General features: G+C 72.5%; 104 protein-coding genes and 4 tRNA genes (2 of these 108 running past the window's edge). 55 read left to right on the top strand and 53 right to left on the bottom strand.

The genetic code is table 11. The features are described from left to right. Positions 1–136, bottom strand: partial view of a sigma-70 family RNA polymerase sigma factor gene (locus tag LX83_RS30190; RefSeq protein ID WP_253777469.1) — the 5' end (the start) only. The gene continues 1685 nt to the left of window position 1, outside the view; 136 of the gene's 1821 nt are visible here — the first part of the coding sequence; it begins with the start codon at positions 134–136; its stop codon lies off the left edge, out of view. 269 nt (positions 137–405) lie between these two features. Here LX83_RS30190 and LX83_RS30185 point away from each other — a divergent pair, with 269 nt between their 5' ends. The 4 genes from LX83_RS30185 (at position 406) to LX83_RS30170 (ending at position 2704) form a co-directional block, all read left to right on the top strand. Beyond that, positions 406–816, top strand: coding sequence for a DUF7674 family protein (locus LX83_RS30185; RefSeq protein ID WP_253777467.1), 411 nt, complete (start codon positions 406–408; stop codon positions 814–816). Between the two features lie 46 nt (positions 817–862). Then, positions 863–938 (top strand) — tRNA-Gly (locus tag LX83_RS30180). 186 nt (positions 939–1124) lie between these two features. Further along, positions 1125–1940, top strand: a complete 816-nt coding sequence (locus tag LX83_RS30175) for a class I SAM-dependent methyltransferase (RefSeq protein WP_253777465.1) — start codon at positions 1125–1127, stop codon at positions 1938–1940. Between the two features lie 158 nt (positions 1941–2098). Then, the gene (locus LX83_RS30170) at positions 2099–2704 is read left to right on the top strand and encodes a lytic polysaccharide monooxygenase auxiliary activity family 9 protein (RefSeq protein ID WP_253777463.1); all 606 of its coding nucleotides are present in this window, start codon (positions 2099–2101) and stop codon (positions 2702–2704) included. Between the two features lie 94 nt (positions 2705–2798). Here the strand turns inward: LX83_RS30170 and LX83_RS30165 are convergent, their stop codons facing one another. Beyond that, positions 2799–3563 carry a class I SAM-dependent methyltransferase gene (locus LX83_RS30165; protein WP_253777461.1) on the bottom strand — a complete coding sequence of 255 codons (765 nt, stop codon included), beginning with the start codon at positions 3561–3563 and terminating at the stop codon, positions 2799–2801. 90 nt (positions 3564–3653) lie between these two features. Here LX83_RS30165 and LX83_RS30160 point away from each other — a divergent pair, with 90 nt between their 5' ends. The 3 genes from LX83_RS30160 to LX83_RS30150 all read left to right on the top strand — a co-directional run bounded on the left by LX83_RS30160 (position 3654) and on the right by LX83_RS30150 (position 6846). Further along, entirely contained in the window at positions 3654–4469 is an 816-nt protein-coding gene (locus LX83_RS30160) for an MBL fold metallo-hydrolase (protein ID WP_253777459.1), read from the top strand. A gap of 99 nt (positions 4470–4568) precedes the next feature. After that, positions 4569–5288: an SGNH/GDSL hydrolase family protein gene (locus LX83_RS30155; RefSeq protein ID WP_253777457.1), complete on the top strand. Its 720-nt coding sequence runs from the start codon at positions 4569–4571 to the stop codon at positions 5286–5288. A gap of 271 nt (positions 5289–5559) precedes the next feature. After that, entirely contained in the window at positions 5560–6846 is a 1287-nt protein-coding gene (locus LX83_RS30150; protein ID WP_253777455.1) for an alpha/beta hydrolase family protein, read from the top strand. Between the two features lie 117 nt (positions 6847–6963). Here the strand turns inward: LX83_RS30150 and LX83_RS30145 are convergent, their stop codons facing one another. After that, on the bottom strand, positions 6964–7593 hold the full coding sequence (locus tag LX83_RS30145) for a hypothetical protein (RefSeq protein ID WP_253777453.1): 630 nt from the start codon (positions 7591–7593) through the stop codon (positions 6964–6966). A 125-nt stretch (positions 7594–7718) separates the two neighbouring features. Here LX83_RS30145 and LX83_RS38540 point away from each other — a divergent pair, with 125 nt between their 5' ends. Beyond that, positions 7719–7979, top strand: coding sequence for a type II toxin-antitoxin system YoeB family toxin (locus tag LX83_RS38540; protein ID WP_253777451.1), 261 nt, complete (start codon positions 7719–7721; stop codon positions 7977–7979). A gap of 17 nt (positions 7980–7996) precedes the next feature. Here LX83_RS38540 and LX83_RS30135 read toward each other — a convergent pair whose 3' ends face one another. Together LX83_RS30135 and msrA are read right to left on the bottom strand one after the other, a co-directional pair. Then, a complete protein-coding gene (locus LX83_RS30135; RefSeq protein ID WP_253777449.1) occupies positions 7997–8206 on the bottom strand; it encodes a hypothetical protein in 210 nt (69 codons plus the stop codon). A gap of 16 nt (positions 8207–8222) precedes the next feature. Beyond that, positions 8223–8906, bottom strand: a complete 684-nt coding sequence (msrA, locus tag LX83_RS30130) for a peptide-methionine (S)-S-oxide reductase MsrA (RefSeq protein WP_253777447.1) — start codon at positions 8904–8906, stop codon at positions 8223–8225. A 154-nt stretch (positions 8907–9060) separates the two neighbouring features. Between msrA and LX83_RS30125 the strand changes: the two genes are divergently transcribed. The 4 genes from LX83_RS30125 to LX83_RS30110 all read left to right on the top strand — a co-directional run bounded on the left by LX83_RS30125 (position 9061) and on the right by LX83_RS30110 (position 17981). Beyond that, the gene (locus tag LX83_RS30125) at positions 9061–10398 is read left to right on the top strand and encodes an SHOCT domain-containing protein (protein WP_253777445.1); all 1338 of its coding nucleotides are present in this window, start codon (positions 9061–9063) and stop codon (positions 10396–10398) included. Then, a complete protein-coding gene (locus LX83_RS30120; protein WP_253777443.1) occupies positions 10391–14257 on the top strand; it encodes an FkbM family methyltransferase in 3867 nt (1288 codons plus the stop codon). Before LX83_RS30125 ends, LX83_RS30120 begins: the two co-directional genes overlap by 8 nt. Positions 14258–14450: 193 nt before the next feature. Further along, positions 14451–17102 (top strand): acyltransferase family protein, encoded by a 2652-nt coding sequence (locus LX83_RS30115; RefSeq protein ID WP_253777441.1) that lies wholly within the window; start codon positions 14451–14453, stop codon positions 17100–17102. A gap of 504 nt (positions 17103–17606) precedes the next feature. Next, the gene (locus LX83_RS30110) at positions 17607–17981 is read left to right on the top strand and encodes a hypothetical protein (RefSeq protein ID WP_253777439.1); all 375 of its coding nucleotides are present in this window, start codon (positions 17607–17609) and stop codon (positions 17979–17981) included. A gap of 90 nt (positions 17982–18071) precedes the next feature. On the opposite strand, the gene LX83_RS30105 is transcribed toward LX83_RS30110, so the two are convergent. Further along, the gene (locus LX83_RS30105) at positions 18072–18779 is read right to left on the bottom strand and encodes a response regulator (protein ID WP_253777527.1); all 708 of its coding nucleotides are present in this window, start codon (positions 18777–18779) and stop codon (positions 18072–18074) included. Positions 18780–18823: 44 nt separating this feature from the next. After that, positions 18824–19939 carry a sensor histidine kinase gene (locus LX83_RS30100; protein WP_253777438.1) on the bottom strand — a complete coding sequence of 372 codons (1116 nt, stop codon included), beginning with the start codon at positions 19937–19939 and terminating at the stop codon, positions 18824–18826. 376 nt (positions 19940–20315) lie between these two features. On the opposite strand from LX83_RS30100, the gene LX83_RS30095 reads away from it, so the two are divergent. From LX83_RS30095 to LX83_RS30085, 3 genes are all read left to right on the top strand, one after another. After that, complete coding sequence (locus LX83_RS30095; RefSeq protein ID WP_253777436.1) at positions 20316–20849, top strand: hypothetical protein; 534 nt, start codon at positions 20316–20318, stop codon at positions 20847–20849. Positions 20850–21253: 404 nt separating this feature from the next. Continuing rightward, positions 21254–22165 carry an aldo/keto reductase gene (locus tag LX83_RS30090; protein ID WP_301329133.1) on the top strand — a complete coding sequence of 304 codons (912 nt, stop codon included), beginning with the start codon at positions 21254–21256 and terminating at the stop codon, positions 22163–22165. A gap of 158 nt (positions 22166–22323) precedes the next feature. Beyond that, positions 22324–23082, top strand: coding sequence for an SDR family NAD(P)-dependent oxidoreductase (locus LX83_RS30085; RefSeq protein WP_253777433.1), 759 nt, complete (start codon positions 22324–22326; stop codon positions 23080–23082). A 120-nt stretch (positions 23083–23202) separates the two neighbouring features. Here the strand turns inward: LX83_RS30085 and LX83_RS30080 are convergent, their stop codons facing one another. Further along, positions 23203–24852 (bottom strand): TM0106 family RecB-like putative nuclease, encoded by a 1650-nt coding sequence (locus tag LX83_RS30080; protein WP_253777431.1) that lies wholly within the window; start codon positions 24850–24852, stop codon positions 23203–23205. Between the two features lie 141 nt (positions 24853–24993). Here LX83_RS30080 and LX83_RS30075 point away from each other — a divergent pair, with 141 nt between their 5' ends. Both LX83_RS30075 and LX83_RS30070 read left to right on the top strand, forming a co-directional pair. Beyond that, on the top strand, positions 24994–25473 hold the full coding sequence (locus tag LX83_RS30075; RefSeq protein ID WP_253777429.1) for a DUF6474 family protein: 480 nt from the start codon (positions 24994–24996) through the stop codon (positions 25471–25473). Positions 25474–25710: 237 nt separating this feature from the next. Next, a complete protein-coding gene (locus LX83_RS30070; RefSeq protein WP_253777428.1) occupies positions 25711–26832 on the top strand; it encodes a sigma-70 family RNA polymerase sigma factor in 1122 nt (373 codons plus the stop codon). Here LX83_RS30070 and LX83_RS30065 read toward each other — a convergent pair. Genes LX83_RS30065 through LX83_RS30045 form a run of 5 tightly spaced genes read right to left on the bottom strand, consistent with a single transcriptional unit; the run spans position 26819 to position 32294 of the window. Further along, entirely contained in the window at positions 26819–27808 is a 990-nt protein-coding gene (locus LX83_RS30065; RefSeq protein ID WP_253777426.1) for a glycine betaine ABC transporter substrate-binding protein, read from the bottom strand. The two genes, LX83_RS30070 and LX83_RS30065, sit on opposite strands and share 14 nt — an antisense overlap. Further along, positions 27805–28569 carry an ABC transporter permease gene (locus tag LX83_RS30060; protein WP_253777424.1) on the bottom strand — a complete coding sequence of 255 codons (765 nt, stop codon included), beginning with the start codon at positions 28567–28569 and terminating at the stop codon, positions 27805–27807. The genes LX83_RS30065 and LX83_RS30060 overlap by 4 nt, the downstream gene beginning before the upstream one ends. Beyond that, positions 28566–29807 carry an ABC transporter ATP-binding protein gene (locus LX83_RS30055; protein ID WP_253777525.1) on the bottom strand — a complete coding sequence of 414 codons (1242 nt, stop codon included), beginning with the start codon at positions 29805–29807 and terminating at the stop codon, positions 28566–28568. Before LX83_RS30055 ends, LX83_RS30060 begins: the two co-directional genes overlap by 4 nt. Positions 29808–29856: 49 nt before the next feature. Further along, on the bottom strand, positions 29857–30504 hold the full coding sequence (locus tag LX83_RS30050) for an ABC transporter permease (protein WP_253777422.1): 648 nt from the start codon (positions 30502–30504) through the stop codon (positions 29857–29859). Beyond that, positions 30501–32294, bottom strand: coding sequence for a BCCT family transporter (locus LX83_RS30045; RefSeq protein ID WP_407649695.1), 1794 nt, complete (start codon positions 32292–32294; stop codon positions 30501–30503). The genes LX83_RS30050 and LX83_RS30045 overlap by 4 nt, the downstream gene beginning before the upstream one ends. A gap of 424 nt (positions 32295–32718) precedes the next feature. Here LX83_RS30045 and LX83_RS30040 point away from each other — a divergent pair, with 424 nt between their 5' ends. From LX83_RS30040 to LX83_RS30025, 4 genes are all read left to right on the top strand, one after another. Then, positions 32719–33417 (top strand): hypothetical protein, encoded by a 699-nt coding sequence (locus tag LX83_RS30040; protein WP_253777420.1) that lies wholly within the window; start codon positions 32719–32721, stop codon positions 33415–33417. A gap of 488 nt (positions 33418–33905) precedes the next feature. Further along, positions 33906–34652 (top strand): YcnI family copper-binding membrane protein, encoded by a 747-nt coding sequence (locus LX83_RS30035; protein WP_253777418.1) that lies wholly within the window; start codon positions 33906–33908, stop codon positions 34650–34652. Next, positions 34649–35221: a copper resistance CopC family protein gene (locus LX83_RS30030; protein ID WP_253777416.1), complete on the top strand. Its 573-nt coding sequence runs from the start codon at positions 34649–34651 to the stop codon at positions 35219–35221. The genes LX83_RS30035 and LX83_RS30030 overlap by 4 nt, the downstream gene beginning before the upstream one ends. After that, entirely contained in the window at positions 35218–36252 is a 1035-nt protein-coding gene (locus tag LX83_RS30025) for a copper resistance D family protein (protein WP_253777414.1), read from the top strand. The genes LX83_RS30030 and LX83_RS30025 overlap by 4 nt, the downstream gene beginning before the upstream one ends. A gap of 284 nt (positions 36253–36536) precedes the next feature. On the opposite strand, the gene LX83_RS30020 is transcribed toward LX83_RS30025, so the two are convergent. The 3 genes from LX83_RS30020 to LX83_RS30010 form a co-directional block, all read right to left on the bottom strand. Continuing rightward, entirely contained in the window at positions 36537–36773 is a 237-nt protein-coding gene (locus LX83_RS30020) for a hypothetical protein (protein ID WP_253777412.1), read from the bottom strand. 282 nt (positions 36774–37055) lie between these two features. Beyond that, a complete protein-coding gene (locus LX83_RS30015) occupies positions 37056–38054 on the bottom strand; it encodes a phosphotransferase family protein (protein ID WP_253777410.1) in 999 nt (332 codons plus the stop codon). Between the two features lie 45 nt (positions 38055–38099). Continuing rightward, positions 38100–39470 (bottom strand): helix-turn-helix transcriptional regulator, encoded by a 1371-nt coding sequence (locus LX83_RS30010; RefSeq protein ID WP_253777408.1) that lies wholly within the window; start codon positions 39468–39470, stop codon positions 38100–38102. 594 nt (positions 39471–40064) lie between these two features. Here LX83_RS30010 and LX83_RS30000 point away from each other — a divergent pair. Next, the gene (locus tag LX83_RS30000; RefSeq protein WP_253777406.1) at positions 40065–40484 is read left to right on the top strand and encodes a hypothetical protein; all 420 of its coding nucleotides are present in this window, start codon (positions 40065–40067) and stop codon (positions 40482–40484) included. 1520 nt (positions 40485–42004) lie between these two features. Next, positions 42005–42619 carry a TetR/AcrR family transcriptional regulator gene (locus LX83_RS29995; RefSeq protein ID WP_253777404.1) on the top strand — a complete coding sequence of 205 codons (615 nt, stop codon included), beginning with the start codon at positions 42005–42007 and terminating at the stop codon, positions 42617–42619. Between the two features lie 55 nt (positions 42620–42674). Here the strand turns inward: LX83_RS29995 and LX83_RS29990 are convergent, their stop codons facing one another. Beyond that, the gene (locus LX83_RS29990; protein ID WP_253777402.1) at positions 42675–44039 is read right to left on the bottom strand and encodes a D-arabinono-1,4-lactone oxidase; all 1365 of its coding nucleotides are present in this window, start codon (positions 44037–44039) and stop codon (positions 42675–42677) included. Between the two features lie 93 nt (positions 44040–44132). Between LX83_RS29990 and LX83_RS29985 the strand changes: the two genes are divergently transcribed. Further along, positions 44133–45344, top strand: coding sequence for an amino acid deaminase/aldolase (locus LX83_RS29985; protein WP_253777400.1), 1212 nt, complete (start codon positions 44133–44135; stop codon positions 45342–45344). A gap of 186 nt (positions 45345–45530) precedes the next feature. Here the strand turns inward: LX83_RS29985 and LX83_RS29980 are convergent, their stop codons facing one another. The 4 genes from LX83_RS29980 to LX83_RS29965 all read right to left on the bottom strand — a co-directional run bounded on the left by LX83_RS29980 (position 45531) and on the right by LX83_RS29965 (position 48802). Next, positions 45531–46181 (bottom strand): SDR family oxidoreductase, encoded by a 651-nt coding sequence (locus LX83_RS29980; protein WP_253777398.1) that lies wholly within the window; start codon positions 46179–46181, stop codon positions 45531–45533. A gap of 349 nt (positions 46182–46530) precedes the next feature. Further along, entirely contained in the window at positions 46531–47148 is a 618-nt protein-coding gene (locus tag LX83_RS29975; protein WP_253777396.1) for a hypothetical protein, read from the bottom strand. A gap of 327 nt (positions 47149–47475) precedes the next feature. Further along, complete coding sequence (locus LX83_RS29970; RefSeq protein ID WP_308204077.1) at positions 47476–47856, bottom strand: DUF2630 family protein; 381 nt, start codon at positions 47854–47856, stop codon at positions 47476–47478. Between the two features lie 178 nt (positions 47857–48034). Beyond that, positions 48035–48802 (bottom strand): Crp/Fnr family transcriptional regulator, encoded by a 768-nt coding sequence (locus LX83_RS29965; RefSeq protein ID WP_253777394.1) that lies wholly within the window; start codon positions 48800–48802, stop codon positions 48035–48037. A gap of 28 nt (positions 48803–48830) precedes the next feature. On the opposite strand from LX83_RS29965, the gene LX83_RS29960 reads away from it, so the two are divergent. Then, complete coding sequence (locus tag LX83_RS29960; RefSeq protein WP_253777391.1) at positions 48831–49103, top strand: YciI family protein; 273 nt, start codon at positions 48831–48833, stop codon at positions 49101–49103. A 10-nt stretch (positions 49104–49113) separates the two neighbouring features. Here the strand turns inward: LX83_RS29960 and LX83_RS29955 are convergent, their stop codons facing one another. The 4 genes from LX83_RS29955 to wrbA form a co-directional block, all read right to left on the bottom strand. Then, positions 49114–50103: an MBL fold metallo-hydrolase gene (locus tag LX83_RS29955; RefSeq protein ID WP_253777389.1), complete on the bottom strand. Its 990-nt coding sequence runs from the start codon at positions 50101–50103 to the stop codon at positions 49114–49116. 86 nt (positions 50104–50189) lie between these two features. After that, a complete protein-coding gene (locus tag LX83_RS29950) occupies positions 50190–50825 on the bottom strand; it encodes an alpha/beta hydrolase (protein ID WP_253777387.1) in 636 nt (211 codons plus the stop codon). Further along, a complete protein-coding gene (locus LX83_RS29945; protein WP_253777385.1) occupies positions 50822–51877 on the bottom strand; it encodes a ring-cleaving dioxygenase in 1056 nt (351 codons plus the stop codon). The genes LX83_RS29950 and LX83_RS29945 overlap by 4 nt, the downstream gene beginning before the upstream one ends. A 132-nt stretch (positions 51878–52009) precedes the next feature. Then, the gene (gene wrbA, locus LX83_RS29940; RefSeq protein WP_253777383.1) at positions 52010–52636 is read right to left on the bottom strand and encodes an NAD(P)H:quinone oxidoreductase; all 627 of its coding nucleotides are present in this window, start codon (positions 52634–52636) and stop codon (positions 52010–52012) included. 248 nt (positions 52637–52884) lie between these two features. Between wrbA and LX83_RS29935 the strand changes: the two genes are divergently transcribed. Next, positions 52885–53370 carry a MarR family winged helix-turn-helix transcriptional regulator gene (locus LX83_RS29935; RefSeq protein WP_253777381.1) on the top strand — a complete coding sequence of 162 codons (486 nt, stop codon included), beginning with the start codon at positions 52885–52887 and terminating at the stop codon, positions 53368–53370. 326 nt (positions 53371–53696) lie between these two features. On the opposite strand, the gene LX83_RS29930 is transcribed toward LX83_RS29935, so the two are convergent. After that, positions 53697–54188 (bottom strand): MarR family winged helix-turn-helix transcriptional regulator, encoded by a 492-nt coding sequence (locus LX83_RS29930; protein WP_253777379.1) that lies wholly within the window; start codon positions 54186–54188, stop codon positions 53697–53699. 148 nt (positions 54189–54336) lie between these two features. Between LX83_RS29930 and LX83_RS29925 the strand changes: the two genes are divergently transcribed. Then, a complete protein-coding gene (locus tag LX83_RS29925; protein ID WP_253777377.1) occupies positions 54337–54852 on the top strand; it encodes a VOC family protein in 516 nt (171 codons plus the stop codon). A gap of 264 nt (positions 54853–55116) precedes the next feature. Then, complete coding sequence (locus LX83_RS29920; RefSeq protein ID WP_253777375.1) at positions 55117–56118, top strand: DUF6528 family protein; 1002 nt, start codon at positions 55117–55119, stop codon at positions 56116–56118. A 45-nt stretch (positions 56119–56163) separates the two neighbouring features. On the opposite strand, the gene LX83_RS29915 is transcribed toward LX83_RS29920, so the two are convergent. Continuing rightward, complete coding sequence (locus LX83_RS29915; RefSeq protein ID WP_253777373.1) at positions 56164–56670, bottom strand: GNAT family N-acetyltransferase; 507 nt, start codon at positions 56668–56670, stop codon at positions 56164–56166. A 62-nt stretch (positions 56671–56732) separates the two neighbouring features. Further along, positions 56733–57626 (bottom strand): hypothetical protein, encoded by an 894-nt coding sequence (locus LX83_RS29910; protein WP_253777372.1) that lies wholly within the window; start codon positions 57624–57626, stop codon positions 56733–56735. Between the two features lie 236 nt (positions 57627–57862). On the opposite strand from LX83_RS29910, the gene LX83_RS29905 reads away from it, so the two are divergent. Both LX83_RS29905 and LX83_RS29900 read left to right on the top strand, forming a co-directional pair. After that, positions 57863–58600, top strand: coding sequence for a response regulator transcription factor (locus tag LX83_RS29905; RefSeq protein ID WP_253777516.1), 738 nt, complete (start codon positions 57863–57865; stop codon positions 58598–58600). Continuing rightward, on the top strand, positions 58578–60170 hold the full coding sequence (locus LX83_RS29900; RefSeq protein WP_253777369.1) for a sensor histidine kinase: 1593 nt from the start codon (positions 58578–58580) through the stop codon (positions 60168–60170). Before LX83_RS29905 ends, LX83_RS29900 begins: the two co-directional genes overlap by 23 nt. Here LX83_RS29900 and LX83_RS29895 read toward each other — a convergent pair. Then, positions 60151–60534 carry a hypothetical protein gene (locus LX83_RS29895; RefSeq protein WP_253777367.1) on the bottom strand — a complete coding sequence of 128 codons (384 nt, stop codon included), beginning with the start codon at positions 60532–60534 and terminating at the stop codon, positions 60151–60153. The genes LX83_RS29900 and LX83_RS29895 overlap by 20 nt on opposite strands. A 154-nt stretch (positions 60535–60688) precedes the next feature. Between LX83_RS29895 and LX83_RS29890 the strand changes: the two genes are divergently transcribed. The 4 genes from LX83_RS29890 (at position 60689) to LX83_RS29875 (ending at position 65855) form a co-directional block, all read left to right on the top strand. Beyond that, complete coding sequence (locus LX83_RS29890; RefSeq protein ID WP_253777365.1) at positions 60689–61495, top strand: ESX secretion-associated protein EspG; 807 nt, start codon at positions 60689–60691, stop codon at positions 61493–61495. A gap of 128 nt (positions 61496–61623) precedes the next feature. After that, complete coding sequence (locus tag LX83_RS29885) at positions 61624–62013, top strand: hypothetical protein (RefSeq protein ID WP_253777363.1); 390 nt, start codon at positions 61624–61626, stop codon at positions 62011–62013. 33 nt (positions 62014–62046) lie between these two features. Beyond that, entirely contained in the window at positions 62047–63657 is a 1611-nt protein-coding gene (locus tag LX83_RS29880; protein ID WP_253777362.1) for a hypothetical protein, read from the top strand. A 131-nt stretch (positions 63658–63788) separates the two neighbouring features. Then, the gene (locus LX83_RS29875) at positions 63789–65855 is read left to right on the top strand and encodes a glycosyltransferase family 39 protein (RefSeq protein WP_253777360.1); all 2067 of its coding nucleotides are present in this window, start codon (positions 63789–63791) and stop codon (positions 65853–65855) included. Positions 65856–65917: 62 nt separating this feature from the next. On the opposite strand, the gene LX83_RS29870 is transcribed toward LX83_RS29875, so the two are convergent. Next, a complete protein-coding gene (locus tag LX83_RS29870) occupies positions 65918–67156 on the bottom strand; it encodes a S8 family peptidase (RefSeq protein WP_253777358.1) in 1239 nt (412 codons plus the stop codon). 430 nt (positions 67157–67586) lie between these two features. Here LX83_RS29870 and LX83_RS29865 point away from each other — a divergent pair, with 430 nt between their 5' ends. Continuing rightward, on the top strand, positions 67587–68873 hold the full coding sequence (locus tag LX83_RS29865; RefSeq protein ID WP_253777356.1) for a glycosyltransferase: 1287 nt from the start codon (positions 67587–67589) through the stop codon (positions 68871–68873). 130 nt (positions 68874–69003) lie between these two features. Beyond that, the gene (locus LX83_RS29860; RefSeq protein ID WP_253777354.1) at positions 69004–71049 is read left to right on the top strand and encodes an ArnT family glycosyltransferase; all 2046 of its coding nucleotides are present in this window, start codon (positions 69004–69006) and stop codon (positions 71047–71049) included. Here the strand turns inward: LX83_RS29860 and LX83_RS29855 are convergent. Next, on the bottom strand, positions 71022–73268 hold the full coding sequence (locus tag LX83_RS29855) for a HelD family protein (RefSeq protein WP_253777514.1): 2247 nt from the start codon (positions 73266–73268) through the stop codon (positions 71022–71024). The two genes, LX83_RS29860 and LX83_RS29855, sit on opposite strands and share 28 nt — an antisense overlap. 221 nt (positions 73269–73489) lie before the next feature. Beyond that, entirely contained in the window at positions 73490–74398 is a 909-nt protein-coding gene (locus LX83_RS29850; RefSeq protein ID WP_253777352.1) for a LysR family transcriptional regulator, read from the bottom strand. 123 nt (positions 74399–74521) lie between these two features. Between LX83_RS29850 and LX83_RS29845 the strand changes: the two genes are divergently transcribed. Continuing rightward, a complete protein-coding gene (locus LX83_RS29845) occupies positions 74522–75790 on the top strand; it encodes an MFS transporter (RefSeq protein WP_253777350.1) in 1269 nt (422 codons plus the stop codon). Positions 75791–75792: 2 nt separating this feature from the next. Here LX83_RS29845 and LX83_RS29840 read toward each other — a convergent pair whose 3' ends face one another. From LX83_RS29840 to abc-f, 4 genes are all read right to left on the bottom strand, one after another. After that, positions 75793–76182: a PPOX class F420-dependent oxidoreductase gene (locus LX83_RS29840; RefSeq protein WP_253777348.1), complete on the bottom strand. Its 390-nt coding sequence runs from the start codon at positions 76180–76182 to the stop codon at positions 75793–75795. 56 nt (positions 76183–76238) lie between these two features. After that, positions 76239–77525 (bottom strand): erythromycin esterase family protein, encoded by a 1287-nt coding sequence (locus tag LX83_RS29835; protein WP_253777346.1) that lies wholly within the window; start codon positions 77523–77525, stop codon positions 76239–76241. An 84-nt stretch (positions 77526–77609) separates the two neighbouring features. After that, complete coding sequence (locus LX83_RS29830) at positions 77610–78263, bottom strand: CatB-related O-acetyltransferase (protein ID WP_301329129.1); 654 nt, start codon at positions 78261–78263, stop codon at positions 77610–77612. Positions 78264–78312: 49 nt separating this feature from the next. After that, positions 78313–79932: a ribosomal protection-like ABC-F family protein gene (gene abc-f / locus LX83_RS29825; RefSeq protein WP_253777344.1), complete on the bottom strand. Its 1620-nt coding sequence runs from the start codon at positions 79930–79932 to the stop codon at positions 78313–78315. Between the two features lie 198 nt (positions 79933–80130). Here abc-f and LX83_RS29820 point away from each other — a divergent pair, with 198 nt between their 5' ends. Next, positions 80131–80742, top strand: a complete 612-nt coding sequence (locus tag LX83_RS29820; RefSeq protein ID WP_253777341.1) for a TetR/AcrR family transcriptional regulator — start codon at positions 80131–80133, stop codon at positions 80740–80742. A 190-nt stretch (positions 80743–80932) separates the two neighbouring features. After that, positions 80933–81697 carry an NAD(P)-binding domain-containing protein gene (locus LX83_RS29815; protein WP_253777339.1) on the top strand — a complete coding sequence of 255 codons (765 nt, stop codon included), beginning with the start codon at positions 80933–80935 and terminating at the stop codon, positions 81695–81697. Between the two features lie 25 nt (positions 81698–81722). Here the strand turns inward: LX83_RS29815 and LX83_RS29810 are convergent, their stop codons facing one another. After that, on the bottom strand, positions 81723–82055 hold the full coding sequence (locus tag LX83_RS29810) for a hypothetical protein (RefSeq protein ID WP_253777338.1): 333 nt from the start codon (positions 82053–82055) through the stop codon (positions 81723–81725). Here LX83_RS29810 and LX83_RS29805 point away from each other — a divergent pair. Continuing rightward, positions 82054–82431 (top strand): TetR/AcrR family transcriptional regulator C-terminal domain-containing protein, encoded by a 378-nt coding sequence (locus LX83_RS29805; RefSeq protein ID WP_253777336.1) that lies wholly within the window; start codon positions 82054–82056, stop codon positions 82429–82431. The two genes, LX83_RS29810 and LX83_RS29805, sit on opposite strands and share 2 nt — an antisense overlap. On the opposite strand, the gene LX83_RS29800 is transcribed toward LX83_RS29805, so the two are convergent. Then, positions 82371–82733, bottom strand: coding sequence for an ArsR/SmtB family transcription factor (locus LX83_RS29800; RefSeq protein ID WP_253777334.1), 363 nt, complete (start codon positions 82731–82733; stop codon positions 82371–82373). The two genes, LX83_RS29805 and LX83_RS29800, sit on opposite strands and share 61 nt — an antisense overlap. 129 nt (positions 82734–82862) lie before the next feature. On the opposite strand from LX83_RS29800, the gene LX83_RS29795 reads away from it, so the two are divergent. From LX83_RS29795 to LX83_RS29785, 3 genes are all read left to right on the top strand, one after another. After that, the gene (locus LX83_RS29795) at positions 82863–84224 is read left to right on the top strand and encodes an NAD(P)-binding domain-containing protein (protein ID WP_253777332.1); all 1362 of its coding nucleotides are present in this window, start codon (positions 82863–82865) and stop codon (positions 84222–84224) included. A 303-nt stretch (positions 84225–84527) separates the two neighbouring features. Next, positions 84528–85391, top strand: a complete 864-nt coding sequence (locus LX83_RS29790; protein ID WP_253777330.1) for an alpha/beta hydrolase — start codon at positions 84528–84530, stop codon at positions 85389–85391. A 274-nt stretch (positions 85392–85665) separates the two neighbouring features. Further along, positions 85666–85977, top strand: coding sequence for a hypothetical protein (locus LX83_RS29785; RefSeq protein WP_253777328.1), 312 nt, complete (start codon positions 85666–85668; stop codon positions 85975–85977). Between the two features lie 206 nt (positions 85978–86183). Here the strand turns inward: LX83_RS29785 and LX83_RS29780 are convergent. After that, a tRNA-Leu gene (locus LX83_RS29780) sits at positions 86184–86266 on the bottom strand. Positions 86267–86403: 137 nt separating this feature from the next. Between LX83_RS29780 and LX83_RS38100 the strand changes: the two genes are divergently transcribed. The 7 genes from LX83_RS38100 (at position 86404) to pknB (ending at position 96287) form a co-directional block, all read left to right on the top strand. Further along, positions 86404–87618, top strand: coding sequence for a DUF3662 and FHA domain-containing protein (locus LX83_RS38100; RefSeq protein WP_308204076.1), 1215 nt, complete (start codon positions 86404–86406; stop codon positions 87616–87618). 54 nt (positions 87619–87672) lie between these two features. After that, positions 87673–88131 (top strand): FHA domain-containing protein FhaB/FipA, encoded by a 459-nt coding sequence (locus tag LX83_RS29765; protein WP_253777326.1) that lies wholly within the window; start codon positions 87673–87675, stop codon positions 88129–88131. Beyond that, the gene (locus LX83_RS29760; protein ID WP_253777324.1) at positions 88128–89618 is read left to right on the top strand and encodes a PP2C family protein-serine/threonine phosphatase; all 1491 of its coding nucleotides are present in this window, start codon (positions 88128–88130) and stop codon (positions 89616–89618) included. The genes LX83_RS29765 and LX83_RS29760 overlap by 4 nt, the downstream gene beginning before the upstream one ends. Before the next feature lies 1 nt (position 89619). Continuing rightward, the gene (locus LX83_RS29755) at positions 89620–91095 is read left to right on the top strand and encodes an FtsW/RodA/SpoVE family cell cycle protein (RefSeq protein ID WP_308204075.1); all 1476 of its coding nucleotides are present in this window, start codon (positions 89620–89622) and stop codon (positions 91093–91095) included. After that, positions 91092–92561 (top strand): peptidoglycan D,D-transpeptidase FtsI family protein, encoded by a 1470-nt coding sequence (locus tag LX83_RS29750; protein ID WP_253777322.1) that lies wholly within the window; start codon positions 91092–91094, stop codon positions 92559–92561. Before LX83_RS29755 ends, LX83_RS29750 begins: the two co-directional genes overlap by 4 nt. Beyond that, a complete protein-coding gene (locus LX83_RS29745) occupies positions 92561–94171 on the top strand; it encodes a serine/threonine-protein kinase (protein ID WP_253777321.1) in 1611 nt (536 codons plus the stop codon). The genes LX83_RS29750 and LX83_RS29745 overlap by 1 nt, the downstream gene beginning before the upstream one ends. Positions 94172–94274: 103 nt before the next feature. Continuing rightward, positions 94275–96287, top strand: coding sequence for a Stk1 family PASTA domain-containing Ser/Thr kinase (gene pknB / locus LX83_RS29740; protein ID WP_253777320.1), 2013 nt, complete (start codon positions 94275–94277; stop codon positions 96285–96287). 403 nt (positions 96288–96690) lie between these two features. On the opposite strand, the gene LX83_RS29735 is transcribed toward pknB, so the two are convergent. The 3 genes from LX83_RS29735 to LX83_RS29725 form a co-directional block, all read right to left on the bottom strand. Further along, complete coding sequence (locus LX83_RS29735) at positions 96691–97332, bottom strand: aminodeoxychorismate/anthranilate synthase component II (protein WP_253777319.1); 642 nt, start codon at positions 97330–97332, stop codon at positions 96691–96693. 107 nt (positions 97333–97439) lie between these two features. Then, entirely contained in the window at positions 97440–97595 is a 156-nt protein-coding gene (locus tag LX83_RS29730; protein ID WP_253777318.1) for a hypothetical protein, read from the bottom strand. Further along, entirely contained in the window at positions 97595–98644 is a 1050-nt protein-coding gene (locus tag LX83_RS29725; protein ID WP_407649694.1) for a class E sortase, read from the bottom strand. The genes LX83_RS29730 and LX83_RS29725 overlap by 1 nt, the downstream gene beginning before the upstream one ends. Positions 98645–99351: 707 nt before the next feature. Here LX83_RS29725 and crgA point away from each other — a divergent pair. Both crgA and LX83_RS29715 read left to right on the top strand, forming a co-directional pair. Continuing rightward, positions 99352–99618, top strand: a complete 267-nt coding sequence (crgA, locus tag LX83_RS29720; protein WP_253777317.1) for a cell division protein CrgA — start codon at positions 99352–99354, stop codon at positions 99616–99618. 226 nt (positions 99619–99844) lie between these two features. Then, positions 99845–100291 carry a PH domain-containing protein gene (locus LX83_RS29715; protein WP_253777316.1) on the top strand — a complete coding sequence of 149 codons (447 nt, stop codon included), beginning with the start codon at positions 99845–99847 and terminating at the stop codon, positions 100289–100291. A gap of 93 nt (positions 100292–100384) precedes the next feature. On the opposite strand, the gene LX83_RS29710 is transcribed toward LX83_RS29715, so the two are convergent. After that, positions 100385–101266, bottom strand: coding sequence for a rhomboid family intramembrane serine protease (locus LX83_RS29710; protein WP_253777314.1), 882 nt, complete (start codon positions 101264–101266; stop codon positions 100385–100387). 63 nt (positions 101267–101329) lie between these two features. Further along, complete coding sequence (locus tag LX83_RS29705; RefSeq protein WP_308204074.1) at positions 101330–101890, bottom strand: peptidylprolyl isomerase; 561 nt, start codon at positions 101888–101890, stop codon at positions 101330–101332. A gap of 94 nt (positions 101891–101984) precedes the next feature. Between LX83_RS29705 and LX83_RS29700 the strand changes: the two genes are divergently transcribed. Continuing rightward, positions 101985–102704, top strand: coding sequence for a hypothetical protein (locus LX83_RS29700; RefSeq protein ID WP_253777312.1), 720 nt, complete (start codon positions 101985–101987; stop codon positions 102702–102704). Between the two features lie 87 nt (positions 102705–102791). Here the strand turns inward: LX83_RS29700 and LX83_RS29695 are convergent, their stop codons facing one another. Then, positions 102792–103391 carry a DUF2020 domain-containing protein gene (locus LX83_RS29695; RefSeq protein ID WP_253777310.1) on the bottom strand — a complete coding sequence of 200 codons (600 nt, stop codon included), beginning with the start codon at positions 103389–103391 and terminating at the stop codon, positions 102792–102794. 58 nt (positions 103392–103449) lie between these two features. Further along, positions 103450–104328 (bottom strand): CPBP family intramembrane glutamic endopeptidase, encoded by an 879-nt coding sequence (locus tag LX83_RS29690; protein ID WP_253777308.1) that lies wholly within the window; start codon positions 104326–104328, stop codon positions 103450–103452. A 144-nt stretch (positions 104329–104472) separates the two neighbouring features. Between LX83_RS29690 and LX83_RS29685 the strand changes: the two genes are divergently transcribed. Further along, positions 104473–105711 carry a sensor histidine kinase gene (locus tag LX83_RS29685; RefSeq protein ID WP_253777502.1) on the top strand — a complete coding sequence of 413 codons (1239 nt, stop codon included), beginning with the start codon at positions 104473–104475 and terminating at the stop codon, positions 105709–105711. Further along, positions 105699–106337 carry a LuxR C-terminal-related transcriptional regulator gene (locus LX83_RS29680; protein ID WP_253777307.1) on the top strand — a complete coding sequence of 213 codons (639 nt, stop codon included), beginning with the start codon at positions 105699–105701 and terminating at the stop codon, positions 106335–106337. The genes LX83_RS29685 and LX83_RS29680 overlap by 13 nt, the downstream gene beginning before the upstream one ends. Before the next feature lie 185 nt (positions 106338–106522). On the opposite strand, the gene LX83_RS29675 is transcribed toward LX83_RS29680, so the two are convergent. The 7 genes from LX83_RS29675 to LX83_RS29645 all read right to left on the bottom strand — a co-directional run. Continuing rightward, positions 106523–106598: transfer RNA gene (locus LX83_RS29675), tRNA-Ala, on the bottom strand. 32 nt (positions 106599–106630) lie between these two features. Then, the gene (locus LX83_RS29670; protein ID WP_253777306.1) at positions 106631–106753 is read right to left on the bottom strand and encodes a DLW-39 family protein; all 123 of its coding nucleotides are present in this window, start codon (positions 106751–106753) and stop codon (positions 106631–106633) included. Positions 106754–106818: 65 nt separating this feature from the next. Next, positions 106819–106892, bottom strand: a tRNA-Ile gene (locus LX83_RS29665). 130 nt (positions 106893–107022) lie between these two features. After that, positions 107023–107910, bottom strand: coding sequence for a DUF3566 domain-containing protein (locus tag LX83_RS29660; protein WP_253777500.1), 888 nt, complete (start codon positions 107908–107910; stop codon positions 107023–107025). 112 nt (positions 107911–108022) lie between these two features. After that, complete coding sequence (gene gyrA / locus LX83_RS29655) at positions 108023–110581, bottom strand: DNA gyrase subunit A (RefSeq protein ID WP_253777305.1); 2559 nt, start codon at positions 110579–110581, stop codon at positions 108023–108025. A gap of 120 nt (positions 110582–110701) precedes the next feature. After that, positions 110702–112672: a DNA topoisomerase (ATP-hydrolyzing) subunit B gene (gene gyrB / locus LX83_RS29650; RefSeq protein WP_253777304.1), complete on the bottom strand. Its 1971-nt coding sequence runs from the start codon at positions 112670–112672 to the stop codon at positions 110702–110704. Positions 112673–112974: 302 nt separating this feature from the next. Next, positions 112975–113497: the 3' portion of a DUF721 domain-containing protein gene (locus tag LX83_RS29645; protein WP_253777303.1), read on the bottom strand. Its footprint extends 5 nt past the window's final position; only the last 523 of its 528 coding nucleotides appear in the window; its start codon lies off the right edge, out of view; it ends in the stop codon at positions 112975–112977.

Below are 113497 nucleotides of genomic sequence, written 5' to 3'. Positions count from 1 at the left end.
CCAGGCCCGGGTCGGGGCGGGCGCCGCCGGTGCGCCCCCACCGGGTCACGGCCCGGTCGACTGCCCACCCGTTGACGACATCGTGGGTTCGCGGGCCCGGGTCGGGCAGCGGAAAGCGGGAAGCGTCGTCGACCATCCGGTCCGGCCCCCTCCTCACCACACCGAGTGCGCGGCGCGGCCGCGCGCTCCGCTGCCCACGATGCCACATCCACCGCGGCTTCCCGGATGAAACAATTCACTTGCCGGCAAGGCATTCCCCCTTGCACCGCACGGGTCGGGGCCGGAACTGTCGGTACGTCGCACAGTCAGAGCATGATCACTGCGGGTGACGCAACGATCACAAGCTGACATCAGCTCGTGTGCGTCCCGCGGCCGGCGCATGATCACTGGTTAGCCTCATGTCTCGTGACTGAGTGGCGCGGTAAGGCACTCGCCCAGTTCCCGGAGTTGCGGGAGCTGGTGGAGCGTGAGTCGTGGTCCTGCCACGTCTTCCTGTTCGAACTGCGCCACCTCGCCATGGAGGCGCACCGGACCGCCGACACCGAGGCGCTGACCCGGGTCTACGACTTCGCCCGGTGGTGCCTGGAGCAGCCGGGACAGTTCCTCTCCAACGCCGCGGTGGTCAGCTTCTACGTGCACGTGTTCGACGACTGGGAGCTGCGCCACGAGGTGGTCAGGTGGGTGCCGGCGCGGATCGCCGAGCGGGTTCGGCCGCTGTGGGAGTGGCGCCTGTCCAGCGAGCGGTTGGCCGAGGTCGACCGGCTGCTCGCGGCACCCACCCCCCCTGAGTGCACCCCCCCTGGCGGGGTCGGTTAGTATGGTTCCTGCATCGCGGGCGATCAGCTGATTGATCGCGAGGCAGGCGGACGTAGCGCAGTTGGTAGCGCATCACCTTGCCAAGGTGAGGGTCGCGGGTTCGAGTCCCGTCGTCCGCTCCACCACTTCGTTCCGGTGTTTCAGCCCCGCTGTCTGTCGGGGTTTCCGGAATTCACGCCAGATTGGCAGTTCACGCCAGATTCGCACCGACCGACTAGTTTCGGTCATGTCCACGCCACCAGACGTGTCCTGGCCGCCCGCGCTCCTCGTGACGCCGGTGGTCGCGCACGCCGAGCCCAGGTAAGGCCATGACCGACAAGGTGAAGCTGTCAGCCGAGCAGGAGCCGCTGCTCGTTCCGGTGTACTCCCGCGTGCTGGCCACCCGCAAGCAGCTCGGGGGCGTGGTGGACCCCAAGGCCGAGGAGATCGTCCAGGCGATCGACTACGACTTCGGCCAGCTCGACAGCGCGCACGGGATCATGGAGGCGGCGGTGCGGGCCGCCCTGCACGACCGGTGGGTGCGGGCGTTCCTCCGCGACCACCCGGACGGCACCGTGGTGGAGGTCGGCGCCGGCCTGAGCACCCGGTTCGAGCGGGTGGCCAAGCCGGTCACGCACTGGGTGAACGTGGACCAGCTCGACGCGATCGGGCTGCGCAAGGTGTTCTTCACCGAGTCGGACCGCAGGCACACCGTGGCCAGCGCGCTGTGCGACGAGTACTGGCTGCCGATCGTCGCCCGGCATCCCGGGCCCCACCTGTTCGTCGTGGCGGAAGCGCTCCAGCCACTGTCCGAAGTGGACGTCCGCACCGTGCTGGGTCGGCTCGCCGCGTCCTTTCCCGGCGCGCTGCTGGCCATCGACACGGTGCGCGAGGCGCCGGCCGGCTGGTCCTGCCCGGACCCGCGCGAGCTGACCGACTGGGGGCTGGGGCTGCGGCTGGTGGAGACGCGCACGGCCACCGAGGTGCCGGCCGACCTGGACCCGCCGCTGCTGCCCCGGTTCCGCCGGTCGCTGCGCTGGGCCGGTTCCATCGCCCGCAAGGCCGCGACCTCGGTCCGGCTCAACCTGTTCGAGGTCGCCGGGTCGGCGGGGCTGGCCGGGCCGGGCCGGTCGAGCCGGGGCTGACCACGTCGAAAACCTGGGGACTCCGCCAGTTGGACCTTCGGAGGTCTAGACCAAATTGACGGCAGCGCGCCGCGCGATGTTCGGCCGGCCGGTGCTGTCCGACCAGGCCGGCGAGTCAGTAGCTTCGATCCCAGCCGCCCTGTCTGGAAGGAGCAAAGATGCTCAAGAAGCAGTTCAAACGGGCGTTCGGAGTTCTCGTGCTGGGCCTGATCCCCCTGGCGCTCTCCGTCCTGACGGCTGGCACGGCTCAGGCCCACGGCTACACCCAGAACCCGACCAGCCGTGCCTACTTCTGCAAGCTCGGCACGGCCACCAACTGCGGCAGCATCCAGTGGGAGCCGCAGAGCGTCGAGGGCCCCAAGGGCTTCCCCAACTCGGGCCCGGCCGACGGCAAGCTGTGCAGTGCCGGCGTGGGCTCGTTCGCGCCGCTCGACGACCCCCGCAACGGCACGTGGCCGACCACGAAGCTGACCAGCGGCGCTGGCTACACGTTCACCTGGACGCTCACCGCGCCGCACGCCACCTCGTCGTTCCGCTACTACATCACCAAGAACGGCTGGAACCCGAGCGCACCGCTGACCCGCGCGCAGTTGGAGACCACGCCGTTCCTGACGGTCAACATGAACGGCCAGCGGCCGGGCTACACCGTCTCGCACCCCGGCACGCTGCCGGCGGGCAAGAGCGGCCGGCACCTGATCTTCAGCGTCTGGGACATCGCCGACACCGGCAACGCCTTCTACCAGTGCGCTGACGTCACCTTCTGATCACACCCGGTCCGCCTGACCGGTTCCGGTCGCCCGTGGACCCGGGCCCCGGCGTGGGAACGCGCCGGGGCCCGGTGGCGTGGGTGGCCCTCGGTCAGGGCGCGGTGGGTGCGGTCGGGGTGGTGGGTGCGGCCGGGGTGGTGGCGGGCCGGATCGCCCTGATCCACAGGTGGTACGGCAGCCGGTAGGGGACTCCGCTGGCGGCGACGGCCACCGGCTCGCGCAGTGACTCGATGAGCAGGCCGGCGGCTTCCAGCGCCTGGCTGTAGGCGCTGAGCGGGTAGGCCCAGCCGCGGAACACCATGCGCATGCCGTCCCGTTCGGCCTCGTCCTCGAACCGCCGCCGGTCGAAGTAGGTGCCCTCGATGACCAGCCGCGCGTTCGGGCCGGTGCCGTCGAACCGGCCGGCCTCGGTCATCGGGTGGGTGACGGCAAGGCACAGCCGGCCGCCCGGGACGAGCACCCGGGCGCTCTCCCGCACCGCACCGGGCATGTCCGCCACGTCCATCAGGCTGTTGTAGGCCACCACCAGGTCGAACCGCTCGGCGGGGAACGGCAGGTCGGCCGCGTCGGCCAGCCGGTAGTCACCGGCCGGGTGCGCCTGCCTGGCCGCGGCCACCAGGGTGCGCGCCGCGTCCACGCCGACCACGTGGTGGCCGAGTTCGGCCAGGTCGCGGGAGACCCGGCCCTCGCCGCAGCCCAGGTCCAGGGTGGCGCGGCCGGGCGCGGGCAGGAACTCCAGGAACTCGGCGCGGTAGCGCCAGTAGGAGTCGAGGTCCGGCTTGCGCGCCCAGGCGATCCAGTTGCGCGCCTGTTCCTCCCAGTCCGCTCCCACGGCGAGCGGCGTGTCCTCACTCATCTGCGCTTCCCCTCCGAACTCCTCAACGGTGGATCAAAATGCGGTAATCTGCATACTTATGCAGAGGAACTGTGGCGCGGTGCCGGTGGGGTGGGCAGTGCCGTGGACCTGATCACCCTGGGCAGTGCCACCCCCTACCCTCGGCCTGGCCGGCCCTGCTCGGGCTACCTGCTGGCGCACCAGGACACCCGGGTGTGGCTGGACGCGGGCACCGGCACGCTGGCCGCGCTGCAGGCGCACACCGCGGTTGACCGGCTGGCCGCGATCTGGATCTCCCACCTGCACGCCGACCACTGCGCCGACCTGCTCACCGCGTTCTACGCGCTGCGCTACGCCGACCTGGCCCCGGCCGCGCCCATCCCGCTGTACGGGCCGGCCGGGCTGGCCGACCGGCTGGCGCACTTCCTGTCCAACAGCGGGCGCAGCCCGATCGAGGAGGCGTTCGAGGTCCACGAGCTGCGCGACGGCCACGTCGCGAAGATCGGCGGCCTGCGCCTGGTCACGCACGCGGTGGCGCACGGCATGCCCGCGTTCGGCGTGCGGGTCGACGACGGCCGGCACAGCATGGCGTTCTCCGGTGACAGCGGCCCCTGCCCTGGCCTTGACCGGCTGGCCAGCGGCGTCGACCTGCTGCTGTGCGAGGCGGACAGCGCGGACAGCGCGGACGCCGCGGCCGGGGAGCCGGCCGTGCACCTCACCCCGGAGCAGGCCGGCCAGCTCGCCACCCGCGCCGGGGCGGGCCGGCTGGTGCTCACCCACGTCGGCCCGTTCCTGACGCCGGCCCAGGCGGTGGCGCGCGCCGGTGCCCACTACGCCGGCCCGATCCACCACGCGGCGCCGGGCTCGCGCTTCCCCGTGGGCGCGGGGTCGACCGGCACCGGAGAATGCCCCGAACGGCCCGACTGAACCGGTTGAGCGACCAAGATCCACCTGTTTCAATCGTGGTGGGCGCGCTGGTAGGTCCGGCCACCGCTGTCCGGACCCCGACCTGAGAGCGGACCAACCGTGGCGAAACAGGCTGTCATCTCCGGCTTTCTCGCACTCCTGACCATGATGTTCACCGTTGCGGCGGCGCCGGCACCGGCGTCCGGCCAGCCGGTGTCCCCGCAGGCCGCACCCACCAGGATCATGCCGCTGGGCGACTCGATCACCGGGTCGCCGGGGTGCTGGCGGGCGCTGCTGTGGAACCAGTTGCAGGCCAGCGGGCACACCAACATCGACTTCGTCGGCACGCTGGGGCCGCAGGGCTGCGGCGTGGCCCACGACGGCGACAACGAGGGCCACGGCGGTTACCTGGTCACCCAGGTCGCCAACCAGAACCAGCTGCCCGGCTGGCTGGCCGCGACCCGCCCGCACGTGGTGCTCATGCACTTCGGCACCAACGACGTGTGGAGCAACATCGCCACCAGCACGATCCTCGCCGCCTACGGCACGCTGGTCGACCAGATGCGGGCCAGTGACCCGACCATGCGGATCCTGGTGGCCCAGATCCTGCCGATGACGCCCAGCAGCTGCTCGGCGTGCGCGCAGCGGGTGGTGGACCTCAACCGGGCGATTCCGGGCTGGGCCAGTGCCAAGTCCACGGCGCGGTCGCCGATCACCGTGGTGGACCAGTGGACCGGGTTCAACACCGCCTCGGACACCTACGACGGCGTGCACCCGAACAGCTCCGGCGACCAGAAGATGGCCAACCGGTGGTTCCCGGCGCTGGCCGCGCAGCTGTGACACGGCCGCGACTCACCAGGTCGACCGGTTAGCGGGGGTGCGACTGATCCCCCGCTCGGCACGCATCCCCGACCGAGGGGTGTCGGGTGGGGTGGTCTCCGGCATGGGGTTCCTTCCTCGGGGCAGTCGGCCAGGCTAACGACGCCCCGCCGGCCCGCACAACGGACGTGGTCCCGGACCCGCGCACCTAGGGGCCGGCCCGGTCGAACCAGGGACGGGGGCGGGTTTCTTCCCGATCACGCCGGCCGCCGCCGTCCCTAGCGTCGGTGGCATGGACATCTCCCCTTCCCGCCCCACCCGCCGCAGCCTGCTCGCCGGCCTGGTCGCCGCCGGCCTGGTCCTGCCCCTGGCCGCCACCCCCACCGCGGCCGCCACCCCGGCCGGGTCGGGACGCGCCGCCAACACCGGGGGCACCGGGCCGGTCGGCTTCGCCCTGCCGGAGCCCACCGGCTGGCACGGCGTCGGCACCACCGAACTGCACCTGGTCGACCACGACCGCCAGGACCCGTGGGTGGCCGACCGGGTCAGGGAGCTGGTGGTCAGCGTCTGGTACCCGACCAGGGCGCGCACCGGCCCACGCGCGCCCTGGCTGCCACCGGGTGCCGCCGCCGTCGTCGACCAGGCCAACGCCGGGCAGCTCGGCCTGTCCCCCGGACGGATCGACTACGGCTCGGCCACGCACGGCCTGGTCGGTGTCCCGGCCGAGACGCGGGCCGGCGGGTGGCCCGTGGTGCTCTACTCCCCCGGTGCCGAGCAGACCCGGGCCGACGGCACCAGCATGGTCGAGGAGCTGGTCAGCCGCGGCTACGTGGTGGTCACTGTGGACCACCCGCACGAGGCCAGGGCGGTCGAGTTCCCCGGCGGCCGGGTCGAGCTGGGCGCGCTGCCGCCGAGCAGCCCGGACGTGCTGCGCACCATGATCGCCACCCGGGTCGCCGACACCCGGTTCGTGCTGGACCAGCTGACCGTGCTGGCCGGCGGCGGCAACCCCGACGCCCAGCGGCGCGCCCTGCCCGCCGGACTGGGCCGGGCGCTGAACCTGTCCTCGGTGGGCATGTTCGGCCACTCCGCTGGCGGCTTCACCGCGGCCGAGACCATGCTGGTCGACGACCGGATCGACGCCGGCGTGGACCTGGACGGCAGCATGATGTACAGCCGGTCGGCCGGGCTGTACGGCGAGGTGGCCACCCGGGGGCTGGACCGGCCGTTCCTGCTGATGGGCGCGGGCAGCCACAGCCACCTCAACCCCGACCAGGCCGACCCGTCGTGGCCGGAGTTCTGGCGCAACCAGCGCGGCTGGAAGCTGGACCTGAACATCGCCGAGGGCGAGCACTTCAGCTACACCGACTACCAGGCGATCCTGCCGAGGCTGGCCGAGCGGCTGGACATCCCCGAGGAGCGGATCACGCCGGTGATCGGCACGGTCAACCGCGACCGGATCGTGGCCAGTCAACGCGCCTACCTGACCGCGTTCTTCGACCAGCACCTGCGCGGCCTGCCGCAGCGGCTGCTCACCGGCCCGTCGCCGGCACACCCGGACGTCACCTTCGTGTCCTGACGCGATGCCCCACCCCTGCTTGCCCCGGACCGCGCTGCCGGACATGGGCTGCCCCGGACCGGGTCGGGTGCGGGGCAGCCGTGCCCTCGGCCGGGTCAGCGGCCGAGGGCGGTCGGGTTAGGCGGCCGGACCAGGCAGTGCGGCGGCGTTCCAGTGCGCGGTGAACGCCGCGGCCTCGCCGGCCAGCCACGCGTCCAGCCGGGCCCGTTTGCGGTTGCGGATCACCCGGAACGGCTGGGCCCGCCGCACGTCGATGACCAGCGGAATCCCCCCGGGCAGCAGCAGCGGCATGGCCTGCTCCAGCAGCCGCAGCGCCACCAGCGCGCCGTCCGGGGTCAGCGGCTGCTCCTTGAAGTAGAGGAAGGTCGCCAGCAGGGTGCCGTCGGCCTCCCGCAGCCCCAGGTGCGGGTTGATCCGGACCTCCAGGTCGCCGCAGGCCCACCGCGCCTGCCCGACGTCGACCACGTGCGGCCGCCAGCGTTCGACCAGGCGCAGCCAGCCGTCGGCGATCGCCTGGTAGTGCGGCTGCTGCACCGGCCGGGCCTGGTCGACCAGGGCGGCCAGGGCCCGTTCGTCCTGGTCGGTGGAGCGGCCGACCCGGATGGCGTTGGCCGGCCGCCGGTAGAAGCTGTAGGCGTGGGGTTCGGGGTTGTCGTACAGCCGCCGCTGCTGCTGCACGGTGTTCATGCGGGTGGACCCGCTGCCGGCGCTGAAGTAGACGAAGGTGGGTAACGAGATAGCGGGCACCGGTGGCCTCCATGCGTGTCTCGTTGTAACTGATGCAACCGCGTCCGCGCCTGGGCGCGCACAGTCGAGCGCCGAGACCACGCCCCCGGCGGCCCGCGTGATCCACTCTTGCGCCACCGGTTAGGGTGAGGTGCCACGCCCACCCCGGACATGCTCTCGACCTGGACAAAACCCCAGGTCAACCGGGTCCTGGGACGCTTCTGATCGTAGCCGGCACCCCTGACAGTTCCGGCCCATCCGCCAACACCGTTACCGACCGGAAAGCCCAGTTGGTTCGGGCCACGACCGGACCCCTGCCCCGCATAACCGACGAACACAGGCTCGTTTATCGGATCTCTGGTGACGAGATCCGTATCGCTGCCTGCCGCTACCACTACGGCAGATAGCCCGATCCTCGCAGGTTCTACTCGTCATCCGCTGTCTCGGCAAGCGGTTCTCGCGTGTGTCCGAAGGCAGCCAGGACATCGTCGAACGACGATCGGCGTCCGCTGTCGCTGACCATGCGCGAGTGCACGAGCACGGGATCGCGCAGGTCAGCGATGACCTCCTTGATCTCGGTCAGCGGGTTGGCGTCGGTGCCGCCGAGTGGGCGGGCATCGCGGTGATCAACCACGGACAGACCATAATGATCAGCCGCTGCTCGATGGTGGCACGGTCGCGCCGAGGCCGACCGGGCAGCTCACGCCGGTGCCGCCCAGGCCGCAGTAGCCGTTGGGGTTCTTGGCGTCGGAGAGGTACTGCTGGTGGTAGTCCTCGGCGTAGAAGAACTCGCGCAGCGGGGCCAGTTCGGTGGTGATGCGGCCGTGGCCGGCGGCGGTCAGGGCGCGCTGGTAGGCGTCGCGGCTGGCCTCGGCCACGCGCTGCTGCTCGGCCGAGTCGTAGTAGATGGCCGACCGGTACTGGGTGCCCACGTCCGCGCCCTGGCGCATGCCCTGGGTCGGGTCGTGGCCCTCCCAGAACACGGCCAGCAGGTCGGCGTAGGACAGCGCGGTCGGGTCGAACACCACCAGCACCACCTCGGCGTGCCCGGTCAGCCCGGTGCACACCTCTTCATAGGTGGGGTTCGGGGTGTGACCTCCGGCATAGCCCACCGCGGTCGACCACACGCCCCCGGTCTGCCAGAAGCGGCGTTCCGCACCCCAGAAACACCCCATACCGACCACGGCGGTGCGCATCCCCTCGGGGAACGGCGGAACGATTCGTCGATCTGGGTGCACGGCGTGCCACTCTGGTACCACGATGGGACGCGTGCGGCCGGGCAGTGCGTCGGCGGCATCTACCATCAGCGTCTTGTCTCGCCCGAACAAGGCCATGAGGCCAATGTACGTGTGGCGTGCGAGCCGGTTCCGCCATCGAGATCGCAAGAGGTCACGAGTTGACAGGTGTTAGCACTCAGCTCTTACACCTTCGGCACAATGTGCGGGTCTCCACGCCACCGCGGAGACCCTTTGGGAAGGGGGTGCCAGGGTGACCTGGCAAGACGAGCTGCAGAAGTTGGACGAGGAGCTCGCCTCAGGACGGATTTCCGCCGACGACTACCGCAGGCGGCGGGATGAGGTCCTCGCCCAGGCATCCGGGGCACCGGCACCTGGTCAGCCCGGGCCGCAGGCCCAGCCCGCGCAGCAGGGCCAGCCGGCCGCGGGGCCGTTCCCGCCACCGTTCCGGTGGGAGTCCGGCCCGCCCGAGGCGACCCAGGTCGTCCAGCCGGGCCAGGTGGGACAGCCCGGTCAGGTGGGACAGCCCGCCGCCGGCCAGCCCCAGCAGGGCCCCTCGCCCGAGGCGACCCAGGTGGTCCGGCCCGGTCAGGTCGGCCCGCAGGTGGGGCCGGCGCCGGGTGAGGCCACCCAGGTGGTGCGGCCCGGCCAGGTCGGCCCGGCCGACGCCGACCGCACCCAGGTGGTGCCCGGTGGCATGCCCCCCGGACAGTTCCCCGGCGCGCCCGGTCAGGACGCCGACCGCACCCAGGTGGTGCCGGGTCAGGGCGGCCAGTACCCCGGCCAGTTCCCGGTGCAGATGTTCCCGGCGCAGCCGCCCACCGGCCCGAACTGGCAGCAGCAGCCGCAGCAGGACGCGCCGCCGTGGGGCTCGACCGACCTGCCCTCGCTGGACCTGGGCAACGCCTGGGGCGTCAAGCAGGGCCCCGAGGTCTTCGACGACACCGGTGGCGGCGGCAAGGCCGGCAAGATCATCGGTGTGGTGGTGGCCGTGGTGCTGCTCGCCGGCATCGCGTTCGGCGCCTACATGCTGTGGGGCCGAGGCGACGGCGAGCCCTCGGCCGGCGGTGACACCAGCCCCACCACCAGCTCGGCGCCGCACACCATGTCCTCGACCAAGCCGGCCGACCCGCTGGCCGTCGGCAAGCTGCCCGGCACCGTCAACGAGCGCAAGGACATCACCGCGTTCGACTCGGTGCCCGGGCTGAACTACCTGACCCAGGACGAGATCACCGCCTACACCGACTGCGGTGCCGGCAAGACCAAGCTGGCGTCCACCAGCATGGGCGAGGGCTTCGACGGCGCGCTGCTGCTGGTGCAGGTCACCGACAACGCCGCGGCCAAGACCGCGGCCGAGCAGCTCGCCCAGATCCAGGTGACCAACGGCATGCAGCTGGTGTCCAGCGTGCAGGGCGTGAACGTCACCCAGGTCGACGCCAAGGACGGCAACCCGGCCCGCATCCGCGGCCACTACGCCAGCGGCAAGGCCGTGGTCCGGGTCGACGTGACCGGCCCCGACCTGGCCGCCACCCAGCAGAAGTTCACCGAGATGCTCCAGGCCCAGCTAGAGGTGCTGCCCGTCAATGAGTGAGCCAACGGACGCGGTCGCCTGGCCCGACGAGGCGGACCCGAGCAGAGTCGCGGCCGGGGCGAGTGCGCTGGCCTGCACCGTGGTCGCCGGCAACTACCTGCCGGCGGCCCGGGTGCTGGCCCGCTCCTACCTGGAGCACCACCCGGACCACGAGTTCGTCATCGCCGTGATCGACGCGCCCCGCGACGCCCCGCGCGACGAGGAGGGCTACCGGATCGTCGGTCCGGAGGCGTTCGGCATCGACGAGACCGACTACCTGCGGATGGCCACCGCCTACTCGGTGACCGAGCTGGCCACCGCGGTCAAGCCCTACCTGCTGCGCCGGTTGCGCGCGCAGGCCGACGTGGTCATCTACCTGGACCCGGACATGCGGGTGTTCGCGCCCATGGCCGAACTGGTGGACCTGGCCGTCGAGCACCAGATCGTGCTGGTGCCGCACTTCCTCAACCCGCTGCCCCGGGACGGCCGGGAGCCGGACGAGGCCGTGATCATGGGCACCGGCATCTTCAACCTCGGGTTCATCGCGGTGGGCCCGGGCGCCGAGGACTTCCTGGACTTCTGGGCCGACCGGCTGCGCCAGGACGCGATCGTCGCGCCCGAGCAGCAGCTGTTCACCGACCAGCGCTGGGTGGACCAGGTGCCCGCGCTGTTCCCGCACACCGTGCTGCGCGACCCCGGCTACGACGTGGCCTACTGGAACGTGCACGAGCGGCCGATCGACCGCGCCGAGGACGGCACGGTCACCGCGGGCGGGGTGCCGCTGCGCTTCTTCCACTTCAGCGGCTACCGGCCGGAGAAGCCGTGGCTGCTCAGCTACCACTGCGCGCGCAAGCCGAGGGTGCTGCTGTCCGAGCACCCCGAGCTGCGCCGGATCTGCGACGAGTACGGCAGGGCGCTGCAGGACGCCGGCTACCGCAGGAGCCTGGACGACATCCCGTACGGGTTCAACGCGCTGGCCGACGGCACCAAGCTGACGCCGAGGATGCGCCGGCTGTACCGGGACGCGTGGGTGCGCGCGGAGAAGGCGATCGCCGAGCGGGCCGGCAGCGAGCGGCCCGGCCGGGGTGAGGACGAGCAGATCCCGCCGCCGGCGTTCGGCCCGGACCGGGGTGCGGCGTTCCGCGCCTGGCTCACCTCGCCGAGCACCCAGGCGCAGGCGTCGGCCGGGCTGAACCGGCTGGTCATGTCGGTCTGGGACAGCCGCGTCGACCTGCGGATGGCCTTCCCGCAGCCGTGTGGCGCGGACGCGGAGAACTTCCGCCACTGGTGCCGCAACTCCGGTCCGGCCGAGGGCATGCTGCCGGAGTGGGCGCTGCCGGTGGAGCCGGAGGCGGACCTGCGCGACCCCGAGGACACCTTCGGCGTGAACATCCTCGGCTACCTGACCGCCGAGCTGGGGCTCGGCGAGATGGGCCGGATCGTGCACGACGCCATCCAGCAGGCGGGCGTGCCGGTGGTGTCGGTGGTCGAGGAGAAGTCGCTGTCCAACCGCACCGGCGTGGACCGGCCGGACACGGTGGGCCGGCCCCGCTTCCCGGTGAGCCTGCTGGCGGTGAACGCCGACCAGACCCAGGTGGTGTTGGACAACCACCCCGAGGTCGGCCACCACCGCTACCGGATCGGCCTGTGGGCGTGGGAGCTTGAGGACTTCCCCGAGTGGCTGCACAACGCGTTCGGCCTGGTCGACGAGGTGTGGACGGTCAGCGAGTTCTGCCGGACGGCCATCGCGCGGCACTCGTCGGTGCCGGTGAAGACCATCCCGGTGCCGGTGCGCGACCCGGGCGAGCACGAGCCGCCCAGCCGGGAGCCCGGCCAGCCCGTGCAGTTCCTGTTCGCGTTCGACTTCAACAGCGTGGGCCAGCGCAAGAACCCGTGGGGCGCGGTCACCGCGTTCCAGCGCGCCTTCCCCGACCGGGACGACGTCCGGCTGGTGATCAAGGCGATCAACGGCCGGCTGCACCCGCACGCGGCCGAGCGGCTGCGCGTGCTGGTCGCCGACGACCCCCGCATCGAGCTGCTTGAGCACTACCTGAGCGCGGCCGAGCTGCACGAGCTGTACGCGCGCAGCAGCTGCTACGTGTCGCTGCACCGCAGCGAGGGGTTCGGGCTGACCGTGGCCGAGGCCATGGCCAGGGCCATGCCGGTGATCTCCACGAACTACTCCAGCACCACCGAGTTCCTCGACCACACCACGGGCTGGCCGGTGCCCTACCGGATGACCCCGGTCGGTGAGGGCAACGACCCGTACCACAAGGGCGCGGTGTGGGCCGATCCCGACCTGGACGCGGCTGCGCGGGCCATGCGCGAGGTCGCGGACAACCCGGTGGAGGCGGCCCGGCGCGGGCGCGCGGCCCGCCGGCACATCCTGCGCACCCGGCCGATGACCATCGCGGCCGAGTGGATGCGGGAGCAGCTGGAGGCGGCCTACCAGACGTGGCGGCAGCGGCAGGCCGGCGCGGCGGCGAGCCCGGCGGACACCGATCCGCTGCGGCCGTTGCGGCACAGCCGGGAGGCCCTGCGCTGGCGGCCGGAGGTGGAGGCGTCCTCGCGCACCCCGCTGGCGCCGGCGCTGCGCCGGGCGGTGCTGCGCGTGATCGACCACTACGACGTGCACCAGCGCAAGGTGATGGGCACGCTGGTCGACGGCGTGGAAGGCACCCTGGGTCAGCTGGTGGCCCGGCTGGAGTCGGTGGAGGCCGCGCTGGGCGAGGCCCAGTCGGCGGCCACCCGCAGCCGGCGCTTCGCCACCGACCTGGCGGCGCTGCGGGAGACCGTGGACGAGCTGTGCCACCAGGCGCCCGGCACCGAGCTGGCCCTGCGCAACCTGGAGCGGGACGTGGCCGACCTGCGGGTCAGCGTGCACGACGTGCACGGCGAGCAGGCCGCGCTGGCCGCCCGGCTGGACGGCAAGCTGGACTCGCTGCTGGCCAGGCTGGAGAGCGGCGAGAAGAAGACCTTCGAGATGTTCGTGGAGCGCGACCGCAGGTCCGACGCGGACGAGCACACGCTCCAGCAGGTCAAGCGGGACGTGATCGCGGTGCACGAGGCGGCGCGGCTGCGGCACGCGCCGGTGCCGGCCGACGCCGAGGTGGTGGTGTGCGACGCGGGCACGCTGCTGCTGCCCAGGGACAACGTGGTGGCGCCGTGGCTGGCCTACCACCGGTCCTGGGAGACCAGCGAGGCCGACCTGATGGCCGAGCTGATGGCCGGCCGCTCCGGCACGTTCCTGGACGTGGGCGCGCACGTCGGCTACCACACGCTCAAGCTGTTCCAGGCGTGCCCCCGGGTGGACCGGGTGGTGGCGGTGGAGGCCAACCCGGTCAACGCCGGCTTCCTGCGCCGCAACCTGGCGGTGAACCTGGACGCGGCCTCGGCCGGGCGGGTGACCGTGCTGGCCCTGGCCGCGTGGGACAGCGACGGCGAGGTCCGGCTGGTGCAGGAGGAGGCCGACAACAGCGGCGACCACCGGGTGCACGCGCAGGTCGGCGACACCGCGGCGGCGGCCGGTGTGGCGGTGCCCGCGGTGCGGCTGGACGGCCTGGCCGAGGTGACCGCGCAGCCGGTCGGCCTGGTCAAGATCGACCTGCAGGGCCGGGACCACCGGGCGCTGGCCGGGCTGGCCGGCGTGCTGGACCGCGACCACCCGGACGTGGTGTGCGAGTTCTGCCCGGAGGCCATCGAGGAACTCGGCGACGACCCCGCGCAGGTGCTGGCCCGCTACCGCGAGTTCGGCTACGTGCCGATGCTGTTGACCGAGGACGGCCCGGCCCGTGGCCGGTACACCGACAACAAGCTGATCCAGCTGGCCAGGAAGGCCGAGACGGGCTTTGTCACCCTGTGGCTGAAGCCGACCGGCTGAGCCGTGGCCACCGGCCGGTGCGCGACCCCGCGTGCCGGCCGGTGGCAGGTCGGTGATCGGCTGGATCCGGTGGAACCCAGAAGCGGCCAACGGCGTCTCATCGGTCCGTTACCCTGCTGAGCAACGTCAGGCTACGACAACCGGCTCACGCGGGCAGTTGCGCAGGAGCCGTGCGGCGGCGGTGTGAAGGGGGTTGGTTCCGCTGGACGGTCGCACTGCCGAGGCGGACGGCCCGTCGATCCCGGTCAAGCAGCGGATCGCCTTCATCGACATCTCCAGGGCCGTCGGCGCCATCCTGGTGTTCTACAGCCACATCGCCGAGCAGTGGGTGGCGAAGCGGCACGACTACGCGCCCTACGTCGAGGTCATCGACGCGTTGACCAGCGACCCCATGCACATGGGGCTGCAGGGCATCGGCCAGATCGCGGTGCCGTTGTTCTTCCTGGTCAGCGGCTTTGTGGTGACCCCGATCGCGATTCGCCAGGGCCAGGCCAAGTTCGCGCTGAACCGGGTGCTGCGGGTGTACCCGCCGATGGTCTTCACCGTGCTGCTGACCGCGCTGGTGCTGTCGCTGGGCATCGACCCGCTGTCCACCGGCCAGTTGCAGACCATCAACCCGCTGACCCTGCTGACCAACTCGCTGCTGGTCAACTACCTGATCTTCCCGCAGGTGGTGCTGGTCGGCGTGGCCTGGACGCTGGTCATCGAGGTCATCTTCTACATCCTGCTCACCCTGCTGCTGCCGGTGTTCCGGCGCGCGGTGTGGCTGGCGCTGGCCATCGAGCTGGTCTTCGTGTTCGCGGTGCTGATGACCCGCAGCCAGTTCGGCAACTCGTACTCGCTGTTCGGGGTGAACGTCAGCTACCTGCCGATCCCGATCATCGGGCAGATCATCTGGGCGTGCTGCGCCAAGAAGATCCCCAACTGGCTGGGCGGGGTCTACCTGGCGCTGTCCTGGGCGCTGTACGTGCTGGCGGACATCGTCGACGTGGGCCGGGTGGACGACTCCTACAACCTGGCGATGGCGTTCGCCGTGCTGTGCTTCCTCACCGGGCTGTTCGCCGAGCCGCTGCTGCGCGAGCGCAAGGTCTGGACGTGGCTGTCCGAACGCAGCTACTCGCTGTACCTGCTGCACGGGCTGATCGCGTTCATCGTGCTGGACCTGCTGCGCCCGGCCGTGCCGCTGCTGTTCGCGATCCCGATCGCGGTGGCGGTCACCTTCGGCGTGGTCGAGCTGAGCTACCGGTGGGTGGAGAAGCCGAGTCACCGGCTGGCCAGGAAGCTGTCCCGGCGGCGGAGCACCCCGGAGTCGCTGGACCAGGCGCCGACCGTGCTGGGCGACGACCCCGCGGGACACGACGACGCCGTCGACCACGAGGGCGCCGAGGACGGCGGTGCCCGGACCGAACACCAGGGCGCCGGGGGCGGTGACCGGGACCGGGACGACGTGGCGACCACCGGTGACCGGCTCGCCGGGCGGCTCGACAGCGAGCGCGACCACCCCGGTGACGCGGGCGACGAGCAGCGGCGGCGGCCACCGGCCACCGGCCAGCGCCGGCGGGCCGGTGCGGACGACGAGTTGGACTCGGCCGCGTTCCTCGCCGCGGAGATGACCGACCAGCTGCCCCTGGTGCGGGTGGCTCCCCGACCGGCCAGACCGGTGGTGGCCCGGCCCGCCCGGCCCGCCGCCCAGCTCGGCCGGCCGCTGCCGCGCCGTACGGGGCCGGCTGACCAGGGCCCCGACGGCCCCGCGCACCCCGCCGACACCAGCGATCGGTCCAACCGGGTGGCCCGGCCGGCTCGACCAGGTCAGTCCGGTCCGTCCGGTCAGGCGGAGCAGACCGCGCTGATCAACCGGCTGGCCGGCCACGCCGATCCGGCCGATCCGGCCGAGCAGACCGCGCTGATCGACCAGGTCGAGGTGGCTGACGAACCGTCCCGCCCCAGCCAGCCGTCCCGCCCCAGTCAGCCGTCCCGGCCGAGTCAGCCGGTGCAGCGCAGTCAGCCGCCGCTCGGCCAACCCGGCCAGCCTGCGCAGCACGGCCAGCCCGGGCAGGGGGTTCGCCCCGGCCCGCCGCCCCGAACCGGTGCGCCCGTCGAACGCGACCCGTCGTCCCGGGTCGGCCCACGCCCGCGGCCCGTGCCCGCTGACCGGCCGGACACCGCACCCGAACCGCCCCCCGGTGAGTCGCCGTGGCTGGCCGAGTCACCGGGTTCCCGGCGGGTGCCGCCGGTGGTGCGCCGGCCCAACCCGACCGCGCCGAACCCGCTCCGGCCGAACCCGACCGGGCCGAACCCCGCTGGGCAGAACCCGCTCGGGCCGAACCCGTCCGGGCCGAACCGGTCGGAGCCGCCGTTATCCGACCCGGACACCGAGCCGCCCGCGTCCACCCGGGTCCGACCGATCGCCTGGCCGGACCCGGCACAGCCCGGGCCACAGCCGCCGGCCGGGGGTGCGGTTGACGCCGACGAGCCCGGGCGGCCCCCGCGCCGCCGCCGGTACCTGCCGTCGGACGCCGACGAGGACACGCGGTTCGTGTCGGCCGAGTCGGGACCGGCCAGGTACCGGGAACCGGAGCGCGGTGACGCCGAGACCGGTTTCGCCGAGACCGGTGACACCGAGCGCGGTGCTGACCAGCGCGGTATCGACCAGCGCGGTGCCGACCAGCGCAGTGCCGACCAGGACGAGGACGAGCAGCCGACCGGGCGGCGCAGCCGGCACCGCCGGGACGGCGACCAGACGGTGACCGTGGCCGCGCTGCTGGCCAACCGGTCCCGGCCGGACGGTGAGCACGGCCGGGGCAGCCGGTCGTCCTCGTCCGGTGGTGAGCCGGGCCGGCGCTAGGCGCCCCACCCCGGAACGGGCGGATGCGGAGGGTGCCCCTCGGCGGTGGCCTTTCCCTTCCGGGCTAACCGCGGTGAGATATCGGGCAGGGCGGCAACCTGGCGGCATCTCCCGGCGTCTGTTACTCAGGTACACCCAAGTGGCTCAGCGACTTGTGGACGAGCCGGAGGACAGCATGTGGCTTCAGCTGAGCATCGTCGCCGTGGCTGGCGTGGGGTTCGTCGTCGGTCTCGCCAGGATGCTGAGATCGACGACGCACCGGAGATCGCCCTGAACCGCAGGGCTGGCCTGCACAAACCACCGGGGCAACCAGGCAGGGTTTGTCGAACTTTTGGTAAAGATCTCGCCCGGGACTCCCAATTCCACGCCGATTTGGGCGACACTGAGGGGCAACGCCATACTTCCAGGGGATCAAGGTCACCCGGATGGCCTAGTAATAGTCGGGGCTTGCGCACTCAGAGTATTGTTTAGACCAACTGGGTGCCTCACAGAGGTAGGTGCGCCGTGGATCTCGCACTGAGCAAGGTCATCGAACTGCGTGAGAGCGGGTTCAAGTTCCTGCACTTGCGCGACGAGGACGGACAGCTCGACCGGATCATGGGCTTCCGCCAGCGCAGGGGGTTCGTGGACTCGATCCTGTTCTGGTCGGAGACACAGGCGCGCGCCGGGCGGCTGCCCGCCATGCGGGACACGTCCCGGCCGGTGCAGGCGGTGTGGATCTACGAGGGCCCCCTGGTCGAGGCGGTGGACCGGTTGCTCGACCTACCGGAGCCCGGCTCCCGGTTCGCGCCCAACCTGCTCAAGCGCACCGCGAGCGACCTGGCCGTGATCAGCACACTGCCGTTCAAGCTGAAGCTGCCACCGGGCGCGATCGCCTGACCCGGCGCACCCCGCCCACCGGGGTCACCGCCGCTGACCGAGTCGACATCCGGTGACGCCAGCGGCCGCGCCCGTGCGCGCACCGCCGCCTCACCGGTCGCGGCCGGCCGCATCTCGCCCAGCTGTGTCGCGTCCAGCCGTGCCCGGCCGGACCAACCCGGTCTCGTAGGCGATCACCACGAGCTGGGCCCGATCCCTGGCGGCCAGCTTGGTCATCACCCGGCTCACGTGGGTGCGCGCCGTGGCCGGGCTGATCACCAGCTGCGCGGCGATCTCCTCGTTGGACAGTCCACCGCCCACCAGCCCCAGCACCTCCCGTTCCCGATCGGTGAGAGCACGCAGCGCCGGCACCCGCACCCGCCGGTACTCCGGCCGGGACGCGAACTCCGCGATCAGCCGCCGGGTCACGCTCGGCGCGAGCAGCGCGTCCCCGCGCGCCACCACCCGCAGCGCCGCCACCAGCTCGACCGGTTCCACGTCCTTGAGCAGGAACCCGCTGGCGCCGCCGCGCAGCGCCTCGAACACGTACTCGTCCACGTCGAACGTGGTGAGCACGAGCACCCGCACCCCGGCCAGCTCCGGATCCGCGGTGATCATCCGGGTGGCCCGCAGCCCGTCCGTGCCTGGCATGCGGACGTCCATCACCACCACGTCCGGCCGGTGCTGGCGGGCCAGGGCCACCGCCTGTGCCCCGTCCGCGGCCTCGCCGCACACCTCGAAGCCGTCCTCGGTCTCCAGCAGCACCCGGAACCCGGCCCGCACCAGGGCCTGGTCATCGGCCAGCACCACCCGGACCAGCCCGGGTGCTGTCCGGTCGTGCGCCCGTTCCAGCGGCTCGCCCATCACGCTCCCCCCTGCACCGGCAGTCTCGCGCGCACGGTGAACCCGCCGGCACCCGGTCCGGTGGTCAGTTCACCGCCCAGCGCCTCGACCCGTTCCCGCATGCCCCGCAGTCCGCTGCCCGGGCTGCCCGGCGCGCTGCCGGTGCCGTTGTCGCCGACCACGATCTCCAGGCCGGCCGGGTCGCGGGCGTAGGTGACGGTCACCTCGGTCGCGCCGACCGCGTGCCGCACCGCGTTGGTCAGCGCCTCCTGGAGAACGCGGTAGGCGGCGGCGTCCACCGGCGCGGGCAGTTCGCCCGGCGCGCCGCGCACGGCCACCCGCATGCCGGTGGCGCGCACGCTGGCGAACAGCTCGTCGGCGTGCCGCAGGCTCGGACTGGGCGCGCGGTCGCCGCCGGAGCGCAGCACCTCCAGGGTGGCCCGCAGGTCGGTCAGGGCGGTCCGGCTCGCCTCCTTGATCGCCAGCAGCGCCTGCTTGGCCTGCTCGGGACGGCGGTCCGCGACGTGCGCGCCGACCCCGGCCTGCACGTGGATCACGGCCAGGCTGTGCGCGACCACGTCGTGCACCTCCCTGGCGATGCGCAGCCGCTCCTCCTCGGCGAGCCGGCGCGCCCGCTCCTGGGCCTGGTCCCGCTGGGCCGCCTGGGAGAGCCGCCTGGCCCGCACCGCGGCCCCGACCGAGGTCACCGCGAGCAGCCAGGCGAGCAGCGCGACCAGGCCGCCGCCCCCGGCCCAGCTGGCGTTGTTGACCAGTCGGGCGAGCACCACCGCGGCCATGGCCGCCCCGCCGAGCAGCCCGGCCCGCACCGGCCCGGCGAGCACGGCCAGGGTGAACAGGGCGATCGTCGGCACCACCAGCAGCGGGCCGCCCGGGTAGGGACCGAGGTAGTAGGCCACGGTGAGCGCGGCGGTGAGCAGCAGCACGGACCGGGGGAAGCGCCGGCGCCACGCCAGTGGCAGGGCGGTGGCCAGCAGCAGGCCGTAGCCGAGCAGGTCGAGTGGGCGGGCGTCCGGCTGCCAGCGCGCCGCCGCCGTGGTGATGCCCGCGACCAGCGCGCCCGCCGCGGCGGCCAGCAGCGCGTCACCGCGCCGGGGCAGCGGGGCACGGGGTGGCATGCGGGCAACGCTACGGGAGCCGGCGGGTGCGCCACATCCGTTGCCGGGCGCGTTCCGCGACTACGTCAGCGGGCGCAGGCCGGGTGGCGGGTGCGGTGCTCGGGTGCGGTGCGGGGCCGCGCTGTTGCCCGGCGGGTGGTGTGTCCATTTGCCACACCACCGCCTTCCGCATCCATTACTCCAACTTCACACTTTGCGGTGAGAAAGTCCGGAATCCGGCGGCGTCGAATGATAGCCGCAGTACGTTATGGCGAGTCGGCCGACGCGTGCTTTTTCCGGAACACCATCTCAAAACACCATCTCGAAGGACACGGGACTTCACACAATGATACTCACGAGGATCACTAAGGGACTGGCCATTGCCATTGGTGGCGCCATGGTCATGGTCTCCCTCAGTGGCGTAGCGAGCGCGAGTGAGCCCGCCAACGGCACGACCAACCGCACTGTCACGGTTCCGCTGGGCGTGGACCACGTGCCCTTTGACGGTGCCTCGTCCCCGTTCGCGCACGCTCAGTCCAGTGGCGCCTTCGCGGACGGAGAAGGGCCGGACCTGACCGAACTGGCCGAGGACAGCCCGGCGCTCGCCGCCATCCTGGGCCAGACCGACCTGCTGTCCAGCACGTCCCACCTGGTCCGCGCGGAGCGGCCGGCCGAGAAGTGCGAGCGGTCCGCGGCACCGCCGGCCTCGGGTGGTTCCGGGCAGGCCTCGGGTCAGCAGGGCCAGGGCCAGCAGAGTGCGGGTCAGGGGCAGGGCTCCGGCCAGGGGCAGGGGTCCGGTCAGGCGAAGCCGAAGCCCAAGCCGGCCGACCCGCTGACCACGCTGCTCGGCGGGCTGCTCGGCCACATCGGTCCCAGCGCCGATGGCGGCCGCGCCGCCGGGAATCCCCGACGGGCACTCGACGCGCGGTGAGGCGCACCGCGGCCGCCGTCCAGTGCGGCGGCCGACAAATCTTTCCCGACCGACCCCGTTGACTTCGACCCACCGGGATTCCGAAGTCCGGCCCAAAGTTTTTTCGCGTCGCCAACAACAGCCCTCGAAGGACTCCGACATACCGGGATCTCGGCGTCCTGTCCCGGTCGGCGCGACAATGGCCTCGTCCTCCGCCCTCGGGGACGGGGCCATTCCTTTTCCCGCACGCGCCGACGCGCACTCGACGGTTGTTCCGCCGCCCCGTCCGGTGGGCGGGGACGACCGGCCCCGACCGGGCGATCCGGGCACGCGGATGTGACGGCGGAGCGGGTGCGCCTTTAGGGTCACCTCCCGTGGAGCACCGCCGTTTGGGTGAATCAGGACTGGTTGTCAGTGTGGTGGGCATGGGCTGCAACAACCTGGGCCGCCCGGGAACGCTCACCGAGACGCTGTCGGGCACGCGCACCGTGGTCGCTGCCGCGCTGGACGCCGGCATCACCTTCTTCGACGTGGCCGACGTCTACGGGGCGCCGCGGGGCCGCAGCGAGGAGTTGTTGGGCCAGGCCCTGGCGAACAGACGGGACCAGGCGGTCATCGCCACCAAGTTCGGTCTGGACATGCAGGGCGTCAACGGGCCGGATTTCGGCGCGCGCGGCTCGCGCCGGTACGTGCGGCGGGCGGTGGAGTCCTCGCTGCGCCGGCTGGGCACCGACTGGATCGACCTGTACCAGCTGCACCGGCCGGACCCGGCCACGCCGTTCGAGGAAACCCTGTCCGTGCTGGACGACCTGGTGCACGAGGGCAAGATCCGCTACGTCGGGTTGTGCAACCTGGCCGGCTGGCAGATCGCGGACGCCGTGTGGACCGCGAACACCGCGTCGCTGACCGTGCCGGTGTCCGTGCAGAACCACTATTCCCTGCTGGAGCGGGAAATCGAGCGTGAGGTGGTGCCGGCGAGCGAGCGGTTCGGCCTGGGGGTGCTGCCGTACTTCCCGCTGGCCAACGGCCTGCTCACGGGCAAGTACCAGCGGGACGTGGAGCCGCCGCCGGCCAGCCGGCTGACCGGGCGGGAGCGGCTGCTGGCCGAGGCACCGTGGAACCGGATCGAGAAGCTGCGCGCGTTCGCCGAGGAACGCGGCATCGCCATGGTGCAGCTGGCCATCGGCTGGCTGGCCGCGCAGCCCGCGGTGACCTCGGTGATGGCCGGCGCCACCAGCGCGGAACAGGTGTGGGCCAACGCCAGGGCCGGTGAGTGGCAGCCGAGCGTGGAGGACCTGATCCAGATCGACTCGATCTGCCCGCCGGGGCGCCGCTGAGATGGTGCGGCCGGGGCTGCCCGGGGGATTACCGGCAGCCCCGGTTACCCGTGAGTAAGCCCGGCCACAGCCCCACAACACCCGCGATAAGCGAGCGTTAACCTCAGCGCCAGCACGAGGTGCGGAGTTGCGCCTCGTGGTGGTGAGGAGGGAGAGGCATGCAGATCACGGATACCGCGGCGGTCGTCACCGGGGGCGCCTCCGGACTGGGCGCGGCAACCGCGCGGACGCTGGCCGAGCGGGGTGCGCGGGTGTTCGCGCTGGACCTGCCGGCCGCGGTGGAGCGGGCCGAGGCGGTCGACGGCGTCAGCTACGTCGCGGCCGACGTGACCGACGCCGAGCAGGTGGCCGCCGCCGTGGACACCGCGGCCGGCTCCGGCGTGCCGCTGCGGATCGTGGTGAACTGCGCCGGGGTGGGCACGGCCGGCCGGGTGCTCAGCAAGAAGGGCCCGCACGACCTGGAGGTGTTCCGCCGGGTCATCGAGATCAACCTGATCGGCACGTTCAACGTGCTGCGCCTGGCCGCCGCGGCCATCGCCACCACCGAGCCGCTGGACGGCGGCCAGCGCGGCGTGGTGGTCAACACCGCGTCGGTGGCCGCGTTCGACGGCCAGATCGGGCAGGCCGCCTACTCGGCGTCCAAGGGCGGCGTGGTGGGGCTGACCCTGCCGGTCGCCAGGGACCTGTCCTCGGTCGGCATCCGGGTGATGACGATCGCGCCCGGCATCGTGGACACGCCCATGCTGGCCGGGGTGCCCGACGACTTCCGCGCCGGCCTGGCCGAGGGTGTGCCCTTCCCCAAGCGGCTGGCCCAGCCCGCGGAGTACGCCCAGCTCGCCGTGGCCATCATCGAGCACGACTACCTCAACGGCGAGGTGATCCGGATGGACGGCGCGCTGCGCATGGCACCCCGCTGATCCCCCAGCGCTGACTCCACAGCGCTGATCCCCCAGCGCGGATCTCCCTGCGCTGGTCCCCCAGCGCTGATCCCCCTGCGCTGGTCCGGCCGCGAACCGCTGTCCGACGGCGGGCCGGGCTCACAGGTCGGCGGCGTAGGGCAGGTCCTGGACCGCCGGGGAGGACATCCAGCTCCGCAGCGCCCAGGTGGCCCGCACGTCGTCCTCGTTGTACTCCAGCAGCCGACGCCGCTGGCTGTGGTCGGGTTCGCCACCGTCCATGGCCACGGCGTCGCGGTACCAGCGCATGGAGTTCTCGCCGCCGGCCTCCGGGTCCCGCCAGGAGAACCCGGCGAGCGGCGCCACGGTCTTGAGCCCCTTGCCGTGCGCGCACAGGAACTGGTCGCGCACGCTGCCGAACAGGTCGAACCAGGCGTCGGAGGCGATGAACCGGCGGACCTGGCCGATGCGCGGCACCCCGGGCTGGCCGGCGAACCGCTCGGCCGAGGCGAGCAGCCAGCGGTTCTCCGCCAGCTCGTTGTAGCAGTAGGCGCGGAAGCTCAGCCCGCGCCGCCTGGCCAGGTCGCGCACCCGGGTCAGCCAGGTCCAGAACTCGGCGAACGAACGCGCCTCGTCCGCGCAGGGCAGCGGGTCCCAGGTGACGAACGCCCGGTAGCCGTGCGGTTCGCCGATGTCGGCGCCGGACAGCAGGCAGCCCCACAGGTAGGCGCCGGCGTCGCCGAAGCTCTCCATGTCCACGTCGACCTCGACGTCGGCCCTGGGCACCCGCACCTGGGGCACCCGCCGGATCGCGGTCAGCTGGCGCAGCCAGGCGCGGGCCAGCACCACGGCGTCCGGGAAGGGCATGCCGACCAGCACGGCCGGTGGTTCCGCAGTCGGGTCCAGCGCGGCGAGCTGGTCCACCGTGTCCACGCCCACCTTGCGCAGCACCACCGCGTCCTCGCCGCGCACCACCAGGCTCACGTCCCGGCCGCCGGTCAGCTCGGCCTCGCAGGTCGGCCACCACGGGCAGCGCCGGCACTCCACGATCCGCGACGGCCGGGCCAGCGGCTCGGCCCGGGCGGCGGCGGCCTCGGCCACGGCCAGCCGGTCGGCGAACCGCGTGTCGTACTCGTCCAGGGCGGTGCGACCGCCCGGCCAGGTCGGCGCGTCCAGGTCGTGCCAGACGACCACGTCGCCGTCCATGCCGACCACGCCGCCGGTGGCCCGGCCGGTGGCGGCGAACCCGGCGGCCTGCAGCAGCCGCTGGACGTGGGCGAGCCGGAGCTGGTCGCGGGGCTGCGGCCGGACCTTGCGCTCCGGGTCCACGCGTCCACCCGGCGCCAGGTGGACCAGGTGGTGCAGTGGCGAGGTGCGGGCGCCCGCGCCCCGGTCGGTGACCTTGTGCCGCACCACCAGCACCGGCACGTAGCCGTCGCCGTCGCGGACCAGCAGGTCGATGCCACCGCGCCGACCGCCGTCGAAGTCCCTCGGGAGTTGCGCGCCCCACACGAGCCGGGCGCCCGCGCGTAACGCGGCCAGGGTGGCGGCCTCCCGGTCGGCGGCGGACACGTCGGCGCCGGTGGGGATCTCGGTCCAGTCGTCGCCGGCCAGCGCGGCCAACTGGCCGGCGACCAGCTGGCGGTGCGCCACGGCGTCGGCCTTGCGCTGCGCGCCGACCGGGTCCAGCGGCGCCTGCGGCGCGTCCGCCATGGCCGGGTCGTGCTCCAGGTGCACCCGCCGCCGGCAACGTGTCACAACTCCGGCATCGAGCAGCACTCTGGACGTCACACAGCCCAGGGTATGTCGAGCCCACGACGGCCCGGCCCACCACCGGCCCATGTCGCGGCCTGCCGCGCGTCCGCGGTGCCCGGCGTCACTGATCGTTCTACTGTTCGGTGTCGGCAGTCGCGTGTGGTGGAGGTGGGAGCCATGGCAGCAGGCAACAGGCGTACCGGGGCGCGGCGTGGCCGCCTCACCCCGGGCAGGGTGCGCAACCTGCTGGGCATCGCCAAGGTGGTCGGCCCGGCGCTCGCGCCGGTGGTGCTGCCGTTCGCGGTGCGCGCGGCCGGCACGATCCGGGACGGCTACGACCGGTTCCGCGCCCGCCAGCTCGGCGTGCCCGTGGCGGACCTGCCCGAGTTCACCGGCCGGGGCGCCCGGCTGCACGCCCGCATCGCCGGGGTGTCGCGGGTGCTGGCCGCGCTGCGGGCCGGCCGGCTGGCCCCCTCCGCCCCGGACGCCGCCGCCCTGGCCTTCGCCGACCAGGCCCAGGCCCGGCTGGAGACGCTGGCGGTCGCGGTGCGCGCGGCCGAGCGGATGCCCTCGGTCCGGCGCCGGCCGGCGCACCGGGCGGTCGCCGCCGAGCTGGACCAGATCGAGGACGACCTGCTCCGCCACCTCGGCGTGTGACACGGGCCAGTCACCCGATCCGGTGGCGGTCAGGTCGCCTCCGCCTGGGCGGTTCGGTGTCACGCCGGGTTTTGTCGGTGCCCACCGCTATAACCGAGCCGGGGCTGTCCGAGCCGGTCGGCCCCGGGTGCCGCCGACGCGGCCCAAGGGGAGAACGGCGCGCTCGGGAAAACGGCGCTGGGGAAAACGGCGCTGGGCAGAACGGCGCTGGGGAAAACGGCAGAGGGGAGAGCGGTCATGTCGACCACCGCGCAGCCTGGGGAGAGCCGTGGTGACCCCGGTGACCAGGTCCAGCCCGGGCAGAGCTGGGGTGCCGACGACTTCCTGCGGCAGGCCAACCCGCTGCGGCGGGAACTGCTCGCGCACTGCTACCGCATGCTGGGCTCGCTGCACGACGCCGAGGACCTGGTCCAGGAGACCTACCTGCGGGCGTGGCGCGCCTACGACCGGTTCGAGGGGCGGTCGTCGCTGCGCACCTGGCTGCACCGGATCGCGACCAGGACCTGCCTGACCGCGCTGGAGGGCCGCGGCCGGCGGCCGCTGCCGACCGGTCTCGGCCGGCCCGGTTCCGATCCGACCGAGGCCCCGGTGGACCTGCCCGAGGTGCCGTGGCTGGAGCCGGTCCCGGACACCGCGATCGACGTGGACCAGGCCGACCCAGCCGCGGTGGTCACCGCGCGGGAGAGCATCCGGCTGGCGTTCGTGGCCGCCATGCAGTTCCTGCCGCCGCGCCAGCGCGCCGTGCTGATCCTGCGGGACGTGCTGCGCTGGCGGGCCGCTGAGGTGGCCGAGGCACTGGACACCACGACGGCGGCGGTCAACAGCATGCTGCAGCGCGCCAGGGCGCAACTCGACCAGGCCGCGCCCAGCCGGGACGCGGTCAGCGAACCCACCGCCGCGCACGAGCGCGAACTGCTCGACCGGTACGTGGCCGCGTTCGAGGCCAAGGACATTCCCGCGATCGTGGCGCTGTTCACCGCGGACGCGGTGTGGGAGATGCCGCCGTTCGCCGACTGGTACCGGGGCCCGGACCAGATCGGCACGCTGGTCGACACCCAGTGCCCGGCCCGGGGCCCTGGCGATCTGCGGCTGATCCCGTGCCGGGCCAACGGCCAGCCCGCGTTCGGCCTGTACCTGCGCGCCGAGGACGGCGGCCACCGGCCGTTCTGCCTGCACGTGCTCACCGTCACCGGCGCGGGCGTCAGCCACGTGGTCAGCTTCTTCACCCCGGAGCTGTTCCCCCGCTTCGGCCTGCCCGAGCACCTGCCGGCGGCCGGCACCGGCGCGGACCGCGCGGCCCCGGCCGCGCCCTCGCTGACACCGCTGACACCGCTGACACCGCTGGTCAGGGCATGCTGACGAAGCCCTCCTGAACCAGCCAGTCGCGGGCCACGTCGGCCGGGTCGCGGCCGTTCACGTCGACCTCGGCGTTCAGCCGCAGCATCACGTCGTTGTTCAGCCGCCTGGCGATCGGGTCCAGCACCTGGCTGATCTGCGGGTAGCGGTCCAGCACCTGCTTGCGCACCACCACGGCCGCGTTGTACTGCGGGAAGAACTTCTTGTCGTCGTCGAGCACCTTCAGGTTCAGCGCCAGGATGCGGCCGTCGGTGGTGAACACCTCGCCGAAGGTGCAGGTGCGGCCCTCGACGGTGGCCGGGTACACCGCGCCGGTGCCCAGGATCTTCACGGCCTCGGGCGGCACGCTGAACCCGTAGGCCTGCTGCATGCCGGGGAAGCCGTCGTTGCGGTTGGCGAACTCGGTCTCCAGGCAGAACGTGGCCGCGCTCGGGTCCTCGTGCACCACCCGCACCATGTCCGAGAGGCTGTTCAGCCCGTAGCGGGCGGCGGCGTCCTGGTTCACGGCGAACGCGTAGGTGTTGTTCAGCGGGGACAGCGCGGTCCAGACGATCCCGTTGGCCTCGTCGGCCTTGGCCACCGCGTCGAACTGCTGTTGCGGATCGGGTATCGGGTTGGTGTGTCCCATGTAGCTGATCCAGGCCGTGCCGGTGTACTCCCAGTACAGGTCCATCTGGCCGCCGAGCAGTGCGTTGCGACCGCTGTTGGAGCCCTGGATGTTGGTGAGGTCCTGCACGTCGGCGCCGGCCGCCTCCAGCGCGAGTTCGGCGATGTAGCCGAGCACGATGTTCTCGGTGAAGTCCTTGGAGCCGACGGTCAGCTCCACCCCGTCGAGTTCACGGACGGGCGTGATCGAGCCGGGGCCGACCCGCAGCGGCACGGCCGCACCCGAGGACAGGCCGCACCCGGCGAGCACCGCGCTCGCCGCCGCGACCAGCAGCAGGGCGCTGGCCCGGAGCAGCCGACGTCGCCGTCTCATCGCAACCCCCGTGGTCCCAGCAGCTGCTCGGCCAGGCCGCCGAGCCAGTCGACGAGCAGGGCCAGTGCGGCCGCCAGCACCGCGCCGACCACCAGGATCGCCGGCCGGCCCAGCTTGTAGCCGGTGTCGATGAGCACGCCGAGACCGCCGCCCTGCACGAAGAACGCCAGCGTGGCGGTGCCCACCGCGAGCACCAGGGAGGTGCGCAGGCCGGCGAGGATGTAGGGCACGGCCAGGGGCAGTTCGATCCGGCCGAGCACGCCGACCGCGGACATGCCGATGCCGCGCCCGGCGTCGATCAGCGTGCGGTCCACCTGGCGCAGGCCGAGCATGGTGTTGCGCAGCACCGGCAGCAGCGCGTAGAAGGCCAGCGGCAGCACCGCCACCCAGAACCCGGTGGCGCTGGTGGCCAGGAAGAACAGCACCAGCAGGCCGACCGAGGGCGCGGCCTGCCCGATGTTGGCCACGGCCAGCACGACCGGGGCCGCCGCCCTGGCCCACGGCCTGGTCAGCACCACGCCCAGCGGCACGGCCACCACCACCACGATCACCGCGACCGCCACGGTCAGCAGCACGTGCTGCCAGGTGTGGTCCAAGAGGCTGGTGAGGTTGATGTTGCGCCGCTCGATGTCGTCCAGCTCCCGGGTGAACGCCCAGAACAGCACCCCGGCCAGCACCAGCAGCACGGCCACGGGCTGGCCGAACAGCCGGAACCGGTCCGCGCGCGACGAGCCGGAGTCGGCGGTGAACGTGGTGCTCATGACCGGAACTCCACCGGCCCGCCGGCCGCCGGCGCCCCGGCCCCGCCCCCGGCCCCACCGCCGGTGCCGCCGGTGCCGCCGGTGCCGTCCGTGCCGTCACCGCCGTCGTCCTCGCCGTAGTCCTCACGCAACTGCCGGATGGTGGCCATCACCGTGTCGATGTCGACCACCCCGACGTACTCGCCGTGCCCCCGGGTGACCACGGCCAGCCCGTTGGCGTCGGTGAGGATGGCCTCCAGCGCGTCGTGCAGCGTGGACTGGGTGGTGACGGTGTCCTCCACCGCCCGCCCGGCGGTGTGCAGGGTGCGCGCCACGGCCAGGTCCGGGCCGGACACCCAGCGCAGCGGCCGGCGCCGCGTGTCGAGCACCAGGCCGACCCGGCCGCGCCGGGGGCCCAGCCGCTGCCGGAGTTCGGTGGGCGACTCGGTGACCAGTGCGGTGGGCACGTCCCCCAGCCGCACGTCCCGCACCCGGCGCAGGGTGAGCTGCTTGAGCGAGGCACCGGCACCGACGAACCCGGCGACCGTGTCGTCGGCCGGGTTGGCCAGGATCGCCTCGGGCGTGTCGTACTGCAGGATCCGCGACTGGTTGCCCAGCACCGCGATCCGGTCGCCCAGCTTGACCGCCTCGTCGAAGTCGTGGGTGACGAACACGATGGTCTTGTGCAGTTCGGCCTGCAGGCTCATCAGCTCGTCCTGCAGGTTCCCCCGGGTGATCGGGTCGACCGCGCCGAAGGGCTCGTCCATCAGCAGCACGGGCGGGTCGGCGGCCAGTGCCCTGGCCACGCCGACGCGCTGCTGCTGGCCGCCGGAGAGCTGGCGCGGGTAGCGGTCCCGGAACTGGCCCGGGTCCAGGCCGACCAGGTCGAGCATCTGCTCGACCCGCTCGGCGATGCGCTTGCGGTCCCAGCCGATCAGCCCGGGCACCACGCCGATGTTCTGCCCGACGGTCAGGTGCGGGAACAGCCCGGCCTGCTGGATGGCGTAGCCGATGTTGCGGCGCAGCTTGTCGCCGTCCAGCGAGCGGTTGTCCCGCCCGCCGATGGTGATCCGGCCGCTGCTCGGCTCGATCAACCGGTTGATCATCCGCATGGTGGTGGTCTTGCCGCACCCGGACGGGCCGACGAAGACCACGATCTCCCCGGCCGGGATGGTCATGCTGACCCGGTCGACGGCTGGGGTGGCGGTGCCGGGGTAGTGCTTGGTGACCTCGTCGAGCACGATGTCGACCCCGCTCACCTCGCCGCCGCCTCCGCCACCGGGGTTGGTCCCGGTGGTGTCCGCTCGCTCAGCCACGGATCCCCCTTGACGTTGTCAGCCGGCCGATCAGCACGTAGATCCCGTCCAGCACCAGGGCCAGGACCACCACGCCGACCGTGCCGGCCAGTGCCATGTTCACGGCGTTCGCGCTGCCGACCCGGGACAGCCCACTGAAGATCACGTTGCCGAGGCCGGGCCCCTTGGCGTACGCGGCGATCGCGGCGATGCCCATCAGCATCTGGGTGCTGACCCGCATGCCGGCCAGGATCGCCGGCCAGGCCAGGCGCAGTTCGATCCGGCCGAGCACACCCAGCCGGCTCATGCCGATGCCGCGCGCCGCGTCGGTGACCGCCCGGTCCACGCCGGCGAGGCCGACGATGGTGTTGCGCACGATCGGCAGCAGCCCGTACAGCACGAGCGCGGTCACGGTCGGGCGCACGCCCAGGCCCAGCAGCGGGATCAGCAACCCGAGCAGCGCGAACGAGGGGATCGTGAGGATCGCGCTGGTCAGCGCGGTCGCCACGGTCGAGCCGACCGGGCTGCGGTACACCGCGATGCCCAGCAGCACGCCGATCGCGGTGGCCAGCAGCACGCACTGGACCACCGCGCTGGCGTGCAGGTAGGCGTCGGTGAGCAGCTGGGCCCACCGCGACCCCACGTAGTCCCAGAAGCTCATGGCCGTCTGCGTTCCGCGACCTGCTGCTCGGCCTGGACCACGTGCGGGGGCACCCGGAGCACGGCCCGGCCCCGCTCCACGTGCGCCGAGGCGGTGCGCGCCGGCCGGTCCGCGCCGCCGGTGCCGTCCACGTCACCGGTGTCACCGGTGACGTCAGCCTCGCCGGTGTCGCCAGCCGCTGTGCCGTCACCGGCTGCCGCACCGGTCGAGCCCTCGACCGGCGGCGCGGCCGTGGTGTCGCTGACCGCGAGCACGTCACCGAGCTGTTCGGTCACCTCGTCGAGCACCTGAGCCATGCGTTCCTCCCGCCGGACGAGTGGGTCGCTGCGCAGGTCGCGGGCCAGTGACACGCACAGCCCGACCATGACCACCATGAACGGCAGCGCCGCGATGATCGTGAGGTTCTGCAGCCCGGTGAGGGCGTCCTTCTGGCCCACGACGAGCATGACCGCGGCGACCGCGCCGGTGAGCACACCCCAGAACACGACCACCCGCTTGGTGGGTTCGATCGAGCCCCTCTGGGAGAGCGTGCCCATGACGATCGAGGCGGCGTCCGCGCCGGACACGAAGAAGATGGCGACCAGCACCATCACCACCACGCCGGCGACCGCGGCCAGTGGGAAGTGGTCGAGCAGCCCGAACAGCTGGGCCTCCTGGCTGGCCTGGCCGGCCAGGTCGGTGCCGCCGCGCTGCACGTCGATGGCGGTGCCGCCGAGGATGGCGAACCAGATCAGGCTGACCACGCTGGGCACCACGATGACGCCGCCGACGAACTGGCGGATGGTGCGGCCCCGGCTGATCCGGGCAATGAACATCCCGACGAACGGGGTCCACGAGATCCACCAGGCCCAGTAGAAGATCGTCCAGCCGGACAGCCAGGTCTCGGTGCCGTCGCCACCGGCGGCCGCGGTGCGCGCGGCCATCGCGGCCAGGTCGCGGAAGTACTCGCCGATCGAGGTGGGCACCAGGTTCAGGATCAGCACGGTCGGGCCGACCACGAACAGGAACACGGCCAGCACCACGGCCAACACCATGTTGATGTTGGACAGCCACTGGATGCCCTTGGCCACCCCGGACACGGCCGAGGCCACGAACGCCACGGTGAGCACGGCGATGATGGTGACCAGCAGGCCGGTGCCGGTCTCCCCCAGCCAGCCGGCGGCGCGCAGTCCGCTGCCGATCTGCAGCGCACCCAGGCCCAGCGAGGCGGCCGAGCCGAACAGGGTGGCGAAGATGGCGAGCACGTCGATGGTCTTGCCGGCCGGCCCCCGCACCCGCCTGGTGCCCAGCAGCGGCGCGAACGCGGCGCTGATCAGCTGGCTGCGACCGCGCCGGAAGCTGCCGTAGGCGATGGCCAGGCCGACCACGGCGTAGATCGACCAGGGGTGCAGCGTCCAGTGGAACAGGGTGGTCGCCATGGCCACCTCTGTGGCCTCGCCCACATCCGCCGGCTGGGTGCCGGGCGGGGGTGTAACGAAGTGGGCCAGCGGCTCGCTAACGCCGTAGAACATCAGACCGATGCCCATACCGGCGCTGAACATCATGGCGACCCAGGAGACGGTGCGGAACTCCGGCTTCTCGTCGTCCCGGCCCAGCGGGATCTTCCCGTAGCGGCTCAGCGCCAACCACAGGGCGAACACCACGAACGCGGAGGAGACCAGGACAAAGGCCCACCCCAGGTTGGCGATGATCCACCCCAGCGCCGCGTCGGCGACCGACCCGAGCGAGTCGGCGCCGAGGACACCCCAGGCCACGAAGGCGACGGCCACGGCGGCGGCCACCCCGAACACGACTCGGTCGGTGGTGCCGGGCCGGTCGGCCCTTGCTGGTGGAGGTGTGTACGGCTCCTCCCGCGCCGCGGCTGTGGGGTTGCTCTGGCCTGCCCTGGTTTCCGTGGATTGCCTCGTCACCACACCACGCGCCCGATGTTGGCGCGACCTCCTCTCGACAGCGGCAACGGCGGCACGGAGGTGGTCAATCAGGCAATGCGTGGCCGCCCCGCGTCCCGCCGGCTGTAGAACCACCGTTGCCCATTCGGCCGAACGAGGCAACCCGCGCTGCGCGCCCAGGCGGCAGTTCCGCACCTTATGACCAGGTAAAATAAAAATTTGGAACACTTGCGCTAAGCAACTGTTCTGTGGGGAAAACAGACCACTCACCACCGTCCAAAGGGCCGTTCCACCACCTCAGCCCGGTCGCCTAGGCTCGACCGGTGTGACCAGGCGAGCAGCGAGCGGCCGGGGCGCGCACCGCGCGCTGCGGGCCGGGCTGCTCGCGGTGAGTTCCGCGGCACTGACCGTCACCGCGCACGGGCTCGCCGGTGGCGCCCTGCCCGAGGTCGGCCTGCCCGTGCTGTTCACGGTGGCCCTGGCCGGCGCCGGCACCGCCGTGGCCGACCGGCGTCAGGGCCTGATCGGCATCGCGGCCACGTTGGGCGCGTCCCAGGTCGGCCAGCACGTGCTGCTGTCCCTGCTCGGCCACGACCACCCGGCCGAGCCCCCCGTGACCGCGTCGCCCACCACCGCCTCCCCCGGGACCGGCACCGACGTGCCCGGTCTGACCGCCAGCTCCGGGTGGATGACCCTGGCACACGTGCTGGCAGCGCTGCTCACGGCGTTGCTGCTGGCCAGGGCGGAGACAGCGGTGTTCGCCATCGCGGCGGCCCTGGCGCTGCTGCTGCCGAGGCGGCTGTGCCCGCCGCCGGCCTGGGCCCCACTGCGGCTGTCCGCGATCCCCGCCATTCGGGCCGGCTCCGGCAGCGCACTCGACGTGTTGCTGCGCCGGGCCCACCGGCGCCGAGGACCACCCGTCCGGCGGATGGCCACCACCCGCACCCACCCCAGTTATCCACAGCCCCCCGAGTTATCCACAGGCTCGACGCACGTCCTCCTCCCCGCTGGTTGCGGCGGATAGGCTGGTCCAGGGGACGCCCCCCTGGGAGGGCGGGGGCTGACCAGGGCTGATGACACCGTTCGGCACTGGTTCCTGATCGTGGTGCGGCGCGTGGCCATCCACAGGTGTCCACAGGGTTATCCACAAGCTGTCCACATCCCTGTCGCGGCCTGTCCACACCGGCACGGGTCTTGTTCTGCCTGGTCACGCCAGGTTGGGGCAGATCCGCTCGCGGTGGCGGGGCGCGCCGGCCCGGCTGACAGCCCATCGCACGCGCCCAGTTGTCCACAGGCACGTGCTGGTGTCAGCCGGTTACTGGCGGTGGGTCCTCGTCACGGGCCCGTCGGGCATCCCACGCTGGTCGTGCACCGCAGGCTGGATCTTGATGTCACCACGATGTCTGTCCACTGGCCTGTGTGTCTGGCGCGATCGAGAGGCGTTGGGGTGTTCGGTGGGCGTGGCCGCCGGCGACCAGGGGTTCCGACTTTTCGATCAGGAGCGAGAAGCACATGTCCATCACCCATCGCCCCGGCCGTCTGCTGGCCCGGGCCGGCGGCGCGCTTGCCGTCGCCGGTCTGACCGTGCTCGCCACCGCCGCCCCGGCCCTGGCGCACGTCAGCGCCAATCCCGGTGAGGCGACCAAGGGCGGTTACACCAAGATCACCTTCCGGGTGCCCAACGAGCGGCCCGACAGCGGCACGGTGAAGATCGAGGTCTCCCTGCCCGCCGACCACCCGATGACCTCGGTCCGCCCCAAGCCGGTGCCGGGCTGGCGCGCCGAGGTGGTCAAGGCCCCGCTGGACCAGCCGATCGAGTCGCACGGCGCGCAGATCACCGAGGCGGTGCGCACCGTCAGCTGGACGGCCGAGCAGGGCACCCGCATCGAGCCCGACCAGTTCAACGAGTTCGACCTGTCACTCGGCCCGCTGCCCGATGACGTCGACCAGCTGGTCATGCCGACCAAGCAGACCTACGACAGCGGTGAGGTGGTCAACTGGGACGCCCAGCCGCCCGCGGCCGGCGCCGAGGAGCCGGAACACCCGGCACCGGTCGTCAAGCTGGTGGCCGGCGAGTCTGACAACCACGGCACACAGCAGACCATGAGTGCCACTGCCACCGCGACCAACAACCAGTCAGCCTCGGGTGGCACTGACACCACGGCGCGCTGGCTGGGCGGGGCCGGCCTGGTGGTCGGTGCGCTCGGACTCGGGTTCGGCGCGGGCGCGGTGCTGCGCGCCCGGAGGCGTTCGGCATGAGGCGCGCGCTGGCTGTTCTCCTGCTCGCCGGGTTCGCCGTGATCGGCACGGCCACCCCGGCACTCGCGCACAACGTCCTGGTCAGCAGTGATCCGCCGAACGGCGCGTCCGTGCAGACCGGACCGCAGCAGGTGACCCTGACCTTTGACCAGCCGGTCCAGGGCGAGTTCAACACGGTCACCGTGGTGGGCCCGGACAACACCCACTGGGAGGCCGGGCCGCCGAGCGTGCGCAACAACGTGGTGACCACCCCGGTGCTCCCCCTGGGTCCGGCCGGGGAGTACACCGTCGGCTACCGCATCCTGTCCGCGGACGGCCACCCCGTGTACGCCTCGGTGAAGTTCACCCTGACCACGGCCGGCACCGGCACGCCAGCACCCCCGTCACAGGCCAGCACCACGGCCGCGGCCACCGGCTCGGACGCGGGCGGTGGCGGCGGCATGCCGGTGTGGCCGTGGATCGTGGGCGCGGTGGTGCTGCTCGGTGGCGGGCTGGCCGTCGCCCTGCGCGCGGGCGCTTCCGGCGGCGGGGACACGTCCGGCGAGCGACCAGGAGACGACCAGCGATGACCACGGCCCGGACCACCGTCCCCACCAGGTATCCCCTGGTCTACTGCGCCGTGTTCGGCGGAGTGGCCGGCGTGCTGGTCGGCATGGCCCTGGTGGTCGTGACGCCGTCAGCGGCCGGCCCGGTCGCCGGGCTGGTGCAGCCGGGGACGGTGGTCCGGTTCGGCATTCCCCTGGTCCGCACCCTGTTGGACCTGTCAGCGGCGGTGGCGGTGGGGCTGAGCCTGCTGCCCAAGCTGCTCGGCTTCGACCGGCCCGGCCAGACCGAGCCGATCATGCGCGTGGCCCGGCCGGCCGCGGTGGTGGCGGCCGGGGTGTGGGCGGTGGCCGCCCTGGTGTCGGTGGTGTTGCAGGCCGCGGAGGTGCGCCCGGACCAGCCGCTGACCACCGGGGCGGTGCTGGCCTACGTGGCCGAGGTGGCCGCCGGCAAGGGCCTGCTGCTCAGCGCCGGGCTGGCCGTCTGCGCCGCGCTGGTCGGCGTGCTGGCCGTGCGGCGCGGCGAGTCGGTACCCGCTGAGCTGCGCATTCTGCTCACCCTGTGCGGTCTGCTGCCGATGCCGCTGACCGGGCACGCGTCCAACTGGCAGTACCACGACCTCACGATGATCTCGATGGAGCTGCACGTGCTGGGCGCCGCCGCCTGGGCGGGCGGGCTGGCCGCGGTGGTGGGCCTGGTGGCCTTCCGCCGGGGTCTGCTGGCCTCGGTGCTGCCCCGGTTCTCCCGGCTGGCCACGCTGTGCCTGGTGCTGGTCGCGGTGACCGGGCTGGTCAACGGGCTGATCGAACTGGCCGTCAACCCGGTGGTGCACCTGCCGGCCTCGCTGGTCACCACCGGGTACGGCCTGGTGCTGCTCGGCAAGATCGGGTGCGCGGCCGTGCTGGCCGCCCTGGGCGGGCACATCCGGTGGCGGCTGATGCCCAGGATCGTCCGGCACCAGGTCACGGCGCTGCTGGGCTGGGCCGCGTTCGAGATGGTGGTGATGGGCCTGGCGTTCGGCCTGGCCGTGGTGCTGTCCCGGGCGCCGGTGGCCTGACCGGGAAGGAAGGCCCTGGTCACCCGGTTCGGCGCGGGGCGGAGCGGAGGCGTGGTTGGCGGGGCGGGTTGATGCTGGTGGACCGGCTGGCGGTGGCGTGCGCGGGTGGCCGGTGGCGCGGCGGAGCGAGCTGGTGAACGGGGTGTTCCTCGGCGGTGACTTCGGCGTGCCGGCACCCGTTCCCAACCGGTCACCGTTTGGGAAGTACCGCTCACCGGATATTCGATCACGCTCCGAGTCTGTTTGATTACCCTCCGGTTATCTCGCCGTTACGCGCCCAAAGGTCAGTCCTGCTCGGTGAACTGCCGGCTGGCCGCGCCCTGGCGCAGCTCTTCCAGCCGCAGCATGGTGGCCTGGCCGCGGCGGTCCAACTCCCGGCTGTCGATCCAGCCGGCCGCGTAGTGCCGGTACGCCTGCGCGAGCATCACCAGCTCGGCCAGGTAGTCAGCGGCTCTGCGACGGCGCGCTTCGGAGAAGCCGACCAGCAGTGGTAACTGCGTGTCCACCACCTCGTCGAGCATCCGAGCGGAGCGCAGGGCCCGCCTGGCACGCCAACGTCGTAAGCCAAACGCACTAGCCAACCCGGTCACCGTAACAGTTCACCTCGCCACCACGTTCACGCCATGCGGGCGTCGGGTACTCAGCAGTCGCCGCGCCGGACGGGTGGCCGAATGTCAGACAGAGGTTTCCGCCGCCCGCGCCCAATCGCACCGCCAGAAGTCCGATTGGATGCGCCCCGATGCTGCCTTCGTCGCTCTCCGACCAGCCAGTGTTACCAGCCGGCGGTGCGGCGATTCGCAACGCTACCGGTAGGGGGACCAGGTTGACGAGGTGTTGCCGGCCCGGAAGTCGGCGAGGCGGCGGTGGAGTTCGTCCCGCACGGCCGGGTTGCTGCGCAGGATCGGCAGCACGCTGGTGGTCAGCTTCAGCTCGCGGACCTGGCGTAGCACCGGGTAGCCGGACCACCCGGTGACGTCGAAGCCGTACTCGGCCACCAGCTGCCGGTACCACTGGCTGGGGTGACCGAGCCGGGCCACGCCCACCGGCAGCGCGGTCAGGTCCCACTCCGGCGGGCCCAGGCAGGTGGAGTCGAAGTCGCACAGCACCGGACCGTGCCGCCCCAGGATCACGTTGCCCACGTGCGCGTCGCCGTGCACCACGGCCGGGGGCAGGGGAAACCGCAGCTCGGCGAGCTGGGTCTCGATCTCGGCGCACCGCCGTTCCAGGAACTCCCGGTCCTCGGCGGCCAGCTCCTCGGCATCGGCCAGCCGGCGGCGCACGTCGTCCAGGGGCTGCCAGGGTGGCAGGCCGTCCGGGGGCGGCAGCCGGTGCAGCCGGCGCAGCAGCACGGCCAGGTCGCGGCCGTCGGCCCGGCGGTGTCCCGACGGCACGGTCAGCCACAGCGTGGCCAGGTGTTCGCCAGCCCGCACCGGCTGTGCCACACCGGGCAGCAGCCGAACGGCCGGCACGTCGTGTTCGGCCAGCCAGTTCGCCACCCGCACCACCTTGCGCACCCGGTGGCGCAGGGCCACGGAGCCCACGATGCGCACCACCACGGGGTGGCTGGCCAGCTGGAACACCGCGTTGTTTGTGAACCGCAGCAGGGTGGCGCCGCGGTGGTCGAGGCCGGCGCCGGCACAGATCCGCGCCAGGGCCGCGTGCAGTTTGTCGAGGGTGAACCGGCCGGGGGCGACGGCCGGTTCACGCGCGCCACCGCGCCCCGAGACGCTGGCGCCGTGCCTGGCCCCGGCCGTGCCGACGTGCTGCTGGCCGGGTGGGTCGGCAGTGGGTACCGCGGTCATGGCTTCCTGCCGGGATGGCTGGGAAGGTGGGCGGGTCGGGGTGGCTCAGGCCGCGGTGAACTTGGCGATGCGCTCGGCCAGGTCACGCGCGTCCGGGTTGTTCCGGCGCCGCTCCGCCTCCTTCTGCAGTGGCCTCATCCGGTCCTTGGTGCGCACCGACTTCAGGTCCTCGGCCAGGTCGACGGCCTGGATGCCGACCTTGGCCCCGTGGTCGATGTCGCCCTCCAACAGGTGGTTGGTGGACAGCGAGGTGAGGTTGAACGAGCGGCTGCGGGCCATGTCCTCGCCGTAGGCGTCGATCGCCTTGGTCAGCGCCGGGATGGCGAAGCGCGTGTACTTCACGTCCACGGTCTGCGCCAGCTCGGTGTGCACCGTGCCGATCATCGCCGACAGGTCGGTCTGGTCGAAGAACTTGGCCCAGCCGGGCGCGTTGGGCACGTCGGCCCTGGCGAACTCGTCCCTGGTCCGGCCGAGCAGCTTCAGCGCTTGGTCGTCGCGGCCCATCTTGGCGTAGGCCCACGCCTCGTTGGCGCACAGCACGGCCACCGCCAGTTCCGAACCCGACTCCTGCGCGGCGATCTGGCCCAGCTGGAACAGCTTGAGCGCGTCGTCGGGCTCGTTCTGGTGCAAGTACACCCGGCCCATCCGGTAGAGCACGTTGGCGACCAGGGCGTCGTTGTTGCCCTGCCTGGCCAGTTCCAGGGCGCGCCCGAAGTGGGTGCGGGCCGAGTCGACCAGGCCGGTGTCGAACGAGGTCCAGCCGGCCAGGTTGTGCAGGTCGGCCAGGGCCACGTAGAGCCGTTCCTTGACCACGTCGGTGCCCTGGGCGCCCAGCATCTGCTGGCCCCAGGACAGCTGGGCCACCACCGCGTCCCGGCAGGAGCCGCCGCCGTACTGGTAGTCCAGGGCGCGCAGTGCTCTGGTCGCGGCCTCGATCTGCCGCACGTCCGTCATGCCGATTCTGCCCGGGGCCGGAGTCTGGATGGGATGAGAAACCCACGACCCGGAGTCCGCGCCGAGCACGGCGGCTCCCATGGTCACGGTTGCGGCGTGCGCGAGGAACCTCCGACGCTTCACCGACTCTTCCTCCTCAGCCTGGGGGTCGTCCGTGTTGGCGGCGACCCTCACCGCGGTGGCCTCGTCATAGGCGAGACCCATGTACCCGCGCGGGACATTCAGGCCGTCGGCGATCCTCGCGAGCACGTCGTAGGCCATGACCTGGCGACCCTTGAGGATTTCCGAGACCTCGGACTGCGACTGACCCGTAAGCGCCGCGATCTGGCGCTGGGACACGCCGTGACGGCGGAGTAACCGGTACACCGAGCTGATGTCCCGGGCCGCCAGCGCGTCCCTCATGTCCTGCTGCTCCCAGACGTCACCTGTAACAGGAGAGCCCTGGGAACCGATTGTGTTCATTTGCGCCCCCTCACAGTCCTACGGGCGTCATCGGCAGAGTAAGGGCACTTCTCAAGACGGAGAAGTGCCCTTCGGTGGGGCTGATCAGTCCGGGCGAACTCCAGTGACCGCTTACCGTGGAGCGCGCACCGATCAGCGCTATGCCGTCCCGTTCCTGTGTAAATCATCGCAACCTAGGTTTTCGTAAGCGAGTGAACCCCGTAAGCGACTGAGTACGGAGAGGAACCGCGATCGTGGACGTGATAGAGCGGGCTGCCACCACCGGTGGATCGCCAGGGCTGATCGAGTCCGCGCGGGCCGAGTCGGCTGGCTCTCCTGCGGTCTCCCCTGCCGTGTCCGAAAACCTTTCGGCTGAGCCCGAGAATGCGGACTCGGGCTGGCGCGGGTCTACTGGACACCGTCGCTGGTGGCGGATTCGGTGTAGCGACGTCGTTGATCGTGACCGTTGCCTCACCGTGCTCGTTGATCGAGACACCGTGGTCCTGGTCGGGCCCCCCGGAGAGACCGCGGTGTTGTCGGCGGGCCAGCTCGGTCAACTCCGAGCTGCCCTACGTGAAGCCGCTGAGCAGGCGGAAAGGTGACGGTGACGTTGCGGTGGACGAGATACTGGGCCAGGTTCTGCGCAACGCGGTGTGGGAACGGCTTGATCTGATCAGCGAACTCGCCAACCGCGCCGACGCCCCCTCGCTGCTGTCCGTGGCTCGTTCCGAGCTGCCTCGGCTGACCGAGGGCTGGCGCGCCCTGCTGGCCGCGCACGAGCCGGACCAGAAGGGCAACTGCCCAGAGTGTTCTTCACGGTGGCGACAGCAGAAGTCGCCCTGCCCGGTGTGGCGGGCCGCGTACGAGCATCTGGTGGCCGGTGGACTGGCCCCCAGGATGTCTCGGCACCGCCGCACTCCCACCGAGGTGCCTCCTACCCGAGGTCGACGCCCGGCCGCCGGAACGGCGTCCAGTGCGGTGTCCGGTGCGACAACGGTCGCGGACACCGCCGGAGCGTCCCCTGGAGCGCACTGAGGGCAGGCGGCGGCGACCTGTGCCTGACCCCGACTGAGCACAGCTCGCGTGTCCGCCAGTCAGCCGGTGGCCCGGTCGGGCGTACCCCCGACCGCCCCGTACCGGGCCACCGGTGCGACCCGCCAGCGCCTGCCGCTGGCCACAACAGCACAGTTGTCCACCGAGTTCTCCCCGGCCCGTGCCGGGTGAGCCACGACTTCCGCGGGCCGGCGCTGCTGCGCACACTCTTCCCCCGACCGGCGCCGGTCCGCGGACCCCAATCGTCACGCCGGGTGCCCGCCACCCGGCGTTTCCCGTCCGGTGTTCCCCGTCCGGACAGCGCTTGCCAGCGTGCCGCGGCCGGCGCCCAACCGGCCGGGGCCCACCCGGCCGGGGCCCACCCGGCCGGCCCCACCTGACCGGCCCGCCAGTCACCCGGTCCGCTCCCGAGCGCCGGCGGAATCCGACCCGGCCGCGCCCGCCAGCACACATTCAGCGGTTCCGGGTCGGGCCGCGTTGGCCGCGGGCTTTGGCTTGCCCTCGGGCGGAAAGTACTTGACCATCCTCATCGGGACAACGTTGACGAACTCCGCTGCACGACCAAGAACACGGCCGCCGGAAACGACATATGAATTGTTCATAACTCCATTAGGTCCGTTTTTCGGTACGCCTGGCTTTCACCACCGGTTCCGGGCATCGGATTTTCATCCAAAAAGACGCGGGGCTGGTCTCGGCGTGACACTCGGAGTAGGACCCGAGCACGCCCGCTCCCCCGGGATAACCGCGGCCACCCGGTGCGCCACATATGCGATCGCCAGGCCGGCGGAGACCGCCCCTTCCGAGCTGATCACCCGATCCGGTCCACCTGCCCCCAACCGGCAACCCCGGCGCGGTCACCCCGGCCGACCCCGCCCCTGCCGACCCCGCCCCGGCCGCGGAGCCGTTGGCGCTGGCCAGGCCCTGTTGGCGGTCGCGGACCCGGTTGGCGGGCCACTTCGCGGCCGTCGTCCACACCGAACCCGGCCCCCACAACCCGGCCCCCACAGCCCGACCCCCACGGCTCCGCACTCCCCGCCTGGCACCCCGCCCCGGCCGCGCGGACAGGCGTGGACAGGTGCGGTCCGGTGTGGACCGGGACAACCAGCGAGAAAAGCCAACTAGGTGCTTTGACAAACAAATCATTTGTCCCGGTTTGGTTGCACCGGCCAGAGAAGTACTGGATGACTCGATTCAGTGGTTATGATCTTCCGCCAGTGGTGCCGACACACCCGTATCACCGTTGCTCCGGATGCCACCGGTCCCGGGCGCGACAGGACGCGACACGTCGGGACGAGCCGGTTGGTTCAGCACCAGGATGGTCACGTCAAAACGGTCCCCCACTCCCGTCCGCGACTTGCCAGCGGCGGAATCCGACGGACCGGGCCGGCTGCACCAGGGACCGGAACCCAGCACCTGTTCACCCTTGGGCGTGTCGGGCCGCACACCCCGGTGCGCGTCCGCCCACCCGGGCAAGATGGAGCCCCCACGTCGAAGGAGTCGCCGTGTCCACCCCCACTCCGCTGAGACGCAAGCCGGTCCAGCAACGCAGCGCCCAGCGCGTCGAACGGATGCTCGACGCGTGCGCCGAACTCATCGACCAGGTCGGTTTCGACGGGGTGACCACCACGCTGATCGCGGAACGGGCCGGTGTCGCGGTCGGCTCGCTCTACCAGTTCTTCCCGGACAAGCGGGCCGTGGTGCAGGCGCTGACCCTGCGCAACCTGGACCGCTTCCTGGCCGCGGTGGGCGAGCGGTTCTCGGCGATCGAGGCACGGCACTGGTGGGACGCGGTGGAGCCGGTGTTCGACGTCTACGTGGCCATGCACCGCAGCGTGCCGGGCTTCAGCCGGCTGCACTTCGGCGACGTGGTCGACCACCGGTTGCTGGACGACCGGATGGACAACAACGCGGTGATCGCCAACCGCCTGGCCCAGCTCATCGCGGAACGCTTCGACCTGCCCCTGACCAACCTGCGACTGCCGCTGGCCGTGGCGGTGGAGGCGGCCGACGGCGTGCTGAACCTGGCCTTCCGCCGCTCACCAGCGGGTGACCCGGCGGTGTTGACCGAGGCCAAGAACCTGGTCCGGGGCTACCTGGCCGGCTGCCTCGGCGAGTGAGCGGATCGGGCCGCGCTCACCCCGGCGGTGGCGCTCGCCCGACCAGGTGGCGCGCTCAGCCCGACCCGGTGCCCGTGCCCGGTGCGCCCAGCACCCGGTCGAGGTAGGCGTTGCGGAACCGCCCCTGCGGGTCCACCTCGGCCCGCACCCGTTGGAAGTCGGCGAACCGCGGGTAGCGTGCTGCCAGCGCGGTCGCGTCCAGCCGGTGCAGCTTGCCCCAGTGCGGCCGGCCGTCAACGGCTCCGGCCACCGCCTCGAACAGGTCGAAGTACTCCCGGTAGGGCATGCCCACGTACTGGTGCACGGCCACGTAGGCGGTGTCCCGGCCGTGCGCGGTGGACAGCCAGATGTCGTCGCCACTGGCCACGCGCACCTCGACCGGGAACATCACCGGGTGGATCAACCTGGGCACCCGCGCGCGCAGTTCGGCGAGCACGTGCGGCAGCGCGGCCCTGGGCACGGCGTACTCGGACTCCACGAACCGCACCCGCCGGGTGGTGGCGAACACGCGGTAGGAGCGGTCACTGTAGCGGCGGGTGGACAGGGCGGCGCTGGACAGCGCCTGGAGCGGGCGGACCAGCGCGGGCACGGCCCGGCCGAGGCGGCACAGCGTGCCGAACGCCGCGTTCTCCACCAGCTCGTACTCGACGTAACCGCGCAGCCGGCCCAGTGGCCGGGCCGGCTGGTCGGGTGGCAGCCGGTTGTTGCGCTTGACCAGGGCGTTGCGGCCGTAGGGGAACCAGTAGAACTCGAAGTGGTCGTTGTGTTCGACCAACTCGGGCAGGTGGTCCAGCACCTGCTCCAGGCGTTGCGGACGTTCGTCGGCGGCCAGCGTGAACGCGGGCACGCAGCGCAGGGTGACGGTGGTGAGCACGCCCAGTGCGCCCAGGCCGACCCTGGCGGCCTGGAACAGCTCGGGGCGTTCCTCGGCCGAGCAGCGCACCAGGCTGCCGTCGGCCAGCACCAGTTCCACGGCCACGACCTGGGTGGCCAGCCCGCCGAGGCGGCTGCCGGTGCCGTGGGTGCCGGTGGCGATGGCCCCGGCCACGGTCTGCGCGTCGATGTCGCCGAGGTTGGCCATGGCCAGGCCGTGGCGGTCGAGTTCGAGGTTGAGCTGGCGCAGCGGGGTGCCGGCGCGGACGGTGACCAGCCCGGTTGTCGCGTCGGCCGTGACCACGCCGCGCCAGTTCCGCAGGTCAACGGCCACGCCCGTGGTGGCGGCGATGGCGGTGAACGAGTGGCCGGCGCCGCGCGGGCGCACGGTCAGCCCGTGCTGGGCGGCGTGGGTGACGGTGTCGACGATCTCCTCGACGCTGCGGGGACAGGTCACGCGGGCCGGTGTGGCACGGGCGGTTCCGGCCCAGTTCGTCCACTGGCCAGTTGTGGGTGGTCCACTGGGCAGCCGCCGCGATCCCGCCATGCCGTCGCTCCCGGTAGTGGGGGACTCACTGAGGGCTCAGAGATTAGGTGAAACCTATTCACATTACAAGGTGGTGGCCCGTACCGTACGGATGTGCCCACCGAGCCGGAGTTGGACAGGCTGGAGGCCGCTACCAAGGGGCTTGACCCGCCGTTCGCCGTCGTCGACCTCGCCGCCTTCGACCACAACGCCACCGACCTGCTCCGCCGGGCCGGCGGCGTGCCGATCCGACTGGCCACCAAGTCGGTCCGCTGCCGCTACCTGCTGGAACGCGCGCTGGCCCGCACCGGGTTCCGCGGCCTGATGTGCTACACGCTGGCCGAGGCGCTGTGGTTGTGCGGCCTGGGCACCAGTGACGACCTGCTGGTCGCCTACCCCACCGCGGACCGGGCCGGGCTGCGCCGCCTGGCCGCCGATCCGGTGGCCCGCCGCGCCATCACCATCACCGTGGACTCACTGGCCCACCTCGACCTGGTGGACGCGGCCCTGGGCGCTGACCACCCCGAGATCCGCGTCTGCCTCGAACTGGACACCGCCTGGCGTCCGCTGCCCGGCGTGCACGTGGGCACGCGTCGCTCACCGGTGCGCACGCCAGTCCAGGCCGTCACCCTGGCCGAGCAGATCACGCGTCGGCCAGGCTTCGCCCTGGTCGGGATCATGGCCTACGAGGGGCAGATCGCTGGCGTGGGTGACGCGCCACCAGGACGTCCGCTGTACGGGGCGGCCGTCAGGTGGATGCAACGCCGTTCAGCCGCTGAGTTGGCGGCACGACGCGCCGCTGTGGTGGCCGCGGTGCGGTCGGTGGCGCCGCTGGAGTTCGTGAACGGTGGCGGCACCGGCAGCCTGGAGGTCACCCGCGCGGACAACGCGGTGACCGAACTGGCGGCCGGGTCGGGTCTGTTCGGCCCCACCCTGTTCGACGCGTACCGGGCGTTCCGGCCGCGGCCGGCCGCGCTGTTCGCCCTGCCGGTGGTGCGCCGGCCGGGCCGGCGTTCGGCCACGCTGCTGACCGGCGGGTACCTGGCGTCCGGGCCGGCCAAGGCGGACCGGCTGCCCCAGCCGTACCTGCCGGCCGGGCTGCGGTTGACCGCGACGGAGGGCGCGGGTGAGGTGCAGACGCCGGTGGTCGGCCGGGCCGCCGCACGGCTGCGGCCGGGTGACCGGGTCTGGCTGCGCCACGCCAAGGCCGGTGAGCTGGCCGAGCGGTTCACGGAGTTCCACCTGGTCAGCGGGGACGGCGCGGCACGAGCCGTGGTGGAGCGAACCGTGCCCACCTACCGCGGCGAGGCCACCTGCTTCGGGTAGTGGCCCGGGTTGTTCTCGCGCCCCAGGCCAGCCCCCCGCCCTCCCAGGGGGGCGACCCCGGGTTCAGCCTATCCGTGGTCCGGCCGGGAGCGGGGAGTGCTCGCTCAGCTGTGGACAACTCCGCGGGTGACCGTTCGTCTGGTCCATTGGTGCGGTCCAGCTGTCCACAGCCAACCGTTCGTCGCGTCAGACTGCCGAAACAGCGTCAGGGATCGGCGTGTCGCCGCCGATCAGTTCCAGGGTGCGTCGCACGGTCGTGGGGTGGTCGAGCAGTGCGAGCACCACGGCTGCCACATCCTGACGGCTGACCGAGCCGTACGGGACGCGCTCGGCCAGCTGAACCCGACCGGTTCCTGGCTCGTCAGTCAGCGAGCCTGGCCGGAGGATTGTCCAGTCCAGGTCACGCGCGCGCAGGTCGTCCTCGGCCGCGCCCTTGGCCCGCAGGTAGGCGGTGAACACCTCGTCCATGCCGGGCGCACCGGCGCGGTCGATGCCCATCGAGCTGATCTGGATGAACCGCCGCACCCCGGCGGCCTCGCAGGCGTCGGCCAGCAGGACCGAGGCCGCCCGGTCCACCGTTTCCTTGCGCGCCGCGCCGCTGCCCGGGCCAGCCCCGGCCGCGAACACGACCGCGTCCGCGCCGCTGACGTGCTCAACCACCTCGCCGACCTCGGCCCGTTCCAGATCGCAGACCACCGGTTCGGCCTCCAGCGCGCGCAGGTCCGCGCAGTGGTCGGGATTGCGCACCAGGCCGACCGGCAGGTCGTCGCGTTCGGCGAGCAGCCGCTCCAACAACCGGGCGATCTTGCCGTGGCCTCCAGCTATGACGACTCGCATGGCACTGAGCCTAGAACGCCATCACGGTCTTCCGCCGGGTAGAGAGCCGCCCGGTTGGCGCTCCGGCCGCCGGACGGGGATCCGGGTGGGACGCGGGTCCGGGCGGCCGAGCAGCCGAGTGGTCGCGGGCCGCGTGTTCCAGTTCCAGTGTCCGATCAGGACTGTCCGAACGGGAGGGTTGACGGATCGGCACCGGGTGGCGTGCGGCGGGTTCTGGTGCGCTGGTTCACCGGGCTGGAGTGGGCGGCGGCGACAGGGTGTGCGCGGGGTGGCCGGGCGGACGCGGTGGGTGCAAGTCAGCGCGGCGCGGTGGGGCTGGGCCGGGGCGGGCGTGTTCGGTGGTACGGGGTCAGCTGGTGGTGGCCAGCACGCGCTCGTACACCAGCTCGTTGACCCACCGGGTCACCGCGGTGTCCTCGACCGGGACGTTGTCCTGCCGGCCGGCCAGGTCCAGCGCCAGCGTGCCGTCCTGGTCAACGCTCAGCACGGTCACGCCGTAGCGGCGCGCGCGGGGCAGGCAGTTGCTGATGTAGTCGTGCGACAACACCGCGGCCGCCGGCAGCACGATCGCGCCGTGGCCGTAGCGGGCAAAGGGCACCACCGAGGCCAGGGCGGTGCGCCAGTGCTTGGCCGCCGCGACCACGCCGACCAGTCGGACGGCGGCGGGTGGGACCCGCCCCTCCATCTCCGGCCACACCCAGGTGGCCACGGTGGTGCGGTCGGCCACCGGGCCGGCGCCGAGGCAGACGCGCTCGGCGTGCGCTTCGGCGAGCAGTTCGGCGATCACGACGACCCGCCGCCCCATCAACGTCATCTGCGGCAGCACCGTGCCCTGCCAGCCAAGTCGCTCGGCCGCGCTGGCCGCGAGTTCCTCCTGGGTCGCCGGAAGCTCCGGGATCGGAACGACCTGGGACGGCAGTGGCGTCGCATCGTTCTCAACCGCCGTACGCGCTGGCGTGCCGTTCACGGAGTGCCTCCCTTTGGCGACGACAGCGGCGGTAGCACCGCCGCTTCAACTGCGTGCAGTTAATTGCCTACCAAGAACAAGAGGCTCCGCTTCCCGGATCGGGCTTCCCTGCGATCGGCGGCGCTAAGCGGTCGGTGACCGGTCGATGGCGAGTAGCGCGACTTTAGCCGGGCAATGCGGCCGTCTGGGTGACAGGAAGGCTGGGCGGTCACCGCGAAAACCGGGAAAAGGTAAGCGGAGGGTGTTCGCCCGCGCTGTGCCGCCAACCGCGCGAGCGAACCACGTCCGCGTGGGCCGCCACTTCTGTGCGGTCCACCACCGGGGAACTCACTGGAGGTAGCGCTCCACTTCCTCCTTGGGACGCGGCTGCGCCCGATCGGCGTCCTGGCCGGCCACGCGCAACGCCCGCCGCTGGCGGAGCAGGTCCCAGCACTGGTCCAGCGAGGCTTCCACATTGGACAGTCGCCGCCGTTCCTCCGCGGTGTCCAGTTCGCCGCGCTGGGCCCGCTCGCGCAGTTCGTGCTCCTCGTGGATGAGTTGCTCGATCCGGTTGAACACGTTCTGCTCCCGCGCCCGCTCGCTCGGCCCGGAGGCGTCCCCGGCCATGGCCTGCCTCGCCCGCCTGGCCTGCTCCGGCGTCGCGGTGCTGGACGTGTCCGGCGTCTTCGGGATCTGTTGCTGGGGTAGCTGGTTCGGTGTCTCCGACACGACTCGTCCTCCTCGTCACCTCGGCACGCCTGGCACGTGCTCACCGCTCGCCACTCGCCGGACACTGACCGGCGCGGCCGGCGTTGACCGGAGCTGGCGCCTGGTCCAGCGTCCGATCAGGACTGCCTCAATCGACCATGCGCCACCGGTGGCTGTCGCGCCACCGCTGTGCCAGCGATCAGCCCAGCCCGTCCGGTGTCCTCGCCCGGGCGGTGAGGCGGTCGAGCGCCAGCACGTGCACCGCGCCCGGTTCGACTCGCACCAGCCCGTCCCGGGCCAGGGCACGCAGCGCCCGGTTGACCGACACCCGGCTGGCACCCACCGCCTCGGCGAGGCCGGCCTGCGCGCCGGGCAGGACCACCCTGGCCCCGGCCCGACTGGCCGTGTCCCGACTGGCCGTGTCCCGACTGGTCCCGGGGCGACCGGCGGCGCGGACCAGCCAGGCGGCCACCCGCGCGGTGGTGTCCGTGAACGACGCGCGCACCAGCTGTTCCTGTTGGTGGCGGAGTTGCCTGGACAGGTAGCCCAGCACGTGGTGACGCACGGCCGGGACGTCGTCGATCAGGTCGCGCAACGCCTCGGCTGGCAGCAGTCGCAACCGGGTGCGGCAGGTCGAGATCCAGGTCGCGCTGTGGCCGCTGCCGTCGAGCACGGCCGCCTTGTCGACCGTGCAGGGCGCGGGGAACTCCCCCAACCGCAGCCGCCGGCCCTCGGCGGTGTCGTGCAGCGCGGTCAGCGCACCGGCCACCACCACGACGAGGTGGTCGGCGGGTTGGCCGCGCACCGCGACCACGGTTCCGGCACGCACCACCCGCGCCGTCGAGCGGCGCACCAGGCTGTCCAGCCGGGCCGGGTCGACCAGGGCGAACAGCGGAACGGCCGCGAGCGCGGCCACCTCCGCCGACAGATCCCGCGTCAGCCGAGTATCACGTGATACAGCGCCCATGACCGGTTCGCTCCTACCGTCGCGCCCCATGTACGTCCTCGAACTCGCCTTCTCGCCCAGTTCCCGTCGGCTCGCGGCGCGGTCGGCCCACCGGCAGCGGCTGGTGGAGCTGCACGAGCAGGGGGTGCTGGTGCAGGCCGGACCGTGGCAGGACGGCACCGGCGCCCTGCTGGTGTTCGACACCGACGCCCAGGGCGTGGCGGACATCATCGCCGCCGACCCCTACTACCGCACCGACGGCGTGACCGTGGTGGCACTGCGGCGCTGGCAGCCGGTTGTCGGTGCCGGCGCCGCTCCGTGACGCGGTCGGGTCAGGCCAGGCAGGGCAGGGGGCCGCCGTTGTTGGCCAGTGCGGCGGCCAACAGCGCGGCCACGTCGACCGGCTCGCCGCGCAGTTCCGCCATGGCCACGGTGAGGTTGATGAGGTTGCGCTCGTCGCGGTCGCCCCAGTCGGCGTACGGGCCGGACGCCAGGTCGGCGGCGGCGTCCACGGCGGAGCGGCCCCGGGCCAGGGCGTCCTCGGCGACCCGCAGCACCAGGCCGAGGTAGCCGGCCATGGCGTCGATGGCGGTGTTGGGCGTGTGGGAGACCGGTCCGTGGCCGGGCACCACCACGGCGGCGGCAAAGCCGCGCAGCCATTCCAGCGCCTCCAGCCAGCCCCGCACCGACCCGCTCAGCGCCAGCGGGATGACACCGGCGAACACCAGGTCACCGGTGTAGAGCACGCCGTCGTCGGGAACCCAGCCGACCACGTCGCCCCGGGTGTGGGCGGTGGCGCCGAAGGCCCGCGCCAGCACCCGGCCGACCGTGCTGCCGGCCGGCTCGACCACGTCGGTGGCCAGGCGCAGTTGCTGATCGCCCCAGTCGGGCTGCTGGAACACGCCCTGGTAGTGCTGGATTCCGGTGGCCTGGGCCTCGGCCACGGCCGGAGCCGACGCCCAGATCGGCAGTCCGGCCGGCAGCAGGTGGTTGCCGTAGGTGTGGTCGCCGTGGTGGTGGGTGGACACCGCGGCGCGCAGCGGCCCGACCAGCCCGGTGGCGGTGTCGAGCAGGGCACGGGTGCGCCGGTTGGTGGCGCAGGTGTCGATGAGCACCGCGCCGCCGTCACCGGGGCTGTCCCCCGCGACGAAGCCGGCGTTGTTGATGAACCAGGTGCCCGGCTGCTGGACGTAGGCCCAGCTGTGGTCGCCGACCTGTTCGGCCCGGCCTGGCGGGGTGGTTGCCGCCGCGGCCGCCGCTGGGCTCGCGGTCGGGGTCTTGGTCCTCGGCGTGGTTCCGGTCGACTCCGCCGACTCGTTCACGGTGTCCCCTCGGGTTGCTCGGCTGCGCTCACCAGTCGCCATGGTCCCAGTTCCGCGGCGGCGCCGAGGTCGCCCGCCGGCACGGGTCAGGTGTCGGGTGCGGTGAGCCAGGACGTGGCGGCGTCCAGGCCGGCGCGGGTGATCTGGTGGCCACCCGGGTGGCGGTGCGCGGTGACCTGCGCGGACCGCTCGGTCAGTGCTCGCACCAGCTGTTCGGTGGACGCCAGCGGCGCCATCGGGTCGTGCTCGCCGTTGGCCAGGAACACCCGGGTGGCGCTCAGGTCGGTGTCGGGTGGTTCGGGCAGCGGCATCATCGCGGAGAACAGCACGGCTTCGCGCAGCGCGTCCGGGCGCAGCAGGGTGACCGCCGCGGCGATGTTGGCGCCGTTGGAGAAGCCCACCGCGACCAGCCGGCGGCCGGCGAGGCCGTGGTGCTCGGTGGCGGCGAGCACGAAGTCGGCGAGCTGGTGGGCTCGGGCGATGACGTCGTCGGTGTCGAACACGCCCTCGGCCAGCCGGCGGAACCAGCGGGCCGCGCCGTGTTCGGACACCGGCCCGGCCGGGGCCAGCACAGCCGAGGTGGGGCTGAGCTGGCTGGCCAGGCCGAGCAGGTCGGTCGGGCTGCCGCCGGTGCCGTGCAGGAGCAGCAGCACGGGCGCGTCCGGCGCACCTGGTTGGAAGTGGTGCGGCAGCGACAGCGCGGCGGGCGGGGTGCCGGTCATGCCGACCGCGCTTCCGTCGCCGCTGATCCCGACACCTGTGCCGCCGAGGTCTGTGTCGCCGCGGCCGGCTGGTGCGACCGCCGCTGTTCGGCGAACTCGGGGTTGTTCTCGTCGGGCAGGTCCAGGGCCGGCAGCATGGCCTGGATCTGCTCCCGGTCGGGCTCCAGCCACGGCGGCAGCTTCAGCGCCCGGCCCAGTTCGAGCAGCGGCTCGTCAATGGCGAAGCCGGGCTCGTCCGTGGCCACCTCCAGCAGGGTGCCACCGGGTTCGCGGAAGTAGATGGACCGGAAGTACTGGCGGTCCAGGATCGAGGTGACGGACACGCCCCGGTCCGTCAGCTCCTCCCGCCACTGGGCCTGGGTGGCCTCGTCGGGCGCGCGCCAGGCCACGTGGTGCACGGTGCCCGCGGCGACCAGGCCGCGCGGCGCGTCCGGGGTGACCAGCACGTCGACCAGCGCGCCCGGCCCGCCCGCGCCGGCCTCGAACCGGAACCGGTTGCCCTGCTGGTCGACGAAGCGCAGGCCGAGGCCGTCGACCAGCATGCCGGCGGTGGCCTCCTCCTGGGTCACCGACAGGGTGACCGAGTGCAGCCCGCGGATTCCGTGCTCGACCGGGATCACGCCGTTGTCCCAGGGCTCGCGCGGGTCGTCCTGCTCGTGGCTGACCAGCGACAGCACCAGGCCGTCCGGGTCGTGGAAGGTCAGCGCGTCCTCGTGGGCGCGGCTGCTGATCCGGCTCACCTCGACGCCGAGCCGCTCCAGGTGCTGCTTCCACCAGCCGATGGAGGCGGCGGGCACGGAGAACGAGGTGGTGGTGGCCTGGCCGGTGCCGTGGCGGCCGCGGGGCGCGCCACGCCACGGGAAGAAGGTCATCAGCGTGCCGGGCCGGCCGGCCTCGTCGCCGTAGTACAGGTGGTAGGTGCCGGGGTCGTCGAAGTTCACCGTCGTCTTCACCAGCCGCAGGCCGAGGGCCCGCAGGTAGAAGTCGACGTTGCGCTGGGGGTCGCCGCCGATCGCGGTGACGTGGTGCAGTCCGCTTGTCTGGATGGACATCGGGTCCTCCTGCCGAGCACGTGTCCGAAGACGTTGATCAGTGGGGTGTGGCTGGCGAGGTGTTCGGGCCGGCGGGTGTGCGTGCCCGGCCGGCTCGAACAGCGACACCGCGATCGGAACGGAAACCCCCGGTCAGCCGGCCTGTCCGGCCTGGCCCGCCTTGAGCGCGCCGGCGACCCGGACCACGCGGGCGGCCTGCACGGCGGCCGCGGTGCGGGTGACCTCGTCGACCGGGGTCTGGCCCTGGGAGTCGACGTGGCTGGTGCCGTAGGGGTTGCCGTCGACGAACTTGGAGCCGTGGGTGTAGCCCGGGCTGACGATGATGCCGCCGAAGTGGTGGATCGTCTGGTACAGCGCGAGCAGGGTGGACTCCTGGCCGCCGTGCAGGGTGGCGCTGGAGGTGAAGCCGCTGTAGACCTTGTCGGCCAGCAGGCCCTGCTGCCACTGCGGGCCCAGGGTGTCGATGAACTGCTTGAGCTGGGCGGCGATGTTGCCGTAGCGGGTCGGCGAACCGAAGATCACCGCGTCGGCCCACACCACGTCGTCCGCGGTGGCCACGGGGATGTCCGCGGTGGCCGTCACGTTGGCGCGCCAGGCCGGGTTGGAGTCGATGGCGGCGTCGGGCGCGAGTTCGGCGACGCGGCGCACCCGCACCTCGGCCCCGGCCTTCTCGGCCTCGGCCGCGAGGGTCCTGGCGAGTTCGGTGTTGGTGCCGGTCGACGAGTAGTAGATGACGCTGACCTTGACGGGGGAACTCATGGGCTCTGCTCCTATCCGGTGGTGACGGTCGCCGACGCTACCTCGGAAACATCTTCCTCGCAAGATATATTCCAGGAAGATTCTGCATGGATAGACTGTGGTGCTGGGTCGGGTGTGCATGGCGGCGCGGGAACGGGGCGGCCGGCCACGCCAGGATCTGCGCCCGAGAGGATCTGGTCGCGAGCCAGATCCAGACCAGACCAGACAGCCAGCAGGACAGGGACGGCCAGATGAACGCCGGAGGTGCCATGCACAACGCAGACAACGAGAGGCCGGACCCCCACACCGACGACGACGAGATCGTCACGTGGTGGGGCCTGGTGATCGAGGGCTACCTGGCGACCCAGGATCGCCTGATGGGCGAGATCGCCGACAAGTTCGGCCTGCCGCCCGCGCAGTTCGACATCCTGCTCCGGCTGGTCCGCTCCCCGGAACACCGCATGCCCATGACCCGCCTGGCCAAGGAGGCCGCGCTGACCAGCGGCGGGTTCACCAAGGTCGCCGACCGCATGGTGGCCGCCGACCTGATCCGGCGCCAGCCGTGTGACACGGACCGGCGGGTCACCTACGCCACCCTCACCGACCACGGCCGGGACGTGGCCAACCGGGCCAGACGCGTGTGCGCCGACACCCTGCGCCGCACAGTGCTCACCCCGCTCGGCACCGAGGCGGCGTTCGCCCTGGCCAACGCCATGCGCACGCTGCGCGCGGTGAACGGCGACCGGCCGGCGTGACGCCTGGCGGCCCGGCCCTTGCCGCTGGCGGGCGACCTGACCGACGGCGTGCTCAACGGCCTGGTGGTGGCGCCGCGGCAGGACGGCGGTCGGGCGTCGGCGAGGTGGCCGGTGCCCGGAGCGGGTGTGCCGGTGCCCGGAGCGGGCCGGTCGACGGCCGGAGCGGGTTTTCCGGCTCCAGGGCAGGCCCCCACCCTCCCGGGGGGGCGGCCCCAGGCCCAGCCTACCGACGCACCCCCGCGCCGCCGCCGGTTTCGGGTCGACCTGTGGACAACCGGCCGGGCTGTGGACAACTCACGACACGATCGGGTGATTCGTGCCCGAGGTCAGTCGCGGCGTGGTACCCGGGCCGGGCCGTGGTCGGCTTCCAGTTTGGTCAGCACGGCCTCGCAGATGTTCCGCAGCTGATCCACCTGCTCCTCGCTGAGCTGGTCGAACAGGTTGGCACGGACGGCCTCGACGTGGCCGGGGGCGGTCTGGCGCAGCACCTCGTAGCCGGCCTCGGTCAGCTGCGCGTGGACCACCCGCCGGTCTGTTGCCCCCTTTTCGCGCCGCACCCAGCCCGCCTGCTCCAGCCGGTTGATCGCGTGGGTCAGCCGGCTCTGCGAGGCGCGGTCCTGCTCGGCCAACTCGCTCATGCGCAGGGTGTGGTTCGGCGCGGCGGACAGGATGGCCAGGATCCGGTAGTAGGCGTGTGACATGCCGGCATCCCGTTGCAGTTGCCGGTCCAGCGCCTCGTCGAGCAGCCGCTCCATGGCGAGGAACGCCAGCCAGGCGCGCTGTTCCCGCTCGGTGAGCCACCGGGTCTGCTCGGCCATGTCCCCAGCATAACGCCGTACTTGAATCCTCAACCTTTCCGACTTAGCATCGATTTGACACTTCTATTGAACTTTCAACCTCTGGCACGGCCCCCGAACGCAGCGCTGGGACCTCCAGAGCGCGACCACCACTCCAGGGAGACCGGCCATGCCGATCCAGCGCCTCAACCACGCCGTGCTCTACGTCCGCGACGTCACCCGCAGCGCCGCCTTCTACCAGGACCTGCTCGGTTTCCGCACCGTCATGGAGATCCCCGGACGCGCGGTGTTCCTCCAGGCCGAGGGGTCCACCAACGACCACGACCTGGGCCTGTTCGCCATCGGGCCGGACGCGGGCGACACCACCGCCGGCCGCACCTCGGTCGGGCTCTACCACCTGGCCTGGGAGGTCGACACCCTGGCCGAGCTGCGGCGGATCGCACAGCGGCTGTCCGACGCCGGTGCCCTGGTCGGCGCCTCCGACCACGGCACCACCAAGGCGCTCTACGCCCACGACCCGGACGGCCTGGAGTTCGAGGTGTCCTGGCTGGTTCCCGCCGATCTGCTGACCGAGGAGAGCAAGGGCGAGGTCGCGGTCCGCCCGCTGGACCTGGCCGCCGAGATCGACCGCTACGGGGCGGACACCCAGGGCGGGATCGGTGTGTCCGTTCCGGTGGCGCCCTGAACAGGTGCAGAACTGAACAGGTGGCAGAACTGAGCGGGTGGCAGAACCGAGCGGGTGAAAGAGCCGAGCAGGTGGCGGAGCCTGGGCAGGTGGCGGAGCCTGGGCAGGTGAAAGAGCCGGCAGGAGCACCGGAACCAGTCGGACTGGCCGGCCGAGCCAGCGGGCAGGCGGTTCACCTGCCGGCCCACCCGATGTTGTTGACAGGCAACCAGGTGGCCAGCCTCACTGGTGATTCTTTGGCTTCACGCGATGTCAGGAGTCACCATGAAGCACAGGTTTCTCGTCAGACTGGGCCTGCTCGCCGCCGGGGTCATGGCCCTGGCCAGCCCGGTCGCCGGCGCGAGCCCGGCCGAGCGGCAACCGGTTTCGGCCAGCCACGCCTCGTTCAGCTGGGTCGTCGGAACCGACCAGAGCAACGGCGGCCGGATCGCCGTGTTCGACCAGCGCGTCGCTGACTGGTCGGCCGACGACAGCGCGCTGCGGTGGTCCTGGCGGCCCAGCGCGGCCAACGGGTTCGCCGACGCCCAGCCGGGCTGGAGCAACCCGAGCGAGGCGCGGCTGCGCACCGACCGCGCCGGCCGGCCGGTGCTGCTGACCGCCGCGTCCGGCGGCCTGCTGGCCATGGTCGACTACCCCTCGGGGCGCAAGCGCTGGGCGGTCAACGCGGGCGGACCGGCCAACCCGCACGCCGTCGAACTGCTGCCCAACGGCAACGTCGCGGCCGCGGCCAGCACCGGCGGCTGGGTCCGGGTGTACACGGCGTCGCAGGGTCCTGACTCGGCCAACTACGTGGAGTTTCCCCTCAAGACGGCGCACGGGGTGCTGTGGGACCCGCTGGGCGGTCTGTTGTGGACGATCGGCCACGACCACCTGGTGGCGCTGCGGGTCGGCGGCACGGCGGCCGCCCCCACCCTCACCGAGGTGCGCCGCGTGGCCCTGCCCAGCGCGGACGGGCACGACCTGCAGCCGGTGTACGGCGACCCGAACCGGCTGTGGATCACCACCGGCTCGGGCGTGTACCAGTACCGCAAGCTGAGCAACTCGTTCAGCACCGGGTTCCGCGGTGCCGACCGGATCAACCGGCCGGCGGTCAAGGCGGTCGGCAACAACCCGGTGACCGGCCAGGTCCTGGAGACCACGCCCAAGCAGGGCTGCCGCACCACCTGGTGCACGGACACCGTGGACCTGTTCCAGCCGGCGGGTCAGCGGACCCGGACCGGCGCGGAGTTCTACAAGGCCCGGTGGTGGACACCCCGCTACCAGTGAGCGACCGGCGCCCGGGGCGGGCCAACCGCCTCGGGCGCCCACCGGTCAGCCGGTGCCCAGGCGCTTCTCAAACCAGTGCTCGGCGTACGGGCGCTCGGCGTAGGGCGGTACCTCGGCGTAGCCGTGCTTGGCGTAGAGCTTCCTGGCTTCCACCAGGTTGTTCCTGGTTTCCAGGCGCAGGGTGGTGATGCCCAGCCCGGCCGCCTCGGCCTCCAGCGCGACCAGCAACCGGGAGGCGGCGCCCCGGCCCCGGAACGGCCTGCGCACGAACATCCGGGTGATCTCGGCGATCTCGGGGGTGTGGATCCGCAGGCCCACGCAACCGGCCAGGTCGTCCCGGTGGTGGGCGACCAGGAACAGCCCACGGGGTGGCACGAGGTCGTGGTTGGGGCTCTCGGCGATGGCCTCGTCGATCTCGGCCTCGGTGGGCTGCCGGCCGTAGTAGCGGCTGGACAGCTCCTCGAAGTACTCGCGCAGCAGGCCAGCCGCTTCCGCACGGCCCACCGGGACTCGGGTCACGGCCCAGTCAGCGTCGGTCGGAAGGGTCGTCACGGACCCGATTCTCACTCCCGTGTCCAGCGAGATCCGTCCGCTTCGCCCGGGCCGGCCGGTCGTCAGCTGGTCACGGTGCCGTTCGCGCCGGTGCTGCCGCTGGTGGCGCCGCCGTTGTCAGTGCCGTTGTCGGAGCCGTTGTCGGAGCCGTTGTCGGAGCCGGGCGGCACGCCCTGCTGACCCTGCTGCTGGCCCTGCTGTCCACCCTGTTGGCCTGGCTGGCCCTGTTGGCCTGGCTGGCCCGGCTGGCCCTGTTGCTGGTTGGCCTGCTGCTCGCTGGTGTCCACGATGCTGGTGGCGGTCGCGGTGCCGCCGGAGACCGTGGCGGTGATCGTCACGGTGTCACCGGTGGCGATGTCGCTGATGGTGCCGCCGTTGCCGACGGTGGTGTCGGAGGTGACGGTGTAGCTCGCGGCGTAGTCGTCGTCGCTGGTCACGCTGATCGAGTCGGCGCTGACCGCGGTGACCTCGCCGGTCTGCAGCCGCATCGTGGTGGTGCCGCCGTTGCCGTCGGAGGTCACGAACTCGCCGTGCAGGGCGTTGGCCAACCCACTGCCGGCGCCCGGCTGGCCCGCCATCCCCTGCTGCCCGTTCATCGGTCCCATCTGCATCATGCCGCCCGGTCCGGCGTTGGTGCTGGTCCCGGAGCTGCCGGTGGCCGCGTAGATGACGCCGCCGCCGGCCAGGGCGATGCCGAGGGCGATGGCCGCGGCCACCGCGGTCCTGCGGCCGGTCCACCGGGGCTGCTCGCCCGCCGGCCCGGCCGGATCACCCCAGCTCGGCGCCTGGCCCGGTCCCTGCCCCGGGGCCGAGGGCTGGCCCAGTGGAGCGGCCTGGCCCAGCGCGGGGGTCTGCGCGGTGGGCTGGTCGGACGGCAGGGCGGACTGCGCTGACTGCGGGACCGGGGACTGGGCCTGGCCGTGGGGGAAGGCGGCGTCGTGCGGGTTCGTGGTCATCGAGGTCCTCCCGTGTGCCTGCGGCCACTGCTCGGCCGCCTGGTGCTCCCGAGCTTGGGCGCGCCGGCTGTGTGCCAGCTGTGCGGCGAGTGGGTGGCGGCTGTGTTTTCCCCGGGCCACCGGGCCGGTCCGGTCCCCGGACACGCCGCCGACCAGGCAGAACCATCCACAGCTGGGACACAGGAACCTCCCAGGCTCGGCACAAGCGGTGCGCTGAGAATGTCGCCATGCCCGCGATGAACACCCCGCCCCGTGCCGCCGCCCGGACCACCGGCGCGTCCGACGAGCAGCAGGTCCGCGTGCTCGTGGTCGACGACGAGCCCACCCTGGCCGAACTGGTGTCGATGGCGCTGCGCTACGAGGGCTGGGACGTGCGCAGCGCGGGTGACGGGCTGAGCGCGGTGCGGACCGCCCGGGAGTACCGGCCGGACGCGGTGGTGCTCGACGTGATGCTGCCCGACCTGGACGGCCTGGCCGTGCTGGAGCGGCTGCGCGCCGAGGACCCGCACCTACCGGTGCTGTTCCTGACCGCCAAGGACGCCCTGGAGGACCGGCTGGCCGGGCTCACCGCGGGTGGCGACGACTACGTGACCAAGCCGTTCAGCCTGGAGGAGGTGGTGCTGCGGCTGCGGGCGCTGCTGCGCAGGGCCCGGCTCACCCCGACCACCCAGGGCACCGAGCTGGTGGTCGGTGACCTGGTGCTGGACGAGGACACGCACGAGGTGGCGCGCGGCGGCGAGCCGATCCGGTTGACCGCCACCGAGTTCGAGCTGCTGCGCTACCTCATGCGCAACCCCAGGCGGGTGCTGAGCAAGGCGCAGATCCTGGACCGGGTGTGGAGCTACGACTTCGGCGGCCAGGCCAACATCGTCGAGCTGTACATCTCCTACCTGCGCAAGAAGATCGACGCCGGCCGGGAGCCGATGATCCACACCATGCGGGGTGCTGGCTATGTCCTCAAGCCGGCGACCTGAACCGGGAAGCCGGCGACCTGAACCGGGGCTGGGCCCGCGCCGCCGGTGGCGGCCGGCCGACTGGACCCCGCGCCGCCGGTGGCGGCTGGCCGACTGGACCCTGCGCCGCCGGCTGCTGGCCCAGACCGTGCTGCTGCTGGCGGTGTTGATCCTGGTGGTGGGGGTGGTCTCGGAACTGCTGCTGCGGGAGTTCCTCATCGACCGGTTCGACGCCCAGCTGCTGGCCGCCAACGACCGCTCGTCGATCGCGCAGAACGAGCCGCCGCCGCACGCCGAGAACGGGCCCGGTCCCGTGTTCCTCCAGGCCCGCGGCCAGGGCGTGGGCACGCTGGGCGCCGAGGTGGTCAACGGCAGGGCGACCGCGGCGGCGATCATCGGCACCTCCGGCCAGCCCGAGCTGATCCCCACCGCCGAGGCCGCGGCGCTGGCCGCGGTGCCGGTGGACGGCAGGGTGCACAACGTGGACGTGGGCGACCAGGCCTACCGGGTGATCGCCACGGCCACCCCGCGCGGGACGAACATCACCGGGCTGCCGCTGAGCCAGGTGGACGACATCCTGTGGCAGCTGGGCGTGATCCTGGCGGTGGTGGCGCTGGTCGGGCTGGTCGCGGCGGGGGTGGCCGGGGCCGCGCTGGTGGGCGCGGCGCTGCGCCCGCTGCGCCGGGTGGCGGCCACCGCCTCACGCGTGGCCGAACTGCCGCTGGCCAGGGGCGAGGTGGCGCTGGCCGAGCGGGTGCCGGACGTGGACACCAACCCGCACACCGAGGTCGGCCAGGTGGGCGCGGCGCTGAACCGGATGCTGGGCCACATCGCGGGCGCGCTGGCCGCGCGGCACGAGAGCGAGACGCGGGTGCGCCGGTTCGTCGCCGACGCCAGCCACGAGCTGCGCACTCCGCTGGCCGCGATCCGCGGCTACGCCGAGCTGACCCGCCGGGGCCGCGACGACCTGCCCGACGATGTCGCCTTCGCGATGGGCCGGGTGGAGTCGGAGTCCAAGCGGATGACCGCGCTCGTGGAGGACCTGCTGCTGCTGGCACGGCTGGACGCGGGCCGGCAGGTGGTGCACGAGCCGGTGGACCTGGCCCGGCTGCTCGCCGACGCCGTGGCCGACGCGCACGCGGCCGGACCGGACCACCGGTGGCTGCTGCGGCTGCCGGACGAGCCGCTGACCGCCCTGGGCGACCCCAACCAGCTGCACCAGGTGGTGGCCAACCTGCTGACCAACGCGCGCACGCACACCCCGGCCGGCACCACGGTGACCGCGGCGCTGGCCGCGCACGGCCCGCACGCCGCCGAGGTGACCGTGACCGACGACGGCCCCGGCATCCCGCCGCGGCTGCTGCCGGAGGTGTTCGAGCGGTTCGCCCGGGGCGACAGCTCCCGGTCCCGGGCGGCCGGCAGCACCGGGCTGGGCCTGTCCATCGTGGCCGCGGTGGTGGCCGCGCACCACGGCACCGTGCAGGTGCGCAGCCGGCCGGGCCAGACCGTGTTCACCGTGGTGCTGCCGCTGCACCCGGGCGAGCCCGGGGCGCCGCGGCCGGGCGGGGGTCTCACCCGGGGCCGCGGTTGACCCGCTCGTTGAACCGTTCGAGGTAGTGGCTGGCGCCCTGCTGGTGCGCGTCCTTGGCGGCCATGTCGTCGCGGGCGATCGCGTGCGCGGTCTCCGCCTGCAGGTTGATGGCCATCAACAGGTCCAGCAGCTGTTCCCTGGCGTCCTGGTTGGGCTGCTGGGGCAGGGTCTCGCCGAGCCGTTGGGCCAGGTTGTCCAGCCGCCGGCCGCAGTCGCGGAACAGGTCGCGGAACTCCGCGGTGAACGCGCGGGCCCGGTGCAGGTAGTCGGACATGGCGTGCCGCTGGTCCGGTGGCATCGCCTCGAACGCGGCGCGCTGCTCGGCGGTCAACCCGAACTCGTCGTCGGGGTCCTGGTCACCCATGGTCGCCAGTGTGGCCCGTTGCGCCGGTCGGCGGCGAGAAATCGAGATTATGTTCCCCGACCGGGCACCAACGACGCTCCGCGAGCGTCTGAGGACTGACGGTGGTTGTCGGTTCGGCGCGCGGCTGGGGGCTGCGCTGAGGAGGAGAAGCGCCGTGCCTGATGTCTTCGAGTGCTCGTTGGCCGCGCTGGACGTGCTGGGCGCCGCGCTGGGCCTGGCCGTGCGGCGGTTCCCGTTCAGCTTCCCCCACCACGGCCAGACCGTGGCCGAGCGGGCGCGGCTGGTCCAGGCGGTGCACCAGGACCTGGCCGGCCGCGGCCTGATCCACGGCGCGGAGTTCGCGCCCGAGGTGCCCAGGGCGCTGCGCGTGTTCGCCCAGGGCCCGGTGGCCGTGGCCATGCTCGGCACCACCGGTCAGCTGCGGCACTGCGCGCTGGCCTCGGCCACCGAGCGCACCGGGGTGCTGGCGGTGCAGCGCGGCCAGTCGGTGCGGTTCGAGCTGCTCGACCCGCACGCGCTGGTGCGCGCCCTGGTGGGTCTGCTGCCGCCGCTGCACCCGGGACCGGGCGGCCCGGTGACGGTCACCGCCGAGGCCGGTGCGGCCGGGCGGGGGGCCGGGGCCGACGAGGACTTCAGCGAGTTCAGCTTCACCTCGTCGCGCCGGTCGCCCTGGGGGGCCTCGGCCGTGCAGCGGGCCGAGGCCGAGCGGCTCCTGCGGCGTCCCCGGCTGGGTGGCGGCTACTTCGTGGTGACCGCCGGCCGGGACCAGCCGGGCGGTTCGGCGCGGGCCGCGGCCGGCGCCGCCCAGCCGATCACGCTGACCTGGCTGGACACCGACCTTGGCCGGTACGCGGTGGTGCCGGAGACCGGCCGGGACGGGCAGCCGCGGGTCACGTACTCGCCCGCCGACGTCGGCCGGTTGGCGCAGCGGCTGACCGACGCGGTGGCTGCGGTGCGCTGACCCGACAGCACCAAGGTGCGACAGGCCCCCACCACCGGGGCCGTCCGCCTGTCAGTGTCATCACTCAACGTCTATCACTCAACGACTATCACTCATCGTCACCACTGGTCCGGGGAGGGTGATCAGGGATGTCAGCGGAGCTGGCGGCCGGTCTCGGCGGGGTCGGCCGGGCGGTTGGCGGGCTGAAGGCCGCCGCGGCCAAGGGGTTCACCGTGAGCGAGGCCGGTGGGCAGGCGCTCATCAAGGCCATCGACAACCTGCGGGGCAAGCTGGACGAGCTGTCCGGCCGGGCCGCCGAGCTGGGGCAGGAGCCCGCACTGGGGCAGACCCCGGCGGCGCGGGTCTACCGGCCGTTCCTGGCGACCGTGGCGACCGACCCGGACGACGGGCTGGTGGCCGCGCTGCGGCAGCTGAGCCAGGACCTGCAGGACGCGCGGGACGCGATCACCGCGTCCATGGCCTCCTACCAGCAGACCGACCAGGACGGCGGGCGCGGGCTGCGCGGCCTCGCCGGCTAGGCGCGGGACGACACGGGCGATATCCGGGAGGGGATGCGGACGATGACGGGCGGGCAGTACGACGAGGTGCTCGACGGGCGGCGGACCAACGCCGACGCCCGGCACAACTGGGGTGACACGTTCACCGGCCTGGGCCCGCCACTGGCGGGCGCGCTCACCGACGTCGCGTCCGGGGCGGAGACCTTCGTCCGGCTGGACGCGCAGGCCGAGCAGCTCAAGCAGCAGGGGGTGCCGACCAGGTCGGCTCCGGCCGCGCCGGACGCCTACTACCTGGGGCTGTCCCACCAGGAGCTGTACGACATGGTCAACAACGGCACGGACCCGGGTGCGGTGGGCGCGGCCGGGGACACCTGGATCCAGATCGGCAACGACCTGTCCACCTTTGAGGAGGAGATCGCCAGGGCGGTCAACAGCAGCGAGACCGAGTGGACCGGCGAGGCGGCCGACGCGGCCCGGGCCGCCGTGGTGGACCTGGGCAACCAGGCCGGCAGGTCCGGGATGGCGGCCCAGCTGGCCGGCACCACCTGGGCGCAGCAGGCCCAGGCGGTGAGCGCGGTGCGCGCCACCGTGCCACCGCCGCCGGCGCAGCCGTTCGACGCGGGCGCGGCCAACGCGCGGTTGCAGTCCATCACCGACCCGATCGCCTTCGCCCAGCAGGCCGCCGCCGACTTCGCCGCGCAGGTCCAGCAGCAGGCGGCGCACGCGGCGGCCGCGCTGGCGGTGCAGGTCTACGACCAGACCGTGACGCACACGGCCGAGGCGCAGCCCTCGTTCGCGGTCTCGGCGAACTCGATCCGCAACGACCCGATCGCCCCTCCCGACCGCCCGCAGCCGCCCCCGGACTCCGGCCCCCATCCCGGGCCGCCGCCCATCAAGGGCATCGACGACGACCCGGGCTCGCCCGGTTCACCCGGTCAGCCCGGTGGTCCCGGTCGGCCCGGGCAACCGCCCAGCCTGCCCGGCGGACCGGGCCAGCCACCCGGCACCGGCGGCTCGGACACCAGCACCAACCCGACCGGGGTCACGCCACCACCGACCCTGCCCGGCACCGGGCAGCCGGGTCAGGGCGGGTACGGCGGTGGCACGGGCGGCGGCTCGACCGCGCCGAGCGGGGTGGGCACCGGCCCCGGCGGTGGTGCCGGCCTGCTGCCCGGTGGCGGCCAGTACGGCGGGTCCGGTGGTGACCTGGTGGGTGGCGGCCGGACCGGCGCTCCCGGCGCTGGTGGCCTGACCGGTGGGTTGACCGGCGGGCTCGCCGGTGGCATCGGCGGTGTTGGCGTTGGCGGCGGCACGGCCGGCGGCACCGGCCGGGGCGTCGGCGGCACCGGGCTGGGCAGCAGGCCCGGCATCGGCGGTGGGCCGGACGCGCGCGCGGGCGGGCGCGCCGGCGTGGGCGCGGACGCTGTCGGCGGCCGGGGTGGCACCGCGGCGGGTCGCGGCGGCGGTCCGGCCGGGTCCGGCCGGGGTGGTGGCCAGCTCGGCGCCGGCATGCTGGGCGGGGGCGCGCGGGGTGGTCGGGGTGAGGCGGACGGCGAGCACAAGGCCGCCTCCTACCTGGTCGAACCCGATCCGGACGAGGTGTTCGGCAACAACGAGGTGAGCGCGCCACCGGTGATCGGCGACTGGCAGGCGGACCGCGGCTGAGCCGCCGGCGACCGGAGCCCGGTGGTGGCGTGAGCACCCGCCGCCACCGGCTCCCAGCCAACGCACAGCTCCCAGCCAACACACAGGTTGTGCACGCGTTCGACACAGGCTGGTTCGCCACGCTGTTGACCATGACCGCGTCGACACTGCCCAACCCCGCGCCCGCCGTGCCGGCGGCCGACGTCCCCGCTGCCGCGCGGTCGCGCGGTGTCGGTCGGCTGCTGCGCGGCGCCCCCACTGATCCGCCCTGGGCCCGGCCCGGCCTGCTGGTGCTGCTGGTGGCCACCGCGGTGCTGTACCTGTGGGGGCTGGGCGCCTCCGGCTGGGCCAACGCCTTCTACTCGGCCGCGGCGCAGGCCGGCGGGCAGAGCTGGAAGGCGCTGTTCTACGGCTCCTCCGACCCGGCCAACGCGATCACCGTGGACAAGACGCCGGCCGCGCTGTGGATCATGGGGCTGTCGGTGCGGCTGTTCGGCCTGAACTCGTGGAGCATCCTGGTGCCGCAGGCGCTGCAGGGCGTGGCCGCGGTGGGTCTGCTGCACGCCACGGTGCGGCGCTGGTTCGGCCCGGGCGCGGCCCTGGTCTCCGGCGCGGTGCTGGCGCTGACCCCGGTCGCGGTGCTGATGTTCCGCTTCAACAACCCGGACGCGCTGCTGGTGCTGCTGCTGGTGGCCGGCGCCTACTGCCTGGTGCGCGCCGTGGAGACGGCCAGCACGCGGTGGCTGGTGCTGGCCGCGGCGCTGGTCGGGTTCGGCTTCCTCGCCAAGATGCTGCAGGCGCTGCTGGTGGTGCCGGCCTTCGCCGGCGTGTACCTGCTGGCCGCGCCGACCCGGTTGCGGCGCCGGCTCGGGCAGCTGGCCCTGGCCGCGCTGGCGCTGGTGGTGGCGGCCGGCTGGTGGGTGGCGGTCGTGGAGCTGGTGCCGGCCGAGGACCGGCCGTTCATCGGCGGCTCGCAGGGCAACAGCATCCTGGAGCTGACCCTCGGCTACAACGGTTTCGGCCGGTTGACCGGTGACGAGGTCGGCGGGCTGGGCAACCTCAACTTCGACGTGGGCTGGGCGCGGCTGTTCGACAACGACATGGGCGCGCAGATCTCCTGGCTGCTGCCGGCCGCGCTGGTGCTGGGCGGCTTCGGCGGGTGGGTGCACCGGCGGGGCCCGCGCACCGACCGCGGCCGGGCCGCCTTCCTGCTGTGGGGCGGGTGGCTGCTGGTCACCGGCGTGGTGTTCAGCTACATGAACGGCATCGTGCACGCCTACTACACGGTGGCGCTGGCCCCGGCGGTGGCGGCGCTGGTGGGCATGGGCGCGGCCGTGGCCTGGCGGCTGCGCGAGCAGGTCGGCGCGGTGGTCCTGTTCGTCACCGCGGCGATCACCGCGGTGTGGGCGTTCCTGCTGCTGGGCCGCACCGCCGACTGGCTGCCGTGGCTGCGGGTCGTGGTGCTGGTCAGCGGGTTGTTCGCGGCGCTGATGCTGTTGACCCTGGGTCACCTGGCCAGCCGCGCCGGCCAGGTGGTCGGCGCGCTCGGGGTGGTCGCCGCGCTGGCCGCGCCGACCGCGTACGCGCTGGTCACCGCGGCCACCCCGCACACCGGCGCGATCCCCTCGGCCGGGCCGAGCACCAGGGGCGGCGGCGGCCCGGGCCGGCTGGTGATCATCACCGGTCCCGGTGGTGGACCCCAGGGCGGGGCCGGCCGGCAGCCCGGCGCGGTCCAGGGCGGCCCCGGCCAGGACGGCGGCCAGTCCCGGCCGGGGCGGGGCCGGGGCGACGGCACCTGGTTCCCTGGCGGCGGCACCGGCGAGGCCGGGCCGGTCCAGGGCGGCCCCGGCGGGCTGCTCGACGCGGTCACCCCGAGCGCCGAACTGGTGGAGCTGCTGCGCTCCGGTGCCGAGTCCTACACCTGGGCCGCGGCCGTGGTCGGGTCCAACAGCGCGGCCGGCTACCAGTTGGGCGCCAACGTGCCGGTGATGGCCGTGGGCGGGTTCAACGGCACCGACCCCGCGCCCACCCTGGAGCGGTTCCAGGAGTACGTGCGCGCCGGGAAGATCCACTACTTCATCGGTGGCGCCGGCTTTTCCGCCCGAGGCACCGAGAGCGGCGGCAGTGACGCGGCCCAGCGCATCGCCGAGTGGGTCGCCGCCACCTTTACCGCGTCCACAGTGGACGGAACGACGGTCTACGATCTGACCAGCGAATAGCCGGTCGCCGGGGTGGCGGCCCGCCGGACGCCGGGGTCCGCGGGCCGCCGCCGGCCACCCCGCTACAGCCCGGCCGTGTAGAGCAGCAGGTTCGGCGTGTCCGCCGGGGGCGGCGGGTGCTGGATGCGCTGCCTGGTGGCGTTGTCGCCCAGCCAGTCCCGGATGGCGTGCTGGCCGCTGGCGCCGGTGGCCTGCTCGTACAGCGCGACCACCCCGGTGACGTGCGGCGCGGCCATGGACGTCCCGGTGAGCGCGCCGACGCGGCCACCCGGCAGGGTGGAGACGATGTCGCTGCCCGGTGCCAGCAGCCGCACGCACCGGCCGTGGTTGCTGTAGTCGGCGAACCCGTCCTCCGGGGTGCTCGCGCCCACGGTGAACGCGCCCTCGGCCCTGGCCGGCGAGTAGTCGCACGCGGCGTCGGCCTGGTTGCCGGCGGCCACCACGGTGAACACCGTGCGCGCGAGGTGGGCGACGGCCGCGTCCAGCGGGTCGAAGCGGGGGCTGGTGACCGAGATGTTGGCGACCGCCGGGCGCACCGCGTGCGCCGACACCCAGTCGATCCCGTCGATGAGCTGGGACAGCGGCCCGGCGCCGGCGCAGTCGAGCACCCGGACCGCCACCAGCCGGACCCGCCTGGCCACGCCGTAGCCGGCACTGCCCACGGTCCCGGCCACGTGCGTGCCGTGGCCGGCGCAGTCCGCGCCGTGCCGGCCATCGCCCACCGAGTCGTGGCCCACGCTGGCCCGCCCGCCGAACTGCGGGTGGCTGACGTCGATGCCGGTGTCCAGGATGTACGCGGTCACCTCGGCCCCGTCGTGCTGCACGGCGTAGGGCCCGGCCGGGAGCTGCTCGCGCCGGTCGATCCGGTCCAGCCCCCACGAGCCGGCCGCGGCCACCCGCGCGGTGCTGCCCGACTGGTGCGCTACGCGCACGGGGCCCGACTGGTGCGCTACGCGCACGGTGTCGGTCTGGTGCGCTACGCGCACGGGCCTGTCCTGGTGCAGGGACACGAACCCGGGCAGCGTCCGCACCGCCCCGACCTGCTCGGCGCTGAGCCGGGCCGCGAAGCCGTGCAGTGCGCTGCGGTAGACGAACAGCGGCTGGACACCCAGCGCGGTGATCGCGTGCTCGGTGGCGGCGGGGTCGGCCAGGGTCACCACGTACTGGTCCGGGATCGCCCGGGAAACCGCCGGGGGAACGGCCCGGGAAACGGCCTCGCCGGCAGGATCACCGCCGGCCGGCGGTGCCTGCGCGCACAGCAGCAGCGCGGTGGCCACCAGCGCCTTGCCCCAGGTGTGCATGCCGTTCTCCCTCGCGGCGGACTGGTCACCACCGCGGCGACCGCCTCCGCAGCGCAGTGTTGGCAGCGGCGGGCATGAACACCAACGGATTCCCTCCACCGGGGCACACCCCGCTCGGCCGGCACCGACCGGCCCGGGTCGCACCACGCCCACCGGTCGCGGGAAACATCGCACCGATCAGGGGATCTTCCCCACGGGCCGGCGCTGTCCAGTGGGCGCGGCGTGCTCCGTTCGGGCCACAGCCGCCACCGGAACAGGGGAAAAGCCGGCGGCACCGGTCAACCCGCGTCCCCGGCCCCGGCCGTGCCAGCGCGCGACCAGCTCCCGGAGCGGTTCGCCGGAACGGTGGGCCAGCCGGCGACCCCGGCTCACAGCTCGCGCACAGCTGGGACACATGGACGGCCCAGCAGGCGTCGACATCGTGGGCGCCATGACGACGACCACCACCCAGTTCGAGCCCCAGCCCACCGCCGGACTCCACCAGCCGTTCGGCCGCCGGGTCAGCGCGCCGGCCGTGCGCGTCGACCCCCGCGACCCCACCCCGGTGCTGGACGTGGTGGTGCCGGTCCACAACGAGCAGCACGACCTGGAGCCGTGCGTGCGCCGGCTGCGCCAGCACCTGCTGGAGACGTTCCCCTACCGGTTCCAGATCACCGTGGCCGACAACGCCAGCACCGACGCCACCCTGACCATCGCCCAGCAGCTGGCCCGGGAACTGCCCGAGGTCACCGTGGTGCACCTGGCGCAGAAGGGCCGCGGCCGGGCGCTGCGCGCGGTGTGGTCGGCCTCGCCCGCCGCCGTGCTGGCCTACCTGGACGTGGACCTGTCCACCGACCTGGCCGCGCTGCTGCCGCTGGTGGCGCCGCTGCTGTCCGGGCACTCCGACCTGGCCATCGGCAGCCGGCTGGCGCGCGGCTCGCAGGTGGTGCGCGGCCCCAAGCGGGAGGTCATCTCCCGCTGCTACAACCTGCTGCTGCGCGGCACCCTGGCGGCCCGGTTCACCGACGCGCAGTGCGGGTTCAAGGCGATCCGCCGGGACGTGGCCCAGCGGCTGCTGCCCGTGGTGGAGGACACCGGCTGGTTCTTCGACACCGAACTGCTGGTGCTGGCCGAACGCGCCGGCCTGCGCATCCACGAGGTGCCGGTGGACTGGGTCGACGACCCGGACAGCCGGGTGGACATCGTCGCCACGGCCCTGGCCGACCTGCGCGGCATCGCCCGGCTGGGCAAGGCGCTGGCCACCGGCGCGCTGCCGGTCAGCCAGCTGCGCGCGCAACTGGGCCGGGACGCGCCCGCCCCGGCCCCGGACGTGCCGGCCGGCCTGCCCCGCCAGCTGGTCCGGTTCGCGGCGATCGGCCTGGCCAGCACCGCCGCCTACCTGCTGGTGTTCGCCGTGCTGCGGACCGGTCTCGGCGCGCAGGCCGCGAACCTGCTGGCGCTGCTGGTCACCGGGGTGGCCAACACCGCGGCCAACCGCCGGTTCACCTTCGGCGTGCGCGGCCGGCGGGGCGCCGGCCGCCACCAGTTCGAGGGGCTGCTCGTGTTCGCGCTCGGGCTGGCGTTGACCAGCGGCTCGCTGGCGCTGCTCACCGCGGCCAGCACACCGGGCCGGCTCACCGAGATCGCCGTGCTGGTGCTGGCCAACCTGGCCGCCACGGTGCTGCGGTTCCTGCTGCTGCGCGGCTGGGTGTTCCACCCCCGCCGCCAGGCCCGCTGACCGGCCGCGCCACCACCCGCCCGGCCGCGCCGCCCCGGCCGCACCGCCGGGTCCCCGGAGCCGGCCGACGCCGCCCGGCCCGGTCCCCGTCCCCGTTGTCCCGCCCCACCCCGCACGAGGAGCAAGATCGATGACCACCTCGACCGCGTCGCGCCCTCGGGCGCACCGGCCAGCGCACCGCCTCCAGGTGCGCGCCACCGCCCCGCCGGCGACCGGCCGGCTGAACCGACTGCTGGTCAGCCCGGTCGACCAGCCGGGGTGGGCCCGGCCGGGGCTGGTGGCGCTGCTGGTCGGCACGGCCGTGCTGTACCTGTGGAACCTCAGCGACTCCGGCTACGCCAACGGCTTCTACGCGGCGGCGGCCCAGGCCGGTTCGCAGAGCTGGACAGCGCTGCTGTTCGGGTCGCTGGACGCGGGCAACGCGATCACCGTGGACAAGCCGCCGGCCGCGCTGTGGGTCATGGGGTTGTCCGCGCGGCTGTTCGGCTTCTCCAGTTGGAGCGTGCTGGCGCCGCAGGCGCTGATGGGCGTGGCCTCGGTCGCCCTGCTGCACGCCACCGTGCGCCGCTGGTTCGGGCCGGGTGCCGCGCTGCTGGCCGGCGCCGCGCTCGCGCTCACCCCGGTGGCCGTGCTGATGTTCCGGTTCGACAACCCGGACGCGCTGCTGGTGCTGCTGCTGGTGGCCGGCGCCCACTGCCTGGTGCGCGCCACCGAGACGGCCAGCGCGCGCTGGCTGGCGCTGGCCGGCGCCGCGATCGGCTTCGGCTTCCTGACCAAGATGCTCCAGGCGTTCCTGGTGCTGCCCGCGTTCGCCCTGGTCTACCTGGTGGCCGCGCCGACCGGGCTGGGCCGGCGGGTCGGCCACCTGCTGCTGGCCGCGCTGTCCGTGGTGGTGTCGGCCGGCTGGTTCATCGCGCTGGTCGAGCTGTGGCCGGCGGACTCGCGGCCCTACATCGGCGGCTCCACCACCAACAGCCTGCTGGAGCTGGCGCTCGGCTACAACGGGCTGGGCCGGATCTTCGGCGGTGCGGGCAACGGCGGCGGTGGCGGCGGCATGGGCGGTGGCGGCAACGCCGGGTTCGGTGGCGCCACCGGCATCACCCGGCTGTTCGGCACCAGCATGGGCAACGAGATCTCCTGGCTGCTGCCGGCCGCGCTGGTCGCGGTGGTCGCCGGGCTGTGGTTCACCCGCCGCGCGCCGCGCACCGACCGGACCAGGGCCGCGCTGCTGCTGTGGGGTGGCTGGCTGCTGGTCACCGGCCTGGTGTTCAGCTACATGAGCGGCACCGTCCACCCGTACTACACGGTGGCGCTGGCCCCGGCCGTGGCCGCGCTGGCCGCGATCGGCGCGCGCGAGCTGTGGCGGGGCCGGCACAACCGGTCGGCGCGGGCCTGGCTGGCCGGCCTGATCGCGGTCACCGCGGTGTGGGACGTGGTGCTGCTGGGCCGGGTCGACTCCTGGCTGCCGGCGCTGCGCTGGGTGGTGTTCGGGGCCGGCGTGCTGGTGGCCACGACCGTGCTGGTGGGTGTCGACCGGTTCCGGCGCGCGGCGACCGTGCTGGTCACCGCCGCCCTGCTGACCGGGCTGGCCGGCACCGCCGGCTACGGCCTGGCCACGGCCGCGGTCGCGCACTCCGGGTCCATCCCGATGTCCGGCCCCGGCTCCGGGTCCGACGCAGGCGGGCCGGGCGGCGGCACGGGCGGCCCCGGCGGGATGGCCGGCCCTGGCGGCAGCACCGACGGCGACACCGGCCAGGGTGACCGCGACGGCCAGAGCGGCCGGGGTGACCGCGGCGGCATGGCGGGCGGGCCGGGCGGCGGCACCAACGCCGAGCTGACCGCCCTGCTCACCGCCACCGACACCACCTGGGCGGCGGCGATCTCCGGATCCAGTGCCGCGGCCGAGCTGGAGCTGAGCACCGGCAAGTCGGTCATCGCGCTGGGCGGGTGGAGCGGCACCGACCCCGCACCCACCCTGGCCGAGTTCCAGCGGTACGTGGCCGACGGGCGGATCAGCTACTACCTCAGCGGCGGCATGGGTGGTGGCGGTGGCCGGGGCGGCCCGGGCGGCGGGACCAGCAGCACCAGCGAGATCGCCGACTGGGTGCGGCAGCACTACACCGCCACCACCGTGGGCGGCCAGACCGTCTACGACCTGACCGCGCCCACCGGGTAGTCGCGCGGCTCCAGCCGGTCCAGCACCGGCGGCAGCTCACCCGGGTGCAGCACGCCGAGGCGTTGCGTCGCCCGGGTGAGCGCCACGTACAGGTCGCTGAGCCCGCGCGGCGACTCGGCCACGATCCGCGCCGGGTCGACCACGAGCACCGAGTCGAACTCCAGGCCCTTGGCCTGGCCGACGCCGAGCACCACCACCTGGCTGTCCAGGTCGGTGGGCTGGTCGACGCTGCCGCCCAGCTCGGTGATCCGGCTGGTGGGCACCAGCACGGCCAGCCGACCCCCGCCCAGCCCGGCCAGTTCCGCGGCGACCAGCTCGGCCAGCCGGTCGGCCAGCTCGGCCGGGTCCACCCGCAGCCGCCACGGCCGCACGCCGGCGTCCCGCACCGACGGCATCACCTCGGCGGCCGGGTCGATCGCGGCCAGCACGTCCGCGGCCACCGCCATGACCTCGCTGGGCGTGCGGTAGTTCACGGTCAGCCGGCGCAGCCGCCAGCGGTCGGCCACGTACGGGTGCAGCACCTGCGCCCACGAGGTGACCCCGGCCAGGTCGCCGGTCTGCGCGAGGTCGCCGACCAGGGTCATCGACCGGGACGGGCAGCGCCGCATCAGCACCCGCCAGGCCATCGCCGACAGCTCCTGGGCCTCGTCCACGATCACGTGCCCGAACGTCCAGGTGCGGTCGGCGGCGGCGCGCTCGGCCGCGGTCATCGGCGGGGTGTCGTCGTGCCGCGCGGCCAGCTCCTCGGCGTCGAGCAGGTCGGTGGCGATCAGCTCGTCCGGGTCGACCTCCTCGGCGTCCAGCTCCATGATGTTGAGCACGTCCTGGGCGTAGGCGACGCGCTCGGCGTGCTCGCGCTCGGCCTGGGCGCGTTCGGCGCTGGTGTCCTCGCCGAGCAGTTCGGCGGCCTCGTCCAGCAGCACGGCGTCCGCCGGGGTCCACGCCTCGCCGTCCTCGCGCAGCAGCAGGGCGCGCTGCTCGTCGGGGTAGTCGGGCATGGCCGCGGCCAGCCGCTCGGCCGAGGTGAACAGGTCGGCCAGCAGCTGCTGCGGGGTCAGTTCCGGCCACAGCCCGTCCAGCACCTCCCACAGCTCCGGGCTGTCCTGGAGTTCCCGGTTGATCTCGGCGAGGTCGCCGGCGTCCAGCACGTCGATGCCGAACTCGGCGGTGAACCCAGCGGCGACCTGCCGGACCAGGGCGTCGATCACGGCCTGGCAGAACACCGGCCGGGCCAGGTTGTGCCGCACCCCGGAGTCGCGGGCCCGCTGCCGCGCGCTCGCGCAGGTGGCCGCGTCCAGCCACACCACCTCGTCGTTGCCGTAGCGGATCGGGACGGCCTCGTCGGGCAGTTCCTGCCGGTCGCGGATGGCGGCGGTGAGCACCTCGACCATGTCCAGCCGGCCCTTGAGTTCGGCGGCCTCGGCGGGTTCCACGGCGCGCGCGTCCACCCCGGGGTAGAGCTGGCCCACGGTCTGGGCGAGCACGCCGGTCTCGCCCAGCGACGGCAGCACCTGGTCGATGTAGCGCAGGAACGTGGTGTTGGGGCCGACCAGCAGCACGCCGCGCCTGGTCAGCCGCTCGCGGTGGGTGTAGAGCAGGTAGGCGGCCCGGTGCAGGGCCACGGCGGTCTTGCCGGTGCCCGGACCGCCCTGCACCACCAGCACGCCGTGCGCGTCGGCGCGGATGATCTCGTCCTGCTCGGCCTGGATGGTGGTGACGATGTCGCGCATCCGCCCGGTGCGGTCGGCGTTGAGCGCGGCCAGCAGGGTGGTCTCGCCGGTCAGCCCGCGCCGCGGGTCGCCGGCCCCGTACCGGTCCACCGCGCTCGGGTCGAGCACCTCGTCGTCGATGCCGGTGACGGTGCGCCGGCTGGTCCTGATGTGCCGGCGGCGGCGCACCCCGTCCGGGGCGGCGGCGGTGGCCACGTAGAACGCGGCGGCGGCCGGGGCGCGCCAGTCCATCAGCAGTGGCCGGTACTCGTCGGCCGGGTCGAACAGGCCGATGCGACCGATGTAGCGGCGCTGTCCGTCCGCCAGGTCGAGGCGCCCGAAACACAGTCCGTTCTCGGCCGCGTCGAGCTGCGCGATCCGGTCGGCGTACAATGCCACGGACGCGTCCCGCTCAACGCGTGCCTGGGGATTTCCCCCGTTTTCCCGCAGTGTCGTGGCCAACTGGGCCGAGGCTTGTTTCCGCTGGTCGTCGAGGCGCCGGTAGAGCATGGTCAGGTATTCCTGCTCGCGAGCGATCTCCTCGCCGACATCACTCGAAACAGTTGACAACAAACCCACCCTCTTGCTATCGTGAAAGCCGTTCGGCTCGGTTATTGGCGTTCCTGACAGAACCCCTACAATACCGAGCCGTTGGTGTTTTCACCGCATTCCCCGGCTGTTCCGCCGGTTTTCTCACACCGGCACACCGGCCATTCCGGGTACTCCGGTGTTCACCCCGCCTTCGGTGTCTCCAGCGCGGGCGTGGCCCGCAGGTGCTGGCGCAGCGCGACCAGCGCGGGATGCGGGTTGTCGCGGTGCCAGACCAGCGAGTGCGGGTAGGCGGGGGTCGGGTCGCGCAGCGGGATGTAGCGCAGGTCGTGGCGGGGCGGCCACAGCGGGCGGCACCACTCCCCGGCGAAGGTCGACAGCGTCGGCGACTCGGCGATGGTGTCCATCAGGTGCTCGATGCCGAAGTGCGGACCGCTGGCGTCGATGGTGAACCCGAAGGTGGCGGCCAGGTCCTCGTAGTAGGCGGCCCACTCGGTGCCCCTGACGTGGCCGGGCATCCAGACCCGGTGCCCGGCCAGCCGCGCCGGGGTGAGCGCGGACGCGTGGGCGAACTCGTGGCCCGGTCCGACCAGCAGGTCCAGTGCCTCGTCCAGCACCCGGGCGCTGGCCACCCCGTCCGGGAGCTGCCGCTGGGGGTCGGCGACCGCGCGGATGGTGGCGTCGACCGTGCCGTCGCGCACCGCGCTGATCGCCGTGTCCGCGTCGAACAGCATCACCACGTCCAGTTCGATCTCCGGGTGGGCGCGGTGGAAGTCGCGCAGCAGGGCCGCTGGCGCGACGCGGCTGCCGATCACGTCCACGCGCAGCGCCCGCCGGCCGGGGCGCACCGACGCGAGGGCGTGCTCCTCGGCCTGCAGCAGCGCCCGGGCGTGCGGCAGGAACGCCCGCCCGTCGGTGGTGAGCCGGGCGCCGCGGGGCGTGCGGGTGAACAGCCGCACACCGAGGTCGGCCTCCAGCGCCGCGACCCGCTTGGACGCCGCCTGCTGCGTGATGGCCAGGTCGTCGGCGGCGAGCTGGAACTGGCCGGCGTCGGCGACGGCGACGAACGTCCGCACGGCCGCTAGGTCCACGGCGCAGACCCTAACCGCACAACCAGCTGTTGTGCCGGGATGGCCGTCCGGTTGTTGGATTTCCACCGCGCCCGCTCGCTTTGATGTCCGCCGGTGATCGCGGGGCGGGCGAGAGGTGGCGGGGTGGCGGCGAGACGACGGCTGGGACGGCGGTTCGGCTGGTTGTGGGCGGCCTACGCGGTCAGCGCCTACGGCACCGGACTGGGCTTCGGCGCGTTGCCGCTGCTCGCCGTCCTGGTGTTGCAGGCCAGCCCGGCCGAGGTCGCCGCGCTGGCCGCGGTGGGGCCGGCGGTGGGCGCGCTGCTCGCGGTGCCGCTCGGGCCCTGGGTGGAGGCGCGGCGCAAGCGGTCGGTGCTGGTCGCCGCGGACCTCGTCCGGTTCGCGGTCCTGCTGACCGTCCCGCTCGCCTACGCCCTGGGCTGGCTCGGCTTCGCCCAGCTGCTCGTCGTCTCGGCCGTGCTGGCCGCCGCCAAGATCGCCTTCGCCGCGGCCAGCGGCGCCTACCTCAGAACCGTGGTCCGGCCGGAGGACCTGCTCGTGGCCAACGCCCGGTTCGAGTCCACGACGTGGAGTGCCACCGCGGTCGGGCCACCGCTGGGTGGCGCGGTGATCGGCCTGTTCGGCCCGGTCGCCACCGTGCTGGCCGACGCGGTCAGCTACCTGCTGTCCGCGCTGGGCATCACCGCGATCCGCGGCCGGGAGCAGCCCCCGCGCCGGACCGGGCGCGGCCGGGTCAGCGCCGGGGAGCTGGTCGCGGGCTGGCGGCACATCCTCACCCACCCGGGTCTGCGCGCGCTGCACCTCAACGCCGTGCTGGTCAACGGGCTGATCATGGCCACCGAACCGCAGCTGGCCGTGCTCATGCTCGGCCAGCTCGGCTTCCCGCCCTGGCAGTACGGTCTGGCGTTCGCCGTGCCGTGCGTGGGTGGGCTCATCGGCTCGCGCCTGGCCCGCCGGGTGGTGGCCCGGTACGGCCAGCACCGGGTGCTCCGCACCGCCGGCGCGCTGCGCGCGGTCTGGCTGATCGGCCTGGTCCTCGTCCGACCCGGGGCCCTCGGCCTGGCCACCGTGATCGCCGTCGAACTCGCGATCATCCTCAGCGTGAGCCTGTTCAACCCGGTGCTCGCCACCTACCGGCTGGAACACACCCCGGCCGACCGCACCGCCCGCACCCTGTCGGCCTGGTCGATCAGCACCAGCGTCGGCATCGCCACCTGCACGGCGCTGGCCGGCGTGCTCGCCGACGCCACCGGTCCGCGCACCGCGATCGCGGCCGCCGGCCTGCTCGCCCTGCTCACCCCGCTGCTGCTGCCCCGGCACGACCAGCCGCCCGCGCCCGGCCGGCCCACCGGGCCCTCGACGACGGCCAGGCACACCGCCGTCGAGCGGTGAGGTCACACCGCGCGGCTCGCGCGCGGCCCGTCCAGTCCCCACGAGACGATCCTGGTGGGGGTGATCCGGATGACCTCCCGGGACATGCCGGGCACGGGTGGCTCCTGGTCGGTCAGCGCCACCGCCCGGCCCCGGATCTCGATGCCCCGGGGCGCCCACGGGTCGACCGTCGCCAGGTCGTCCACGACGAACGCGACCGTGCTGCCCCGCTGGACGTTGCGGAACTTCTTCGACCGGCCCAGCGCGCCCCCGCCGATGACGATCGTGCCGGTGTCGGCGTCGACGAAGAAGTTCGTCGGGTTGTTCTGCACCTGCCCGTCGGGTGCGACGGTGGCCAGCCGCCCGATGTGCTGGGTGGCCAGGTAGTCGAGTTCGGCTTGGGTGAAGGTCATGGGGTGTTCGTCCGCTCGTCGCTGTGGTCGGCCGGGGCCGGTCGGGGTGGGCCGGTTCAGATGTGCAGGTCGTCGACGGCGGTGGCGGTCGGCGTGTTGATGACACCGTCGAACGCGTCGAGGACGGGGGTGTGCACGTAGGTGCTCTGCAGGCGGACGCGGTCCGGGCCGGGGGCGGCACCGGTGGCCTCGCGGCGCGCCCGGCGCAGGTCGGCGAGGCCGGTGCCGAGCCCGGCGGCGGCGAAGGCGGCCTCGACGCTTCCGGGTTCCGGCGGGCCCAGCGGGGTGTTGTCGATGGTGAAGCCGAAGGGCGTTGTCTCGTCGCGGCGCATCTCCGCGGTGTGCCCGGTGGTGCTCGTCAGGGCGAGGGCGAAGTAGTCGTCGCCGAGCGAGCGGTGCAGGTACTGCCCCATCGGGAACCCGGTGAGCTGGCCGTTGAAGGCGATCGACGTCTTCTGGATGTGGGCGTTGTGGGCCACCAGCACCACGCGGGTGCCTGGGTCGAAGCGCTCCAGGTGCCAGCGCACCGACCCGGCCATGTAGCTGTCGCGGGCGGAGGTGTCGGCGGTCAGGCCGGTTCCGGCGAACAGGCCGGCCATGGCCCGGAAGGCGTAGTCGGCGTGGCAGGCACCCTCCAGGCGGCGCAGGGCGATGTCATAGCTGTGCTGGTCACTGCGGGACACGTAGTGCCCTTCGAGGGCGCGGAACCGGATGAGCAGGCGCGCCAGGCCCGCGCTGAGCGCGTCCTGTTCCGCGGTGTCCAGGCGCGCCCACGCGGGTGCGGCCACGGCCCCGGAGTGGCCGGCGAACGACGCGGCGATCCGCGTCGCCGCCTCGACCGCCGGCAGGGTGTCCGGATCGACCTCGCGCAGGTAGTCGGCGACCGGGGCCAGCGAGGGCAGCAGGGACCCGCCGGCCGCCGGGATGTCGACGCCGGCGAAGCGCACCGGTCGCGCGGCCGTGCGGTTGTGCTGGCGGACCCAGCGCAGTGGCTCCTCAAGCCCCACCGGGACCGCCGAGGCCAGGTGCGCGGACAGGTCGTCGTCCGCGCCCTCGCCCCGCACCCAGGCGTCGAGGGGGAAGCCCTCGCTGAAGCCGTACTCGAAGGCCAGGACGGTGAACCCGCAGCGCTCGACCAGGAACCGCAGGACGCGTTGGCGCAGCAGGCTGAACTCGCTGATGAAGTGGGAGTGCTCGCCGACCGCGACGACGCGCGCGCCGCCGATGATGTCGCCCAGCGGCTCCAGGTCGTCCAGCGGCGCCGCCGGGTCGAGGTGGGTGAGCGGGACGGCGTGGTCGCGGAGCCAGCCGGCGAACGGGGTGTGCGTGGTGGGAGCAGGCATGCTGATGACTCGATTCGCGGGTGGTTGGGGGTGGTGTGGTGCGGGAACGCGGGCGTGGGTGACCGGTGCGGGGCCGCGGCCGGGTCACCGGGGTGGCAGCGCGGCCGCGGCCGCCGCCAGGTCGTCGACGCTGCCGGACATGATCGTGCGAACGTGTTCGGTGATGTGCTGGAGCGGCCAGTCCCACCAGGCCAGGTCGAGCAGGCGGGCGATGTCCGCGTCGCTGTGGCGGCGGCGGATCAGCCTGGCCGGGTTGCCGCCGACGATGCCGTAGTCGGGGACGTCGTCGACGACAACGGACCCGGAGGCGATGATCGCGCCGTGGCCGATGCGGACGCCGGGCATCACCGTGGACCGGTAGCCGAACCAGACGTCGTGGCCCACCACGGTGTCGCCCCGCCCGGGCAGGCCGGTGATCAGGTCGAAGTGCTCGGCCCAGGAACCGCCCATGATCGGGAAGGGGAACGTCGACGGCCCGTCCATGCGGTGGTTGGCGCCGTTCATGATGAACCGCACGCCTTCGCCCAGCGCGCAGAACTTCCCGATGACCAGCTTCTCCGGCCCGTAGTGGTACAGCACGTTGCGGGTCTCGAACGCGGTCGGGTCATCCGGGTCGTCGTAGTAGGTGAACTCCCCCACCTCGATCAGCGAAGAGGTGACCAGTGGTTTCAGCAGCACCACGCGCGGCTGCCCCGGCATCGGGTGCAGTGCGGTGGGGTCGGCGGGCACAGGTGGCATGCCTGTCTCCATTCTTTCGGTGAGGGGTGTGCGCGGGTGTGGGGGTGTGTCAGGCGGTGGCGACGCGCGGCGCCGCCGGCCGCATCGCCAACTGCGCGCCCTGCCAGCGCTGACGCAGCCGGCGGTCGTGGCTGACGACGACGAGGGTGCCGGTGTGGTCCGCCAGGGCGGCTTCCAGCTCCTCGACCAGGGCGGGCGAGAGGTGGTTGGTGGGCTCGTCGAGCAGCAGGACCTCGGCCGGCTCGCTGAGCAGGCGCGCCAGGGCGAGCCGCTGCCGCTGCCCGGTGGACAGCCGGCCGACCGGCACCGAGAACTGCTCGGGGTCGAACAGGCCGAGGGCCAGCAGCCGGTCGGCGTGCTCGGCGCGCGCACCGGCCCGACCGCGGGCGAAGGCGGCCAGCAGCGGCTCGCCCGGGTCCCCGACGTGCGGTTCCTGCGGCAGGTAGGCGATCCGGCCGCGGCGGGTGACGCTCCCGCTGTCGGGCACGAGTTCGCCGGCCAGCACGCGCAGCAGGGTGCTCTTGCCCGTTCCGTTCGGCCCCGTCACCAGCAGGCGCTCGCCCGCCGTGACGGTGAGGCTGGTGCTGGCGAGCCGGTCCGTGACGGCGACGTCGGCGGCGTCGAGCACCACGCCCCGCATGGGCCGGGCCCGCAGCACGGGGGTGAAGCGCAGCGGCTGCGGCGGTGGCGGGACCGGGTCGGCCAGCAGGCGGCGCAGCCGTTCCTCGGCGTTGCGCACCCGGCTGGCCACCGACTGCTGCACCCGGCCGCCCGCCCGGTCGTAGGCCATCTTGTTGCCGTCCCGCATCGGACGCCCCGGCGCGACCTGGCGGGCCGTGGTCGCGGCGGCCTCGCGGAGCCGGTCGACGTCGGCGCGCCACTGCTCGTGCGCCTGGGCCCAGCGCTGCCGGGCGGCCGCCTTCTCGGCGAGGTAGCCGGCGTAGCCGTTGCCGTACCGGACGACGCCGTGCCGGTCGGCGTCCACCTCCAGCAGGCTGGTGGTGACGCGTTCGAGGAAGGCCCGGTCGTGGGAGACCACCACGGTGGTGCCCCGCCGGGCGCGCAGGTGTTCCTCCAGCCAGACCAGGGCGCTCTCGTCGAGGTGGTTGGTCGGCTCGTCCAGCAGCAGGACCTCGGGTGCCGCCGCCAGCACGGCCGCCAGCCGCAGCCTGACCCGCTCGCCACCGGAGAGACCGCCCACGGTGCGGGCGCGGCCGACCAGCCCCAGACCGAGTCCGTGCAGGGCCCGCTCCACCCGGGCGTCGGCGTCGTAGCCGCCGCGCAGCTCGAAGATCGCGGTCAGCTCGCCGTACTCGGCCAGAGCCGACTCGGTGCCCTCGGCCATCGCCGCCTCCAGGCGGCGCATCCGCTCCTCGACCGCACGCAGATCGCTCAGCGCCTGGTCGATGACCTGCTGGACGGTCGCGTCCAGCGGCAGCCGCCCGTCCTGGGCGAGGTAGCCGACGCCGCCGTCGGCCTGGACGACGATCCTGCCCTGGTCGGGTTGTTCCCGCCCGGCGAGCAGGCGCAGCAGGGTGGTCTTGCCCGATCCGTTCTCACCGACGATCCCGGTGCGCTCACCCGCGGCGAGCGCGCAGGTCACCGAGTCAAGGACGAGCCTGCCGTTGTAGGACTTGCTGACCGCGAGCGCGGTGATCTGGGTGGGCATGCGTGCACTCCAAAGCATTCGAGGACGGGACAGCCGGCACGGGCTGTCCGGCTGCCGGGCGAAGGCTTTGGAAGAACATTGGTGACCCCATTAGTGCGACAACTGATGCATTAAGATCCTGCCATGCCGTTGCCCCCTGAGCAACCCCCTTACCAGCGATGACTTCCCCAGCACCGCGACCGGAGGGCACCCACCCCCATGCCACCACCCCAGCGCCGCCCCGGCGGCCGCACCGCTCGCATCCGCCGGCAGGTGCTCGACGCGGTCCTCGCGGAACTCGCCGAGCGCGGTTATGACGGGCTCACCGTGGAAGCCGTCGCCGCCCGCGCCGGCGTGCACCGCGCCACGGTGTACCGGCGTTGGGGGGACGTCGGCGGCCTGCTCGCCGACGTCCTGGACGCGGCCGGCGACGACGCCTGGCAGCCCCCGGACACCGGTTCCCTGCAAGCGGACCTGGCCGCGCTCAACCGCGAGATCCGGGACGCGCTGACCGCGCAGCCGCCGATCGTGGCGGCCCTGATCGCCGCCTCGTTCCGCTCCGAACAGGCCGAACACGCCCAGCGGCGACTCTGGGAGGACCGGTACGCCCGCTGCGAGCGCGTGGTCACCCGGGCCGTCCAGCGCGGCGAACTCCCGCCGCACACCAACGCGCGGCGCCTGCTCATCGCCGCCACCGCGCCCGTGTACCACCAGCTGGTGCTGCTCCGCACGCCACCCGACCCGGACCTGCCCGAGCAGGCGGCCCGCACGGCCGCCATCGCCGCGGCCGCCGGCGCCTTCACCGAGCCCCCACCGGATGGCGACACCTGACGGCGGACTGGTCTCCCCACCCCGGGAAACGGATTTGCACTTGGTGTTGCACGCACCGCGTGCATAATGGACACGCGCCTGCTGCGCGGTGAGCACCGGAGCCGGACCGGTCGGCGAGAACGGCCGAGGACCTGACCGCCCGCCGCGCCGCGGAGAACCCCCTACCAGGCCGCACGGTGAGGAGAACACGGTGAGACGCATCGGCATCATCGGAGTGGGCGAGATCGGCCGGGCCATCGTGCTGGGCCTGCGGCACGGGGGCGACACCTCGACCGAGGTCTTCCTCTCCCCCCGGGGCGCCCGCACCGCCGCCGAGCTGGCCGAGCACCACGCGGGCGTGCGGGTGTGCGCCAGCAACCAGGAGGTGGTGGACCGCGCCGAGCTGGTGATCATCGCCGTGCGCCGGCCCGACCGGCACGAGGCCCTGGCCGGCCTGCGGGTGCCCGGCGACCGGATCGTGGTCAACGTGATGGCCGGGGTCGGCCACGACGACCTGCGGCGGACGCTCGGCACCGACGCCCCGCTGGTCCGGGCCATCCCCCTGCCCGCCATTCGGGAACGCCGCTGCGTCACGGTGGTGCACCCGGCGCACCCGGAGGTGAACTCGCTCTTCGAGCGGTTGGGTGGCGTGCTCCCCGTCGCGGACGAGGCCGCCTTCACCGTCTTCTCCGCGCTGACGGGGACGCTGACCACCCACTACGCGTACCTGGCCGCGCTCACCGCGTGGGCCGCCGACCACGGCATCGCCGCCGACGACGCCGAGCGCTACGTCCGCGACCTCTTCCAGGGCGTCGGCCGCGCCCTGCACGACCAGACCCGCTCCCTGCGCCAACTCGCGGCCGACCACGAGACCCCGGGCGGGAGCAACGAGCGCGTCCGCACCACCTGGTTCGACGCGGCCAACGCCGCGGCGCTCACCACGGTCCTCGACGACCTCCTCGCCGAGCTGCGGTAGCCCCGGCCCGGGCGGCCCACCCTGGTCAGCCGAGCGAGACGGCGAGCAGGGCGATGGCCGAACCGGCGAAGACCACGGTGTTGCGGATGTGCGCCTGGGCCCGAACCCAGCGGGGAAAGGCGTTCTCCGCGGCCCTGAGGAAGGGCGCGACCTGGACGCGCGCGAGTTCCGGGTCGCCCTTGCGCTGGAACGCGGCGGTCACGGAGCGCACCGCGGTGCGGTTGCTGTAGACGATCACCACGTTCATCAGCAGGACCAGCGAGGAGAAGACCCAGGTCAGCGGCTGGGCCAGCCCGGCGCCGGCGAGGTTGCGGGCGGCGATCGCGGCCACCACCACGGCCACCGACCTGCACGGCATGTTCACCCGCCACCCCTGGCTGGTGCAGGTCCTCGCCAGCTACGTCGTCTACGGCCACAGCAAGGCCCGCCACGACGACCACAGCCTCGCCGTCTACGAGACCCCCGGTTTCACCGCCGCCCAGGCCGACCAGGCCGCCACGGCCGTCTTCACCTACGTCCTCGGCAACGCGACCGGCACCGCCGCGACCGCCTCCCTCACCCGCAGGCTCGACCAGGACCACACCGCCGAGGAGCAGTTCCACGAGGCCATGACCAAGGCCCGGGAGATCGCCGAGCACTACCCCCGGCTGCGCGCCCGGCTCGGCCGCGCCGGTCAGGGGCGCGGGGCGAGCAGGGCCGACATCGCGGCGACCACCGACGGCGCCACCCGGTAGTACACCCAGGTGCCGCGGCGCTGCGAGGTGAGCAGACCGGCGTCGCGCAGCTTCTTCAGGTGGTGGGAGACGGTCGGCTGGGAGACCCCGACGTCGGCGATGTCGCACACGCACGCCTCCCCGCCGGGGTGCGAGGCGATCTTGGAGAACAGGCGCACCCGCACCGGATCGGACAGCGCCTTGAACATCACGGCCACCTTCTCCGCGTCAGCGGGCGAGAGTTCGCCGGCGGTCAGCGGCGGACAGCACGGGACGACCGGCTCCTCGGCCAGGGGAAGCGACACCGGCTGCGACTTCGACATGCATCTATGTTGACATCTGTCGATACAGCGAGCAAGCTGCCGCTACATAGACAAACGTCGAAGTATTGGTGGTGCCGCTCCCCTGGCTGGGCTGCCGCACCACCGCACCGCAGCGAGAGGACGCCCGTCATGACCGCATCCACCGACCCCCTGCCCGTCGCGGTGATCGGCGCCGGCCCGGTCGGCCTGGCCGCCGCCGCGCACCTGCTCGACCAGGGCCTGGAACCCCTGGCGCTGGAAGCCGGCCCCACCCCCGGGGCGGCGGTGCGCGAGTGGGGCCACGTGCGGCTGTTCTCCCGCTGGTCCGAACTTGTCGACCCCGCCGCCGAGAAGCTGCTCGCCCCCACCGGCTGGAGTGCGCCCGACCCGACCACCTACCCCACCGGGGCCGACTGGGCCGAGCACTACCTCGACCCCCTCGCGGCCGCCCTGGGCGCGCGGGTGCGACTGAACACCCGGGTCACCGGCGTGGCCCGCGCCGGCCGCGACCGCGTGGTCGACTCCGGCCGCGACACCCAGCCCCTCACCCTGCACGTGGTCACCCCTGACGGTGCGGAGCAACGCCTGACCGCCCGAGCCGTCATCGACGCCTCCGGAACCTGGACCACGCCCAACCCGTTGGGCGCCGACGGCCTGCCCGCCCTGGGCGAGACCGCCGCCGCCGACCGCATCACCTACCGGGTCCCCGACCTGCGCGACCCGGACACCCGGGCCCGCTACGCCGGCAGGCGGGTGGCCGTGGTCGGTTCCGGTGCCTCGGCGTTCACCGCCCTGGCCGCACTCGCCGACCTCGCCGCCCAGGCCGAGGGCACGCACGCGGTGTGGGTGCTGCGCCGCGGCCTGACCGCGAACACCTTCGGCGGCGGCTCCGCCGACCAACTCCCCGCCCGGGGCGCGTTGGGCCAGCGCGCCAAAGCCGCCGTCGAGGCCGGACACGCCACCGCCGTCACCGGTTTCCGCACCACCGCCGTGGAACGCGGCGACGACGACCGGCTGGTGCTGGTCGACGAGTCCGGCCGACGCCTGGCGGCGGTGGACGAGGTCCTGGTGCTCACCGGGTTCCGCCCCGACCTGTCGATGCTCACCGAACTGCGCCTGGGCCTGGACGACCGACTGCAGGCCCCGGTCGCGCTCGCACCGCTGATCGACCCCAACGTCCACTCCTGCGGCACGGTCTACCCGCACGGCGCCGCCGAGCTGTCCCACCCGGAACAGGGCGTCTACCTGGCCGGGATGAAGAGCTACGGCCGCGCCCCCACCTTCCTGGCGCTGACCGGCTACGAGCAGGTGCGCTCGATCGCCGCGAAGCTGGCCGGCGATGACGAGGCCGCCGCCCGGGTGGAGTTGGTGCTGCCCGAGACCGGGGTGTGCGGCGGGGCCGGCCTGTTCGACCAGCCCGAGCAGGCCACCGCCACCAGCGGTGGGGGCTGCTGCGGCACCGGGCCGGTCACGGTGCGGATCGGCACCGCCGTGTCCCGCGGTGGCTGCTGAGCCTGCGAACAACAACCAGGGGGGCGGCGGCGGTCACCGACCGCGGTGACCAAAGTGGACAGTGGCGTGCGCGCGCGTCGCTCGCCACCGGCCAACGCCACGTGGGTGGGTGAGGTCACCAGCTGGCTCGCCGAAAGTCGGCGCCCCCAACGCAAACGCGCTGCTACGCTGATCGACATGAGTTCCGTCATCCACAACTGGCAGGCCACGCGCACGCGGTCGACGTTCTGACCGTGGTGCCGGCCGTCGCCGGCATCGGGGTCCACGTCCGCCACTCGCCTCCGGATGACAAGGATCTTCACCATGCGCGTCAACTCGCGCCCCACTTTTGTCTTCGTTCACGGCGGTTCCAGCAACTCGCGGGCCTGGGGCCCGTTGCAGAACGAGCTGGCCCTGCTCGGACACCGTTCGCACGCCGTCGACCTGCCCGGCCACGGCGACCGCGCCGACAGCCCCGCCGCCTACTACCAGCAGCCCCAGGACCTCGTGGCGCTGGCCGCCGCTCCCTCCCCGATGCGTGGTGTCACGTTGCGGGACAACGTGGAGCACGTGGTGAACGCCGTGCGCCGGCTCGCCGAACACGGGCCGGTCGTCCTGGTCGGCAACAGCCTCGGTGGCCTGACGATCAGCGCCGTCGCCAACGCCGTGCCGGACCTGCTGGACCGCGTCGTCTACCTCTCCGCGCTGTGCCTCAGCAGCCCGGCCATGCTCACCGAGCCGTGGGACGTGGTGGACGACAACCTGCTGGACGCGGCGGCGGCGCGGATTTCCGTGCCGGACGTGCGCGACCCCGCGGTGGCCCGGCTGAACTGGCGCAGCGCCCACGCCGACCCGGCCCTGTTCGCCCAGCTGAAAACCGCCATCATGGCCGACGCCACGGACAACCAGTTCCGGGCGCTGCTGGACGCGATGGACCCGGATGAGAACCACTCGGTGCTGGAGCCAGGGGCCCTGGTCCGGGCCGACCGATGGGGCCGCGTTCCGCACACCTACGTCCGCCTGTCCGAGGACCGCAGCATCACCCCGGCCGTGCAGGACTACATGATCCGGAAAGCGGACGAGCTGACCCCGGACAACCCGTTCGAGGTGCACACCCTGGCCGCGTCACACGTCGGCTACTTCAGTCGGCCGCAACCCTTCGCGGACCTCCTGGCCAGCCTGGTCTAGCCCCCGTCCGGCGTCCCCGCCGCCAGTCGTCGCGGCGGCGGGGGCATCTGGGCGCGGCCGCGCAGCGCCAGTTCGGCGAAGATGCGGGCCACGTATGTCTTGACCGCAGCCGCGCTGAGCGTGAGTTCCCGCGCGCGTCGCGCAGGCCTCGACCCCCGGCCGGTCCCGGTCGGGGGCAGCCACCGACTGTTCGCTGTCCGCTGAAGAAGCAGTCGATGCGGCACAGCACCGCACCCACCGTCCAGCCATCTCGGGCCCCGGTGGGGCTGCCAGCGTGGGTGAGCAGCAGAGCATCACCATCCCGCCGCAGGTCGGGCGCCGAGCACGCCCGGGCAGCGTCGACGGCGTCAACGGCGTCAACGGCTACCCCGACAACCCCGACCACGGTGCCGACGTCGCAGGCGCCGGCCCGCGCCCACTGCCGGGCATCGCCGGGCAGACCTTCCTGCTGGCCTTCCAACTGGCCGCGGTGAACCCCCGAAAACAACAGGTGTGCTTTCGGACACATCAGCAGAACGGGGGTGTCGCCGGCCGGCACCGAACTCGCCGCCGCAATGCCCTGCCATTCCCGGCTTACCGTCCCTGAACAGGGCAAAGATCGTTCACGACAGGGTGAAGCAGGAAAACTCCCCGGCCTTGCCAACACCTTCCGGCGCACGGGTGAGTTCACGAACCAGAAACACCTGGAGACAACAACAGTGGGGCGGCCACCGTGATGGTGACCGCCCCACTGTTTGAGCCTCAGCTCGTTTTCGTCACTCGGGTTCGGCTGATTTCACAACCGACCCCAAGTGGGCGAGGAGGGAGTTGAACCCTCACGTCCTTTCGGACACACGGACCTGAACCGTGCGCGTCTGCCATTCCGCCACTCGCCCTCTCGGGCACTAGCCCTTTGAGGTGACGCGCAGAAGCGTAGCACGACTTCCGCCCAGGGTTAAAACGGACCCGTGTCACGTCTCGTCGGCCCGGATACGATCGGGTCGAGAAGTCGTCCGTGTGGGAGGTAGTGACCGTGGGCCTCGTGCAGCGCTTCGAGCGCCGTCTCGAAGGCATCGTCGGCAACACCTTCGCTCGGGTGTTCGGGGGCAGCGTCGTTCCCCAGGAGGTAGCACAGGCGCTGCAGCGGGAGTGCGACGTCAACATCCGCGAGCTGGCGGGCGGCCGGCTGCTCGCCCCCAACCACTACAAGGTGCTGCTCGGATCGGCCGACCACGCCCAGCTGGCCGGCGACGAGCAGGCTGAACAGCGCATCACGCAGCTCTTGGCTGACTGCGTGGAGGAACATCTCGTTGAGCACGGATGGGACACCTATGGTGACGTCGTAGTCTCCCTGGAGCGCTCCGACGCGCTGCACACGGGACAATTCCGAACCAGCTCGTCCGTCGACCCCGACGTACGCCGACGGTCAGCACCACCTCGCACCGCAGGAGACCGATCCATGAGCCAGCCTCCCGGCTACGGCCAGTACCCCGAGGGCGACCCGTACGCCCAGCAGGGGCAGCACGGCTACGGACAAGGCCAGTACGGCAACGACCAGGGCTACGGCCAGCAGCAGGGCTACGGCCAGCCCGGCGGCTACGACCAGGGCTACGGCGCCCAGCCTGGCGGCTACGACCAGGGCTACGGCCAGCAGGGTTACGGCGGCGCCCAGCCCGGTTACGACCAGGGCTACGGCGGTGGCCAGCCCGGTGGTTACGACCAGGGCTACGGCGCCCAGCCCGGGTATGACCAGGGTTACGGCGGCGCCCAGCCCGGCGGCTACGACCAGGGCTACGGCGCCCAGCCCGGCGGCTACGACCAGGGCTACGGCCAGCAGGGTTACGGCGGCGCCCAGCCCGGTTACGACCAGGGCTACGGCCAGCAGGGCTACGGCCAGCCCGGCGGCTACCAGGACCCGTCCGGCGGCAACTACGTCCCGCCGGGCATGCAGAGCGGTCCCCGGCAGGCCAGCCTCCAGCTCGACGACGGCTCCAACCGGACATACTCCCTCAAGCAGGGCGGTAATGTGGTCGGGCGCGGCCAGGACGCGGACTTCCGTCTGCCCGACACCGGGGTTTCCAGGAGGCACCTGGAGATCACCTGGGACGGGCAGAGTGCGATGCTCGCTGATCTCGGTTCGACAAACGGCACTACGGTGAACGGCACACCGGTGCAGACTTGGCAACTCGCGGACGGCGACGTCGTCCGCATCGGCCACTCTTCACTGGTCTTCCGGACACAGGGCTGAGCGGTCGAGCAGGCAGCGGCAGTCGTCACTTCCAGGCGGGAGCGTTCACAACTAGTGCCAGAGCTGGTGATGCAGCTGACCAGAGCGGGGTTCCTGATCCTGCTCTGGTTGTTCGTGCTGGCTGCGCTTCGAGTGGTTCGTTCGGATCTCTACGCCGCTTCGGGACTTCGCGTGTCGGCTCCCGGCTTCCGCCGGGACAAGGAGAAGGGCCGCAGGGGCAAGGCGGCCAGGCAACTCGTGGTCACCCACGGGGCGTTGGCCGGCACGCGCATCTCCCTTGAGGGGCGGCCGATCCTGATCGGCCGGGCCGACGACTCGACCCTGGTACTCGACGACGACTACGCGTCCACCCGTCACGCGCGGTTGTCGCTGCGTGGAACCGACTGGTACGTGGAGGATCTCGGCTCCACGAACGGCACCTATCTAGACCGGGCGAAGGTCACGGCACCCCTCCGGGTCCCGCTCGGCGTCCCGATCCGCATCGGCAAAACGGTGATCGAGCTGCGCTCATGACCCTCGTCCTCCGCTACGCAGCCCGCAGTGATCGCGGCCTGGTTCGCTCCAACAACCAGGACTCCGTGTACGCGGGCCCTCGCCTGCTCGCACTCGCCGACGGCATGGGTGGCCATGCCGCGGGTGAAGTGGCCAGCAAAGTTGTCATCGCCGCACTGGCCCACCTCGACGACGACGAACCGGGCGACGACCTGCTCGGCCAGTTGCGCGAGGCGGTGTTCTCCGGCAACAGCGCCATCTCGGAGCTGGTGGCCAGCGACCCCGAGCTGGACGGCATGGGCACCACGCTCACCGCCGTGCTGTTCGCGGGCAGCCGGCTGGGCCTGGTCCACATCGGCGACTCCCGGGCGTATCTGCTGCGCAACGGCACGTTCGCGCAGATCACCCATGACGACACGTTCGTCCAGTCGCTGATCGACGAGGGCCGGATCACCCAGGAGGAGGCCGAGAACCACCCGCAGCGCTCGCTGCTGCTGCGGGCGCTGACCGGCCACGAGGTGGAGCCCAGCCTCGCCGTGCGCGAAGCCCGGTCCGGCGACCGCTACCTGCTGTGCTCCGACGGCCTGTCCGGTGTGGTCAGCCTGGAGACGCTGAGCGAGGCCATCCAGATCCCCGACCCGCAGGCCTGCGCCGACCGGATGATCGAGCTGGCGCTGCGCGGCGGCGGCCCGGACAACGTGACCTGCATCGTCGCCGACGTCGTCGACGTCGACTACGGCGAGGACGCGCCCATCGTGGGCGGTGCGGCCGGCGACGGCAGCGAGGAGCAGCCACCCCCGGACTCGGCCGCGGCCAGGGCCGGCGCCATCACCGCGCCGCCGCGTCCCCCGGTGCAGCGGTTCGAGACCCCGGTGGACCCTCCCGACCCGGGCCGTAAACGGCGCCGGCGACTGCGGACGCTGCTGCTGCTGGTGCTGGTGCTGGCACTGGCGGGCGGAGCCCTGTTCGCCGTGCGGTACTGGGTGATGCGCCAGTATTTCGTCGGGGCCAACGAGGAGCGCCAGGTCGTCATCTTCCAGGGGGTGACCGGCAGCATCCTCGGGGTCAGCCTGCACACCCAGGTCGAGGGGTCGTGTCCGGCCGGCGAGCAGAACTGCGAGCCGATCTACCTGGACGACCTGCAGGGCGCCGCCCGGGAGACGGTGCGGACCGGCATCACCGACGTGGACGGCCTGGCTGGCGCGCGCGCGGCCATCGCCGAGCTGCGCACCGAGCGGCTGCTCCCCCCGTGCATCACCGAGCCCCAGTCCGAGCAGCCGGTCAGCGGGCAGCCCAGCGGCGACCAGCAGTCGTCCAGCGTGCAGCCGACGTCCAGCGCCGGTGTGCCCAGCTCGTCGGTCAGCAGCGCGCCCAACTCGGCCGGATTCTCCATCCCGTCGGGGAGTGTGGTCACCGACTCCAGCGCGCAGTCCTCGCCGAGCCAGGAGTTGACCTCGGTGTCGCGCCCGTCGCAGAGCCCGGGCGTGAACTGCCGGAAGGATCGGTAAGGTGACCACGCCTGTTCCCACGGCTGGAGGCAGCCCTGGCGGGGCGAGCGGCCCGACCTCCACCGCCCCCAACCTGCAGCCACCCACGCGCCGCAACACCGAGCTGTTGTTGTTGGCGTTCGCCGCGTTCATGGTGACGCTCTCACTGGTTCTGGTCGAGGGCAACCAGGAGCAGGCGATCACCATGGAGGTCGGCTACTACGGGCTGGCGTTCCTGGTGCTGTTCGGCGCCGCCCACCTGGCGGTGCGCCGCTGGGCGCCGTACGCGGACCCGCTGATCCTGCCGTGCGCGGCCCTGCTCAACGGGCTCGGCCTGGTGATGATCCACCGGATCGACCTGGCCAAGATCGAGTCCACGCTGCGCAGGGGCAAGACGGTGTGGGAGCCCGAGGCACCGCAGCAGGTGGTGTGGACCGCGCTGGGCCTGGTGCTGTTCGTGGCCATCCTGCTGGTGGTGAAGAACCACCGCACGCTGGCCAAGTTGGGCTACACCTTCGGCTTGGCCGGCCTGGTCGCGCTGGCCCTGCCCGGCATCCTGCCCGCGCCGCTGTCCCGACCGGTCAACGGCGCCAAGATCTGGCTGCAGTTCGGCTTCGCCAGCATCCAGCCGGGTGAGTTCGCCAAGATCATGTTGATGATCTTCTTCGCCTCGTTCCTGGTGGCGAAGCGGGACCTGTTCACCGCGGCCGGCCGCCGGTTCCTCGGCATGGACCTGCCCAGGGCTCGCGACCTCGGCCCGATCATCGCGGCCTGGCTGGTGTCCATCGGCGTGCTGGTGCTGGAACGGGACCTGGGCAGCTCGCTGCTGTTCTTCGGCATCGTGCTGGTGATGCTCTACATCGCCACCGAGCGGGCCGCCTGGGTGGTGTTGGGCCTGTCCCTGTTCGTGGGCGGCTGCCTGGTCGCCTACCAGTTGTTCAGTCACGTGCAGATCCGGGTGGCCAACTGGCTGCACCCGCTGCACGACGTCTACGACAAGAGCCTCCAGGTGGCGCAGGCGCTGTTCGGCCTGGCCACCGGCGGCCTGTTCGGCACCGGCCTTGGCAACGGCCGGCCGGACCTGGTGCCCGAGGCGCAGACCGACTACATCACCGCCGCGCTCGGTGAGGAACTCGGCTTTGTCGGACTGGCCGCGATCCTGCTGCTCTACGGCCTGCTGGCACTGCGCGGCCTGCGCAGCGCGCTGGCCGTGCGCGACTCGTTCGGCAAACTGCTCGGCGCTGGTCTCTCCTTCGCCGTCTGCCTGCAGGTGTTCGTCGTGGTCGGCGGCGTCACCACACTCATCCCGGTGACCGGTCTGACCGCGCCGTTCCTGTCCAAGGGAGGGTCTTCCCTGCTGGCCAACTACATCCTGATCGCACTGCTGCTGCGGATCTCGGACGCGGCGCGGCGGCCCCAGCCGACCAGCAAGCCCAAGCGCCCGCCCCAGCCGGCCATCGCCGACCAGAGCACGGTCATGGTGGAGCGGCCCTCATGAACACGCCGATGCGCCGGGTCGGCCTGGCCATGATGGTGATGGTGTTGCTGCTGCTGGCCAACGCCACCTACGTGCAGATCATCGCCGCTGAGCGGTACCGCACCAACGACGCCAACCAGCGGGTGCTGCTGGACCAGTACGGCCGCAAGCGCGGCCAGATCATCGCGGCTGACGGCCAGCCACTGGCCAGCGTGCAGGAGACCAACGACCGGCTGCGCTACCTGCGCACCTACCCCAAGGGCCTGATCTACTCGCCGGTCACCGGCTACTACTCGACCAGCTACGGCTCCGCCGGCATGGAGCGGATCGAGGACGACGTCCTCAACGGTGACGACGACCGGCTGATCGTGAACCGGCTGTCCGACGTGATCACCGGGCGCGACCCGCAGGGCGGCAGCGTGCAGCTGACCATCAACCCGGCCGCGCAGGAGACCGCCTACAACCAGATGACCGAGAAGGGCTTCACCGGATCGGTCGTGGCGATCAAGCCGGACACGGGCGAGATTCTGGCCATGGTCAACACCCCGTCCTACGACCCGAACCTGTTGGCCACGCACGACGAGGCAGCGCAGAAGAACGCCTACACCGAACTGGACAAGGCCGAGGGCAACCCGCTGCGCAACAAGGCCGTGCAGGACATCTACCCGCCCGGGTCCACGTTCAAGCTGGTGGTGGCCGCCGCCGCGCTGGAGAACGGGGCGACCAAGGACACCCAGCTGCCCGCCCAGGCGGAGATCCAGCTGCCGAACACCAACACCACGCTGGAGAACTTCAACCACACCACGTGCGGCAGCGGGCAGACGGCATCGCTGCAGGAGGCGCTGGCCCGCTCGTGCAACACGGCGTTCGCCCAGCTGGCCGGTGACCTGGGCACGGACAAGCTCAAGGAGCAGGCGGCCAAGTTCGGTTTCGGCGAGCAGGGCCAGGAGATCCCGCTGCGCGTGCAGCCGTCGTCGGTGGGTGACATCCCGGACAAGGCCGCGCTGTACCAGAGCGGCATCGGCCAGCGCGACGTGGTGATGACCCCGCTGCAGGACGCGGTGGTGGCGGCGACCATCGCCAACGGTGGCGTGCGCATGCAGCCGCACCTGGTCAGCAAGGTGCTCAGCCCCAACCTGTCGGAGCTGGAGACGGTCGATCCCGAGGAGGTCGGCGAGGCGGTCACCCCGGCCACCGCGGCCACCCTGCGCGACATGATGATCGCCTCGGAGCAGCGGACCAGTGGCGGCGGCAAGCTGCAGGGCGTCACCATCGCCTCCAAGACCGGTACGGCCGAGCACGGCACCGACCCGAAGAACACCAACCCGCACGCGTGGTACGTGGCCTTCGCTCCGGCGGAGAAGCCCGAGGTGGCCGTGGCCGTCCTGGTGGAGAACGGGGGCGACCGGGGGCTGGAGGCCACTGGCGGCTCGGTGGCGGCGCCGATCGGGCGCGCGGTCATCGGTGCGGTGCTGGGGGGAAGCTGATGCTCACATCCGGCCAGTTGCTCGCCGAGCGGTACCGCCTTTCCCGGCGGATCGCTGTCGGCGGCATGGGCGAGGTGTGGGAGGCCGCGGACACCCGGCTGGACCGCCGCGTCGCGGTCAAGGTGCTCAAGCCGGAGCTGTGCGGGGACGCCGAGTTCCTGCACCGGTTCCGGATCGAGGCGCGGACCACCGCGTCGCTGAACCACCCGGGCATCGCCGCGGTGCACGACTACGGTGAGACCGCGGCCGTGCCCGACGGCCCGCAGGACACCGCCTACCTGGTGATGGAGCTGGTCGAGGGCGAGCCGCTGGCCGCGATCCTGGCCAGGGAGGGCCGGCTGCCCGCGGACCGCACCCTGGACATCCTGGAGCAGGCCGGGGTGGCGTTGCAGGCCGCGCACCAGCGCGGCCTGGTGCACCGGGACGTCAAGCCGGGCAACATCCTGGTGACCCCGACCGGTGCGGTGAAGCTGACCGACTTCGGCATCGCCAAGGCGGCCGACGCCGCCCCGGTGACCCGGTCGGGCATGGTGATGGGCACGGCGCACTACATCGCGCCGGAGCAGGCGCTCGGTCACGAGGCCGAGCCGGCCAGTGACGTGTACTCGCTGGCGGTGTGCGGCTACGAGTGCCTGGCCGGGCACCGGCCGTTCCTGTCGGAGAACGCGGTGACCGTGGCGATGATGCACATCCGGGACATCGCCCCGCCGCTGCCGCCGGACGTGCCGCCGGGTGCGCGGGCGCTGATCGAGGCCACGCTGGTCAAGGACCCCCGGCACCGCTACCGCAGTGGTGGCGAGTTCGCCTCGGCGGTCACCGCGGTGCGCGCCGGCCAGCCCCTGCCGACCCCGTCCGGCCTGGCCATGGTTGGCCACCACCCGCAGGCGCCGGGCGTGCCGCCGATGCTCGCCGGTCCGCACGGCCAGCACCCGCTGACCCATCCGGGGTCGGTTCCCGGCATGCAGCCGGTGGTGCTGCCGCCGGCGCCGGTCGGACAGCCCGGTCCGCTTCCCGGACCACCGCAGGGCCCGCCGCCCGGACCGCCGCCGGGGCCGTTGAGCACCACCGGCACGTTCACCCCGATCCACGTTCCGGTGCAACGCGGCCGGACCGGCCTGTGGGTGCTGATCACCGTGCTGGTGGGAGTGGTGATCGTCCTGGGTGTCATCATCGCGTGGATGGCCGCGCCGCGGGATGACAGCACCGGTCCGGCACAGCCGAGGCACGGCACGTCGGGTTCCCGGGAACCCGCTGAATCCGAGGTGGTGCCGGGCGAGGACCATGGTGTCGACTCGGAGGACCAGGACGCCACCCCGCGGCGCACCGGCGGACAGAACACCAGGTCGGTCGAGCCCGAGGGGACCGACCAGGTGGGTGGTGTCACCGGCGCGGGCCACCAGGACCAGATTCCGGGTGGGATTCCGGGCCAGGGCGCTTTTCCCGACCAATCCGGGACAACGCCGCACGGATTCGGGAGTATCAACCGCAGTGTCGCGGTTGCTGAGTGGGTGTCGACCGGAGGGTCTCGTGTGGCGGCTGTTCCGGTTCCCCGCTCCGTGGCGAGGATCGAGAAGTTCGACGTGGTGCGGATGGGGTGCGGGCGGGCATGAACAAACCGGCCGCGCCAGCACGGCAGAATGAGGCACAACCGGGGCTTGCGGCAGACAAAGGCAGAATCAGACGACCGTTGACTAGGAGCGGGACGACGCACCCATGAGCACTCCGCGACTGCTCTCCAACCGCTACGAACTGGGCGACACGCTCGGTTACGGCGGCATGTCGGAGGTCCACGGTGGCCGCGACGTCCGCCTCAGCAGGGACGTGGCGGTGAAAGTGCTGCGCGCCGACCTCGCCCGCGATCCCCAGTTCCAGGAACGGTTCCGGCGCGAGGCGCAGAACGCGGCGGCGCTGAACCACCCGGCCATTGTCGCCGTGTACGACACGGGTGAGACGCAGACCGAGTACGGTCCGCTCCCCTACATCGTCATGGAGTACGTGGACGGGCGAACACTCCGCGACATCGTCAAGTCGCAGGGGCCCCTGCCGGGCAAGCGGGCCATGGAGGTCATGGCCGACGTGTGCGCGGCCCTGGACTTCAGCCACCGGCACGGCATCGTGCACCGCGACGTCAAGCCGGCGAACATCATGATCACCAAGACCGGCGCGGTCAAGGTGATGGACTTCGGCATCGCTCGCGCCGTGGCCGACGGGCAGGCGGCGGTCACCCAGACGGCCGCGGTAATAGGGACCGCCCAGTACCTGTCGCCCGAGCAGGCGCGGGGTGAGGCGGTCGACGCCCGCAGTGACGTGTACGCGGCCGGTTGCGTGCTGTTCGAGCTGCTCACCGGCGAGCCACCGTTCACCGGTGACTCCCCGGTGGCCGTGGCCTACCAGCACGTTCGAGAAGCGCCGCGGCCGCCGTCGGCGTTGAACCCCAACGTGATCCCGGCGCTGGACGCGATCGTGCTCAAGGCGATGGCCAAGGGCGCGGCCAACCGCTACCAGTCGGCCGCGGAGATGCGCGGTGACCTGGTCCGGGTGTTGTCCGGGCAGCGTCCGTCCGCGCCGGCGGTGATGACCGAGGAGGACCGCACCTCGATCATGAACCAGTCCCGTCCCACCGAGGTGGTGACGGGGCGGCACCGGCCCAGCGCGGTGACCTCGACCGGTGTCGGCCTGGACGCCGACGATGACGACGAGGCCGAGCGCCGCGCCAAGCGCAAGAAGAACCTGACGATCGCGTTGATCGTGGTGCTGTGTCTGGCGGTGCTCGGTCTGGTCGCCTGGATCACCAGCGGGTTGTTGAGCAACAACAACCCGCAGAACAACGCGGACAACAAGGTCACCGTGCCGAACGTGATCAGCAAGACCGAGGCGGCGGCGCGCGGTGACCTGTCCTCCCTGGGACTGACTCCGGTGATCACCCCGGTGCCGTGCCAGGCGGGCCCGGACGGCAAGGCCCCGTGCACCAGCGACCAGGTCGGCAACGTCATCGAGGTCGACCCGGCCGTGGGCACGTCGGTGGACAAGGGCTCGACGGTGACGATCAAGGTCGGCAGGAGCCCCGACCAGGTGGCCGTGCCCGACCTGAAGGGGCTGACCATCACCCAGGCCCAGAACAAGCTGGCCGAGGTCGGGCTGAAGATGTCGTCGAACACCACCAAGGAGGAGACCGAGGACTCCAGCCTGATCGACAAGGTGATCGACTCGCAGCCGCCGGCCAACCAGAAGGTCGATCCGGGTATCGAGATCACCGTGACCCTGGGCAAGGCCCAGGAGAAGGTGACGTTGAACGACTACACCGGCCAGACCTACGAGAGCGCCAAGTCGTCGTTGGAGGCGGCCGGGTTCACGGTGCAGCGGCAGGACGTGGACGGCACCCAGCCGCAGGGCCAGGTGGTTGGCCAGTCCCCGAAGGCCGGCAGGGTCGCCAAGGGCACCCAGGTCACGCTGCAGGTCTCCAAGGGCAACAAGTTCGAGATGCCCGACCTGTCCGGGATGACCGAGGAGCAGGCGCAGAGCGAGATGGTGGGCAAGGGCTGGACCGGCAGCTTCAACGTGCAGCAGACGCCGGTGCTCGACGTCCGGGAGAACGGCAAGATCCAGGAGCACACGCCCAGGGCGGGCAGTTCGATCAGCAAGACCGACACGATCACCATCGAGGTGGGCAGGTTCGACCCGACGGGCGGCAGCAGCCCGCCCAACATCGGCGGCGGCAACCGCTGACCGTCACCCGATAACCTCAGCCTGATCCGACGGGGCTGGCAGCCGGCACCCAGTGCCGCACTGCCAGCCCCGTCAGCACATCCAGACCCTGGTGTTCACCGGCTTTCCACCCCAGACAAGCCCCCGCCCTCCCAGGGGGGCGACCCCAGGTCCAGCCTACCCACGCCCCCACCTGCGGGAACCACTGTCGCCGTGGCCTGTGGACAACCACGCCGGCTGTGGACAACCGGCACCTCGAACAGGTGAATCTGTGCGGACACGACGCTGGATGTGCTACGCGCAGACCGCACGAAGCAACCCACCGGCCAGCGCGGCACGGCCCGCCGGCCACCGCCCGCATCCAGCGGTCCGGCCCACCCGGGGGCCGTTCCCGCCCGCACCAACGGCGTGGGCGGGGTGGACGTCAGCTGCGGGCAACCGCGGCGACCCGGTTCACCTCGTCCTCCAGCGCGCGCACCGTTGCCTCCGGCACCGGGTAGCCGCACGTGGCCAGCCAGTTGGCCAGAATCCGGTGCCCGCCCTCGGTCAGCACCGACTCGGGGTGGAACTGCACTCCCTCGACCGGCAGCTCGCGGTGCCGCATGGCCATCACCACGCCACTCTCGGTGCGCCCGGTGACCTCGAACTCCGCCGGGATGGTCTCGGGCAGCACGGTCAGCGAGTGGTACCGGGTCGCGGTGAACGGCTGAGGCAGGCCGGCCAGGACGCCGCCGCCGTTGTGGTGCACAACGCTGGTCTTGCCGTGCAGCAGTTCCGGCGCGAGATCCACGGTGCCGCCCCACACCGCGCCGATCGCCTGGTGCCCCAGGCACACACCCAGCACTGGCACGCGCCGGTCAGCGCAGTACCGGATCACGTCCATGCTCGCCCCGGCCCGATCCGGTGTGCTCGGTCCAGGGCTGACCAGCACACCGTCCGCCTCGTCCACCTCGGTGAGCTGAACGGCGTCGTTGCGGCGCACCACGCAGTCCACACCCAACTGGGCGAGGTACTGCACGAGGTTGTAGACGAAGCTGTCGTAGTTGTCGACGACGAGCACGCGCATGCTCGTCAGCTTATGCCAGCCAGCCCTCGTCTGGCTCGGGCCAACAGCGCCACACCCGCGGGCGACTCGGGAAGTACCGGTGTGCCCGGTCACGTCAGCCGCGGCGGCTACTCGGTGGTCACGTCGTTGAACGGAAGCATGGGCTCAACCCAGGGGAACACCACGAACAACAGCAGGGCCACCACGCCGAGCACCAGCAGCACCGCCTCGGCGATCCGCACGGCCAGCGGACCAGGCAGATGCCGCCAGATCCACTCGTACATCACTGCTCCTTGAGTTCCTGGGGCAACTCGTTCGGCTTGGCCGGGTCCTTCTGCCACTGCTTGACCAGCACTCCGTGGATGATCAGCCGCTGCCGGTTGGAGAACCTGGGGTGGCAGGTGGTCAGCGTGAGCAGGGACACCTGTTGGCCGGCGGGCAGCTGCCCGGAGTAGTACGGCACCGGTTCGATCACCTCGCCCTGGCTGGGGCTGACGATCTCCTGCCCGACGGTTCGGGCGTAGGGGCCGCCGTTCGGGGCTGACGCGTCCTTGAGCGGCTTGACCTGCGCGCACCTCGGGTCGGTCGAGCCCTTGCCACTCGCCCAGTCCGCCTCCTCGTCGGCCTTGGGCAGCACCCGGTAGACGAACCAGTCCGAGCGCGTCTCGATCACCACCGCGTCACAGGAGTTGAGCATGTCGAGGTCGTTGAAGGGCGAGCCCTTGCCCACCCGGTGGCCGGCCACCGCGAAGTTGCCCGGTTCACCCGGCAGTGCGGTGCCCTTGTAGTGGCCGGGGCCGATCTCCAGGTCGCGGTCCGTGGTGCCCTCGACGATGGTGAACTGGTAGTCCGTGCCGAAGCCGGGGATGTAGAGCTTGGCGAAGCCCTGACCGTCGGCCAGGTTGTAGTGGGCGGTGCGTTCCTGCCCGTTGTCGTTGTCGACCGTGGCCCACTCGTTGTCCAGGGCGCTGGTGGCCTCGTCCTGCTTGCCCGCGGACATCCAGTCGGTCACGTAGACCTCGTAGACGACGAACAGCAGCATCACCAGACCGGCCGTGACCAGCAGTTCGCCCAGCGTCCGCACGCTCTTGCGCAGCGGGCCGTCCGCCGCCGGGGCCAATCGACCCCCGGTGTCGTCCGCCTCGGCCAGGTCGGCGTCGGACTGGGCGGTGTCGGACTGGTCGGCGCGCAGGCCGACTTCGGTGTCCAGGTCGGCCAGTGCGTTCTCGGTCGCGGCGGGCTCGGCTGGTTTGTCCACCAGCTTGGGGATGACCTGGGTGGGTGCCTCGGCCAGCGCGGTCGCCGGCGCGGCCTGGCGGCCGGTTGTCCGCACCGGAAGCGGTGGACCGGGAACCGGGTTGGGCCGGCCCTGGTGGCGGCGGGCGTGGGGAGGCGGCGGCATGGGTGGCGTGCCGCCGGGCAGGCCACCCGGCCGCCGAACCGGCACGGTCAGGTCCGCCGGCGCCTCCGCCGCCTGGCCAGCCGGGTTGGACCCGGTGGGGGGCTGCGGGCCGGGCTGCCGCGACCTAGGGTTGCCGGCCGGCGGCACCTGGCGGGTGGGGCCGGGTCGGGCACTGGTGAGCCCGGGTGCCCCGGCCGGTGGGAACGGCCCGGTGGGGGGCGTTGACCTGGGGCGGGGCCGGGGGGCCTGGGGCAGCTGACCGGCGGGCGCCCGGTGCTCGGCCGGCTGGCCGGTGCGGCGCGTGGCGTCAGCCGACGGGCCGGCGGCCGGCGCCTGGGCCGGGGGGCGCGGTGTCGACGCGAGGGACTGCACGTAGGGTCGGGCTCCGCGTGGCGGCGGACCGTCCGGCGTGTCACGGCCGGGCAGGGGTGGGTCGTAACTCACCGAGAGAACCTCCCGCGCTGTCGTCCTCGACCTGCTGGCGTCCCCGCGACGACGACAGGGTCGATCCGGCGCTGCCCTGGGGCCTACTTAGTCTTCGCTGACCTTCTCCGCTACGTTAACGTGTTCCAATGGTGAGGGTCGTGAAGTAGCGGCACTCACGAACCGAGCGCTCGACGTCAGGCGAGGACAGCCCCATGCCGAAGTCCAAGGTCCGCAAGAAGGCGGTTTACACGCCGCCGACCGACCGCCGTACGCCGGTGAAGGCGAAGGCAGCCGCACCGTCGCACCCGATCTACGTCGCCGTGATGCTGGCGATGATGCTGCTTGGCCTCGCCTGGCTCGTGGTCAACTACATCGCCGGCACCAGCGTACCGATCATGAAGGACCTCGGCGCATGGAACTTCGCCGTCGGGTTCGCCCTGATGATCGTCGGCCTGTTGATGACGATGCGCTGGCGCTGACCCGCACAGTCACCCGAAGTGATCGGCCCGGGCGTGCTCACACGTCCGGGCCGTGTTGTGTCCACCGGTTGTTCACGTAGTTCAGCAGCGCGTCACCGAACCACACGCGTGTAACTCATCCCCAATGGGGACAACTCCTGTGGATAACTTTGCGCCATTTTGCACAAGCGCCGGTAGCGCGGCTCAGTTGTCCACAGGCACCGCCGAATGCGGCAGACTCGATGGCGTGACAGCGCCGCGTCCGTCCCAAGCCTGGTCCCCGTCGGCCTCACTGGTGGTGATCGGCTGGGTGTTCACCGCCTGTGCCATCCTGCTCGCCGTCCTCGCCGGCGACGCCCCCGGCCGGGTGCTGTTGGCCGTGGCCGCGCTCGCCGCCGGCCTGCTCTCCCTGCACGGCACCCTGGCCCGGCCCCGGCTCGCCGTGGACGAGACCGGCGTGACCGTGCGCGGGCTGACCAGGACGCGGCACTGGAGCTGGGATCGGGTGAGCGTCCGGGTGGTGCACACCCGTCGACTCGGCCGGCAGTCCGCCATGCTGGAACTGGACGTCCAGGACCAGGACGGGAGCGGGGAGAACGGCGGCGAGGAGCTGGTCGTGCTCAGCCGGCTCGACCTGGCCGCCGACCCCGAGGACGTGGCGGACGCGCTGGCCGGTCTGCGGCCGGCCGGCTGAGCGCACCCTCCTGGGCAGCACCCTCCTGGGCAGGATCCTCCTGGCCGACCCTTCCGGTCCACCGGGCCAGTACGCCGGCCCGGTGTGTCGCGGTCAGCTCCCCGAGCGGTAGAAGCACTCCAGTTCGGGCACCCGTTGGCACTCGATGGTCTCGGCGAGCGTGACGTCCCGGAACACCACCAACCCGACCAGCGCCACGAACAGCACCGCCAGCGTGCCCGCCTGCCAGGCCGTCCGGTTCCTGGCCGGCGAGTAGACCATGCCGACCATGGCCAGCGCGCCCACGACCAGCCCGCCGATGTGGCCCAGCAGGGAGATGTTCTGCACGCTCACGCTGAGCACCAGGTTCAGCGCGATCACACCCAGGGCCATGCCGGGGTTGAGCCGGAGCCGGATCACCGCGACCAGCATCGCGCCCATCAGGCCGAACACCGCGCCCGACGCGCCAGCCACCTGCTGGCCCAGGTCACCGAACAGGAACACCGCGGCGCTGCCGCCGATCAGCGACAGCACGTACACCGCGACGAACCTGAGCCGGCCGAGCACCAGCTCCAGGTCCCGGCCCAGCACCCACAGCGACACCATGTTCAGCGCCAGGTGGATCGGACCGAAGTGCAGGAACCCGCTGGTCAGCAGCCGCCACCAGTCACCGGCGGTGACCGCGGGCGGCCACAGCGTCCAGTCCCGGAACAGCTCCGCGTGCTGGTTGTCGCCCGCGCTGTTCGCCTGGATGGCGGTCACCAGGTAGAGCAGCACGTTGACCGCGATCAGCACGGGCACCACCAGTGGCCGACCGCGCAGCGGCGCACCGGCCACGGTCACCGGCCGGCGCACCGTGCGCCGCGCGCCGGCCACGCAGTCGACGCACTGGTGGCCGACGGACGCCTCCAGCAGGCACTCCGGGCAGGCCGGCCGGCCACACCTGGTGCAGCGCAGCCCGGTGGGCCGGTCCGGGTGGCGGGCGCAGACGGTCATCTCCGGCTGCGCCCCGGCCGGCTCATGCGGTGATGAGTGCGGAGGAACGGCCACGACGCCCGGTCAGCTTCCGGTACCGCGCTCGATCTCGACGCTGTTGATCACCACGTCGGTGATCGGCCGGTCGCCCGCGGCGGTCGGCGTGTTGCTGATGGCGTCGACCACGTTGCGGGACTCCTGGTCGGCGACCTCACCGAAGATGGTGTGCTTGAAGTTCAGCCAGGTGGTGGGGCCCACCGTGATGAAGAACTGCGAGCCGTTCATGTTCGGCCGGCCCGGGTTGGCCATGGCCAGCAGGTAGGGGCGGTTGAACTGCAGTTCGGGGTGGAACTCGTCCTTGAAGTCGTAGCCGGGACCGCCGCGGCCGGTGCCGGTGGGGTCACCGCCCTGGATCATGAAGCCGCTGATCACGCGGTGGAAGATCGAGCCGTCGTAGAACGGCCCGCTCGTCCCCCCCTTGGCGTTCTGTCCCGTGTACTCCTTGGTGCCCTCGGCCAGACCGACGAAGTTCTTCACCGTCGTGGGGGCCTGGTCGGGAAAGAGGTTGAGCCTGATGTCGCCCATCGAGGTGTGCAGCGTCGCCGACACCTTCGTCCCAACCAGCGATTCGTTGCTTTCAGCCACGCGTCCATCGTGCCATCCACAAGCAGGAATGGTCGGAAAGGGGCAGGATGGAGACAACCGAGCGTGATTCACCGAACAGCTTCTGGAGCAGAAGATGGACGAGGTGCAGGTCATGACCCGAGCTGGCGAGTCCGTGGGCAGGGCACTCGGGACAGGATTGCGTGCGGTGCGCCAGGGAGCCGTCCGCGCGGGTCACGCGGGTGCGGAAGCGGCTTCCCAGGTGGTGGGCACGGCCGAGACCAAGCTGGCCGACCACGGCATCGTGCCGGACCGGCTGTTCGACGCGCTCAGCGAACGCGCCGAGGAGGTGGGTCGCTCGACCCGGCGGGCCAGGAAGAACCTGGCGCGGCAGCGCAGGCAGCTGGCCAGGCAGCGGCAGCGGCTGATCAGGCAGGGCCGCAAGAAGGGTGAGCGGTTGCGCGCCGACGTGCTCGACCGCGCCGACCGCACCCGCGACGACATCGCGCGGTTGACCGGGCGCGCGGCCGCGAAGGCGACCAGGAAGGCGGCGCGGGCCAAGAAGGTCACCCGGCAGCAGGCCCGGCGGGCGGCCCGTCTCGCGACGCGCAAGGCCGGCAAGCTCACTGCCACTCGCGAGATCGCCCGGCGGCGGCGCTGGCCGTGGCTGCTGGCGCTGCTGGTGGCCGCCGGCGCGGCCGGTTACGCCGTGCTGTCCCGGCGCCCCCAGGAGGTGCGGCTGCACGACGAGCCGGCCCAGTCGGGCGGTGGTGTGGACAGCGACTCGACCGCGGCCAGGGCCCAGGACACCAACGGCCAGCGCGCCCGGGACAACCACACCGCACGCCGGAGCTGAGCCGGCCGCGCACGTGCGGCGCGCACCGGTGCCCGGCGGCAGCGGTGCCGGTGCACCGGGCACCGGTGCCAGTTCACCCGTGGGGCTTCACAGCCCGAGGTTAGTGATCGTGGTCTCCACGACGCGGCGGGCCTTGACGCTCTGCTGCTGATTGGTGCTGGCGACCACGGCCGTGCCCTGCTTGGCCACCGCGTAGACGGCACCGTCCGCGTTGCCAAGCGACCCGCCGGTCCACCCGGCGGGTTGGCTGGCCGGGCTGGACGTGTCCGTGGGCGCGGCCTCGTCCACCACGGCCTTGGCCGTGGCCGCGTCACCCACGTAGACGCGCACGCTCAACTGCAGTTCGCCGTCCGGCCGGTAGAAGAAGCAGGCCGGGTGGGGCTGGTCGGCCGAGATGCGCACCTTGCTCACGCGCTGGCCGTTGGCCTCGGCCACGAACTCGGTGTCCAGGTAGGGGCAGGGCCCGTTCGCCGAGGGCGTTGGCGAGGCTGGCGCGCCCGACGACGTGGCCTGCCCCGCCGCCGTGCCGGTCGCCTGGCCGCTGGCCGCCTGGCTACTGGCCGGTGGCTGCGACCGGTCCGCCCGGCTGGTCGGGGTGGTGCTGCTCCCCTCGCCCCCCGTGCACGCCGTGACCAGGCCGAACAGCGCCACCAGGGGCGCGACGCGGGCGATCGCTCGTCTCGTCACGGGCCAAGTCAACCAGACGGCGGGCGCACTCGATCTCGGCCCGCGCCCCTGCTCGGCGTCACCCGAACGCGGGCGTTCCGCGCCGGCGCGCCACCAGCACCACACCGGCCACGGCCAGCGCGGTGACCAGCCAGGTCGGCCAGCTGAGCGGGCCGGCGGTGAGCGGGTCGACCTGGTCGGGGCGGGCGGCGACGAGCCTGGTCAGGGGAAGGGCGAACTCGTTCACCGCCACGTGCGCCGCCACCGCGGGCAGCACCGAGTCCGAGCGCAGCCTGATCCAGGCGACGACCGACCCGATCAGCACCGCCGAGATCACCATGGCCGGCAGGCCCACCAGCAGCGAGTGCCCCGGGTAGCTGCCACCGAGCGCGGTGACCGGCACGTGCCACAGCCCCCAGATGACCCCGCCGACGAGCACGGCCCGCGCCGTGCCCCACCGCATCAGCCGCGGCAGCAGGTATCCCTGCCAGCCGATCTCCTCGCCGAAGTACAGCGGCAGCGACACCACCGCGCTGGCCACCAGCCCACCGAGCACGGCCGCCGTGGGCAACCCGCCCGGCTGGTACTGGCCCAGCGCGGTGGCCAGGGCCAACCCGCCGGCGGTCAGCACGAGGGGCAGGGCGAAGCCGCCGAGGCACTGGGCCGCCGTGGTCGACCAGGACCGCGCCGGCCGCAGCCCCAACGCGGCGGGCAGGTCCCTGGCCCGGGTGTGCCGGGCGGTCAGGGCGACCGCCGTGGCCGCCGGCACCAGCATCATCGCGGCCAGGCACAGCCGCACCAGCGGGGAGGCGCTGTCCGCCGCACTGGTCCTGCGGAAACCGTCCAGCCACAGCGGCAGGGCGCCCAGCCAGGCCCCGGCGTAGGACACCACCACGAAGATCACCACTTGGCGCCGGACCGGCGCCGAACCCGACTTCACCGCTCGCACAGTCGTCATGTCGGCCAAGCTAGGCAGCCGGCCGGCCAACGGCAGTGGGGCGAGCTGGCCGGCCAACGGTGTAGCCCGCTACACCGTCCGCCCCGGTCGCGCCAGGACACAATCACCCCGGTGTGTCGACCCCGGGGAGGATCTGTGACGGTGATGGCGGTGCTGGCGCGGCAGTGGCCGCGGGTGCGCGCGGCCGGCTGGTACTGCGCGGTCACCTTCGCGGTCGGGCTGGGCTGTCTCGTGCTGTTCCCCGTGCTGCTGTACTCGACCGCGCTCTGCCTGGTGGGCCTCGGGCTGCTCGTGCTGCCGCCGGAACTGCGGCTGCTGCGCTGGCTGGCCAACGGGGAACGCCGCCGCGCTGGCCGGCACACCGGCCGCCCGGCCGGGGACGGCGGTCCCGCTGCCCGGCGGCTCACCGCACTGCTGCGCGATCCCGTGACCAGGCGGGATCTGCGCTGGCTGCCGGTTGCCATGCTGGCCGGGACCGTGTTGGGCGCGCTCGGGATCCTGTTGGCCGCGCTGCCGGTCGCCGCCCTGGGCGCGATCGGTCTGTGGTGGCTGTTCCCGGTGTCCGCGCCGATCCGGGTGCTGGGCAACATCCCCATCGACAGCTGGCTGTCCGCGGCCACCCTGGGCGTGGTCCAGCTGGCCGGCGCGATCGCCCTGGCCGTGGTCGGGCTGCCGCTGGTGGCCACGGCCGCCGCCGTGCTCAGTTCCCGGCTGCTCGCCCCGTCCGCCCGGCACCAGCTCACCGAGCAGGTCGAGACCCTGCGGTCCACCAGGGCCGGGGCGGTCAACGCGCACAGCGCGGAACTCCGCCGCATCGAGCGCGACCTGCACGACGGCACCCAGGCCAGGTTGGTGTCCGTCGCCATGCACCTCGGACTGGCTGAACGGCAGCTGCGGCACGACCCGCAGGCAGCCGCCGACCTGCTCGTCCGTGCCAGGGAGGGGGCCGAGGACGCCATGACCGAGCTGCGCGATGTGCTGCGCACCATGTACCCGCCGATCCTCGCCGACCGGGGCCTGGCCGGCGCGCTCACCGCCGTGGCCGCCCGCTGCGTCGTGCCCACCACCCTGGACGTGGCCGCCGACCTCGGTGAGCTGCCCGCGCCGGTCGAGGCCGCCGCCTACTTCACCGTCACCGAGGCGCTGACCAACATCACCAAGCACAGCGGGGCGAGCGCCGCCGAGGTCACCGTCCAGCGCACCGCCCCGGACCTGCTGCTGGTCCGCGTCCAGGACAACGGCCGGGGCGGGGTGCGGGAGGACCAGGGCACCGGCGTGGCCGGGATGCGCCGCCGGGTCGCCGCCCTGGACGGCACCCTGCGGGTGAGCAGTCCGGTGGGCGGACCGACCACCATCGAGGTGGAGTGCCCGTGCGGATCGTGATCGCCGAGGACAACGTGCTGCTCGCCGAGGGGCTGGCGCTGCTGCTGGGCACCTGCGGGCACGAGGTGGTGGACCGGGTCGCCGACGCCGACTCGTTCGTGCGCGCGGTGGCACAGCATCAGCCGGACGTGTGCGTGGTGGACGTGCGGCTGCCGCCGTCCTTTCGCGACGAGGGCATCCGCGCCGCGCTGCGGGCCCGCCGGCAGCGGCCCGGTCTGCCCGTGCTGGTGCTCTCGCAGTACGTGGAGGAGACCTACGCCGGGGAGCTGTTCGCCGACGGCGCCGGCAGTGTCGGCTACCTGCTCAAGGACCGGGTGGGGCGGGTGGAGGAGTTCCTGGACGCGTTGCACCGGGTCGCCGCGGGCGGCACCGTGATGGACCCGGAGGTGGTCAAGCAGCTGCTGGTGCGCCGGCACAACCCGATCGCCACGCTGACCCAGCGGGAACGCGAGGTGCTGGCGCTGATGGCACAGGGCTACGGCAACGCCGAGATCGCCGGACGGCTCGTGGTGACCGAGCGTGCCGTGCACAAGCACGTGGGCAACATCTTCGCCAAACTCGACCTGCCGCCCACCGATCCGGGACACCGACGGGTGCTGGCGGTGATCGCCTACCTCAACGCCTGACGTCACCGCCCGGCCGCAGTGCCTGAACTCAACGCCTGAACTCAGTGCCTGGTCGCACCGAGCCTGGTCGCACCGACTGAACGCTCGGCGCGACCCCGACGGAAGCGGCCGACGCTGCCGGGCGGGTGCGCGGCGGCCGGAAAAAAGAAACAGGGCCGGCGCCTGCCGACCCTGTCACACCCTTGTGGTGGAGACGAGGGGAATCGAACCCCTAACCCCCGCCTTGCAAAGGCGGTGCTCTGCCAATTGAGCTACGTCCCCCCGGCGAGCGGGAGAACTCCGCTCGCTCTGGCTCAGCTCTCGCTGGGAGCAGTGGCCTCGCGCCACAGGTCAGCCTCGGCCTTGGCGGAGCGCTGACGGCGCACGACCAGCAGGACTGCACCAGCCACAGCCACGAGTGCGAGAAGCTTCTTCACGTCCGGTCCCTCCTCAGTGGTGGCCTGTCGACTCGGGTCTTCTGACCCGTAGTGGACCAGCGGAGTGGGCCTAGCTGGACTCGAACCAGCGACCTCTTCGTTATCAGCGAAGCGCTCTAACCGTCTGAGCTATAGGCCCTCGGAAGCAACGGAGGAAAGATTACCCCACACCCGCGCTCCCACCAAAACCAGGGGCCCCCCAACCCGGCCGGACCGCCGGTCCGCGTCGGTGCCCGGAGGAAAAACCCCTGGTCGTGGTCATTCTGGTGTTACTCACGTTCCGACAGGGTGATCTCCAACCCACCCGCCAGGTCGGCGGAGACGTTGTAGATGAACGCGGCGACCGTGGCCAGCGCGGTCATCAGCACGATGTTCACCGCGCCGATGATGGCGGCCACCCCGAACACCCGGCCGGCACTGATCAGCGGTTCGCTGTCGGCGCTGGCACCGCCCTGCACCAGGTCGTCGTAGGTGCCGTTGAGCTGCTCCCACACGCCCATGCCGTTCAGCACGCCGTAGAGCACGCCCACGGCCACCAGCCACACGAAGAACAGCGCGATGCTGAGCACCAGGGCCAGCTTCAGCACCGACCACGGGTCGATCCGCTTGACCTGGAGGCTGGCCCGCCTCGGCCCCCGGCCGGGCCGCCGCGAACCGGGCGCGCTCGGCCGGCCACTGCCGCCGGCCGAGGCCGCCCCCAGGTTCACCGAGGTGCGCGCGGCCGCCGTGGGCGTGCCGCCGCCGGCCGACGCCGCGCCGGCCGGGGTCAGGCTGGGACTGACCACCCCGGTCACCGCCGGGCGGGCCACCGTCACCACGGTCTGCTCGTCGGCGGCGGGAAAGCCGACCGGTTGGCCCTGCGGCTCGGGCCCGGCCTCACCACCGTGCTGGTGGTGCTGGTGTTCCTGCAGGTGCTGGGCGTCGCTGGGCACCCGCTGCCACGGCGGCAGCGGCGCCGGGGCCTCATACCCCCCGTCACCGCCGCCGGCACCGGTCGCCTGGCCGGTGCCCGGGTCCGCGCTCCCGGCGCCGCCCGGTCCGGTGGCTGCCTGTCCAGCGGTGCCAGCCCCCGGGCTGGCCGGTGCGACGACGGTGGCCTCCGCCGTCGTCGCACCGGTGCCGGACTGCGCCGGCTCGGCCCCATCCCGCCGTGTCATCGCCGCGGTCGGGTCGCCCTGCCCGGCCTTGGCGTCGGAACGTTCCGTGTTCTCCGGTGGGTTCACGAGCGGTCCTTAGAGCTTGTCGTCCAGGCTTACTTGGCTGACTGCGTTAGTTGGCCGACTCCGCGCCGTCCGAGCCTGTGCCGTTCGCCCCGGTCCCGGGTGACTCCGGGCGGCTCGACTCGGAGTCCACCGAGTCGGAGACGTCTGTGGCCTCGTCCGCGTTGCGTGCGACAGCGACAAGGGTGTTCCTCTCGCCGAGGTTCATCAGGCGAACCCCCTTGGTCTGCCGGCCGGCCTTGCGCACCTCCTTGGCGCTGGTCCTGATGACCCCGCCGGTCGAGGTGATCGCGTACAGCTCGTCGTCGAGGTCGACGATGAGCGCGCCCACCAGCCTGCCACGTCGGCGGTCGTGCTGAATGGTCAGCACGCCCTTGCCGCCCCGTCCCTGCACCGGGTAGTCCTCGATCGGCGTGCGCTTTGCGTAACCGCCGTCGGTGGCCACCAGGACGAACTTCCCCTCCTGGACGACACCCATGGACAGCAGTTCGTCACCGGGGTTGAACCGCATGCCCAGCACACCCGAGGTAGCCCGCCCCATCGGGCGCAGTGCCTCGTCGGTCGCGTGGAACCGGATGGACTGCCCATCGGCGGAGACCAGCAGCAGGTCGTCGTCCGGCCCGCACAGCACCGCGCCGACCAGCTCGTCGTCCTCGCGCAGGTTGATGCCGATCAGTCCGCCCGAGCGGTTGGAGTCGAAGTCGCTCAGCCGCGACTTCTTCACCAGTCCGCTGCGCGTGGCCAGCACCAGGTACGGGGCGGCCTCGTAGTCCTTGATCTGGATGACCTGGGCGATGTGCTCGTCGGGCTGGAAGGCCAGCAGGTTGGCCACGTGCTGGCCGCGCGCGGCCCTGGTGGCCTCGGGCAGCTCGTAGGCCTTGGCCCGGTAGACCCGGCCCTTGTTGGTGAAGAACAGGATCCAGTCGTGGGTGGAGCACACGAAGAAGTGCGCCACGATGTCGTCCTGCTTGAGCTGCGCGCCCTGCACGCCCTTGCCGCCGCGCTTCTGCGCCCGGTACAGGTCGGTCTTGGTCCGCTTGGCGTAGCCGGTGCGGGTGATCGTGACGACCACGTCCTCGACCGCGATCAGGTCCTCGATGGAGACCTCGCCGTCGTAGGGGATGATCTTGGTGCGCCGCTCGTCGCCGTGCTTGTCCACGATCGCCATCAGCTCGTCGCGCACGATCCTGCGCTGGCGTTCCGGCGTGTCCAGGATGTTCTGCAGGTCGGCGATGGTGCGCTCGATCTCGGCCAGCTCGTCGACGATCTTCTGCCGCTCCAGCGCGGCCAGCCGGCGCAGCTGCATCTCCAGGATGGCGTTGGCCTGCGCCTCGTCCACGTCCAGCAGCGCGATCAGGCCCCGGCGCGAGTCGTCCACCGTGGGCGAGCGGCGGATCAGCGCGATGACCTCGTCCAGCTGGTCCAGCGCCTTGACCAGACCGCGCAGGATGTGGGCGCGCTCCTCGGCCTTGCGCAGCCGGTAGCGGGTGCGCCGGACGATCACCTCGACCTGGTGCTTGACGTAGTGCCGGACGATCTGGTCCAGCCGCAGCGTGCGCGGCACCTGGTCGACCAGGGCCAGCATGTTCACGCCGAAGTTCTGCTGCAGCTGGGTGTGCTTGTACAGGTTGTTCAGCACGACCTTGGCGACCGCGTCCCGCTTGAGCGTGACCACGATCCGCATGCCGCTGCGCTTGTTGGACTCGTCGGCCACGTCGGCGATGCCGGTGAGCTTGCCGTCGCGCACCAGCGCGGCGATGTTCTCCACCAGGTTGTCCGGGTTGACCTGGAACGGCAGCTCGGTGACGACCAGGATGACCCGGCCCTTGGCGTCCTCCTCGACCTCGACCACCGCGCGCATCCGGATGGAGCCGCGGCCGGTGCGGTAGGCCTCCTCGATGCCCGAGGTGCCCAGGATCAGCGCGCCGGTCGGGAAGTCCGGGCCCTTGACCCGCTGGAGCAGCGCGGCCAGGGTCTCCTCCTCGGAGGCCTCCCAGTTCTCCAGCGCCCAGACCACGCCCTCGGCCACCTCGCGCAGGTTGTGCGGGGGGATGTTGGTGGCCATCCCGACCGCGATCCCGCTGCCGCCGTTGACCAGCAGGTTGGGCACCCGGGACGGCAGAACGTCGGGCTCGTCGGTCTTGCCGTCGTAGTTGGGCGAGAAGTCGACGGTCTCCTCGTCGATGTCCTGCAGCATGGCGGTGGCCAGCGGCGCCATCCGGGCCTCGGTGTAGCGCATGGCCGCGGCCGGGTCGTTGCCGGGCGAGCCGAAGTTGCCCTGGCCGTCGACCAGCTGGTAGCGCATGGACCACGACTGGGCCAGGCGCACCAGGGCGTCGTAGATCGACGCGTCGCCGTGCGGGTGGTAGTTGCCCATCACGTCGCCGACGATGCGCGAGCACTTCACGTAGCTGCGCTCCGGCCGCAGCCCGGTGTCGTGCATGGAGTAGAGCACCCGCCGGTGCACCGGCTTGAGCCCGTCGCGGACATCCGGCAGTGCGCGGCTCACGATCACGCTCATCGCGTAGTCGATGTACGAGCGCTGCATCTCCTGCTGGATCTCGACAGGCTCGATCCGCTCGCTCCCTGGGGGCAGCGTCTCAGTCACGAGGAGATTCCTTTCAAGCCGTTGACGGGTCGCCGTGCCGCCGCACGTCGGGCCCGCGGTCACCCACAACGACGCGCCGTGGTCGCGGGGTCAGGAGCAGATGACGTCCGATCGCGCCGATCAGACGTCGAGGAAGCGGACGTCCTTGGCGTTGCGGGTGATGAACGAGCGGCGGGACTCCACGTCCTCGCCCATCAGCACGCTGAACAGTTCGTCGGCGGTGGCCGCGTCGTCCAGGGTGACCTGGAGCAGCAGGCGGTGCGCCGGGTCCATGGTGGTCTCCCACAGCTCCTCGGCGTTCATCTCGCCCAGACCCTTGTACCGCTGGATGCCGTCGTCCTTGTTGATCTTCCGGCCGGCCGCGAGCCCCTGCGCGATCAGCCCGTCGCGCTCCCGGTCGGAGTAGGCGTACTCCGGCTCGGAGCGCTGCCACTTGATCTTGTACAGCGGCGGCTGGGCCAGGTAGACGTGCCCGTGCTCGATGAGCGGGCGCATGAACCGGAACAGCAGGGTGAGCAGCAGGGTGCGGATGTGCTGGCCGTCCACGTCGGCGTCGGCCATCAGCACGATCTTGTGGTAGCGCAGCTTGCTGATGTCGAACTCGTCGTGGATGCCGGTGCCCAGCGCGGTGATCAGGCTCTGCACCTCGGTGTTCTTGAGCACCCGGTCGAGCCTGGCCTTCTCCACGTTGATGATCTTGCCGCGGATCGGCAGGATGGCCTGGAACCGCGACTCGCGGCCCTCCTTGGCCGAGCCGCCCGCGGAGTCGCCCTCCACGATGTACAGCTCGCACTCGGCCGGGTCGGAGGAGCGGCAGTCCTTGAGCTTGCCCGGCAGGTTGCCGATCTCCAGCGCGCTCTTGCGGCGCACCAGGTCCTTGGCCTTGCGCGCGGCGATGCGGGCCTGCGCCGAGGACACCGCCTTGGTGACGATGGCCTTGGCCTCGGCCGGGTTGCGCTCGAACCAGTCGGCCAGCCACTCGTTGCAGGTGGTCTGCACGAACGACTTGGCCTCGCTGTTGCCCAGCTTGGTCTTGGTCTGGCCCTCGAACTGCGGTTCCTTGAGCTTGACCGACACGATCGCGGCCAGGCCCTCGCGCACGTCGTCGCCGGTGAGGTTGCTGTCCTTCTCCTTGAGCAGCTTCTTCTCGCGCGCGTAGGCGTTGACCACCCTGGTCAGCGCGGACCGGAAGCCCTCCTCGTGGGTGCCGCCCTCGTGCGTGTTGATGGTGTTGGCGAAGGTGTAGACCGAGGGGGTGTAGCCGGAGTTCCACTGCATGGCCACCTCGACCTCGATGCCGTCGCCCTTGGCCTCGAAGGCGATGACCTTGCGGTGCACGGCCTCCCGGGTGGCGTTGATGTGCTGGACGAAGTCCTCCAGCCCACCCGGGTAGTGGAAGACCCGGTCCTTGATCTGCGCGGTGTTGCCGTCGGCGTCGGCCTCGTCCGCGCCCTCGCGCACCCGCTCGTCGCGCAGCACGATGGTCAGCCCCTTGTTGAGGAAGGCCATCTCCTGCAGCCGGCGGGCCACGGTCTCGGCGTTGTAGATGGTGGTCTCGAAGATCTCCGGGTCGGCCCAGTAGGTGATCGTGGTGCCGGTCTTGCGGGTGGGCTCACCCCTGGTCAGCTCGGTGGCCGGCTTGGAGTGCTCGTAGCGCTGGCGCCACACGTAGCCGCTCTGGCAGATCTCCACGTCCAGCCGCACGGACAGCGCGTTCACCACGGACACGCCCACGCCGTGTAGACCACCGGAGACCGCGTAGGCGCCGCTGTCGAACTTGCCGCCGGCGTGCAGGGTGGTCAGCACCACCTCGACGGCCGGCTTCTTCTCCACCGGGTGCATGTCGACCGGGATGCCCCGGCCGTCGTCGATGACCTGGATACCGCCGTCGGCCCGCAGGATCACCTCGACCCTGGTGGCGTGGCCGGCCATGGCCTCGTCGACGGCGTTGTCCACGACCTCCCAGATCAGGTGGTGCAGACCCCGCTCACCGGTGGAACCGATGTACATGCCGGGCCGCTTGCGGACCGCCTCAAGTCCTTCGAGAACGGTGATGGACGACGCGCTGTATTCGTTCTTCTGAGCTGCCACGGGCCGGGTGTCTCCTCGCCTAGCGAACGCTGACGGTCACGCTTCTCCAGATTCTACTTGCCCGCACCGTCAGGATGGGCACAAGGACACCTCTAGATTGCTCGCAGACGGGCCGAACGAAGTGTGCATGTGTCGGTTCGCCCAGGGCCACCTTCTCGTTGGACTGGTGCACGTACAGCGCCCCACACGATCGAGTCTGCCGGCCCGAAGCCGGCGGTGCGCCCCGCACCGGCCAGAACGAGCCTACGCGCGCCAGGCGGCCGGAAACCGGCCCGGACCGGCCGATCCACCAGCTGGACCAGTCAGCCGTAGGTGTCGCGCGGCCCCCGGCCGGGGATGTGCCTCGGGCCGTAGCGCCAGCTCGGCGCGGCCGGTCCCTGCACCCGCAGCCGCTTGACCACGCCGTCACCCACGCCCGCGGCGATCCGGGCCAGCAGCTGGCGCTGCAGCAGTCGCAACTGGGTGGCCCAGGCGGTGGAGTCGGCCTGCACGGTCAGCTCGCCGTCGCGCAGCGCGACCGGGCGGGCGTGCTCGGCCACGTTGGCGCCGACCAGACCGGTCCACCGGGCGAACACCTGACCACCGGCCAGCCGGTCCACCCACCCGCGCTCGGTGGCCATGCGCGCGGCCAGCCGGCCCAGCGGCTGGGGGTCGCGCTCGTCCGGCCGCGCCCCCGACCAGCTGCGGCGGCGCCGGCGCACCCCGCCGCCGGCCGCACCGGCCCGCCGGGCACCACCCGGCGCGCGGCCCCGCTCCTTGGCGGCGGCACGGGCCGCCTCCAGGGCCGCCCTGGCCAGGTCCGACCCGCGCAGCTGCGCCCCGCCG

The sequence above is a fragment of the Goodfellowiella coeruleoviolacea genome (assembly GCF_024171785.1).
In the GTDB taxonomy this organism is placed as follows: Bacteria; Actinomycetota; Actinomycetes; order Mycobacteriales; family Pseudonocardiaceae; genus Goodfellowiella; species Goodfellowiella coeruleoviolacea.
This window is presented reverse-complemented; position numbering and strand designations above follow the sequence as displayed.

Excerpts from the sequence above, each read along its gene's own strand:
- LX83_RS30095 (WP_253777436.1), top strand. The coding sequence starts at position 20,316 with ATGGTCATGGTCTCCCTCAGTGGCGTAGCGAGCGCGAGTGAGCCCGCC.
- LX83_RS29865 (WP_253777356.1), top strand. The coding sequence starts at position 67,587 with ATGACGACGACCACCACCCAGTTCGAGCCCCAGCCCACCGCCGGACTC.
- LX83_RS30035 (WP_253777418.1), top strand. The coding sequence starts at position 33,906 with ATGTCCATCACCCATCGCCCCGGCCGTCTGCTGGCCCGGGCCGGCGGC.
- LX83_RS30165 (WP_253777461.1), bottom strand. The coding sequence starts at position 3,563 with ATGAGTGAGGACACGCCGCTCGCCGTGGGAGCGGACTGGGAGGAACAG.
- LX83_RS29790 (WP_253777330.1), top strand. The coding sequence starts at position 84,528 with ATGCGCGTCAACTCGCGCCCCACTTTTGTCTTCGTTCACGGCGGTTCC.
- wrbA (WP_253777383.1), bottom strand. The coding sequence starts at position 52,636 with ATGAGTTCCCCCGTCAAGGTCAGCGTCATCTACTACTCGTCGACCGGC.
- LX83_RS30060 (WP_253777424.1), bottom strand. The coding sequence starts at position 28,569 with ATGAGCACCACGTTCACCGCCGACTCCGGCTCGTCGCGCGCGGACCGG.
- LX83_RS29830 (WP_301329129.1), bottom strand. The coding sequence starts at position 78,263 with ATGCCACCTGTGCCCGCCGACCCCACCGCACTGCACCCGATGCCGGGG.
- LX83_RS30015 (WP_253777410.1), bottom strand. The coding sequence starts at position 38,054 with ATGACCGCGGTACCCACTGCCGACCCACCCGGCCAGCAGCACGTCGGC.
- LX83_RS29930 (WP_253777379.1), bottom strand. The coding sequence starts at position 54,188 with ATGGCCGAGCAGACCCGGTGGCTCACCGAGCGGGAACAGCGCGCCTGG.
- LX83_RS29935 (WP_253777381.1), top strand. The coding sequence starts at position 52,885 with ATGCACAACGCAGACAACGAGAGGCCGGACCCCCACACCGACGACGAC.
- LX83_RS29910 (WP_253777372.1), bottom strand. The coding sequence starts at position 57,626 with ATGACCACGAACCCGCACGACGCCGCCTTCCCCCACGGCCAGGCCCAG.
- LX83_RS29980 (WP_253777398.1), bottom strand. The coding sequence starts at position 46,181 with ATGCGAGTCGTCATAGCTGGAGGCCACGGCAAGATCGCCCGGTTGTTG.
- LX83_RS29835 (WP_253777346.1), bottom strand. The coding sequence starts at position 77,525 with ATGCCTGCTCCCACCACGCACACCCCGTTCGCCGGCTGGCTCCGCGAC.
- LX83_RS29685 (WP_253777502.1), top strand. The coding sequence starts at position 104,473 with ATGGCGGTGCTGGCGCGGCAGTGGCCGCGGGTGCGCGCGGCCGGCTGG.
- LX83_RS29925 (WP_253777377.1), top strand. The coding sequence starts at position 54,337 with ATGCCGATCCAGCGCCTCAACCACGCCGTGCTCTACGTCCGCGACGTC.
- LX83_RS29920 (WP_253777375.1), top strand. The coding sequence starts at position 55,117 with ATGAAGCACAGGTTTCTCGTCAGACTGGGCCTGCTCGCCGCCGGGGTC.
- LX83_RS29710 (WP_253777314.1), bottom strand. The coding sequence starts at position 101,266 with ATGACCGTCTGCGCCCGCCACCCGGACCGGCCCACCGGGCTGCGCTGC.
- LX83_RS29745 (WP_253777321.1), top strand. The coding sequence starts at position 92,561 with ATGCTCACATCCGGCCAGTTGCTCGCCGAGCGGTACCGCCTTTCCCGG.
- LX83_RS29870 (WP_253777358.1), bottom strand. The coding sequence starts at position 67,156 with ATGCACACCTGGGGCAAGGCGCTGGTGGCCACCGCGCTGCTGCTGTGC.
- LX83_RS29735 (WP_253777319.1), bottom strand. The coding sequence starts at position 97,332 with ATGCGCGTGCTCGTCGTCGACAACTACGACAGCTTCGTCTACAACCTC.
- LX83_RS29805 (WP_253777336.1), top strand. The coding sequence starts at position 82,054 with ATGTTCACCCGCCACCCCTGGCTGGTGCAGGTCCTCGCCAGCTACGTC.
- LX83_RS29875 (WP_253777360.1), top strand. The coding sequence starts at position 63,789 with ATGACCGCGTCGACACTGCCCAACCCCGCGCCCGCCGTGCCGGCGGCC.
- LX83_RS29730 (WP_253777318.1), bottom strand. The coding sequence starts at position 97,595 with ATGTACGAGTGGATCTGGCGGCATCTGCCTGGTCCGCTGGCCGTGCGG.
- LX83_RS30070 (WP_253777428.1), top strand. The coding sequence starts at position 25,711 with ATGTCGACCACCGCGCAGCCTGGGGAGAGCCGTGGTGACCCCGGTGAC.
- LX83_RS30150 (WP_253777455.1), top strand. The coding sequence starts at position 5,560 with ATGGACATCTCCCCTTCCCGCCCCACCCGCCGCAGCCTGCTCGCCGGC.
- LX83_RS29990 (WP_253777402.1), bottom strand. The coding sequence starts at position 44,039 with ATGGCGGGATCGCGGCGGCTGCCCAGTGGACCACCCACAACTGGCCAG.
- LX83_RS30020 (WP_253777412.1), bottom strand. The coding sequence starts at position 36,773 with ATGCTCGACGAGGTGGTGGACACGCAGTTACCACTGCTGGTCGGCTTC.
- LX83_RS30030 (WP_253777416.1), top strand. The coding sequence starts at position 34,649 with ATGAGGCGCGCGCTGGCTGTTCTCCTGCTCGCCGGGTTCGCCGTGATC.
- LX83_RS29810 (WP_253777338.1), bottom strand. The coding sequence starts at position 82,055 with ATGCCGTGCAGGTCGGTGGCCGTGGTGGTGGCCGCGATCGCCGCCCGC.
- LX83_RS30075 (WP_253777429.1), top strand. The coding sequence starts at position 24,994 with ATGGCAGCAGGCAACAGGCGTACCGGGGCGCGGCGTGGCCGCCTCACC.
- LX83_RS30050 (WP_253777422.1), bottom strand. The coding sequence starts at position 30,504 with ATGAGCTTCTGGGACTACGTGGGGTCGCGGTGGGCCCAGCTGCTCACC.
- LX83_RS29855 (WP_253777514.1), bottom strand. The coding sequence starts at position 73,268 with ATGCTCTACCGGCGCCTCGACGACCAGCGGAAACAAGCCTCGGCCCAG.
- LX83_RS30065 (WP_253777426.1), bottom strand. The coding sequence starts at position 27,808 with ATGAGACGGCGACGTCGGCTGCTCCGGGCCAGCGCCCTGCTGCTGGTC.
- LX83_RS30100 (WP_253777438.1), bottom strand. The coding sequence starts at position 19,939 with ATGCCACCCCGTGCCCCGCTGCCCCGGCGCGGTGACGCGCTGCTGGCC.
- LX83_RS29840 (WP_253777348.1), bottom strand. The coding sequence starts at position 76,182 with ATGACCTTCACCCAAGCCGAACTCGACTACCTGGCCACCCAGCACATC.
- LX83_RS30175 (WP_253777465.1), top strand. The coding sequence starts at position 1,125 with ATGACCGACAAGGTGAAGCTGTCAGCCGAGCAGGAGCCGCTGCTCGTT.
- LX83_RS29660 (WP_253777500.1), bottom strand. The coding sequence starts at position 107,910 with ATGACACGGCGGGATGGGGCCGAGCCGGCGCAGTCCGGCACCGGTGCG.
- LX83_RS29950 (WP_253777387.1), bottom strand. The coding sequence starts at position 50,825 with ATGACCGGCACCCCGCCCGCCGCGCTGTCGCTGCCGCACCACTTCCAA.
- LX83_RS29750 (WP_253777322.1), top strand. The coding sequence starts at position 91,092 with ATGAACACGCCGATGCGCCGGGTCGGCCTGGCCATGATGGTGATGGTG.
- msrA (WP_253777447.1), bottom strand. The coding sequence starts at position 8,906 with ATGGCCTTGTTCGGGCGAGACAAGACGCTGATGGTAGATGCCGCCGAC.
- LX83_RS30170 (WP_253777463.1), top strand. The coding sequence starts at position 2,099 with ATGCTCAAGAAGCAGTTCAAACGGGCGTTCGGAGTTCTCGTGCTGGGC.
- abc-f (WP_253777344.1), bottom strand. The coding sequence starts at position 79,932 with ATGCCCACCCAGATCACCGCGCTCGCGGTCAGCAAGTCCTACAACGGC.
- LX83_RS29960 (WP_253777391.1), top strand. The coding sequence starts at position 48,831 with ATGTACGTCCTCGAACTCGCCTTCTCGCCCAGTTCCCGTCGGCTCGCG.
- LX83_RS29905 (WP_253777516.1), top strand. The coding sequence starts at position 57,863 with ATGAACACCCCGCCCCGTGCCGCCGCCCGGACCACCGGCGCGTCCGAC.
- LX83_RS29820 (WP_253777341.1), top strand. The coding sequence starts at position 80,131 with ATGCCACCACCCCAGCGCCGCCCCGGCGGCCGCACCGCTCGCATCCGC.
- LX83_RS29900 (WP_253777369.1), top strand. The coding sequence starts at position 58,578 with ATGTCCTCAAGCCGGCGACCTGAACCGGGAAGCCGGCGACCTGAACCG.
- LX83_RS29800 (WP_253777334.1), bottom strand. The coding sequence starts at position 82,733 with ATGTCGAAGTCGCAGCCGGTGTCGCTTCCCCTGGCCGAGGAGCCGGTC.
- LX83_RS30090 (WP_301329133.1), top strand. The coding sequence starts at position 21,254 with ATGGGCTGCAACAACCTGGGCCGCCCGGGAACGCTCACCGAGACGCTG.
- LX83_RS30025 (WP_253777414.1), top strand. The coding sequence starts at position 35,218 with ATGACCACGGCCCGGACCACCGTCCCCACCAGGTATCCCCTGGTCTAC.
- LX83_RS29885 (WP_253777363.1), top strand. The coding sequence starts at position 61,624 with ATGTCAGCGGAGCTGGCGGCCGGTCTCGGCGGGGTCGGCCGGGCGGTT.
- LX83_RS30010 (WP_253777408.1), bottom strand. The coding sequence starts at position 39,470 with ATGAACACAATCGGTTCCCAGGGCTCTCCTGTTACAGGTGACGTCTGG.
- LX83_RS29795 (WP_253777332.1), top strand. The coding sequence starts at position 82,863 with ATGACCGCATCCACCGACCCCCTGCCCGTCGCGGTGATCGGCGCCGGC.
- LX83_RS30085 (WP_253777433.1), top strand. The coding sequence starts at position 22,324 with ATGCAGATCACGGATACCGCGGCGGTCGTCACCGGGGGCGCCTCCGGA.
- LX83_RS29880 (WP_253777362.1), top strand. The coding sequence starts at position 62,047 with ATGCGGACGATGACGGGCGGGCAGTACGACGAGGTGCTCGACGGGCGG.
- LX83_RS29700 (WP_253777312.1), top strand. The coding sequence starts at position 101,985 with ATGGACGAGGTGCAGGTCATGACCCGAGCTGGCGAGTCCGTGGGCAGG.
- LX83_RS29945 (WP_253777385.1), bottom strand. The coding sequence starts at position 51,877 with ATGTCCATCCAGACAAGCGGACTGCACCACGTCACCGCGATCGGCGGC.
- LX83_RS30120 (WP_253777443.1), top strand. The coding sequence starts at position 10,391 with ATGAGTGAGCCAACGGACGCGGTCGCCTGGCCCGACGAGGCGGACCCG.
- LX83_RS29895 (WP_253777367.1), bottom strand. The coding sequence starts at position 60,534 with ATGGGTGACCAGGACCCCGACGACGAGTTCGGGTTGACCGCCGAGCAG.
- crgA (WP_253777317.1), top strand. The coding sequence starts at position 99,352 with ATGCCGAAGTCCAAGGTCCGCAAGAAGGCGGTTTACACGCCGCCGACC.
- LX83_RS29690 (WP_253777308.1), bottom strand. The coding sequence starts at position 104,328 with ATGACGACTGTGCGAGCGGTGAAGTCGGGTTCGGCGCCGGTCCGGCGC.
- LX83_RS29860 (WP_253777354.1), top strand. The coding sequence starts at position 69,004 with ATGACCACCTCGACCGCGTCGCGCCCTCGGGCGCACCGGCCAGCGCAC.
- LX83_RS29760 (WP_253777324.1), top strand. The coding sequence starts at position 88,128 with ATGACCCTCGTCCTCCGCTACGCAGCCCGCAGTGATCGCGGCCTGGTT.
- LX83_RS29965 (WP_253777394.1), bottom strand. The coding sequence starts at position 48,802 with ATGGGCGCTGTATCACGTGATACTCGGCTGACGCGGGATCTGTCGGCG.
- pknB (WP_253777320.1), top strand. The coding sequence starts at position 94,275 with ATGAGCACTCCGCGACTGCTCTCCAACCGCTACGAACTGGGCGACACG.